Here is a 110,390-nt window from a genome sequence, read left to right as displayed (position 1 = left end):
TGTAATTATTGACCCATCTGAGGGAGCGGTATTCAATGAGAGTTACTCTGCGAACAATACCGAAGACATTGATTTGAGTGGACATTTCCCGGCGAGGGAAACGAGGACAGTAGAGACATTTGTCAATGACACCCGTGCTTGGAGAAAATCCATCGCGTGGTATGAGGGTTATATGTTGGAGATAAACGAAGACGGAACTATTCGTGAAGGAAACGTCGAAGTTTGAGAGGTATTGACCGACTCGCGCGCTCTATTCGGCACAGCCGCAACAAACCAGCACCGGCCAAGAAATCTGACGGAGCCGGTTTTCAGAGGTACGGTGCGAGTCCGAGCGCGGAGACGAGCGGGACGCCGGCGACGACCGAGCCGACGAGGTAGCCGCCGATTGCGCCGCCGTTGAGAAGCGGCAGGCCGGCGTGCGCCCGCCCTTTCATCACGGCCCACATCAGTCCAGAGAACCCGGCGAACGTCCCGACCATGGCGAGGAGCGCCGGGAGGTTGAGCGCCGGAAGCACGCCGAAGCCGAGCGACGGCGCTTCGGAGAAGAACGCACCCGAGGCGACCATCACGGTCGGCATGACCGCGTCGCCGAGACCGATGAAGAAGGCGTCGCGGTCGGCGGGGTCGGAGTCGTCGGCGTCGGTCGCCTCGGCGTCAGCCGTCTCCGCGTCAGCCGCCTCCGCCGGTTCGCCCCCGTCGGTCGCGTTCTCGCCGTCACCGACCTCGTTGGCGTCGCTGGCGAAGTCGTCGCCGAGAATCGAGTACGACAGCGTCGTCGGGATGACGAGCACGACCGGGATGCGGAGGTCCATCACGCCCTCCGCGAGGTCGAGCATGTGCTTCGTCTTGTAGACGCTGATGGCGTCGTAGATGGCGAGGACCGAGAGGAGCACGATTGCCGGCAACAGGCCGAAGCTGATGCCGAACAGGGCGGCCGCGCCCGCGCCCATGAGCGTTCCGGCGGCGTCGATGACGTACCACTCGGGGTAGACGAGCAGGGCGAGCGCGACGGCCGCCGAGAGGCCGACGGCGACGAGCGTGCTGGGAATGAGCGCGGCGAAGACGTACCACGCGAGCAGGCCGCTCGTGAAGACGATGACGAGGCGGATGAGCTGGTCGAGGTCGTACTTGAACGCCGCGAGCATGAACGCGGTCATGACGATAATCGCGCCGATGTAGAGGAGGCTGTTCGTCGGGTCGGTGGGGTCTTCGACCGTCTGGTACCCCTGTTCGAAGAACGTCGGCACGAGGGCGAGCGCACCCACCTGCACGACGAGGAAGATGAGGGCGGCGAGGGCGACCCCCCGATAGGCGCGGCGTGACATGCAGGGGCGTTCCCACCCGAGGGGTATGGGGGTTGCGCTCTGGCGTCGTCAGCGAGCGTAGAGCTTGCTCCCGACGAGCCGGGCGGGCGACCCGCTATCAGCCGTGACGGCGACGTAGGGACGGTCGACCGGACCGAACACGTCCACGATGCGGCCAACCGTCGACAGCGACTCGTCGAGGACCATCGTGCCGATGTCCGGCGTGTCGTCGTCGTCGAGGCGGACGATAGCGAGGCCCTGCGCCGTCCGGGAGACCGTGCCGATTCGCCGCATCAGTCGCGGAGGATTCCGACGTAGGCGGCGACCGCCTGCACGATGTCGTTTTTCGTGGCGTCGTCGGCGTTGTTCACGAGGACGCGCCCGCGGGTGTCGAACTCGCGGGAGTACCGCTTGCCCCGTTCGATGACGGCGTCGTAGCCGACCTGCTGGACGGCCTTCGCGATTTCGTCGACGGTCGGTTCTTCGACCGCCGCGGACTGGGCGACCCGCCGGCCCTCGCTACGCGAGAGAGAGGCGTCGAGGTAGGCGGGGTAGATGACGTTCTCGACCATACCCGTGTGTCCGCCATCCGACGGTAATACGGTTGTGGTCTCACGGAGCCGAGCGCGGGCAGGGAGAAACAGAGACGGCGTTGGTGTCTGCGCGGTTATCGCCGGCGCGCGAGCAGGGCGACCGCGCCGACGGCGGCGAGGCCGGCGACGACGCCGAACCCGGGCGCGTCGCTCTCGGTGGTCGATTCCGAGGACTCGGTCGTCGCGGTTGCCTCGGTGGCGTCGGTTGCAGTCGCGGCGGTCGCAGTCGCGTCCGCGGCCGTGGTCGTCGCGGTCGCGGTCGAGTCCGGCTCCGTCGCCGACTCGGTTTCGAGTTGTCGGTAGCGCTCGTAGGCGTCGGGGTGGACCGCTTCGAGAATCGCCTCGCTCGCCTCGATTGCTCGCGGGGCGGGCTGTTGGAGCTTGTGCGCCTCGATGACGATGACGTTGCCCTCCTGCATCGCGGTCGTGCTGTTGTACGCCGGACTGCTCGGGACGGGCGCGTGGTCGGGGACGACGATGTACTCGGGGTTCATCTCGACGACGAGCTCCTCGTTAATCTGTGCGAAGCCGGTGAGGTTCGCCTCCGCCGCGCCGTTGCGCAGGCCGGCGGTCGTCATGATGTCGGAGATGAACGTGCCCGACCCGGAGCTGTAGCCGAAAAAGGAGTTGAGGCCGACCGGGCGCTCCGCGCCGTCGAGGGCCGCTCGCATGTGTCGAATCGACTCGCGCATCTCGGCCGCGCGCTCGACGCCGGCCTCGCAGTTGCCGGTCATGCGGCCGACGCGCTCGGTCTTGTCGGCGACGGCGTCGAGCGACTTCCCGGACTCGAAGACGACGACCGAGATGTCCGCCGAGCGAAGCTGTGCGATGCGGTCGGGTTCGGCGTTGTACGAGGAGTTCGGGACGAGCACGAGGTCGGGCTCGAGACCGATGACGGCCTCGACGTTGAGCCCGCCGGAGCCGGAGACGTTCCCCTTTTCGGCCGCGCCGTCGAGGTACATGGCGTACTGCGAGACGCCGACGACCTCGTCGCGCGCGCCGAGTTCCCACATGGTCTGGGCGGCGCTCGGGTTCGTCGTGACGACACGCTCGGGGTCCTCGGCGATGGTGACGTCGGTCCCCGTGGCGTCGGTGACCGTCACCGGGAACGTACACGTCGCGGTCTGGTGCGATGCCGCCTGATCCACCGCGGCCACGGCCGGTGCCGGAATCCCGGCGAACACGGTCGCAAGCGTGAGCAGGGCGACGACGAGTTGTCGGTTCACGGTAGTGGCCTCAGCGGCTGTTCAATAAATATTTACCTACTGAAACCGCGGTTGTGCTCAATGAGCGTTCGAACGCGGGCGACCACGTGGTCGCTCGGTCTCTCCGGGCTCCTGCTTTTGGTCGTCGTCGCGAGCGCCGGAATCGGGGCCGTGACCATCCCGCCGCGGACCGTCGCCGCCATCCTCGCGGACGCGTTGCCCGTCCCCGTCGGCGTCTCTCTCGGCGGCGCGACGGCCCTCCCCGTCGTCGGGCCGGTTCCGACGCCGACGCTGGAGTTCGCCTCGCCGTTCGAGTTCGCCGTCCCCAGACCCGCCCGCATCATCGTGCTCTCGGTCCGCCTGCCCCGCATCCTCCTCGCGGCGCTCGTCGGCTTCGCGCTCGCCACCGCGGGAACCGTGATGCAGGGCTTCTTCCGCAACCCGATGGCCGACCCCTCCATCGTCGGCGTCTCCTCCGGGGCCGCCGTCGGCGCGGTCGCGACCATCGTGCTGTCGCTTTCGATTCCGTTCGGGATGGAGGGCGCGGCGTTCGTCAGCGCCGTCGTCACCGCCTTCGTCGTCTACCTCATCGCCACCGAGGGCGGTCGGACGCCCGTGGCGACCCTGCTTCTCGCGGGGGTCGCCGTCCAGACGTTCCTCGGCGCGGTCATCTCGTTTCTCCTCCTCCAGAGCGGCGAGAGCCTCCGGCAGGTCGTCTTCTGGCTCATGGGCCACCTCGCGGGCGCGACGTGGAGCGAGGTCGGCATGCTCGCCTTCGTCCTGCCGCTTCCCTTCGTGCTCCTCGTGGCCCACGCCCGCGACCTGAACGTCCTGCTCCTCGGCGAGGAGGACGCCCACGCCCTCGGCATCGAAGTCGAGCGGACGAAACAGCTCCTCCTCGCCACCGCGAGCGTCGTCACCGCCGCGGCCGTCTCGGTCTCCGGCGTCATCGGCTTCGTCGGCCTCGTCGTCCCCCACATGCTCCGGCTCCTCGTCGGCCCCGACCACCGGGTGTTGCTCCCGGCGTCGGCGCTGGCGGGCGCGTCGTTCCTCGTCGCCACCGACACCGTCGCCCGCTCCGGCGGCGCGGAGATTCCGGTCGGCGTCGTCACCGCCGCCGTGGGCGCGCCCTTCTTCCTCTATCTGCTCCGCACGCGGGAGGTGCGCTCGCCGTGACCGACCCCGACCGCCCCGGCGACGCGGACGCCCCCGGTTCCGACTCCCCCGCGACCGACTCCCCCGCGACCGACTCCCCCGCGACCGACTCCCCCGCGACCGACTCCCCCGCGACCGACTCCCCCGCGACCGACTCCCCCGCGACCGACTCCCCCGCGACCGACTCCCCCGATTCCGCCCCCTTCGGCGACGCCGACCCGGCGATTCGCCTCGACGACGTGTCGGTCTCCCTCGGCGGCCAGCGAATCCTCGACGCCGTCTCGGTCGACGTGGGCGAAGGCACGTTCGTCGGCCTCATCGGTCCCAACGGCGCGGGGAAGACGACGCTCCTCCGGGTCCTCAACGGCGCGCTCGCACCCGACGAGGGACGGGTTCGCGTCGCCGGCGAGGACGTCCACGCCCTGTCGTCGAAGGCGGCGAGCAGGGTCGTGGCGACGGTCCCCCAGACCACGAGCGTCACCTTCGACTTCCCCGTCCGCGACGTCGTCGAGATGGGCCGCACGCCCCACCGCGGGCGCTTCGAGGGCTGGCGCGAGCGCGACGAGACCGCCGTCGAGGCCGCCATGCGCCGGACCGCCGTCGAATCGCTCGCCGAGCGCCCCGTCACGGAAGTCAGCGGCGGCGAGCGCCAGCGCGTCCTCATCGCCCGCGCGCTGGCACAGGAGACGCCCGTCCTGCTCCTCGACGAGCCGACCGCCAGCCTCGACATCAACCACCAGGTCCGCACGCTCGAACTCGTCTCCGACCTCGTCGCGGACGGGACGACCGCGGTCGCGGCCATCCACGACCTCAACCTCGCGGCCCACTACTGCGACGCGCTGGTCCTCCTGTCGGGCGGGCGCGTCCTCGCGGCGGGCGACCCCGCGGCGGTGCTCTCCGAGGAGAACCTCCGCGAGGCGTTCGACGCCGAGGCGGTCGTCTCCCGCCACCCCGTCACCGGCTCGGTGTACGTGACCGCCCTCCCGCCAGCTTCGGACGACGCCAACGGCCGGGTCCACGTCGTCGGCGGGGGCGGCACCGGCGCGCGGGCGCTTCACCTGCTCTCGGCGGCCGGCTACGCCCTCTCCGCCGGCGCGCTCAACGAGGGCGACACCGACGCCGAGGCCGCCCGCCGGGTCGGCGCGGACCTCGTGACCGTGCCGCCGTACTCGCCGGTCGACGACGCCGCGCGGGCCGCGGTCGAGTCGCGGGTCGAAGCCGCCGACGTGACCGTCGTCGCCGACGTGGAGGTCGGCGGCGGCAACCTCGCAAACCTCGAAGCCGCGGCCGAGGCCGACCGCCTCGTCCTCGTCGAACAGCGACCGTTCTCGGAGCGGAACTACGCCGGCGACGACGGCTTCGCGGTCTACGAGCGCCTGCGGGAGCGCGGCCGAGTCGTCGAACCGGGCGACCTCCTGTCTGTCGTCGGCGAACTCGCCTGCGACTCGTTCCGGGAGCGCGACGGCGGCGCGAACGGTTCCGACGACGGCGAAGGCGGTTCCGACGACGGTGCAACCGGCTCCGAGGGCCGCGAGACGCCCGCGAGCGCCGACTCCACTGACTCCACCGACCGCGAATCGACCGACTCCGACACTGTCACCGACGGCCGAGCGTCGGACTTATTTTCCAGTTAAGCTGTCGTTGCTCGGTGCTACGGACAGTATATTCAAGCCCTGAGCGCGCGTCTAGTAGTACGATTTCTGAGAGGAACACGGCCATGAAACTCGCACTCATCGGTATCGGACAGGCTGGCGGCAAGGTAGTCGACGCCATCGTCGACTACGAGCGACGGACGAACACGGGGTTCGTCGTCGACGCAATCGCCGTCAACACGGCCCGCTCGGACCTCCGGGGGCTCCGAAACATCCCCGAGTCGCGGCAGGTGCTCGTCGGCCTGACCCGCGTCAAGGGCCACGGCGTCGGCGCGGACAACGAACTCGGCGCGGAGGTGACCGCAGAAGACGTCGGCGAGGTGCTCTCGATGGTCGACGACCTCCCGGTCCACGAGATAGACGCCTTCCTCGTCGTCGCCGGCCTCGGCGGCGGCACCGGCTCCGGCGGCGCGCCCGTCGTCGCGCGCGAACTGAAGCACATCTACACCGAGCCGGTCTACGGGCTCGGCGTCCTCCCCGCGCGGGACGAGGGCGGCATCTACACGCTCAACGCCGCGCGCTCCTTCCAGACGTTCGTCCGCGAGGTGGACAACCTCATCGTCTTCGACAACGACGCCTGGCGGAAGACCGGCGAGTCGCTCGAAGCGGGCTACGGCAGTATCAACGCCGAACTCGCCCGCCGCCTCGGCGTGCTGTTCAGCGCCGGCGAGGGCGACGGCTCCGGCGCGGTGGCGGAGTCCGTCGTGGACGCCTCCGAGATAATCAACACGCTCGCCAGCGGCGGCATCTCGACTATCGGCTACGCCTCCGTCGAACTCGACCGCCCGAAGCGCGGGCTTCTCTCCCGGCTCTCCGGCGGGGCGGCCGACGCCGAGGACGGCGGCGACTCGACGAACCGAATCACCAGCCTCGTGCGCCGCGCCGCGCTCGGCCGGCTCACGCTCCCCTGCGAGATTTCCGGCGCGGAGCGCGGCCTCGTCGTCGTCGCCGGGCCGCCGGACGTGCTCTCGCGCCGCGGCATCGAGCGCGCGCGGACGTGGCTCGAAGACGAGACCGGGACGATGGAGATTCGCGGCGGCGACTACCCCGTCGGGTCGAACTTCGTCGCCGCGGTCGTGCTCCTGTCGGGCGTCTACGACGTGCCGCGGGTGAAAGAACTGCAGGCGGTCGCCATCGAGACCCAACGCGACATGCTCGCCAAGCGCGAGTCGAGCGCGGCGTCGCTCGACGACCTCATCTCGACCGGCGACGACCGCATCGAACCGCTGTTCTGAGCCGCCTCCGAACGGTTCCTCTCACCTTCGTCCACGGGGAAGGGTCATAGTGCCGCGGTACCAACTGACGAACGATGGCCGAGTACCCGCTGAAACAACGCTTCGTGCTCGACACCTCGCTGTTTCTCTCCGAGGAGATTCGAGACGACGACGAGACGTTCGAGGAGGGAATCGAACGGCTCCTCGACACCATCGCCGCCGCGCGACTGGACCTGAACATCTCGTGTTACATGCCGCCGTCTATCGCCGCGGAGTTGGAACACATCCTGCGCGACCGCGGCGTCTCCGAGGACGTGCTCGGCAAACTCGACACGTGGGTCATCAAGAAACACCCCGACCGCTACGAGGTGTACATCCCCGCCGAGGTCGTCTACCGATTCATCGACGAGATGTCCGACCGGGTCAACCGCGGCCTCCGCGTCTCCGAGAAGGCCGTCCGCAAGGCCGAGGAGTCGAAACAGCGCTCCAACGGCGGGTCGAAGCTCTCCGACGTGGACAAGGTCATCTCCGACCTCCGCGAGGACTACCGCGGCGCGCTCAGACAGGGCGTCCTCGACTCCCGGGAGGACTTCGACCTCCTCATCCTCGCGCGCGAACTGAACGCCGGCGTCGTCACGGAAGACACCGGCATCATCAGTTGGGCCGCCGACTTCGGCCTCCGGAACCTCCGCGGGCGGGCGTTTCCGACCCTCTTAGAAGAGTACCTCATGGCGCTCGACAGCCCCCGCCCGTGGCACAGGGGCGACGACGGCGTCGACGCCGACCGACTGTAACCCGGCTGTCACGCTCACTGCAGACCGCTACTCCATCGAGTCGAGGTCGACGAAGCTCCCCTCGAACGCCGAGAGCCACTGCGTCAGTTGGGCTTCGGGCGTCGCGTCCGCCGGGTAAATCGTGCACTCCTCGCGCCCGTCGGGATGGGTGGTCAGCCGCGACGCGAGCCGCGGGCGGACGGGCTGTTCGCCCCCCGAGTCCGGCGGATGAACCGGCTCCGACCCCATCAGCGGTCTCCACCGAGGGCGACTTCGAGTCCCCGGTCGTCGTTCAGCGACACCGTGACCGACTCGACGCTCGACCGGTACTGGTGCGTGTGGGTCCCGTTGGCCCGCAGTTGAAGCGTCTCTTCGAGCAACGCCGCCTCCGAGAGCTGTTCGACTTTCCGGTACGTCGTCGACAGCGGGACGTTGCACGCCTCGGAGAGGCCCTGTGCGGTCATCGGCTCGGTCGCACCCTGAAGGGTGGTGAGGATTCGCCGGCACGCGCGGTCCGACAGCGCTTCCAGCACCTGTTCCGCCTCCAGTTCGGCGGGCTTCGGTCCGGTCGGTTTGCGTCTGAGGCCGGTCTGCATGCTCACTCGTAGATTCGCCCGCGTCGCCCGTCGAAGGGCACCCAGAATATGCAGGGCGCTTTATACTCCACGCGACCGGCCGCGCCCCGTTCGACGGGGGCGGCGACTGGAAACGGACCACGATATAAAGGCCCGGTGTATCGGGGGTGTTTATATCAGGGGCTGGGGCGACTTCGTACTCTTATGACGAGCGCAGCGGGCATCAGAGCGGAGTTGAAAGTGACGGGGCCGGACGGCTGTCCCGTCGCGACGGTCTCCGAGGGCGACACCTCGGGCTACGCGCTCTCGCGGAGCATGGCTCCCAACGAGCGCGGGTCGGTCGTCGAGGAGTTCGTCTTCGACGACGACACCGAGGTCCCCGAGGAGATGGAGCGGCTGTTCGAGTACGGCGACGGGAGCGTCTACCGGTTCGACCGCGAGGGCGGCATCGGCTGTCCCTGCGAGCGCGTCGAGGCGTTCGACTGCCCGGTCGTGGACGTCCAGACGCGCGACGGCGCGCTGTTTCTGACGTTCCACGCCCCCGACATCGACACGCTCCGCGACGTGGTCGCCTCCCTCCGGGAGTCGTCGGGGTCGGTGGACGTGCGCCGACTGCTCCAGTCGTCGACCGACGAGTCGCGGGACCTCGTGTTGGTCGAGCGCGGCCAGCTCACCGACCGCCAGCGCGAGGTGCTGGAGACGGCCCACGAGATGGGCTACTTCGACCACCCGCGGCGCGCGAACAAAGGCGAGGTCGCGACCGAACTCGGCATCACGACCTCGACGTTCTCCGAGCACCTCGCCATGGCACAGAAGAAGCTCATGGGTGCCATCCTTCAGGGGTGACGAGATGAGACGTGTCGACGGGATATCAGTCCCCCGCGAATGCAGGGTGCGCCCCCTCGGGTCCTCGCGGCGTACCACTAGTCGGTGAGCAACAATGCGCGAGTTCGACGTGACCTGTCCCGAGTGCGGCGAGCGCTACCGGGTCAACGAGCCGATGATGCGGACGCTCCGGGAGACCGGCTGTGTCCTCTGTACCGCGCCGCTGAACGACGCCCCGAAGTCCGCGTGACGCCGACGCCGGACGATTTGCCCGCTGACTGAGGGAGTCTCGTCCGGAACGACGCGAGGATAGTGCCGACGCCGCGGCCGCTTACGCTTATTCGACGACGACGACGCCGACCATGCCGAGCGTCTCGTGGGGAACACAGACGTACCTGTACTCGCCGGATTCTTCGAACGTGTACTCGAAGGTGTGGCCCTCCGAGACGGTGAGCTCCGACTCGAACAGCCCGTCTTCGCGGTTGACGACGTTGTGGGTGCCGCCGTTTCCGGTCCACTCCCAGACGACCGTCGTCCCCGGGGAAACTTCTATCGCGGCCGGAGCGAACGCGTAGCCGCCGCCGTTACCGCCCGCGCCGACCGCGACCGTGACGCTGTCCTGTCCCGTCAGGTCGTGGACGCCGTCGTAGTTCCCCGTCCGGTCGAACCAGCCGCCGAAGTCCCGCATCTCGTGTTCGAGGGTGCCTTCTTCGTCGGACGAGTCGCCGCCCCCGTCGCCCGCGCCGCCGGAGCCGCCGCCGGACGAACTCGAACAGCCCGCCAGGAGCGCGATACCTGTCGACGCCGCCGTTGCGTGGAGAAACGACCGCCGGGAGAACCGTTTCGTCATTAGCTGGCGCTAGTGAGTGGCCGAACAAGTCGAAAGCTTCGATTCCCGCGCGCTGAAAACGGGCGAAACGAGCGTGGCCCTCCCGCCCGAAGGCGACGGCATGGACGACGACGACCCGAGGCGACGACCGCGAATCGACGGCACCCGCCAGTGGGAAGTGTTCTACCGCGACGCGCCGACCGAGCCGATGCGCCACGTCGGGAGCGTTACCGCGCCCTCCGAGGACCTTGCGACCGAGCAGGCGCGGACGCTGTTCGGCGTCGACGGCGACGCGGACCTCTGGCTCGCGCCGGCCGACGAGTTCCTCCGGCTCGGCGGGAACGACCTCGCGGCGAAAGGCGAGGGGTCGAACGGCGGAACGGAGCGCGGCGACGCCGCGGGAGACGCCCGCGGAGCCGAAAACGGGGTGTCGGCCGAGTGATTTCCATCAGCAAGCTCCTGTGCGGACAGGGAGCCGAGGGCGACGGCCTCCGCTACGACGACCCCGACGCCGACGTCGAGCAGATACGCGAGGAGAAACAGAAGCGCCCGGTCGTGGTCTGGAACACGACGCGGCGCTGTAACCTCTACTGCGAACACTGCTACGCCGGGGCCGACCTCGACCCCGCGCAGGGCGAACTGTCGACCGCCGAGGCGAAGGGGCTCATCGACGACCTCGCGGCCTACGACGTGCCCGTCCTCCTGTTTTCGGGCGGCGAACCGCTCGTCCGCGAAGACCTCGTCGAACTCGTCGACTACGCCACCGACGCCGGCATCCGGGCGGTGCTTTCGACCAACGGGACGCTCATCACCGAGGAGAAGGCCCGGGCGCTCCGCGACGCCGGCCTCTCGTACGCCGGCGTCTCCGTCGACGGCTTGGAGGAGCGCAACGACCGCTTCCGCGGGAAAGACGGCGCGTTCGACGCCGCCGTCCGCGGCATCGAAAACTGCCTCTCGGTGGGGCTCAAGACCGGTCTCCGGTACACCATCACCGAGCACAACGCCGCCGACATGGAGGACGTGGTCGACCTGCTGTACGACGTGGGCGTCGACCGCTTCTGTTTCTACCACCTCGACTACGGCGGCCGCGGCGGCGACATCGCCGACGCCGACCTCGACGACGAGGCCCAGCGCCGCGCCGTCCGCCGGCTGTTCGACATGACCCGCGAGTACCACGCCGAGGGCGAGGAGATAGAGACGCTTCTGGTCGGCAACTACGCCGACTCCGCCTACGTGGTCGAGTACGCTCACGACGAACTCGACGCCGACCACGCCGAGCGGATTCACCGGTACCTCCGCGTCAACGGCGGCGACCCGACCGGCGAGCGCGTCGCCGACGTGGACTACCGCGGCGACGTCCACCTCACGCAGTTCTGGCAGGGCTACAGCCTCGGCAACGTCCGGGACCGCCCGTTCGGCGACATCTGGGACGACGAGTCGAACCCGCTTCTCGCCAAGCTCCGCGAGCGGGGAGAACATCTCACCGGCAAGTGCGCGACCTGCCAGTATCAGGACGTCTGCCGCGGTTCCTCGCGGCTTCGGTCGCTCGCGGCGACGGGCGAACTGTTCGGCCCCGACCCGCAGTGTTACCTGACGCCCGAGGAGCGCGGCGCGGGTGCCGACGCGACTCCGGGCGCGGCCGACTGAAGTTCCCTTTCACCCGCTGGGAACGCACCCCACGCTTATTTTTCGGCGAGTCCAACCGCGGCTATGGAAACCAAACGAGGGGTGCCGAACATCCTCGGGAACGGGCTCGTCGGCGTCGGTCTCGTCATCTTCGCCGTCGCGGTCGCGGACGCGGTCGGCGTCGTGGACGCGCGCTTTTCGCCGGGCGTCTACCTGATTTTCGTGGCGGTTAGCTTCATCCTCGCGTGGCTGTTGCGGTCTTTGACGTAGGGCGCATCGAACAGAAATCGAGAGAAAACGGAACGCAGAGCGCCCGCGAGAGCGCGATGCCGCCGACGCTCGCTTACTCGGCCGCGCCCGCGGCCGCCTGCTTCTCCTCGCGTTCGAGCTCTTCGAGGTAGTCGTCGGCGTCGAGGGCGGCCTTCACGCCCATGCCACCGGCGGTCGCGGCCTGCTGGTAGTGGTAGTCGACCACGTCGCCCGCGGCGAAGATGCCGGGCACGTCGGTCGCGGTCTGGCCGCCGCCGGAGCCGCCCTTGGCGATGATGTAGCCGTCGTCGTCGCGCTGGACGCCCGTGCCGTCGAGGTAGTCGGCGTTCGGCGTGTGGCCGATGGCGTAGAACACCGCGCCCACGTCGAAGTCGAACTCCTCGGTCTCGGGGTCGTCGAGCTTGTCGCTCGGGTGGCCCTCGGGGTTGCGGACGAGCGTCACGTGGTCGACGCCCTCCTCGGGCGAGCCGTGAAGCTCCGTCGCCTCGGTGTTGAGCATGAGTTCGATTTCGCCCTCGTCGACCTTCTCCATCAGGCGGTCGACCCAGTAGTCCTCGGCGCGGAACTCCTCGCGGCGGTGGACGAGGTACACCGTCGACGCGAACTTGGTGAGGAAGTTGGCCTCCTCGACGGCGGCGTCGCCCCCGCCGATGACCATGATTTTCTCGTCGCGGAAGAACGCGCCGTCACAGGTCGCACACGTCGACAGCCCGTAGCCCATCAGGTTCTCCTCGCCGGGGATGCCGAGGGTGCGGGCCGACGCGCCCGACGCCGCGATGAGGGCGTCCGCGGTGTACACGTCGCCGTTCTTGAGCGTGACCGTGAAGGGGCGCTCCGAGGCGTCAACGTCCTCGATGATGCCGTGGCGAATCTCCGTGCCGAAGCGCTCGGCCTGCGCTTTCATGTTGTTGATGAGCTCCGGCCCGGAGATGCCCTCGGGGAAGCCGGGGTAGTTGTCGACCTCGGTCGTGAGCGTGAGCTGTCCGCCCGGCTCGTCGCCCTCCAGCACCAGCGGCTCGTTGTTGGACCGGGCGGCGTAGATGGCCGACGAGAGCCCGGAGATGCCCGAGCCGGCGATGATGAGCTTCCTGTGTTCCACGAACGAATCGGCGTCCTCTGTCATGTGCGATAGTTCGCTACACCGGCGTCTTAAGGTTTCGCTGTATTGCGAGGAGTGCTACACCACCGCCACGACAAGGCATGCCACGGTGTCCGCGCCCCGCGGAGCGAAAGACCGGTATCCGTCGCCGACGCATCACTCCGCATGGCCGCCGACCTACGGGAGAAGACGAACCGCTACGAGGGGATGCTCGCCGACGCGCTCGACGAGGCGGTGCAGGCCGTCCCCGACGAGACGCCGCTCGGCGACGCCGCCGCCGACTGTCTGGAGATGGCCGAGTCATACCTCGACGACGGCCGACACTTCAAAGCCGACGACGACTGGGTCAACGCGCTGGCGTCGTTTTCGTACGGCTACGGCTGGCTCGACGCGGGTGTCAGGATGGGGCTGTTCGATATTCCGGACGACTCGCACCTGTTTACGATGTGACGACCCTCGCACCTGCCTCATCCCTGTTCGCCGTGTGACCGATTTTTCTCCGCCGGGCGCGTACGACAGGCGAACAGATGTCCCCGACCGCCGTCCCTAACCGCGTTTCGGACGCACAGCGAACGCTCGAACAGCGGTTCGCCAACCCGTTTCTGCGTCGCGTGCTCCGCTCGCCGCTCCATCGACTCGCCAGTCGCTGGTTCGCGCTCGTCTCCTACGTCGGCCCTAAGAGCGGCCGACGGTACACGTTCCCCGTCGCCTACGCCGTCGCGGGCGGCGGCATCGTCGCCGTCACGCCGAAGGCGGAGAGCAACTGGTGGAAGAACTTCCGCCGGCCGATGGCGTGCCGCCTGTGGTACCGCGGCCAGCGACGCGAGGCGACCGGCGAGGTCGTCACGGGCGAGTTCGCCGCGGACCTCCTCGACCGCTACGCCGCGGCCCACGGCCTCTTAGCTCGCGAACTCGGAATCCCGGAACAGGGTGCGGGTCGCGTCGCCGGCGGCGAGGCGGCGCGCGACGACTTCGCGGTCGTGCTGTTTCGGTTCGACTGACGACTCGAACTACTCGAAGCGGAACGTCGCGCCGTCGGGGCCGTCTTCGACGTCGACGCCGAGCGCCGTCAGGTCGTCGCGCAGGTCGTCGGCGCGCTCGTAGTTGCCCGCCTCGCGCTCGGCCTCGCGCACGTCCAAGACGAGCTGGACGAGGTCCTCGGCGACCGACACGTCGCCGCCCTCGCCCGCGTCGCCGAAGGAGAGGCCGAACACCTCGCCGCCGAGGTCCTCGAACGTCTCGACGGCCCGGCGGAGCGCGCGGTAGTCGTACTCGTCGGCGTCGGCGACGTGGCGGTTGACCGCGCCGGCGAGGCCGAGCAACTCGGCCATCGACTCGCGGACGTTGAAGTCGTCGTTCATCGCCTCGCGGAAGTTCTCGCGGGTCGCGGTCACCGTCTCGCGGAGAGCCTCGGCCTCGACTTTCGTCCGGGCGTCGGGGCTGTCGGCGGCGTCGACGGCGGCCTCGTAGGCGCGTTCGAGGCGCTCCCAGCGCTCTTCGGCCTCGGCGATGGTCTCCTCGGAGTACGTCTGTTCGGAGCCGTAGGCCGTCGAGAGGTAGAACGTCCGAATCACGTCCGCGCCGAACTCGTCGAGGGCGTCGCCGACGGTGAAGAAGTTGCCGAGGCTCGAACTCATCTTGTCGCCCTCCGTCTGGAGCAGGCCGACGTGGAGCCAGTAGCGGGCGAACTGCTGGCCGGTCGCCGCCTCCGACTGGGCGATTTCGTTCTCGTGGTGCGGGAACACGAGGTCGCGGCCGCCGACGTGGATGTCGAGGGTGTCGCCGAGGTGCGTCATCGACATCGCCGAGCACTCGATGTGCCAGCCGGGTCGGCCCTCGCCCCACGGCGACTCCCACGTCTCGCCGCACGGCTCGTGGAGCGGTTCGAGGTCCGGGTTCCGGTGTTCGGCGGCCGTCTTGGGGTCGACCGCGCCGGCCTTCCAGAGCGCGAAGTCGGTCGGGTTGCGCTTCTCGGAGCGCTCGTCTTTCGTCGCCCGCGACTCCAGCTCTTCGAGCTTCTGGTTCGAGAGCTTCCCGTAGTCGTCGAACGTGGACACGTCGAAGTAGACGGAGCCGTTGGACTCGTAGGCGTGGCCGCGGTCGACGAGCGTCCGAATGAGGTCGATAATCTCGGGGATGTGCTCGGAGACGCGCGGGTAGACCTCGGCGCGCTTCAGGTTGAGGCCGCGCATGTCGCGAATCACGTCGCCGACGAAGTGCTCGGCGACGCCCGCCTCGTCGTCGCCGAGGTCGTCCTCGCCGATGCGGGCGGCTATCTTCTCGTTCACGTCGGTGAAGTTCTCGACGTGGCGCACGTCGTAGCCCTCGTAGGCCAGCCAGCGGTGCATCAGGTCGGCGTGCATCCACAGGCGGGCGTGGCCGAGGTGCGCGTGGTCCGAGACCGTCAGTCCGCAGACGTAGAGCAACACTTCGTCGCCGTGCGACTCGAACTCCTCGCGCTCTCCCGTCAGGGTGTTGGTCACGGACAGGGTCATCGCACTCGGCTACTCTCGGCACCACTTTCAACCCGTCGGAACCGCGGTCGGTGCACGGTCGGTGCGCGGTCGGTGTGTCTCCGTCCTTACGGGGCGACCGCCGCGCCGTCGCCGCCTCGCCGGGTCGCTACTTCGTCCAGTCCGGGCGGTCGGCCTCGCCGCGGCGAATCTTCGCCAGCGTCTCCTCCGAGAGCAGTCGCTTGACGAACGCCGGAATCCGGTCGGTCGGGTCGCTATCAATCGAGTCTCCGTCGGTCGAGTCGCCACCGGTCGCGCTCGACCCCGCGTCGCCGACTCGGTCGCCGGTCGCGCTCGTCGGTGCTGTGTCTCTCGTGACCGCGCGGTCGGCGTTCGCCGCCGACGCGAGCGCGTAGTGCCCGCCTCTGGTTGGGACGCCGCCGTCGGTCGTCGTCTCCGCGCGCCGGCGGAACGATTCGAGGTCGGCCTCGCGGTCCAGGTCCTCGACCGCCGTGTCGAGGTCGGCGGCCTGTTCGGCCTGCTCGGAGACGCTCTCGGAGATGCGGTCTATCTCCGCTGTCACCTCGTCGACCTGCGTCGCCGCGTCGTCGACGAAGGTGGCGATGTCGGAGGTGAGCGTCGCCTGCTCGTCGGTCGCGCGCGCCACCTCGTCGATGCCGTCGGTCACGTCGGCGACCGAGTCGGTTATCTCGTCGAGGCTCTCGACGGTCGATTCGACCCGCTCGATGCCGTGGTCGATGTTCTCGTCGGCCGACGACAGCGCCTCGGCGGTGTCCTCGATGTGGTCTGTCACGTCCTCTATCATCTGGCCGATGCGCTCGGCCTGCGACTTCGACTCGTTGGCGAGCGACTTCACCTCGTCCGCGACGACGGCGAAGCCGGAGCCGGCCTCGCCGGCGCGGGCGGCCTCGATGGAGGCGTTGAGCGCGAGCAGGTTCGTCCGGTCGGCCACCTCGTCGATGACCTCGACGATGTTCTGAATCTCGTCGATGGCGGCCACGAGCGCCTCGACGTTCACGGTTATCTCGTCGCGGTCGTCGCCGACCTGCCGCATCGCGTCGATTGCCTCGCCGGCCTCGGCGCGGCCCTCCTCGGCCCGCGTGGTCGCCTCGTCGCTCCGCGAGGACACGTCGTCGGCGGTGGCCGCGACCTCCTCGACGGTCGCGCTGAGGTTCGATAGCTCGGCGGCGATTTCCTCGGTCATGTCGGCCTGCCGGGCCGCCAACTCCTCGATTTCGGTGATACTCTCGCTCGTGTCCGCGGTCTCCTCGTGGAGTTGGGAGGCGACCGATTCGAGGTTGCCGCGGCTCTCTCTGGCCCGGCGGACCTCCTCGCGGACGTCCAGCGAGTACGAGTAGAGGTAGGTGGCGTTGACGACCTGTCGGTCGAGGTTGAGCCCGCGGACGACGGCCATCATGTCCGCGAACGCCTCGTCGACGGCGTCTTCGACGCGGTCGGCGTCGTCGCCCGACAGCGACTCGGTGGCGTCGGCGACGGCGCGCCCGCGGAGTTCGTCCGCGAAGATGCCGGTGACGTTGGCGAACATCCCGCCGAAGTAGTGCAACGGCATGTCGAGTTTGTCGTGGAGCAGGCCGATTCGCGTGCGCGCCGCGTAGTGGTTCTGGTCGTAGTTCCCGTCGGTGAACGAGCGGTAGTAGCCGGAGACGACCGCGCGGAGGCCGTCGAGGTCGCTCTTCGAGCGGTCGACGACGTCCGCCGTCCGCTCGTTGGCGAGAACCGGCTCGACGAAGCCGTCGACGAGCGCCTCGTCGCGGGCCTCGACGACGCCCCGGAGGTCGGCGAGACGCGCGGCGTCCTCGTCGTCGAAGCCGACGAACGACTGCCGCCAGCCCAACTCGTCGGCGTCGAGGTCGAGTTCGGCGAGGAGTTCCGTGGATGAAAGCGCGATGTTGCCGTCGTCGTCGCGGGGGCTGGGCGAAACCATTGACGAATTCAGCGACTCCGTGGTAATAAGCGCCGTCCGCCGGCTATCACGGCTGATAGCCGGGAATCAGACGTATAAATCGCTGACGGCCGCTTCGACCACGCGGAGGGCGGCGGCCCCCTGTCGGCGCGGCACGACCACGGCGAGCGCGTCGCCCGCGACGCCCGCGGCGTCGACGACGATGGACTCAGCGTCCAGTCGGGAGAGGACGGCGGTGAGGACGGCCGGGTCCACCTCGCCCTCAGCGATGATAGCCGTGAGCGGGCCGCCGCTCGCGAGGTCGACGCCGGCGACCGAGAGCACGGGGTCGTCGTCGGATTCCTCGACGTCCTCGCCGACGAGGCCGACGCCGCTCCGCATCGTCACGGACGCGTCTCGGGGGTCGGCTTCCAGCGGCGGGAGGTCGTCGGCGAACCGGCGGAGCGCGGCCGCGACCGCCTCGTCGTCGCCGAGGTCGAGTTCGGCCGCGGCGGCGGCGTAGTTGACGACGCCCGCGCGGAGCGCGGCGAGGAGATACGGTCGTTCGCGGACTGCGTCGCGCGCGTCGGCGGCGAGGGACATGTCTGGCGGGTCGTCGGGCGCGCGCAAAAAACCGCCGCTCGGCGGGCGCTGTCGCGGTCGTCGTGGGTCGCGACTTCCCGCGCCCCGTCTCGCGTCTCCTGAACGAGTGGCGAACGCGAGTTGTCCGAACCCGAAGATTCCTTTCCCCGATGCGAAGTTCATAAGACACTCCCCTCGTAACCCCCGGACATGCAAGCTCTGGTCATCGTGGCGCACGGGTCCCACCTGAACCCGGATTCGAGCGCCCCCACCTACGACCACGCGGACACGGTCCGCGAGGTGGGCGCGTTCGACGAGGTGCGGACCGGCTTCTGGAAGGAAGAGCCGTCAATCCGCGAGGTGCTCCGGACCGTGGAGGCCGACGAGGTGTACGTCGTCCCGCTTTTCATCAGCGAGGGCTACTTCACGGAGCAGGTCATCCCGCGCGAACTCCGCCTCAACGGGTGGGACGTGGCCGACTGGGACTCCGACGGCCTGTCGGCGTCGCACGTCACGCTCACCGCGACGGACGTGCCCGAGAAGACGATACACTACTGCGGGCCGGTCGGGACGCACGCGGCGATGACCGACGTGTTGGTCCGCCGGGCCGAGACGGTCACCGGCGACCCGAACGTCGGCGAGGGCTTCGGCCTCGCCGTCGTCGGCCACGGGACCGAGCGCAACGAGAACTCCGCGAAGGCCATCGAGTACCACGCCGACCGCATCAGGGAGATGGACCGCTTCGACGAGGTGCAGGCGCTCTACATGGACGAGGAACCAGAAGTGGACGACGTGACCGACTACTTCGACTCCGAGGACGTGGTGGTCGTCCCGCTGTTTATCGCCGACGGCTTCCACACCCAAGAGGACATCCCGGAGGACATGGGCCTGACCGACGACTACCGCACGGGCTACGACGTGCCCGCCGAGGTCGACGGACACCGCATCTGGTACGCCGGCGCGGTCGGCACCGAGGGCCTCATGGCCGACGTGGTGCTCGAACGCGCCGCCGACGCGGGCGCCGACATCGGCGACGCGCTCGAAGTCGTGCGCGAACGCACCCGGAAAACGCCGCAGGAGGCGAACTGATGGGACACCACCTCGACGCCCTCGTCGACGCCGCGGCGACCGGCGACGGCGTCTCGCTCGACGGACTCTCCGTCGTTCACGACGACGCCGGCTTCCGCCTCGAAACGCCCGACTCGACGCTTTCGGGACTCACGGAAGACGGCCTCCGCGAGGCGCTCGAAGACGCCGACGCCGACGACTACGCGACGAACTGGTACTTCTGGACCGAGGTCGTCGGCGAGGCCAGCCCCCAGCGGCGGGCGTTCCTCCGCTGGGTCGAGGGCGCGCCGGTCGATGCGGGCGACGACGGCGATGGCGAGAGCAACAGTGCGCCGGTTCCCGAGCGCTACGACGCCCTCCGAGACGGCGTCAGCCGCGAGTGGGGCCAACTGCTCGTCACGGTCACGGTCGGCGACCACGGCGAGCGGTCCTACGAACTCCGCCACGCCGACGAGGCCGACGCCGACCGCGACGCCCTCGACCCCTACCGCGAACCGCTCGCGGCCCGGCAGTTGGCGACCTACGACGAGAAGGGTCGGTACCGCCCGCTGAAGTCCGGCAACAACCTCGCCGGCGGCTGGGTGTTCCCCGACCTCGACGGCCGCGACCTCGTCGAGACCGTCGAGACGTTCTACCCCGCGTCGGTGCCGAACTGGTACCGCGAGCGCCGGGGCGAACTCGACGTGACCCACTGGGAGGACGCCATCGGCCGCCAGACCGGGATGTACAGCGTCGTGAAGACGTGGAACCGCGGCGACGGCCACGAGCACGTCGACTGGGTCGCGGAGGCCTGCTGTGACGACAGCCAGTGCGTCAAGCGCCGCGAGTGGGAGTACGACGACGACACCGACCTCGACGTCGACGGCGGCGACGGCGCGTTCCCGTGCCGCGAGCCGTGTTCCGTCGTCATCGCGGCGTCCCGCAAGTGGACGCGGCTGGAGGGCGAAGAGACCCAGACGTACGAGTTCGAACTGACGCCCTCGGAGAAACAACAGGTCGAGGACATCATCGACGCCGTCGCGGACGACCGCACCGACGACATCCGCGAGGCCGACGTGTACGAGGGCGCGAACCGCTACCGGGCGCGGTTCCTGCGCGCGAAGCTGTTCGACGACGAGGGCAACCTCGGCGGCGTCCCGACCGACGCGCCCGACGGCGAGTAGGCCGCGCCGCGAGCGCTCCGCGTTTCGTTTTTAGTCACCGCATCGTCAGCACCAGCGCCGCGAGGACGCCGCCGACGACGACGCCGGCCCCGAGGGTGATGGCGAAGCTCTCGAACAACGAGGCGAGCGCCACCGCGAGGACGAGCGCGACCAGCGCGAGGCCGAAAAGCGGGGCGGCCCGCGGGTCGACGCTCGGGAACACGTCGGCGATGCTTTCGGTCACGCTCGGCTCGGGTTCGGGTTGCTTGGGCTTCGAGAGCGTCTCGTCCACGTCGACCGGCGGCTTGCCGCCGGAGCCGGGGTCGACGGTCACGTCGACGTACCTCGTCTCCGAGCCGTGGCCCGAGACGATTTTGAGCTTCCCCGACACCGGTTCGGGCGGCGAGGTGACGAACACCTCGACGGTCTTCGTCTGGCCGCCGTCGACGAAGTGGTTTCCTTCGGACAGGCTCGCCGCGCGCGAGAGTTGGTCGTCGATGTGGAGGTGGACGTGCACCGCCTGTCCCTCGTTCGCGAGCTCGACCGAGAACGACCCGTTCGTCGAGAACGACGGCGCTACCGAGAGGTCGTGTGGGCGCTCGTCGTTCAGCGTGACGGTGAGCGGCGCGTTCGACACGGCTTCACCGTCGAGACGAGAATAGAAAAACGTTCAGGTCCGATGAGGTGTCGCCCCTCAGTCGTCGCGCATGTCCGGCGGCAGGAGGTTCGGGATGCCGTCCTCGATGGGGTACACCTCGCCGGTGACCGTGCCGATGAGCCGCCCCTCGATGATTTCGTCGCCGTCGCGCTCGTCGACTTCCAGCTCGAGTTCGCTCTTGTCGAGGGGGTCACAGAGGATGTCCATCAGGGATTCTTTCATCGTCGTGACGGTGGATTGCGCGAAGTAAAAGCGTACGGGTTCGCCGCCGTCGCGGCGACGGTCTGCGGACGGAAACGCGCCGTCGCCGGTCGAACGACCACGGGGCGCTCAGTTATCGAACGGGTTCTCGATGTGGACCGTCTGCTCCCGGCCGGGGCCGACGCCGACGGCGTAAATCGGCACGTCGAGTTCGTCCGAGAGGTATTCGAGGTAGTCCTGTGCGGCGTCGGGGATGGCCTCGTAGCCCTCCTCGGCGACGGCCGCCCAGTCCACTTCGGGCCACGTGTCGAACTCCTTGAGGACGGGTTCGCACTCGCCCCAGCGCTCGGTGGTCGCGGGCATCGTCAGGCGTTCCTCGCCCTCCAGTTCGTAGGCGTGGCCGACTTTGACCTCGTCGAGGCCGGCGAGCACGTCGAGGTGGTTGACGGCGATGCCGGTGAAGCCGCTGACGCGGGCGGCGTGGCGGAGCATCGGCATGTCGAGCCAGCCGATGCGGCGCGGGCGGCCGGTGACGGTGCCGAACTCGCCGCCCTTCTCGCGGATGAAGTCGGCGAGTTCCTCGTCGTGGGCGTCGTCTTTCAGCTCGGTCGGCATCGGTCCCTCGCCGACGCGGGAGAGATAGGATTTGACGATGCCGACGACCTCGCCCTGTCCGACGACGGTCGGGCCGACGCCGGTGCCGGTAGCCGCGCCGCCCGCGGTCGGGTTCGAGGAGGTCACGTACGGGTAGCTCCCGTGGTCGATGTCGATGAGCGTGCCCTGCGCGCCCTCGAACATCACGTTGTCGCCGGCCTCGCGACGCTCGGCGAGGAAGTCGCCGCAGTTGACGGCCATGTCGTCCTCACGGAGGCGGCGACCGATTTCGGTGTACTCTTCGATGAGCGCTTCCACGTCGCACTCCTCGCCGGCTTCGAGCCCGTAGACGTCCTCGATGAGCGCTTTCTTCTTGGGCACCACGTACTCCAGTCGCTGGCGGAGCACGTCGGGGTCGAGCAGGTCGCCGACGCGGATGCCGCGGCGGCCGGCCTTGTCCTCGTAGGTGGGGCCGATGCCGCGACCGGTCGTGCCGACGGTGAGGTCCGAGTCGGCCTTCGCCTCCTCTTCGATGTTGTCGAGGCGGCGGTGGTACGGCATGATGACGTGCGCGCGCTTGGCGAGGCGCACGTCGGGGTCGAGGCCGCGCTCGCGGAGGTCGTCGATTTCGGAGAACAGCGTCCGCGGGTTGATGACACAGCCGTTTCCGAGGACGCCGACCTTGTCGCGGACGGCTCCGCTCGGGACGAGCGACAGCTTGTACTCCTCGCCGTCTTCGACGACGGTGTGGCCGGCGTTGTCGCCGCCCTGATAGCGGACGACGATGTCAGCGTCGCCGCCCCACAGGTCGACGAGCGCGCCTTTGCCCTCGTCGCCGAGTTGCGAACCGACGATGGTAACAGTCATACGTCGGCCGTTCCCCGCGCCGGACTAAACAGATTACGGTCGCGGCCGACGAGCGATACACGAACGTGCCTAATTCTATCGCAGTCTCCGAGAAATACGCCATGAACACGCATTGGCGTGGCGACGGATAACACAACGGTTAATTAGTGTCCTCAGTAAGGTCGGGTTACCGGATTTTTCGCCGGCTCGGAGGGCAAGGCTTAAAGCCTACCAAGAAGAGTTAACAAATGGCATGATAGACCGACTTGAGAAGGAAGTCGATATGTTGGAGCGCCATCTCCAGGTCCTGAAGATGGTCATCGAAAGTGAGCCAATCGGCATCGTGAAGATGTCCAACGAGACGGGCTACCCGCACCACAAGGTCCGCTACTCCCTCCGCGTTCTCGAAGAAGAGAACCTCATCGAACCCTCCAGCCAGGGCGCAATCACCACCGAGCGCACCCAGGAGTTCGTCGACGAACTCGACGACAAGCTTGACGAAATCGTCGGCAAGCTCGAATCGATGAAGATCGAGGAAGCGGCCGAAATCGAGAACTAACCACACTTCAGGCGCACGCGGTCGTTCTATCCTGTTTCGTCCGACGAGTCTTTCCGGGCACGACATCGGACCGACCGCGTAGCGACGCTTCGACGCGACACCACGGACACTCGCCGCGGACGCTCTCCGAGCCCCGCGGCTGTTTCACTATCATTCAGTAACGCTGACAGCCCCGGCGCTCCGTGCGTGGCGGCTGACAAAGCGGAAAGACGACAGCAAAACAGCGACGGCGACGCCGAGTCGCGGTCGCCGACTCAGAGGTCGGGGACGTTCAGGTGGAACTCGCCGCCCCGCGCTTCGACCAGACAGAGGTGGTAGCCCTGCTTCCGCGAGAGCTTCACGAAGCTCTTGCGCTTCGACCGGCTCAGGAGGCCGCCGCCGGTCTCCTCGGTGGCGGCTTCCAGCGCCCCCGGTTCGAAGAAGCTCTTCGTGACCATGAACGCCGAGCCGAGCGTCTCTTTCGCGTCGGCGACGGTCTTCGAGTCCTTGATGAGCTGGGTGACCATCGGCCGGGTCGCCGGGTCCCGCGAGTCGTTCAGGTTCGCCACGAACAGCGGCTCGCCCATCTGGTCGCGGACGATGATGTCGAACTGCCGCGACTCGGCTTCGCCGTCGCCGAGCGGTATCGAGACGCTCCCGTACAGCTCGATTCGGTCGGCCTTCGGAATCGAGTCGAAGACGCCGGCGAGGCTCGACCGATTGCCCGTCTCGCCGATTTCGTAGAGCAGGTCGGTGACGACCCACTTGGCGAAGCCGTACTCGGGCGTCTCGTGGAGGAACTCCTCGTAGGGCTGGCCGTCGATGCCGAGCCCCTCCGTGTCGAACGTGGTGTGGTGTTCCAGCCGGAGGTTCTCGGTGACCTCCTCGCGGGAGGCCTGCCCGTCGTGGGCTTTCTCCAGCGTCGCCTCGCCCTTCCGGGCGTAGCGGACGAACAGGTTCGTCCCGCGGAGCGCCTCGTCGGCCGACATCGAGCGGTCGGTCGACCGGATGCCCGCCTCGTCGAGCTGTCTCCGGAGCCGCTCGACCTCCGATTCGAGCTCGGCGACGCGGCCTTCCAGCTCCTCGGCGCGCGAGCGGTGTTCGTCGCGCTCCTCGCGGAGGGCGTCGCGCTCGGATTCGAGCCGGTCGCGCTCGGACGACAGCGACTCGACTCGCTGTTTCAGCGACTCGGCTTCCGCCGGGTCGACCGCGGGCTCCTCCGACGTCTGTTCGGCCGGCTGAGACTGCCGCTGGGTCGGCTGGTCTTCCGGCGACGGCCGCGACTCGGCGGCCGCCCCGCCCCGCGACGGTCGGCGGTGCGTCGCGTGCGTCGTGTTCCGCTGGTGGCTCCGGGGCGTCCCGGGGCGGCCGTCGACGGACTCGCCCTCGGCGTCGCGGGGGTCGAGCGACGGAATCGACCGGGCGTTTCGCCACTGCGCTTCGGCGGAGAACACGTCGTCGCCGGTCGCGTCGTCTGCGGCGGACGGCTCGTCGGCCGCCGCCGGCTCGCCGTTCTTCTGCGGGGCGTCGACGACGACCGGTCCATCTGTCGTGGGCGACCGCGACTCGGCGTCGGCCTGCGAAGACCGGCTCGCGGACGGCGCGGTCGCCTCGGCCGACTCCGACGACTGCGGCTCACTCGCGGGGCCAGACGGGTCGGGTTCCGACCCGGTCGGCCCGTCGTCGGGAGTCGACGGCTCGGTCGGCTCGGCGTCGCCCGCGGCCGCGTCGGCCGAGGCGGCAGGGGCCGGTTCTCCGTCCGCCGGCTCCGGCTCGTCGGCCGCCGCCGGCTCGTCACCGACGAAGTCGGCGTCGTCGTCGACACCGCCGATATCGGGGGTCTCAGCGTCGTCCTCGTCGGCGTCGGTGGTCGTCTCCGGCTCGTCGGTGGCCGTCGGGGCGTCCGCGTCCTCGGCGGCGTCTTCGGCCGCTTCGTCGCCCGCCGGAGCGACGCCGCCAGCGGCGACTCCCGCCGTCTCGGCGGCCTCCTCGTCGGGTTCGCCGCCGGGGATGTCGACGAGGTCGAGGTCCACGTCGTAGACCTTGTAGATGCCAACCTCGCCGCTCGCGCGCTCGAACGCCTCGTCGCCGGTGATGAGTCGCCTGCTGTTGCCGACGAAGGCGGCGCTCATCGACTTCCCCCCGTGGTAGACGACGTAGTAGTCGCCCGAGAGCACGTTCTCCGACAGCTCGACGTAGCCGGTGAAGCCGCCCGCCGAGAGCGTTCCGTCGGCGTCCTGTAGCGGCGTCTCCTCCGTGTAGTACTGCGCGCGGACGTCGCCGCCGGTCTCACGCATCGCGTACAGAAGCGGCAGGGCCGGGTCCGGTGCGCGATACGCCTCTATCGATTCACCCTCGAAACCGTCGACCGTCCCGTCGAAAACCCCGAGGAGACGGCCGTTGAGCATGAATCCCCACGTCATGCCTGCGACGACGGCTCCTGTGAAGCCGTCGTCCGCGAGCGACCGGAGGCCACCGTAGCCCCGTTCGGCGGGCGCGGAGTCCCACCCGGTCACCGCGTCAATAATCTCGCTATCCATTTGGCGTTACATCACCGGAACCGAATCAAATACTTTCCGGGCGAATCGAGTGAACGTTTAGCTCAGTTCACACTTGAGCGTGTCCGCTGTGACCGATTCGCTCGCCGCGCCCGAGGTCGGACGGGTCGGAAGTCGGGCCGGGCGGAGTCGGGCCGAGCCGGGAGAACGGTTATACGAGTCCGCCGAGACGAGTCGGTCGTGACCAGCCACGACGACCGGTTCGTCCACTACCTCCGCGCGAAGGAGTCCGTAGACGACCGCGCGCTCCACCGACCGACGCTGGCGAGCCTCGAAGACCGGCTGGAGGCGCGCGCCGAGTCGCGGTCGGGAGAGCCCCTTCGCGTCGTCTCGGTCGGGGCTGGAACGGGCGCGATGTGTCGGCGACTCCTCTCGTGGGGCGTCTTCGACGCGCACGACGAGATAAAGTACGTCCTCGTCGACCGAACGCGCGGGATGGCCGACAACGCGGCCGCGGCGTTCGCCGAGTGGGCGCGCGCCGCCGGCTGGACCGCCGAGCCGACGTCGAACGGCTTTCGCATCGACCGCCACGGTCGCTCCGTCTCTCTCACCTACGTGACGAGCGACATCTTCGAGGCGATGGCGGTCCTCCCGAAGGCCATCGACCTCGTGGTCGCCCACGCGGTCCTCGACGTGCTCCCGCTTCGCCGCGCGGTCGCCGCGCTCCTCTCGCGGCTGACCGACGACGGCCTCTTTTACGCGCCCATCACGTTCGACGGCCGAACCGCGTTCCGCCCGAGCCACCCCGCCGACGACGCGGTGCTCGGCGCGTACCACGAGACGATGCGCGGCGACGACCGCGCGGGCCCGGACACCGGCACCGACCTCCTCACGGCGCTCCCGGACCTCGGCGCGCCCGTCGTCGCGGCCGGCGGCTCCGACTGGGTCGTCCACCCGCCGCACGACGACGAGGCGCGGCTCTTCCTCGACCGCATCCTCGGTTTCGTCGAGGAGTCGGTCGGCGAGGCGGTCGGCGAGGCGGTCGGCGAGGCGGACGCGGTCGACCGCGAGACGCTCGACGGGTGGCTCCGCGCCCGACACGACGCCCTCGCGGGCGACGAACTCGCGTACGTCGCCCACAACCTCGACGTGTTAGCCGAACTCGACTGATTACTCCGCGACCGACGCGTCTCCGTCGGCCTCGCTCCCGAGTCGCCCCGAGACGTAGCCCCAGTCCCGAGCGAAGCCGGCGAGGAGCGCCGCGGCCGCGACCCCGGTCACGAGGGGCATCAACGGGTCGAAGACGCCGGGCGCGAGCGCCAGCGGGACGACGGCCATCTGGACGCCGGCGAGGACGCGGCGCGACGCGCGGGGCGGGAGGTCGAACGTCGGTCGGCCCGCCCGCTGGCGGAGCCTGAGGCCGAGGAGAAACACGTACCGCGCCGCGCCGACCGAGAGGTACCACCACGCGAGTTCGCCGAGGAGGACGCCAGCGAGGGGGGCGACGAGGAGACCGAAGGCGTCGACCGCGGTGTCGAGTCGCGCGCCGAGTCGGCTGACGCGGTCGAGCCTGCGGGCGAGCGCCCCGTCGAGCGCGTCGAGCGCGGCGGCGACGCCGTAGCCGACGGCGGCGGCCCAGGCCCACGACGGACTCAGCGGCCCGTGGAGCGCCACGCCGGCGACGCCGGCGACCCCCGCGACGAGAAACCCGCGAGCGAGCGTGACCGCGGTCGGCACGCCGAGGCTGTCGTAGGCGCGGGCCGGCTCCGCCGCGGACTCGGCCGTCTCGCCGCCGCCGGGCGCGACGTTCTCGTTCGCGTTCGCGTAGGCGTACGCGCAGAGTCCGACGACGACGAATAGGGTCCCGGCGGCCCACGTCGCCGCGGCGGTCTGCGGCGAGGGGTCGGCCCGCGAGACGAGCCAGACCCACTCGGTCGCGAGCAGTCCGCCGAACGCCAGCGTGGCCGCGGCCGCCGCCCCGCCGGTTTCGAGCACGCGGCGTCTCGTCCGGCGGGTCGGCGGTGGGGTCGCACCCCCGTCGGCCGAGGCCGTCACGGTCGCCGTCCGTCGCCTCGGCGGTCGAAGGCTGTGCTACGCATACCCGTACTGGGGGACGGATTTCGGTTAAGTATTTCCCGTGTAACAGGTTCGAGGGGCCGAATCACGGACGGCGCTCGGGGCCGGAGCGGCGACTTCGGAGTTCGACGACCGCGAGGAGGAGCAGATACGTCGAGAGCCCGGCCGCGACGACGAGGAGCGACGCCGGGCCGAGGATAGCGACGCCGAGTGCGGTTCCAACGATGGCGAGCGCGACGGACGCGACTCGCACGCCCCGTCGCTCCCACAGTCTGCGGACGCTCGACGCCCGAACCGAGAGCGCGAGTTCGAGGGCGAGCGCCCCGACGACGCCGACGAAGACCGGCTCGGGCGTCACCGGCGTCCGCAGGAGGACCGCCGCGGCCGCGACGGGAACGAGCACCGACCCCGCGAGCGCGGCGTCTCGGCGGCGGGTCATGGAACTCCTACCGCGTCAGGACGCTTTTAGCCACCGGCGGTCATAGCGGGAGTATGTCTATTTCGGGCGACGGCCCCGGGTTGTCGAAGGCGAAGCGACGACTCGGCCGCTATCTCGCGGGTGCCGGGCTGTTGATGCTCTCGTTCTCTATCGCGTACCAGTGGGCGGCTGGCTTTTTCGCCGGCGAGGACGTCACCTTCCTGCAGGCGGTCCACGTCGTCGTCGAGACGTTCACGACGACGGGCTACGGCGAACAGACCCGGTTTTGGGTCGACCACCCGCCGTTACTCGCGCTGTCGATTCTGATGCAACTCACGGGCGTCACGACCGTCTTTCTCACGCTCCCGCTGTTTCTCGTCCCGCTCGTCGAAGACGCCCTGCGGACCGCGCCGCCGACGGCGTCGACGCACACGGGCCACGTCGTCATCTGCACGTTCACCCCCCGCGGCGACGCCCTCGTGGACGAACTCGACTCGATGGACGTCCCCTACGTGATTCTCGAAGCCGACCGCGACCGCGCCGAGGAGCTGTACGGCGAGGGCTACGAGGTCGTCCACGGCGACCCCGAAGAGGTCGAGTCGCTGGAGGCGGCGAACGCGCCCGAGGCGCTCGCCATCGTCGCCGACGACGACGACGAGACGAACGCGAGCATCATCCTCGCCGCGAAGCAGGCCGCGCCGGACGCCCGCGTCGTCAGCCTCATCGAGGACCCCGAGGTCGCCGACTACCACCGCTACGCCGGGGCCGACCGGGTCGTCTCGCCGCGCCGGCTCCTCGGCGAGAGTCTCGCGAGCAAGGCGACCACGTCCATCTCCTCGGAACTCGGCGACGCCATCGAAATCGGCGAGGACTTCGAGGTCGCGGAGTTGCTCGTCCAGCGCGGCAGTCCCGTCGAGGGGCGGAGCATCGCCGAGAGCGGAATCGGGCAGGTCACCGGCGTCAACGTCATCGGCGCGTGGTTCACCGGGGAGTTCGTCTCCCCGCCCGGCCCGGACGCCGTCATCGACGAACACACCATCCTCCTCGTCGTCGGCCGCGAGAAGCAACTCGAAGAGCTCCGCGCGCTGACGCTGTCGTCGGCGCGGCGCTTCCGCCGCGGGACCGTCATCGTCGCGGGATACGGGGAGGTCGGCTCCACCGCGGCCGAGACGCTGGCGAGCGCCGGCGTCCCGCACCTCGTCGTCGACAAACAGGACAAACCCGGCGTGGACCTCGTCGGCGACATCACCGACCCCCAGACGCTCGCCGAAGCGAACGTCTCCGAGGCCCGCGGCGTCCTCCTCGCGCTCGACAACGACACCACGGCCGTCTTCGCCACGCTCGTCTCCGAGCGCGTCTCCGAGGAGACGGAGGTCATCGCCCGCGCCAACGAGACCGAAAGCATCGCCAAACTCTACCGGGCCGGCGCGGACTACGTCCTCGCGCTCTCGACGGTCGCCGGGCGGATGCTCGCCTCGACGGTGCTCGACGAGGAGGTCATCGCCCCGCAGTCCCAGATAGAAATCGTCCGGACGAACGCCCCCGGCCTCGTGGGGCGGACCCTCGCCGGGGCAGACGTCCGCGCTCGGACGAACTGCACCGTCATCGCCGTCGAGCGAAACGGCGACCTCGTCACCGAAATCGAACCGGGGTTCCGGGTGGAAGCGGGCGACGACCTCGTCGTCGCCGGCATCGACGAGGACATCTACCGGTTCAACGAACAGTTCGGGTGAGCGGCCGCGGCTCTCAGAGGACAGAGCGCTTCGAAAGAATCGGTGCCGCGGCGTCGCGGCGACAGGCGGGTTCGGTCCGGTTACGCGCCGACTTCCGCGCCGACGTAGAGAACGACGACGAGGAAGATCCAGACGACGTCCACGAAGTGCCAGTACATCGAGGCCGTGCTGACGGAGACGTGGCGTTCGGCGGAGTACTGCCCGCGGAGCGCGCGGACGAAGACGATACCGAGAAGCACCGCGCCGAGGCTGACGTGGAGGCCGTGCAGGCCGGTGAGGCCGTAGAACGCCGACCCGAAGATGCCGTCGGTGATAGAGAAGTTCGAGTGGACGATGAACTCGTAGTACTCGTACACCTGCCCGCCGATGAACACCACGCCGAGCAGGAGGGTGACCGCGAGGCCGAGGACGAAGTTACGGTGGTTCTCCTCGCGGATGGCGACGTGCGCCCAGTGGAGCGTGAAGCTGGACACGATGAGGATGGCGGTGTTCGCCAACACGAGCGAGCCGGTTAGCTCCGGCAGTTCCTGCGGCGGCCACGTCCCGGCGCGGATGAAGAAGTAGTAGGTGAACAGCGCGCCGAACGTCCCGAGTTCGGAGCCGAGGAAGGCAATCATGCCCCAGCGGAGCTTCGATGCGCTCTTCTGGTTCGCGTCGCGCGACCAGAAGTGGCTCACGAACGCGTGGTACAACCAGCCGTAGAGCCCGGCCAGGAAGAGGAAGATACTGCCGATGAACACGGCGGGACCCGCCGTCTGGCCGACGATTCCGTCCTGTCCCATGACGTACAGCCCGGCACCGGCGTAGATGCCCGCGCCACCGACGGCGGTGACGAACGGCCACCAGCTCGCCTCGCCGAAGCCGCGCGGCCAGTCCTGAACCGCCGGCAGGTGATGGCCGTGGTCGTCGTGTGCTTCTTCGGTACTCATAGACGCCCGTTATGCTTGGGTTACTAAAAATCCTCCCAAACTGCGTTCGTCACGGGACCGCATGGGTCTCGAACCGCGGCTCCGACGGCGACCGCGACGGCTCCGACACAGGGCGCTCGCGAGGGTCGGTTGCTCGGCGCGTTGGCGGCGCTCGGCGCGAGAAGAGACGCGAAAACGGAGCCGAGGCCCGACCGACGGTGCGGCGGTGTCTTCAGTCGGCGTTCGTCGTCGCCCGGTGGAACGGCTGTCGCGAGATAATCTCGCGCATCTCCGCCAGCGACTCGGAGCCGGAGCCGTTCATCTCGGTGACGACGGCGAACACCTCTTGGCGGGAGATTTTGACGCCCTCGCCGGTCACCGCGTGTTCGGGGTTGGCGACGAGTTCGCGGAGCGTCCCGACCGCGAGCAGGAACGGAATCGCCCACGCGGCGAGCGTGTTGCCCTCGCGGAGCGGCACCGTCTCCAAGTAGGTCTGGGCGTCGTCGAGGAACGACTTGGCGTGGTCGGCGGTCCGCTGGACCACCGAGGCCGTCCGGTCGTTGTGCTCGGGGGCGACGACCTCCTCTTGGGGGACGCCGGCGTCGTCGAGCCAGTCGGCGGGGAGGTAGACGTTGTTCTCGGAGGTGTAGTCGTCGTGGACGTCCTTCGCGATGTTCACGAGCTGGAGGAGCAGGCCGAACTCCTCGGCGGTGTCGTAGAGCCGCGAGCGGCGCTCGCTGTCGATGTTGCCGCGGGTCACGAGGTTCGTGATGAGGTTGCCGACGGTGCCGGCGGCGTAGTAGCAGTACTCCTCTAACTCCTCGCGGGACTGGATGCGGAGCCCGCCGGTCTGGGAGTAGCGTTCGACGAACATCGCCATGCCCGAGACGAGTTCGCGGACCGGCGGCGTGACCGCCTCCCGAACGTCCTCCGGAAGCGCCTCGAACGTCCGGAAGACCCGAGCGGTGTTGGCGACGACCATCCAGTCGTCGGACTGTTCGCCCTCCGGGGGGAGGTGCGGCTGTACTGCGTGCACGAACTCGTCGACGGTGGTGTCGTCGTCGGGGTCGAGCGCGCGGTCGTAGAGTCGAAGGAGGTGTGCCTGCTCGTCGGGCGCGATTGAAGACGAATCCTCCACGGTGTCGGCGATTCGACAGAGGAGATATCCGATACAGATGTGCGACGCCATCGGTTCGTCGAGGACGTCGACCGTGAGGGCGAAGGTCCGAGAGACCCCCTGAACTGCATCGTGACACCAATCGAGGTCGTCATCAGTTGCCGGTGGCCGGGCATCGGCGTGTCGAGACATTCGAAGCGTACCCGTATTACGGAAGGGGGGATAAAAAGTCTCGTGGGGAACCGAACCCAGCGGCGCTCGGCGGCGGCACAGGAGAAAACATAAGCATAGTCGATGACAGACTCACGTATGGACTTCGCGCTCACTGCGGAGCAGAAGCAAATCAAGGAGATGGTCTCGGAGTTCGTCGACGAGGAGGTCAAGCCTCGCGCGGCGGAGATAGACGAGACCGACGAGTTCCCCGCCGACCTCGTGGCCGAGATGGGCGAACTCGGCTTGATGGGTATGCCCTTCCCCGAGGAGTACGGCGGTGCCGGCCTCGACTACCACTCTTACGCCATCGGCCTCGAAGAGATTTCCCGCGGCTCCGGCGGCCTCGGCACCATCGTCGCCGCCCACACGAGCCTCGCCGGCAACATGCTCTACGAGTTCGGGAACGAAGACCAGAAGCAGACCTACCTGACCCCGCTCAACGAGGGCACCGACATCGGCGCGTTCGCGCTCTCCGAACCCGGCGCGGGTAGCGACGTGCCCGCCATGGAGACCACGGCGAAGAAAGACGGCGACGAGTACGTCGTCGACGGCGGCAAGCTCTGGATTTCGAACGGTTCCGTCGCCGACACGGTCGTCGTCTTCGCCAAGACTGACCCCGACGCGGGCAACAAGGGTATCTCGTCGTTCGTCGTCCGGCCCGACGAGGACGACGGCTTCGTCGTGGAAGGCACGGAGCACAAACTCGGCGACAAGGGCTGTCCGACCGCCGAACTCCGCTTCGACGACATGCGCGTCCCCGAAGACCGGCTCCTCGGCGACGAGGGCGACGGCTTCGTGCAGGCGCTGAAGACGCTCAACGGCGGCCGCATCACCATCGCGGCGCGCTCTATCGGTATCGCCCGCGCCGCCCTCGACGACGCCGTGAAGTACGCCGGCGAGCGCGAGCAGTTCGACCAGCCCATCGGAGACTTCCAGGCCATCAAGCACAAGCTCGCCGACATGGACACGAAGGTGCAGGCCGCGACGCTCCTCATGCACAAGGCCGCGGACCTGAAGATGCGCGACGAGACGTTCATCAAGGAGGCCGCGCAGGCGAAGCTCTACGCCAGCGAAATCAGCCGCGAGGTGGCCAACGAGGGCATCCAGATTCACGGCGGTTACGGCTATACCAAGGACTTCGCCGCCGAGCGCTACTACCGCGACGCGAAGCTCAACGAGATTTACGAGGGGACCAGCGAGATTCTCCGCAACACCATCGGCGACTGGCTCCAGAAGTAACGTCAGTCGACGACCGACTCGCCAGCGTCGCCCAGTTCGTCTGCACCGACCTTCCCGTCCGCGCCGGCCGTTCGTCGCTCCCCGTTTTCGACCCGCGCCGCGAGCCAGTCGTAGTACGATTCGACTCGGCTCGCGCCCGCGTCGGTGAGGGCGTACACGTCGTAGATGCCCTCGGTCCGGCGTTCGAGGTGCCCTGACTCCACGAGCGCGTCGAGCGTCCCGTAGAACGACTGGGGGCCGATTCGGAGGTCGTAGTAGCGTTCCAACCGGGTCTTCAGCTTCTGTCCCCGGAGTTCGCCCGCGTCGTAGAGGACGGCACACAGGTCCCGGCGGCGGCCGCTCTGAAACCACATACCACCACCTCGGCGGAGAGACACACGTCAGTTTCGTTCCGCGGTCCGCCGCGCCTCCGGTCCCGTCTCCCATCCGCCGGAACCGGTAGTTTAGACAGGCCGTACGCCCTAGCGGCTCGCATGACCGACGCAACCGCCGAGGCGAACGGCGTCACCGCCCGCTACTACGTCACCGACTCCGAGCGCGTCCTCGAATTCGACTGCGACGGCCGGACCGCCGCCGTCGCTCAGAACGTCGACGGCTACGCGATGCTGAAGGTCCGCCCGACCGTCGACGGCGACGAACTCGAACGCTACTACGGGTTCGACATGGCGCTCGACCACGCCGCGGAACTCCTCGGCGTCTCGCCGCACGACCTGCCGGTCCCGGAGGACGCGGCGGACATGGGGATGTGACGCCGGGAATCGACCGCGAGCCCTCGCGAACGGGAAACCACTTTTCTCCGAGGCAACTGTGAGTTGCGGATATGTCAAACGAGGGACTTCCTCAGCGGGCGACCCGCGCCGCGAAAACCGGCGGTCCGCCGGCGCTTATCACCGCGGGCATCGGCGTCGGCGCGACCGGCGCTGTCGGCTCTCGCATCGAGTCGCGGACGGCCCCCGTCGCGCGCGGTGCCGCACAGACCGTCGGCGTCGACCCGGAACTGGGGCCGTTCGTGTTAGTGGTCGCCGCCGCCCTCGTGTTGGTGGTCGCGCTCTTCGTCCCGGAACTGTTCGACCGCCGCCGATAGCGCCTCCGGCTGGTCAGCCCCAGTAGAACCGCGGGCCCAAAAACAGGTAGCCGAGCGCCAAGAACAGCAGGCCGAACGAAAACCCCTCTCCGAGCGTCCCGGAGCAGACGATTGCGAGGCCCTGCACCGCGCCCATGACGAGCGCGTCCTGCGCGTGGAGGTCCGGGTAGCACACGTCGGAGAGCATGAGCGCGGCCATAATCGCCGAGAGGCCGACGAGCAACATCGGCTCGACGAAGCCGACGAGCACGCCCGCCGAGAGAATCGTCGCCGCGAGCGTCGTCGGCACCCCAATCGTCTCGTCGGACCCGCTGTCGTAGGCGGTGTACAGCGCCAGCCGGACGACCGCGGCCGCGACGAACAGCGCGGCGACGCCGACGCCGGCGACGACCCGGACCCGGTCGAAGCCCCACATCTCGCGGACGACGGCGACGACGAGCAGGGCCGGGGCGACGCCGAAAGAGGCCACGTCCGCGAGCGAGTCGAGGTACGGCCCGGCGTCGGTCCCGCCGTAGCGTCGGGCGACGACGCCGTCGAGACCGTCGGCCATCGCGGCGAGGAGGATGACCTTGGCGGCGAGGTGCACGTCGACCGCGGTTAACACCGCCGCGACGAATCCCAGCGCCGCGTTCCCGGCGGTGACCACGTCGGCGGGGCCCAACCGGCCGACGAATCGGGGTCTCATATCGATGCGATTGCGCACCTTCCCTTTCCCTCTTACGTTCCGTCCGTCGGCGGCCGACGCCGCGTCGCCGCCGCCCGAACCGGACGGAGACGGCGCGTTCCGCCCCGTTCGGCGGTTCGGCGGGCGAACCATGCGACCTTTATCGGTCGCGTCCCGAGGGACGGACATGCGAGACCACGGGTCTTCGGACGGCGGTCGGACGCGGCGTCGATTCCTCGCGGCGGCCGGTGCGGCGGCGACCGCCGGCCTCGCGGGCTGTGCGACCTTGATGGCTTCGGGCGACGACTTCGATATCGGGATGACCGCCGTCGCGTTCGACCCGCCGACGCTGACCGTCGAGGTCGGCGACGAGGTCGTCTGGCGCAACACGAGTTCGCGCGGGCACACCGTCACCGCCTACGAGGGCGTCCTCCCCGAGGACGCCGCGTTCTTCGCGAGCGGGGACTACGAGACCGAGCAGGCCGCCCGCGACGCCTACTCCAACTCGCTCGGCGGACTCATCGGGAGCGGCGAGACGTACTCCCACACCTTCGACGTGCCCGGCGAGTACGAGTACCTCTGTATCCCTCACGAGCAGGCCGGCATGGTCGGCACCATCGTCGTCGAGGAGTAAGGCCTATCCGACCCGCGTCGGTGGGTTCCTGCGTGACGCGAGACGACGTGCACTCGACGTTCCGCACGCGACTGGCTCGCCCCCGCGACACGCCGACGCGACTCGCTCTCGCGACGCTGGTCGGGAGCGACCGATTCTGGGGCGGCTTATTTCTCGTCCTGCCATTTCTCGCACTCGCGGCGACCCGCGTCCACGAGGCGTTCGTCCCGTTCGCCGCGGGCCTCCCGCTCGGCCTCTGCCTGTGGCTCCAATGGCTGAGCCACGAGTTCGTCGCTCCCGAGGTGGCCGTCGACTCCGCGGCGGCGACGCTGACGCTGTCGAAGCCCTACGGTAACGGGCGGTACTCCCCGGTCGACGCCGCCGACATCGACCGCGTCTCAATCGTCCAGCTCTCGGCTATCGCCCTCGTTCGGCTCCGCTACCGTCGGCGGGGCGTCTCGAAGCCGGCCGCAACCGTGATTCCGTCGTCGGGCGTCGCCGAGCTCCGGTCGCGGCTCGCGGCGATGGGATTCGACGCCCCGGTCCGGCGGTTCGAACCCCGACCAGCGGCCGTCACCCGACTCGTGGCCGACCCCGCAGTGGTGCGAATCGCCGCGACGCCGCTCGCGTTCCTCGGATACGTCGGCGCGCTCTCGCATCTGTACGGCCCGCGCGCCTTCGTCACCGACGCCGTGGTCGTGCCGCTCGTCGTGCTCGTGATATTCGGCGGTTACAGCGCAGTCTGGCGGTTTCGGCTCCGACGCGAGCGACGCTCCTGACCCGTCGCACGGCGCGGTCGCGCCGCTCTGTCGGTCGTTGCGCGGTCGGCGAAAAAGTCGAAATTCGAAGTCGAGCCGCGAGCCGTCGGCGAGACGGGCTTACGCTTCGGTCGCTTCGTCCTCGTCGACGTCGACTGCGACGTCGTCTTCGTCGACGCTGACGGCGGCTTCCTCTTCGGCCTCGACCTCTTCGGGGTGGGCTTCGAGGGAGAACTTCTTGACTTCGACGCGGCGCAGGGGGTAGATGACCTTCGCGTCGCCGTAGATGGCCGACGAGAGGCGACCCTCGACGACGCTCTCGGTGAGCGCGTCGTAGGTGTGGCCCGTGATGGCCTCGCGGGTGAGCTTCGTCATGATGCGACGAATCTCGTGTTCCTGGCTCCGGTCTGCCTTCTTCGTGGTGAAGGCGACGGGCTGGAGCTGGACGCGGTAGTCGTCCTTGGTGATGGCCGTGACGTTGGCCTCGATTTTGGACGCGCCGCGGCGGACGAGACTACGGAGGTAGTCTCGGGTGAGCTCCTGCTGGATGAACTCGGTGTAGGCGGCGTCGCTACCGACGTCGGTGATCTTGAAGGTGAGCTTGACGTTGTTCGCGCCCTGGTCGTCGTTGAGGTCGCCGAGGGTGGACTCGACGGTGCGACCGTTGATTTTCTCGGGTTCGTCCGCGAAGGTCGAACCGAGTTCCTTACGGTCGAAATTCTCGGGAGCGATGACGGTGTACCATCGCTTTCCGCGCTTCTGCTTGGAGACGGATCGTTCACTCATGGTTAGTGTCTGTGTGCGTTCGTGTGGCTTCGATGACGGTCTCGGCGACCGTCACGTTGACGACGTAGTCATCGACCGTGGCGTGCAGGCCGCCGGTCGAATCGCGTTCGATTGTGGTGACGAGTTCGTCCCCCTCGACTCGGCTGTGCATCGACTCCGTGTTGTCCGGTTCGAGCGCGCCGGCGACGATACCGGGGTCGTCGTGGGTCGTCCGCAGGGTCGCACGCCGGGTCATCGGCGCACCTCCCTGACGGCCGCGACGACGTCGCTCGGCTCCGCCGCGGAGTCGAACGTCATCGTCGCTTCCTTCGGCGACCCGGTCGCGGACGCGTCCGGCAGGTCGCTCGCGGCCGCGGCGAGATTCTCGTCGAGTCCGGCGGGGCCGGTCGAGACGAGGGCCGCGGCACCGACGCCGACCGCGAGAACGGTCGGCTCGGGCGAGCGGAAGTCGCGGGCGAGCCTCGCCACCGTGGCGAGCCGCCCCGGCGACGACAGGTCACAGGAGAGCGCGTAGAGGCGCTCGTAACGGCCCGTCGTCGCCTCGCGGAGCGCGGCGTGGGTCGCCCGCGCGTGGTCGCGCCACGCGTCGAGCGCGGCGTCCCGAACGTCGTGTCCGAGCGCCAGCGCGACGGCGGTCCCGGGCGACTCCCGGACGGTCGCGTCGAGCACGTCGGCGAAGCCGCCGACGGTTTCGAACGGTCCGTTCGGGGTCGCCTCCGGGCCCAAGACGCGTTCGACGGCGGTCGCCGCGCGAGCGGTCGCCTCGCCGCTCGTCGCGTCGATGGCGACGAGGGACGCGACGCGCCTGCGAGCGTCCGCGTCGAGTTCGGCCGGGAGCGACAGTTCGGCGAGCGTCGCCTGCGCGCGCTCCCTGTCGGCCGAAAACGGCGCGTGGACGAGCGTCGAGTGCGCCAGCCCGTCTGCGAGGTCGCCCGTGGGGACGGCCACGCCGGGTCCGGCTTCGACGCCCGCGTCGGCCGCGGCGCCCGCGAGTTCGATGTCGTCGTCCGGCGTCTCGCCGGCGGCGTGGAAGCCGGCCAGCGCGACCGCCGGGTCGGGGTCGACGCCGAGTTCGCGGACGACCGAAACGGCGCCGGTCGGGTCGAGTTCGAGGTCCGCATCGGCGTCCGACAGCCCGATAACCGCCACAACGTCGTCGTTTGCGACAGTGTCCGGGTCGTCGGTCGCGCGGATGCGGAAGGGGACGTCGAGTGTCCTGAGCGCCCGCCCGACGACACCGGCGGCCGCGACGGCGGCGCCGCTCCCGTGGACGCGGAGACGAACGAACGTCGCCTCGCGTAGGGTCGCGGCGGCGTGGGCGGCGGGTGTCTGTTCGGCGGGGCTCACGGACATTCAGTTACTCTTCGAGGAGTTCGACAGCGACGTCGTAGCTGTAGGTGAAGTCGTCGTCGAGCTTGTCGCCGCGGTAGTACGAGACGAGGCGGCGAATCTTCGACTCCGTGTTCTGGAGCGCGCGACGGTTGGACTTGTCCTGCTGGTTCTCCTCCATGTGCTCGCGGAGGCGGACGGCGCGCTCCATGAGGTTACGGAGGTCCTCGGGGAGGTCGCCTGCGGCGTCGTTCTCCTCGAGGATGGCGGTGACCTTCTTGCCCGTGGCGAGCTTGACGTCGGGGACGGGAACGCCCTTGACGCCTTCGTCGCGCAGGGACAGGCCGATCTGGCTCGGGTCCTTGCCCTGTTCTGCAAGTTCGACGACGCGGGCTTCGATGTCAGCCGCGTCGACGTCGCTCCACTCCGGTGCTTCGTCTGCCACCGGCTTGTCCGAGCTGGACGAGCCACGGCGGCGGGTGTGCATTCGTGCCATTGTTGCGGGTTGGAACCGCACTGACCGCAGAAACGAGTACCCCGCAGTCGTATCACCGACTACCGGGGCACTACCGCAATCCCAAGCCCGAACCGGGCGAGTCAGATTTGCGGCCGTGCTGGATTCCCATCGGGTTGTCCACGCGCGCCGGGTTAAACCGTTTCGACTCGGTCCCGACTCGACCCGGTCGGAATCGAAGGGCTTCTAAACGGGCGACGGCTATCGGAGGATGCGGGCTCGTAGATCAGTGGTAGATCACTCCCTTGGCATGGGAGAGGCCCCGGGTTCAAATCCCGGCGAGTCCACTCACTTCCTTCCGTCGCTTCGCTCCGTCAGTCGTTCGTGGACTCGCCGACGTCACGTTCGTTTCACTCACGTGACTCCCGGCGAGTCCATTTCTGAACGGAGTGAAAATGAGAATGAGCGCTCGGTTCGTCTACAGGTAACTCATTCGTCCGGCAACCGCGTTCGAGCAGTCGCGACAAACACGCCGATTCGACACGCTGTCGAGTGCGTCTGAAACCTCACGCCTCGTCTTCGAACACGCTCATGTCTTTCGCCGCGAGGTCGGTCACGTGCTTGACGATTTCGGGGTCGACCTGCGCGATGTCGTCGCCGTCGTGGACCTGTTCGTTGTGGCGCTCGATGGCGTCCGCGACCTCGGAAAGCGGAACGCGAGTGGTCGTGTCGCAGGCCTCACACACCACCGGGACTTCGGGAGCGTCGTCGTCAGTCATACCGAGTCGTTCCGCCAGCGACGGAAAAAACGAGTCGGTTCGTCGCCAGGAGCGCCGAGTCCGGGTGTGTGGGACGCACGCAATCACCCCACAGCCGTCGAACGATTCGAAGCCCTTATTTATCCGACCGGGGAATGGATGATTGCGTTTGAGGGCTCGTAGATCAGGGGTAGATCACTCCCTTGGCATGGGAGAGGCCCCGGGTTCAAATCCCGGCGAGTCCACTAATTTCTCTCTGGACTTCCGACGAGCGGAGCGAGTCGCGAAGCCAGAGTAAATTAGTCCTGTTCGAGACGGGATTTGAGCAGCGAGCAAATCTTCGATTTGCGAGTGAGTTCAAATCCCGTGAACTTCGTTCACGACCTTCGCAAACCTCCGGTTTGCTCAGTCCCGGCGAGTCCACTCACTTCCTTCCGTCGCTTCGCTCCGTCAGTCGTTCGTGGACTCGCCGACGTCACGTTCGTTTCACTCACGTGACTCCCGGCGAGTCCATTTCTGAACGAAGTGAAGAAATGACGAGGCGAGCGCTCGCTTCGTCTGCGAGCGACCCGCGAGTGCCTACATAGCATGCGAGACGGCAGTGCCGTCTCGCTCTCGGGACTCCCCGGGGAGTCCGCCAAGTTCTGGCACCACAATCTGTTGAAGTGTGTTCTCGTCAGTCTCGGCACCGTGTCCGGTGACCCACACACCCGCCGTCCCCGAACCGTCCCGGCGTCGCTGAGAGCGATACCTATCAGACGGGTCTACTTACCAGACTGTCAGGTACCCCGCGACGTTTTGACCCCGCATCTCCTTCAGTCAGGTAATGAGCGGTCGCCCCCGAGTCCCACTACTCTATCGCGTCGTCAGAGACCGGACGGCGCAGACCTCGCCGATTGCGGTGGTGCTTCTGTTAGCGGTCACGGTCGCCGGAACGACCGCCGTCGTCGCGCTCGGCGGCGTCGCCCTCGACGAGACGAAACAGGCGTCCCAACTGACGCGCGCCGAGCACTCGATGACGCTTTTCGACTCGCGGGTCGCCATCTCCGCGCTCGGGGAGGGCGAAACGCAGTACGTCGACCTCAGCGGCACCGGCGGCGGTGCCTACGTCGTCGACGACGACAGCGGCTGGCTGAGCATCACGCACAAGAACTACACCGACGACGGCGACGACCAAGAGCTCTACAACGAGTCGCTCGGGAGCGTCGAGTACCGCAACGGCGACGCCCGCATCGCCTACGAGGGCGGCGGCGTCTGGCGCACGCAGGACGGCGGCACGACGATGGTCTCGCCGCCGGAGTTCCACTACCGCGGGGCGACGCTGACGCTCCCGGTCGTCCGAGTCTCCGGTGACGGGTCGTCGTCGGGCGACGTGTCCGCGAGGGTCGCGGCGACCGAACGCGCCCATCGCATCTATCCGAATCAGACGGCACGTTACGACGAGCTACCGACGGACAGCTTCGACAACCCGGTCAGCAACGGGACAATCGTCGTGACGGTCCACAGCGACCACTACCGAGGGTGGGCAGGGTTCTTCGAATCACGGAGCGAGGGCACCGTGACGGTCGACGACGCCAACCAGACCGCGAGCGTGGAACTGGAGACGCTCGGTCTCGTCGGCGAGTTCCAGATGCCGAACGAGGGCACCTCGGTCGACGTGCGCGGGATGGCCGGGAACCACAACGTCTCGACGTTCACGCTCACGCTCTCGAACGACCAGCACCTCAAGAACATGGAGTGGGGGATGTACTACGACGGCGACCGGCGCGACCTCGAACTCCACGTGCAGGCGGACGGCAAGTGCGGGAACAGCGGTTACGACGGCACGTTCGACCTGACGCTCTACTACGCCACCGAGGACGGCAAGTACCACGGCTGGCAGGCGACCGACCTCGACCCCGACACGAGCGACGCGGTGAGCATCGACTGCTCGTCGAGCAACCCCGAAATCAGCGTCGACTTCACCAGTTCGCAGACGATGACCTACGGCGACATCCAGTCGGACAAGGGCTTCGGCAACCAGAACAAATGGCAGTTCGCCCCCGAAATCACGGACGGCGAGGCCTACGACAGCGTCACCTTCGACGAACACGACGCCGACAGCGGCCAGACGTTCTCGAAGGCCGCCGGCGACACCGCCCGGATGGACTTCGTCGTCAACCACTACTTCTCGCTCGCCGCGCCGCAGTTCGAACTGACCGTCACGGACGGGCCGGGTACCAGCCAGAGTGTCGACGAGTCCGGCTCGCGCGGCGAACTCGACTACGACCAGGCCGAGGGCGGCCAGTTCATCACCTTCCTGCACGTCACGGAAAACGAGGTCGAAGTCGACGTCGAGTGAGGTACTCAGTCGGCGAACGTCATGTCGACCGACGTCGAGACGACGTGGACGCGCGCCGTCCCGTTGACGTGACACGAGACGCTCGGGTAGGCGTCCGGCGGCTCAACCACATCGCCGCAGGTCACGTCGGGGCGGCTCGATAGCTCTCGCTCCCAGAGCGCCGCACGCGGGGAGCGAACGGTCAGGTTCACGTCGTACGGGCCGTCGGTCCGCGCGGCCAACACGTCGCTCGCGGCCTTGTCGGCGCGGATGAGGAACGTCCCCGACCCGCCGACGGAGGTCGTCGCCTCCTCGTCGGGCCGCGTCACGAACGCCGGAATCAACACCCGCTCGTCGGTGAGCACCAGCGACGGTCGCCGGACGAACGTCCCGGTGTCGCCGCGGGTCCGAAAGAGCGCGTCGAACGCGTAGACGACTCGCTCGTCGCTTGAATCCGCCTCGTAGACGATTGGCGACACCTCGTAGGTGTTGGTGAAGTTGTCCGACGGGTCACCCGACCGCTCTCCGGAGACGACGAACTCGACGGGCCGGTCGAGCGTCAGGCTGGCGTCCTGAAGCTTCACCTCGGTCGCCCGACTCGGCGCGCCGCGGTCGGCGATGTCCTCCATGTTGTCGCCGAGGATGTCCAGCGCGCGCTCGGCGTTGTTGACGCGCTCGACGTCGCGGGCGTCTTGGAGGCCGGTCATCCCGACGGCGGTGACGAGACCGACCATCGAGAGGACGATGGCGAAGACGAAGACGAACCCGAGCGTGTCGCTCACGGCGCGGTCGCTCACGACACCACCTCCAGCGTCCCCGACGGCGAGTCGTAGGTGATGGTCACGTCGCCGCCGTCGAGGCGGCTCGCCGCCAGCGACGTTTCGGTCTTGACCGGCACGCGGACCGTCACCTCGGGGTCGGTCGAAGTGAGCACGAGTTCGGTCGGCGGACCGGGTTCGACCTCGATGGTGTAGGTCGTGCCGGCGACCCTCGGCGGCAGTCGAATCGTCGCCTCGACCCGCGACTCGCCGGGGGCGGCCCCGATTCGGTCGACCGACTCGATGCCGGCCGCGAGCCGGTTGCCGACGACGTCGAGCTCCGTCTCCGTCACCCGCTTGCGCTCGTCGGAGACGAACCCGCCGGCGGCGACCATCAGCCCCGAGATGAGGACGACCGTGATGGAGAGCGTGAGAACGTAACCGAGCGCCGTCGAGACGCCGCGGTCGGTCGAGCGACCCCGAGCGCGAAGCGCGCGCTTCCCGCGCCGAGTGCGGTCTGCTCGGTCGTCCGGGAGCGTCGGCGGCGTCACGCAATCTCACCCGGGGCGACCCGGACCTCGCGGGAGACGTACGTTTCGCCCGACTCGTAGACGTACGAGACGGTGACGGCGTACAGCGCCTCCTGTGCGACCGGCGACGACCCGCTTCCGGCGGGTTCGTACTTCGTCGCGTCGAAGACCGTGGCGTTCGTCTCGTCCACGTACAGTTCGTAGGACCCCTCGGCCTCCGCCGCGTTCCGATACGAGACCGTGACCGGGCCGTCGAGGTCGGTGTGAACCGCGTCGAGCGGGTCGCAGGCGGTCCCGTTGAGTCGGCCGTCGGCGACGTCGACGGTGACGTAGTCGCCCGCGTCGGCCGCGACGCTACAGGTCGTCCGGGTCCCGCCGGCGTCCACGACGGCCACGAAGACGCGCCCCTGCGTCATATTCTGGTAGATTTCGGTCTCGACGGCGTCGGTCCCGTCGTCGACGACGAGTTCGAACGCCGACCCGCTACTCGTTGCGAGCGAGTCGCGCGAGACGTTGACCCGGACGCCGCGGACGCCGACGTCGCTCGCGAGGGTCCAGTCGGCCGTCTCGTTCCTGTCGGTGAAGTTCCGCGCCGCGTCGGTCTGAGAGATGCGCGTGCCCCGGACGTGGCTGACGCGCTCGGCGTCCGTCGCGGCCCCCCTGACCGCGGCGAGCGTCGCGGCCGCGTCGCTCCAGTTGCCGAACGTCTCGTCGAACTCGTCGGCGAGCTCGCCGTACGTGCCGCCCTCGCGGTTGGCCTCGTCGAGGACCGCCCCCGCACCCGCCTCCACCGCGCCGCCGTGGGTGACCGCGCCGTCGAGGTTCGTGTCGGTCGTCCGGGTTGCGAGGTTCTCCGTGTAAATCGCGGTGTTGAGCGTCAGCGCGAGACCGACGAGGAGCACCGCGATTGCGAGCGCGGCGACGAGCATCAGCTGGCCGCGGTCGTCGCCGCCGAGACGCTTTGCCTCGTCCGACGCTCTCACCTGGGCCGACTCTCTCACCCCCTCAACCGCGTCGCTCGCGCGCTCGAACCCGTCGGTCACATCCGCCATACGACCACCTCCACGTCGACGACGCCGTACAGCGACCCCGCGCTCCCGTCCTGCACGAAGTACGACTCGTCGGCCGCGGCGTCGACCGATTCGAGCGTCTTCGGCGTCTCGACCGCGCGGGGGTCGCCGCCCGGTGAGGTTCCCGGTTCGGTCAGCGTGTCGTCGTCCGTGAGCGTCACGAGCCGGGTCCGCGAGACGGCGTGGTCGCTCGGCTCGCCCATGTACACGAGGCGGGTCGTCCGCCGGACCTCCCGGTCGCGAAGGTAGTGCAGGTAGACGTTGAACGCGATGCCGCGGTCCAAGAAGGACTCGTTGAGCATCGCCCCGAAGGCGGTCGGCGGCCCGCCGTCGACGTAGTAGCCGCGGGCGTCGATGCCGTAGAAGCTCCCGTTTTCGGGGTGCGTGAACAGCACCGTCCGCTTCAGCGCGTCGGTCTCGGCGGCCGCCGTCAGGACGCCGTCGGCGACGGCGGCCTGCTGGTTTTCGATGTGTTGGCTCGACGTGCTCGCGGTCAGCGGCGTCACCGCGGTCACCTGCAACGCGAACGTGACGCTGGCGAGAAGCACCATCGCGGCGACGAGCGCTTCGAGCGCGTGGGCCTGTGCGCGAGCCACGGTCACCACACCCTCACCGAGAGTTCGTGGAGGTCGCCGTCGAGCAGGATGGCCCGCCGCGCGGTGACGACGCTCCGGGTGGTCGGGACCGGCTCGCCGGTCGTCTCGACGACGCTCCCGTCACGCGAGAGCGTGACGTTGAGCCCGTAGGACGCGTCGATGCCGGTCGCGGTGTTGGGGTCGGCACTGCCGTAGTCGCAGTCTCCGGGGGGCTCGTCGGGGGAGTCCCCGTCGAAGAACGCCTCGGTACAGACCGGGTCGAGCACGTCGGGGTTCTCGTCGTCGACGAGCAGGCGCTGAGTGAGCGAGTCGGCGGCGCGGTTGGCGACGAGCGGGCGGTCCTGTTCGGCCTCGAAGGGGTCGAGAATCTGCGGGATGGTGCCGACGACCCACGCGACCGCGAGGAGGAAGATGCCGACGCCGACGGCGAAGTCGATGGTCGTCTGAGCGCGGGCGCTCCGGCCGCTCGTCTCGCGGCGGCCGTCACCGCGGCCCCGCCGCGTCATCCGACCACCATCCACACCGCGAGCGAGAGCGTCTGGAGGATGACGACGAACTTGACCCCCGAAAGGAGGTCCGCGTTGCGGATGTAGCCGCTGATGAATCCCGACAGCATCGCCTGGATGGTGACGCCGTGGAAGAACAGAAGCGACAGCAGGTCGGGGTCGATGCCGCCGCCGAAGCTCGGCCCGCCGGTCGTCGCGCCGCCGGAGCTCGACGCCTGCGACGAGAGCCCGGCCATCACGTCGAGGAACTGCGTCTTCAGGATGGCCATCACCGCGAGTAGCGTCACGTAGGTCATGAGGATGATGGCGACCTGCATCCGGGTCCGCGAGATGCGCTCGCGCTCGATGTCGTCTTGGTTCTCGGAGGCCTGCGCGGCCGTCGTCAGCACCTCGGTAATCTGGCTCGACGCCTCCTGTGCCTTCGTGATGAGCTTGACCGTCCGGGCGAGCCGCGGGATGTGGTACTTGTTGTTGAACTCGACGAGCGCCTCTTTGAGGCTCATCCCGTAGTGGACCTTCGCGTACATCACCTCGAACTCGTCGGCGAGCTTCCCCGAGGAGGTGTCGGAGACGGTCTTGACGGATTCGAGGAGCGTCTGGCCGGTGTCGTTCGCGCTCGATAGCTTGCGGAGGTTGTCGGAGAGCTTCCCCGTGATGGCCGCCCGCGAGTGGACGTTCCACTCGTGGAAGACGGTCAGCGGCACCGCGACGAGGTAGACCGGAACGTAGAACCAGATGAACGTCCCCCAGACGGGGCTGGCTATCATCCCGTCCCACGTCGTCGGGGCGGCCCCGCCGACGACGGAGACGGCGAGGAGCGCGAGCGCCGCCGGAACCGTCAGCGCGAGGGTGAAAAGCGGATGCTGTTTGAAAAACAGGTGCGGCCGGCGCAGGAGCTCTTTCGTCTTGAACGTCCCCTCGCGGGACTTGATGCGCGAAAAGAGGCTGAACTCGCCGACGTAGCTCTCGATGAGTCCCATGTGGACGAGCCCCTCGCGCTGTTGGCCCTGCAGGCGGTCGCTCTCGTCTTCGGGGCTGAGGAAGCCGTCGCCGATTTCGTCCTGTTTGACCGTCGAGACGAGCACGAGGAAACCGACGCCGGTCAGCGGGATGAGCCCGTAGACGGTCGCGTACAGCAGGCTCGACTGGGCCTCCCCGAGCATGCTCATGATGACGAGGATGATGATGAGAAGCAACGGGAACAGCGACAGCGTCATGTACATCTCGCCGAACAGCTCCATCGTCTCCAGCGTCTGTTCCTGCTGTTGTTTCGCGGTCCGGAGGTGCTTGTCCTTCTTGTCGTCGAGGAAGCCCTGCATGTCGCCGCCGGAGTTGACGATAGAGAGCATGTCCGTCAGGAACTGCGAAAGCTCGTCGGAGGGGGTCAAAAGCGCCTGATGGCGGATGGCGTTGCGGTAGTCGGTGCCGAAGTACTCCGTCTCCTGAACGATGCTCTGGAACTCCCGGGAGACCTCGCCGTAAGTGTCTTCGGCGCGGGCCATCGCCTCCAGAATCTCCAGTTGGTTCAGCCCGCCCACGGAGAGGGCGTACATGAACGAGACGGCGTCGGACAGGAGCATGTTTATCTCGCGTTTCCGCGCGGACGCCGTCGAGTACGGGATGGCGACGAGCGTCCCGAACCCGCCGGCGAAGCCGAGCGACCCGAAGACGACCCCCGAGACGACGACCGCCGCGGGCATCACGAGGGACCGAAGCGTGGCCGCCGTGGCCTCGCTCCCGACCGGAATCCCGAGGCTCAGCGAGTCGGACGAGACGAGTCCGAGCGCGAAGACGCCGTAGCCGACGACCATGCCGACGAGCCACAGCACGAGACCGACGAGCACGCCGACCGCGAGCGCCCGCGAGAGGTAGAGCTCGACCGTGTCGGGCATCCGGGCCTGCTGGAGCTTCTCTTCGACGTCGGCGACGAACTCGCCGTCCGTGTCGAAGAGAAGCTGAAACAGCGGGTAGAAGGCGTCGCCGAGGGTGTCGGTACTGCGGTCGAGCCCGCCCGAGGTGTTCGAATCGAGGTTGCTCATCTACTCCTCCTCACCAGAGTCCGGGCCGCGCGCGTCCGCGTCGTCGGCGTCCGGTGGGTCGTCGGCCTCGGCCGCCTCGAAGCCCCCCCACGTCTCGTCTTCGTGGCCTCTCTCGTCGTCCGGATTCGACCCGTCGTCTGCGTTCGCGGCCGCCCCCGCCTCTGACTCCGACCCTCCGTCGATGCCGAACGCGCCGAAGAAGTCGTCGAGGTCGGCGTCGTCGTTGGGGTCGGACAGCGAGGGGGCGTCGTCGCGGAAGCTGAACGGCCCGTCGGCGTCTTCGAAGCCGACGGGGTCGTCGCCGCCGTCGTCCGCCGGCCCGTCCGGTCCGTCGTCGGCGTCGCGCCCCGCCTCCAGCGCGGGCGTCTCGTCCTCGCCATCGAGCGACGAGGGGCCGCTCTCGCCCTCGATTTCGGGCGTGTCGTCGCCCGGTTCGAGTTCGGACCGGTCGCGTCCCTCGCCGAGTTCGGGGTCGCGGCTCGACGCGTCGAGCGAGTCGAGTTCGTCCCGCTCGCCGGGCGTCGCCTCGACGTCCGGCTCGTCGCGCATGTGGTTGAGCGCCTCCGCGACCTCGCCAACGTCGCGGTCGCGGTACTCGGGAAACAGCTCATCTTCGGCCCGGCGGAGGATTTCTTTCGCCAGCTTTCGGACGTGTTCCGGCGGGTCGGGTCGCGGGACCATCGCCTCGCTTTCGGGGTCGATGTTGATGTGGACCGACTCCATCTCCCGGAGGTCTTCGAGGCTCCGTTCGAGGTCGTCGGTCGCCATCAGCCCGAGAATGGTGTCCTGGTCGTTGATGAACGCCTGAAACGTCGCCGCGACCTGCGTGTAGGTGTTGAGCCCGCGGTCGATGAGGTACGCGAGGATGACCTGTCGCTTGAAAATCTCCAGTTCGAGCGTCTCGTGGTTCCAGCCGCGGTCGAACTTTATCTCTTCGAGCGTGTTCGACGAGCCCATCTGGAGGAACTCGTCTGTCTCGGCCTGCCACTGGTAGACGTCTTGGACGTTAATCTCGTCGTTCTCGGGGTCGTAGTGGTTGATTTCGGTGAGCGACTTGTTCCGTCGCACCTTGTTGCCGCCGACCCGCGTCGAGGTCTGGATGGACACGAGGTCGAGCGCGGTGAACATCGTCTTCGAGACGTTGATGGGCGCGGTCGTAAACCGCTTGAGCACCTCGCCGACCGAGTCGGCGTGGAACGTCGTGTAGGTGGTGTGGCCCGTGGACATGACCTGAAACAGCGTCCGGCCCTCCTCGCCGCGAATCTCGCCCATGACGATGTAGTCGGGGCGCTGACGGAGCGCGGCTTCGAGCAGGTCGAACTCGTCCACGTCGCCTTTGTCGTCGTCCGCGAACGACGGCCGGGTGACGGAGGCAATCCAGTTCCGCTGGGGCAGTTCGACCTCGCGGGTGTCCTCGATGGAGACGATTTTCGTGTTCGACGGGATGAAAAGCGAGACGGCGTTGAGCGAGGTGGTCTTGCCCGAGGCGGTGCCGCCCGCGAAGATGAGGCTCTTGTCGTTTTCGATGCAGAGCCAGAGGAACGCCATCTCCTCCAGCGAGAACGTCGACCAGTTGATGAGGTCGATTGGCGTGAACGGGACGTCCTTGAACTGGCGGATGGTGTAGTTCGTCCCGTGGTCCGACACCTCGCGGCCGAGGGTGAGCTGTGCGCGCGACCCGTCGGGGAGCGTCGCGTCCACCTGTGGGCGGCGCTTCGAGATGCCCTTCCCGGAGCGCTGGGCGAGTTTCACGACGAAGTCGTCGAGTTCGCCCTCGCCGTGGTAGACGTTCGAGATGATCTGCTCGTAGTCGGAGTGGTAGACGAACACCGGCGAGTTGTAGCCGTCGCAGGAGATGTCCTCGACGTTGATGTCGTGTTTGATGCCGTCGATGCGCTCGTAGCCGATGAAGTCCCGCCGGAGGTAGTACTGGAGCTTCCGGACTTGGTAGTCGTTCAGGTCGTCGGCGTCGTCTGCGAGGACCGCCGGCTCGGGCCGGGCGGCGATGCCGTCGATGCCCCCGAGCGGGGCGTCCGCGTCGGTGTCTCGGGAGCGACTGCCGAAGACCGAGCCCAGCCCGAGACGGCTCCCGAGGCCACCGAACCGCCCGGTGGTCGCGGCGGTCGTCGACGCGTCGCTCGCCGAGCCGGTTCCGCCGCCGAAAAGACCGCCCAGTCCGAGTCGAGACGCGAGCCCGGAGGACTCCGCCGCGGATTCCGCCGCCGCCCCGTCAGCGGCCGACTCGTCGTCGCTTTCGCCGCCCGCCGCCGACGCCGGCGGGTCGTAGAGGTCGTACCGCGAGAGCAGTTCGTAGGTCTCGGCTTCGATGACCTGACCGCGGTTGTCGCGGCCGCCCTCGACGACGCTGTCGTCGCCGTACTTGATGGCGGTCCGGAGCTTGTTCGTGAGAAACTCCGTCAGGTCGTCTTCGATGCGGTTCAGGTGAGGTTCGACGACGTAGTACTTCTTTTCGTTTTCCTTGACGGAGTGGAAGATGATGACGAACGCGTAGGGCTTGTTCACCCAGTAGCGCTCGACCTCGCGGAAGTGCGTCTTCTTCTCCATCGGGACGGCTTTTTCGAGGTCGTACCGGTTCGCCAGCGTGGTCGTGCCGTCGACGCTGGAGAAAAACGCGTCCTCGTCGAACTCGGGGTCGACGTCGACCGTGCGCTCGTCGACGACCGCGTCGAGTTCCTTGCCGCGCTGTCCGGCCCGCGCCAGCGCGTTCTCGATGTGGTCGGGGTCGAAGCCCAGCGCCGCCTCGCCGTCGAAGGGGACGATTTCGCCCGCCGAATCTCGCGGGCGAGAGCCGTCGTCCTCGTAGTAGTACTCGCGTTTGTAGTGCTCCCACAGCCACACGTCCTTGACGACGGGCGTCGTCTCGGGGTCGCAGAAGGCCTCGAACTGCTCGAAGATGTCTTTCGCGTGCGCGCCGCGCTCGCCGACGACGGCAGACACGTCGACCGGGTGACAGTCGAGGAACTCCTCGGGGTCGAGGTCGACGCGGTCCCAGTCGGTCCGCGTCAGCGCCGCGGCCGTCCCGTCGTCGTCTTCCCACCGGGACGTTCCGGGCGCGTCGCGTCCCGTCCGCGGGTCGGTCCCGTAGAGCGCTTCTACGTCGCCGTCACTGCCGTATTCGTCGAGAAAATCCGCCCACGTGTACGACCCCACGCGCGCGTTCGACGCCTGCTCCGGAGCGGTGTCGCTCTCCTCGGGCGACGTCACATCACCCGTTAACGCCTTTTGGTCCCCTCCGTCGGCGTCGTCGGTTGCCATTGTGACGGGGTATTCGGGCCGATGGAAAAGTCTTTTTCTCAATTAACTCACAATTTAAGTCCTTTTTAAGTCCCATTTTTATACACATTTATAAGTGCACGCCGTTCCGCACTCGGAGCGACGGGGCGGTAAATCAGGGCTTAATGGTCCCGTGAGTCACCCGTCTGGGTGACGGACCACCGTCTGAGGCCAGTGCCTCGTCTGCCGGGGACAGGTCGGCGGGGCGGTCGACGAACTGGTCAAAACAAAGCGAGACGGCGAGGGAATTTCGGACGGGATGCGGGCGTGACGGGAGTCCCGCGAGCGGAGCGAGTGGGACTCAGGAACGCCCGCGGAACGAACGAAGTGAGAGAGGCAGGCGCGGCGGGATTCGAACCTCGGTCGCTCACTGGCGTTCGCTCCCTGATTCGAATCCCGTACGAGGCGTTCCGACACGCCTCGCTGTCGCTCGGCGGTCTCCACGGGCGCGACGGGAGTCCCGCGAGCGGAGCGAGTGGGACTCAGGAACGCCCGCGGAACGAACGAAGTGAGAGTAGCGGGCGTGACGGGATTGAGCAAACGCGGAGCGTTTGCGATGTACGCCGCGTCGGCCGAACGAAGTGAGCGAAGCGGGCGCGGCGGGATTCGAACCAGACCGAGACTCGCTTCGCTCGTCTCGTAGGATTACGAATCCCGTCATGCCGGTTCGCTCGTCGCTACGCTCCTCACTGCACGGGCGTGACGGGATTCGAACCCGCGATCGAGAGGTTAGGAACCTCTCGCCCTGTCCACTAGGCCACACGCCCCACGGCGCTATCTCTCAGGACCGGTCAAAAATCGCGTGGTTCACACTGGGGCGGGCAGAAGAGAGAGAAAGTGGGCCGCGTTTACTTCGAGGATTCGGTCGAAGCGGACTCGGTCGAAACCGAGTCAGCCGAGCTCTCGTCGGTCGCGTCGTCTTCGTCGTCGTCGCCCGCCACGTCCTGCAGTTCGTCTTCGATCTCTTCGCGGCCGCGCTGGAACTCGCCGATGGCCTGCCCGGAGGACCGTGCGAGCTTCGGAATCTTGTTGGCGCCGAACAGCAAGACGACGATGAGCAGGACGACGAGCAGCTCGGGCCCGCCCGGGAGTCCCGGGAACAGTGGGGTGATGGTATCGAACATCGCTATCTCTGCGTTACCTAGTGGCAATTATAGGCTTTTTGCCTTCTACGGGTTCTGGAAAGACGGAATATCGTCGCCTCGGAACTCTCGAATCGGCCGAATCGACGCGTCTCGGCGCGTCACTCCTACGAAAAGCTTGTGGCCGGTCGTCGGACGCCCTCGCTCGTCCCGCTGTTGGCGACCGTGTCTGGTCGCCGCCGGTGGTCCCCCTGAATTTCCGCCGACGGTGAAATAATGTGGGCGGAGTCGAATGGCACCCGTATGGTATCAGTCGGCGACGCCGCCCCGGAGTTCACCGCACCGCTTACCGACATCGACGGCGACATCGAGTCGTTCACGCTCTCGGAGAACCTCGACGACGCGCCGCTCGTCCTCGCGTTCTTCCCCGCGGCCTTCACCGGCACGTGCACCACCGAGATGTGCACCTTCCGCGACCAGATGGCCAACTTCGAGGACGTCGGCGCGACGGTGTACGGCATCAGCATCGACACGCCGTTCACGCTGACGGAGTTCGCCGAGCAGAACGGCCTCAACTTCGGCCTCATCAGCGACACGAACCGCGAACTCGTCGACGCCTACGACGTGGCGATGGACTTCGCGGACCTCGGCGTCAACCGCGTGGCGAAGCGCGCGGTGTTCGTCGTGGACGGCGACGGCGAAGTCACCTACGCGTGGGTCAGCGACGACCCCGGCGTCGAACCCGACTACGAGGCGGTCGAGGCCGCCGCCGGGAAACTCGAAGAGCCGAGCGAGGCCGCGTAGAGCCGCGGTACCGCGTGACGCGGTAGCGAACCTGATTCGAAGCCCAAGTCCTTTTCTCTCCGTGTGACCACCTTGCGGGTTATGAGCGATACCGAAGACACCCTGAACGGCGGCCGCGTCTACGACCCCGAAGCGGACCACGCCTTCCCCGACGAGAAGCTCAACGAGGTGCTTCCCGCCCTCCTCGACGACGAAGAGGTGACGACGCTCCTCGAAGCGCAGAACGTGAACGCGGTGACGCGCAAGGGCTACAACGACCACGGCCCGAAGCACATCGAAATCGTCCGCAACCGCGCGCTCCGGCTGTACGACCTGCTCAAGGCCGGCGACTGTGAGTTCAACGGCGCGGCCGAACAGGGGCTCGACGAGGCCGACGAGGCGGTCATCGTCGCCCTCGCGGCGCAACTGCACGACATCGGCCACATCGTCCACCGCGACAACCACGCCTACTACTCGATTCCGCTCGCGTCGGACGTGCTCGACCGCTTTCTCCCCGAGTTCTACGGCGTCGCCGACGCGGTCCGCGTCAAGGCGGAGGTGCTCCACGCCATTCTCTGTCACCACCGCGAGGAGGACCCGCTGACGCTCGAAGCCGGCGTCATCCGCGTCGCCGACGCGCTCGACATGGAGCGCGGCCGGTCGCGCATCCCCTACGAGAAGGGCGGCCGCGGCATCAACACGCTCTCCAGCCGCGCCATCAACAACGTCGTCCTGAAGCCCGGCGACGAGTCGCCCGTCCTCGTCGAAATCGAGATGGTAAACGCCGCCGGCGTCTATCAGGTCGACAATCTCCTGAAGGCGAAACTCGACGGCTCCGGCCTCGAAGAACACGTCCGCATCGTCGCGGTCAACACGAAGTCCGACGACAGGCTCGTCGAGCGCATCGAGCTCTGAGCGGCGCGTCGGGCGTCGAAAAATAGTCGCGGACGACGGCCGCGGGCGGTCCCGCGGTCGGCGCTGTGTTTCTCTCAGTCGTTGGACTGCGCGAGGCGCTCTGCGCCGCCGACCGAGAGCTCGCCGCTGAGGGTGCGGTTCGGGTATGGGATGTCGATTCCCTCCTCGTCGAACCGCTCTTTGACGGCGGTGACGTACTCGCCGCGGGTCTTGACGAAGTCGGCGCGGCTGGGCTGTGAAATCCAGATGCGCGACTTGAGCGTGACCGACGAGTCGCCGAGTTCGGTCAGTCTGACCGACGGCTCGGGCGTCGTCATGATGCCGTCGTGGGCTTCGGCCTCGTCGAGGATGATGTCGGTCGCCTGCTGAATGTCGTCGTCGTAGCCGATGCCGAACGGCACCTGCAGGCGGAGTTTGTCCTTCGCGACGGGGTTTTTGATGACGCCGTCGGTGAGCTGTGAGTTCGGCACGGTGAGCAGTTCGTTGTCGAACGTGCGAACCCGCGTCACGCGGAAGGAGATGTCTTCGACGACACCGGAGTTACCGTCCCATTCAATCCAGTCGTTGATGCGGAACGGCTTGTCGGTGAAGATGAAGATGCCGGCGACGAAGTTGGCGATGACGTCCTGCATCGCGAAGCCGATTGCGAGCGTCGCGGCCGCGCCGATGGTGGCGAGCGACTGCAGGATGTTGCCGAGGCCGGCGAACGCGAACCCCGCGCCGAGCGCGACGAACGCCACGACGAGGGTCGCGATTTTCATCAGGGGCTTTTTCGCGTGCTCGTCCGCCCCGCGTCGGTCGAGGACGCGATTGAGCGCGGACGAGACGACGGCCTTGCCGACGATGTAGACGACGGCGAAGCCGACAACGAGGCCCAAGAGCGTCCCGAGCGTCTCGGCGTACGGGACGTTCTGCTGGGTGAGGAGCCGGCCGACGGCTCCGCCGTCACCCTGCAGTTGGAGTGGGAGTGCGAGCGCGTTCATCGATGGAAAACCGCTGTCTTCCCCCTCGTCTCTATCAGTTCGGCGTTCACCCGCTCGGCGAGGTCGGCGGCCGCCTCGTCGACCGTCGTGCCCCCGAGCGCCGCCCGGAGGAACTTCGCTTTCACGAGGTTCCGGTCGGCCAGCTGGTCGTTGAGTTCGCCGACCACCGATTCGATTCCGCTCTTACCTACCCAGACGGTCACGTCGAGGTCGTGGGCCTCCTTTCGAAGCTCCTGCGTGTTCATGCGTGGCCTCCACTATGTGCCGGAGGGCTTCAATAGTAAGGCTTTGACGGCCGTTTGGTTGTCGTGCACACGCGAGAACGAGCCGATTCTGCCGGAACCGCCGCAGGGCGGTCAGTACGGGTAGCGTTTCGTCGCCCCGCAGTCGCATCTGACGACGACGTGACCGCCGGCGCGGGTTCGGACGCGGGCGTTGACGCCCGGGCGGAGGTAGGCGTCGCAGTCGTCGCAGGTGAACCGGCGGAACGCCTTCGGGAGGCCACAGCGGTTCCGCTCCGCGACGCGACGGGCGAGGCGGACGTACTCGCGGGCGCGCTCGTGGTCGCGGTCGCTCGCCGCCTCGCGGGCGAGGGCGTGGAGTCGGTCGATGCGCTCCTCCGCGATGTTCATACACGTTCGGGCGAGCGGCCCGGACAAAGACGTTCCGAACCGCGGCGCAGGGCCGACGCCGGAGGACCGAAGCCGGTACTGTGATACCCCGCCCCGAAAAACGGCGACTGTGCGCGTCCTGAACTACCTCGAGTTCGCCTCGCAACTCGACCGTAGCGGCATCGGCACCGCCACCGACCAACAGCGGGCGGCGCTCGCCACGACCGACGTGGAGGTCGTCACCTCCCCGTGGCCCGAGTCGGTCGCCGCGGGTGCCGCGAGCGCCCTGCGGGGCGACGGGGTCGTCCGCGACTACGACGTGGCCCACTGCAACCTCATCGGCCCCGGCTCGCTCGCCGTGGCCAGACACGCCAAGCGGAACGACATCCCGCTCGTCCTCCATTCGCACGTCACCCGCGAGGACTTCGCCGAGAGCTTCCGCGGGTCGACCGCGGTCGCCCCCGCCCTCGGGAGGTACCTCAAGTGGTTCTACTCGCAGGCCGACGTGGTGCTCTGTCCGTCCGAGTACACGAAGCGAACCCTCGAATCCTACCCGGTCGACGCGCCGATTCGCCCCGTCTCCAACGGCGTCGACACCGAGGCGCTGGCGGGATTCGAGGACCTCCGCGACGAGTACCGAGCCGAGTACGACCTCGACGGGATGACCGTCTTCACCGTCGGCAACGTCTTCGAGCGCAAGGGCCTGACGACGTTCTGCACGCTGGCGCAGGAGACCGACTACGACTTCGCGTGGTTCGGCCCCTACGACACCGGCCCGCACGCCTCGAAGAAGGTGCGGTACTGGGTCGAAAACGCCCCGGAGAACGTCGCGTTCACCGGCTGGATAGACGACATCCGCGGCGCGTTCGGCGCGGGCGACGTCTACCTCTTTGCGACGAAAAACGAGAATCAGGGCATCGCGGTCCTCGAAGCGATGGCCTGCGGGAAGGCGGTCGTCCTCCGCGACATCCCGGTGTTCGAGGAGTTCTACACCCACGGCCACGACTGCCTGAAGTGTTCGACCGACGCGGAGTTCCGCCGGGCGCTCGACCTGCTCGCCCGCGACCCCGACCTCCGGCGGCGACTCGGCGAGAACGCCCGCGAGACGGCCGCCGAACACAGTCTCGACCGCGTCGGCGACAGGCTCGTCGAGACGTACGAAGACGCGCTGGCCGGGCGACTCGAAGGCTGACTGGCGAGATAACCGGCCATCGGTACGCAACAGACACGATAACACACGACATTCCTGCGGGAAGTCACAACGGTTTATCCCGTCGGGGTCGCACGAACGGCCATGCAGTCGGTCGCCGCGTTCACTGACACGTACTTGCCGACCGTCAACGGCGTCTCCTACACGATTCAGACGTGGCGGGAGCGGTGGAACCGCCGCGGCGGCCGCATGGACGTGGTGTTCCCGGCGGACGACGACTACGACCCCGAGCCGGGCGAGTACGGCGTCAGAAGCCTCCCGTTCCCGTTCTACGAGGGGGTTCGAATCGGCGCGCCGCGGATTCCGGGAGCCGTCGACGACGTGGATGTCGTCCACGCCCACACCCCGTTCGGCCTCGGGCTGGCCGGGCTTCGACTCGCTCGGCGGCGCGACCTCCCGCTCGTGGCGACCTACCACACCCCGACCGGCGAGTACGCCGAGTACCTCAGCTCCGTCGGCGCTATCGAGCGCGGCGTCGAGCGCACCGCCGAGCGCTACGAGCGGTGGTTCTTCGACCGCGCCGACGCCGTCATCGTCCCGAGCGAGGACGCCGAGCGCCGCCTCGTCGACGAGGTCGGCGTCGAGGCCGAAATCGTCGTCCTCTCGAACGGCATCGACGTCGAGCGGTTCGAACCGGTCGCGGGCGACGACTTCCGCCGCCGCTACGACCTCGGGGACGGGGACCTCATCGGCTACACGGGCCGACACGGCTACGAGAAGCGCCTCGACGAACTCGTCCGCGCCGGGGCCGACCTCGACGCGACGCTCGTCTTCGGCGGCGACGGCCCCGCCCGCGACGAGCTGTCCGCCCTCGCCGACGACCTCGGCGTTGACGCTCGCTTCCTCGGCTTCCTCGACCGCGAGGAACTGCCGGCGTTCTACTCCGCGCTCGACGTGTTCTGCTTCCCGAGCCCGGTCGAGACGCAGGGGCTCGTCGCGCTGGAGGCCAACGCCTGCGGGACGCCCGTCGTCGGCGTCAACGAGGGCGCGCTGGAGGACACCGTCCTCGACGGCGTGACCGGCTACCACTACGAGTCCGGGGACTTGGAGGGCTTCCGCCGCGGGATTCGGCGGGCGCTCGCGGAGCGCGAGGCACTCAGCGCGCGCTGTCTCGACCGCCGCGACGAGGTGAGCGTCGACCGCTCCGTCGACCGGCTCGCGGCGCTCTACGACCGGGTGGCGTCGGAATAAAACAGCGGGACCGACTGCGAAACCGCGTCAGTCGCGGTCTTCGAGCGCGTCGGCGATGCGGCGCAGTTCGCGGTTCACGTCGCGGACCTCGTCGCGGAGCTGTCGGACCTCGCGGACGAGCTGTTCGTCGCTTCCGCTTCCCTGCTCGGGGTCGCGCGGACCGCCGCCCATGCTTCCGGGGCCGCCGCCCATGCCGCCGCCACCGCCCATGCCGCCGGGGCCGCCGCCGCCCATCATGCCGCTCATCATCTGCGCGAAGGGGTTGCCGCCGCCGCCCATGCCGCCGGGGCCGCCGCCGCCCATCATCTCTTCGGGGTCGGGGCGTTCGCCTTCCTCGCGCTCTTTCTCGCGGCGCTGTCGAATCTCTTCGACCCGCTCGCGGAACGACTTCTCCTCTTCGCCGTCGTCGCCCTCGTCGGGCGTCTGCGTCTCGTCTGCGGGTTCGTCGTCAGCCATGAGAGCGGATTGGCCGTCCTCCCGGAAAGTGCTGACGGTCTCTGAAATTCGTGACCGCTCACCCGAACGCGCCGAGGCTCGACTGGAGGTCGCGGTCGGTCCCGCCGTCGTCGAGTTCGTGGCCGACGAGGTCGCGAAGGTCCACCGCGTAGGTCGTCCCGCGGTGGTCGAGGACGAGCACGCGCCCCTTCACGCCGCGGACGGTTCCCGTGGCGACAGTTTCTGCGACCGGCGAGCCGTCGAGGTCGAGGTCGAGGCCGTAGTCGAACGCGAACGTCTCGATGGGGTCGAACTCGGAGACGAGCGCGTCCCACGCCGCGGCGTCGACCGACCGGCCGAACCCCTCGATTTTGGTCGGGACGCGGACGCGGTCGGGAATCTCGGTCGCCAGTTCGGCTTCGTACTCGCGGGCGAGGCGTCCGTCCGAGAACGTCCGGACGTGGGCCGCGCGGTCCGCGCCCTGCTCGCGCAGGCGGGTGTCGAGTCGCCATTCGCGGGTGACGCCGACCTTGAACGTGTCCGGGGCGAACGCGGCGAGGTAGACCGCGTGGTCCTCGTAGCAGTCCATCTCGTCTTTCAGGCACGTCCCGGTACATTTCGCGCAGACCCACGTGTGGCGGTGGTCCGAGCAGTACGGCGCGCGGTCGTTGTCGCAGGCGACGTGGCGGTCGTCGTGAATGGTGCCCGCGCAGTGGCGGTCGCCGAGGCGGTAGTCGAGTTCGGTGCCGGGGGCGAGCGCGACCGAGTCGATGCCGCCGCTCGCGCTCACGAACAGCGCGGGGGTTCCGGTATCGTAGCCGACGACCTGCACGCTCCGGGGTAGGGAGTCGCGGTAGAAAGGTGGCTCGCTCCGGGAGCGGGCCGCGGGGTCTGCCGGGCGTCGCCCCGGGTGTCGGCGTTGGTCGTGGTTGTCGGGCTCGGTTGTCTGCCGCGGTTATCGGCCGCCGTTACTCGCACTCGGCGCGAAGCTCCTCGGCGAGTTCCTCGGCGGCGCGGCGGACGGCCTCGTCGCTCGACCCGTCCGGCTCCCAGCCGAGCGCCGAGAGCTTCTCGATGGACAGCCGCATCTTCGGCACGTCGCCGGTCCAGCCGCGGTCGCCGCCGGTGTACTCGAACTCGGGGTCGAGGTCCAGCACGTCGGCGACGATGTCGGCGATGGTCGTCACCGAGGTTGTCGTCCGCGTGCCGAGGTTGTAGACGTTGTAGTCGCGGTCGGCGTGTTCGACGACGTGGCACATCGCGTCGATGCAGTCCTCGACGTGGAGGTAGGACTTCTCTTGGCGGCCGTCGCCGAGGATTTCGAGCGTCTCGGGGTCTTCGAGGAGCTTCTCGATGAAGTCCGGGATGACGTTGCCGCGCTGGTTCGGGCCGACGATGTTGGCGAAGCGGTACATGTAGACCGTGAAGTCGTAGGAGTGGGCGAACGTCGAAAGCAGGCCCTCGTCGGCGAGCTTGGAGGAGCCGTAGATGCTGATGGGTTCGAGGGGGGCGTAGTCCTCGGGGGTCGGCCGCGGGGCCTCGCCGTAAACCGTCGACGAGGAGGTGAAGGCGATGTTCGACACGCCGACCTCCTGCATCCGTTCGAGGACGTTGTAGGTCATCTCGGTGTTCTCCTCGAACAGCTGTCGGGGGTTGCCGTAGTTCGTGTCGGTGTAGGCCGCGAAGTGGAAGACGATGTCGAGGTCCTCGGTGACGGCCTCGGCGACGTCGTCGGCGTCGGTCATGTCGGCCTGTACGAACTCGACGCCGTCGGGGACCTGCTCGCGGACGCCCTTCGAGAGGTCGTCGGCGACGACGACGTGGTTGTCCTCGGAGAGGCGCGCGGCGAGGTGAGACCCGACGAGACCTGCGCCCCCGGTCACGAGGACGCGCTTGTCGGAGAGTTCCAGCGACATGGCACAGATAATTCGGCCGAGTGATAAGTCCGTTTCCCCTCGGGACCGCGGTCGGGCGTCGGCGGTCGCCCGCGACCGTCGTCCGCGACGACCGCCAACCCGCCGTCCCGTCTCCGCCCACTCCGCCGCCCGCGTTCCGAAAGCACCACTTTCCCCCGCCGTCTTCGGAGAGACATGCACAACGAACCCGAGGTCGCCGTCCTCCGGTACGGACACCGACCGGGGCGCGACGACCGGATGACGACGCACGTCGGCCTGACGGCCCGCGCGCTCGGCGCGGACCGGGTTATCCTCCCGGACAACGCCGGCCACTCGATGGAGACGGTCGAGGACATCACGGGCCGGTTCGGCGGCCCCTTCGAGGTCGAACTCACCGAGGCGCTCAACGGCGTCATCCGCAACTGGGAGGGGAAGGTCGTCCACCTCACGATGTACGGCGAGCGCGTTCAGGACGTGGAAGCCGACATCCGCGAGGCGCACGCCGAGGAACCGCTTCTCGTCGTCGTCGGCGGGGAGAAGGTCCCCTTCGAGGTGTACGAGGGGGCCGACTGGAACGTCGGCGTCACGAACCAGCCGCACTCGGAGGTCGCCGGCCTCGCGGTGTTCCTCGACCGCCTGTTCGACGGGCGCGAACTCGACCGCGAGTGGGAGGACGCCGAAAATCGGGTGGTTCCGATGGCGACGGGCAAGAAAGTCGTGCCGGCCGACGAGGAGTAATCGGCGCGTCGGCGCGCCCGCTGGCGGTTCTCCACTGTCCGGGAGTAATAAGACTTAATGGCGTTCCTGACGCCATTTCGCACAATGGCTTTTGAGGAGTTACTGAACGACCCTGTTATCCAGAAGTACCTCCACGAGTTGGTCGGGCCAACCGGGATGCCGGTCGCGGCGGCACCCCCGGACGGCGAGGTCACCGACGAGGAACTCGCCGAGGAACTGCGGCTCGAACTCAACGACGTGCGACGCGCGCTGTTTATCCTCTACGAGAACGACCTCGCGTCGTATCGTCGCGTCCGCGACGAGGACTCCGGCTGGCTCACCTACCTCTGGACCTTCCACTACGAGAACATCCCCGAGAACCTCGAAGAGGAGATGTACCGCCTCCTCGACGCGCTCGAAGAGCGCCTCGACTACGAGCGCAACCACGAGTTCTACCTCTCGGAGCCCGCCGGCATCCGCTTCGAGTTCTCCGAGGCGATGGAACACGGCTTCCAGTGCCCCGAGACGGGCGCGCAACTCGAACCGATGGACAACGACGACCTCGTCGACGCGATGGAGCGACGCATCGAAGAGCTTCGCGACGAGCTCAACGTCGAAGTGACGGGGACGAACTGAATGGTCGTTCTCGCAACGAAATGCTACATCGACGGTGACGCCCGCGAGCGGGCGCTCGACAGCCTCACCTCGCTCGTCGCCAACGACATCGGCGACCTCGACGTCGAGTACGACATCGGCGTCCGCGACGACGGCTTCATCTCCGTGACGGTCTCCGGCGACGACGAGACGGTCGCGCGGAACGTCCTCCGCGAGGAGTGGGGCGAGGTCACGCCGCACCTGTCGGCCGGCGAGACCTACGTCGGCACCCTCGAACACTGGGACGACGACGGCTTCGTCCTCGACGCGGGCATCGAAGTGCGCATCCCGACCGAGGAACTCGGCCTCGGCCGCGGCTCCGCGACCCAGGTTCGCGACCGCTTCGGCCTCGTCCAGCACATGCCGCTGACGTTCGTCTACGGCGGCGACGAGGGGCCCTCGCGGCTGGCCGACGAGCAGATAGACCGCCTCTACGACTGGACCCGCGGGAGCGGTCGCGTCAACGTCAACAGCGCGACCCGCGGCGAGGTCCGCGCGACGGTCAACCGCGCCGGCCACGCGAAGGACATCGTGACCGTCGAGCGCCTCGGCCTCCTCGAACAGAGCATCGTCTGCCGGGACGAGACCGACCCGCCGGGCCTCCTCGCGAGCATCGGCTCGTACCTCCCGTCGGAGCTGAAGTGCGTCATCGGCCAGTAAGAGGATGAACAGGCGACTCCTCGTCGGCATCGCCGTGCTCGCCCTCCTCCTCGTGACCGCCGGCTGTCTCGGCGGCACCTCCAGCGTCTCGAACGACCGGCTCGACGCCGCGCCCGACGGCGACTACGCGTGGTCCGCGGAGACCGACGCGCACATCACGGTACAGGAAAACGGCCGGTTCCGCGCTGTCTACGAGGTGAACAGCTCGTCGGTCGAACTCTACCGGTTCGACGGCTTCGGCAGTCGGACGCCGCTTTCGGTCGAGGCGGTCCGCTACCGCTACGAGAACGGGACCGTCGTCAACGGGACCGAACTGAAGGCCCGCGGCGGCGACGTGACGCAGAACGACCGCATCACGAACGTCACGCTCCCCGCGGACGCCGAGAGCGACGGCAAAATCGCGTTCAGTTCGCCCTCGACGCCCAAGCGGTTCTCGCTTCCCGTCTTCGTCGAGGGGAGCTACGAGGTCGTCCTGCCCGCGGACCGCCGCGTCGACTTCCCGGTATTCGGGTCGGTCCGGCCGTCGGGCTACGACACCGAAGTCGTCGACGACCGGCTCCACATCCGGTGGGACGAGGTGACAGACGGGAACGTCGTCGTGCAGTTCTACCTCCAGCGCGACCTCGGCATCTTCGCGGCCGTCGCGGCCGTCTCGGTGCTGGTCGGCGGCGCGGGGATACTGTACTACCGCCGGCAGATTCAGGCGCTCCGCGACCGCAGGCAGGAACTCGGTCTGGACGTCGAAGACGACGACCGCTGAGAGACGGGTTCAACCGCGGCGTCGGTCGGCCGACCGGTTCGCCGGGTTCGCCGGTGTGAACGCTTTTTTGCCTCGCAACCCGCTAGCTCGGGGTATGCAAGTCGCCGTGGTCACCGTCGGGGACGAACTCCTCGCCGGCGACACCGTCAACACGAACGCCGCGTGGCTCTGCGAGGAACTGACGGCGCGGGGCGTCTCCGTCGAGCGCGTGACGACGGTCCCCGACCGCGTCGCCGACATCGCCCGCGTGGTCAACGAGTACCACGCCGAGTACGACGCCGTCGTCGTCACCGGCGGGCTGGGACCGACCCACGACGACGTGACGATGGAGGCCGTCGCGGCCGCGTTCGGGCGCTCGCTGGAGCGCAACGCCGACGCCGAGGAGTGGCTGGAGGCCAACGGCGGCTACTCCGCGGCCGACCTCGTGGAGGGGACGACCGACCTCCCCGCGGGGTCGCGGATGCTCCCGAACGACGAGGGCGTCGCGCCCGGCGCGGTCGTCGGGTCGGTGTACGTGCTCCCCGGCGTCCCCGGCGAGATGAAAGCCATGTTCGCCCGCGTCGCCGACGAGTTCGACGGCGAGCGGACTCACGTCCGGTTCGTCCACACCTCGGAGCCGGAGAGTTCGCTCATCGAGCGGTTCGAGGCCGTCCAATCGGCGTTCGACGTGACCGTCGGGAGCTACCCCGGCGACCACGTCAGAATCAAGCTCGCCGGGGCCGACGAGGAGGCGGTCGAATCGGCGGCCGCGTGGCTCGAAGCGCGCGTGGACCTGTACGAAGAATAGGGTCGGTCGGCCGACGGTCAGCGCTGGAGGTACCAGAGCCACCCGGCGGTCATGAGGATACCCACGAGAAGCACGGTCGCGGCCGTCTCCGAGGTCGGCAACACCTGCTCGCTGGCTGATAGCGGAATCATAGGTGACAGTTCCCACGTCCGGTTCTTAAACGGTGAGGTTCTGGCGACAGTTGTCGCGGCGCGAGCGTCCGCGAATCCGTGGGGCCAACCCGGTCGCTTCTCGTCGGCTCCCCTCTCGTCGGCTACCGCGTCGCTTTTCCCCCGGGCGCGGGTTCGTTCAGTCATGCGAATCGGTGTCGCCGTCAACCCCGTCGCGGGGATGGGCGGCCGGGTCGGCCTGAAGGGAACCGACGGGAAAGTCGCGGAGGCCAGAGCGCGCGGCGCGGAGCCGCGGTCGCCCGAGCGGGCGCGACGGGCGCTCGTCCGACTCTTCGAGGCCGCCCCCGAGGCGGAACTACTCGCGTGGGGCGGCGAGATGGGCGCGGCGGCCGCCCGAGACGCCGGCTTCGACCCCGAGGTGCTCGGCGAGCCGTCCGGCGACGAGACGAGCGCGGCCGACACCGTCGCCGCCGTCGAGGCGTTCGTCGACGCCGACGCGGACCTCGTGTTGTTCGTCGGCGGCGACGGCACCGCGGCGGACGTCGCCGAGGCGCTCGACGGGACCGACGTGCCGATGCTCGGCGTCCCCGCGGGCGTGAAGGTCTACTCCTCCGTGTTCGCCGTCTCACCGGAGGACGCCGCCCACGTCGTCACGTCGTTCGAGCGGACCGAGGCCCGCGAGGTCATGGACATCGACGAGGACGACTACCGCGCCGGCGAGGTCAGACCGGAGCTTCGTGCGGTCGCGCACGTCCCCGTCGCCGAGGACCTCCAATCGTCGAAACAGACCGGCGGCGGCACCGTCGAGGCGCTCGCCGCGGGCGTCGCCGACGACATCCGCGCGACGACGGGCGTCACCTACGTCCTCGGCCCCGGAAGCACCGTCGGCGCGGTGAAAACCGAACTGGAAATCGACGGGTCGCCGCTCGGCGTCGACGTCTACCGCGACGGCGAGGTGCTCGCCCGCGACGCGACGGAGGCCGACATCCTCGATAACCTCGGCGAGGAGAACGTTATCGTCGTCACCCCCATCGGCGGACAGGGGTTCGTCTTCGGCCGCGGCAACCCCCAGCTCTCGCCGGCGGTGATTCGCCGCTGTGACGTGTCGGTCGTCGCCTCCCGGTCGAAACTCGACGCGATTCCGGTCCTCCGGGTCGACACCGACGACCCCGACCTCGACGCCGACCTCCGCGGGTGGACGAAAGTCCGGGTGGGCCGCGTCGAGCGCCGGATGATGAAAATCGAGTGAGCGGCGCACGCCGGTCGCGGCGACCCGCCGCGCCAACGGAAAAATCGAGCGAGAGACCGTTTCCGTCGGCCGTCTCGTCAGTCGTCCGCCGGTGCCTGTCGTTTCGTGATGTACTCGACGATTTCGTCCGTTTCGGCCTTGAAATCGCCGAGGTCGGTCTCGTTCCCGTGGAGCACCGTCGAGAAGTACTTCGTGTCGGCGGCGAGGTTGACGGCCTCTCTGAGTTCCTCGTCGGTGACGCCGCTCAACCGCGCTTCCTCGGTGTGGAAGTAGGTGCAGTACGGGCAGTTAGTCGCGGCCGCGACGCCGACGCCGATGAGCGCCTTCTCTCGCCCGGACAGTTCGGTGTCTTCTCCCAGATTGAGGTCGCGGAAGAGCCCCCAACTGTGTTCGCTCGCCGGCTCTGCCACGTCCTCCATCCAACTCGGGACCTGGCCGAGCATCCCCTCCATCTCTTGTCGTGTGGCTTTCGATACCATCTCTCTCCCCTCCACCTCCGCTATCCCGTAGCCTGGAGGCGCTTATTACGACGTTCCGAAGCAGTAAAGTTATGAATATGCTGAACGAGTATAATCTACTCGCATCGACGACGTTCCGTCGAAACGCGCGGTTAATACGTCGCTCTTCGCGACGGTTCGCCGCCCGGTCGAAGCCGAGTGACGCAACTGATTTAATATTTTGAATCATGTACAATGACACCTGCAACCCATTATTCACAGAGGGTGTAATATAGTGAGATTTAAGGTCATTGGATGGGTTCTGACTACCATGGAGACCCGGAAAGTCCAGCGTCTCGGTCCCTCCACGCTGGCGATGACGCTTCCAGCGGAGTGGGCCAAGGAACACAACGTCGAGAAGGGCGACGAGGTGACCATTCGGACGAGCGGTAAGGGAACGCTGACCGTTCTCCCCGAATCGGTCAACACCGAAGATTCGAAGGCGACGATTCGCGCCGACAGTCTGAACGCGGAGGCGCTCGAACGCGCCATCGTGGCGCAGTACGTCCTCGGACGGCGCGTCATCCACATCGAGAAAAGCGAGGGCGCGCTCGATTCGGACCACATCAACGCCGTCTACAAGGCCGAGACCCAGCTCATGGGCCTCGGCGTCATCGAGGAGACGCCAGAGCGAATCGCGATTCGCTGTTCTGTCGACGCGGAGGACTTCACCCTCGACAACCTGCTCGAACGCCTCGAAAACACGGGCAGTACGATGCGCGGCGAGGCCGTCAAGGCGCTCGCCCACGGCAACCCAGACCTCGCCCAGCGGGCGCTCAACCGCGAGCGACAGGCGAACAAGATTTTCGTCCTCCTGCTTCGGCTCATCTTCACGTCCTACCAGAACCCCAACCTCGCGCGGGCGGTCGGCCTCGACTCCGGCTTCCCGCTCATCGGCTACCGCTCGGTGGCGAAGAACCTCGAACTGACCGCCGACAACGCCGAGGACATCGCCAACATCGTCATGGACGCCGAGGGCCACACCATCGACGTCGACCAGTCGACGATGCGGCGCATCCGCGAGTTCACGGACCACGTCGACGAGATTACGACGACCGCGGTGCGGGCCGTCGTCGAGCGCGACTACGACCTCACCATCGAGTGCCGAGAGCTGTTCCGCGAGATAAGCGACCGCGAGCGCGACATCCTCAACGACCTCCCGGAGATGGAAAACCAGAAACTCCTCCAGATTCGCGAGGTGCTCGTCAGCCTCCAGCAGACCGCGCAGTACGCGATGCGGAACGCCGAAATCGCGTCGAACCTCGCGCTCAACGAGGAGTCCGACCACGTCACGATAGACTGAGGAACCGAAAAGCGGCCGCGGCCGCGGCCGTCTCGCTCAGTCGGCGACGACTTCCATCGCCTCGTTGTTCTCGGTCTCGGACGACTCTTTTTCGCCCGTCAGCGGGTTCCGACTGGCGATGCGGCAGTCGAACCCCGGATGCTCGCCGAAGTGCCGGAGTATCATGTGGCGGCGCGACCCGGTGATGCCGGTGCGACCGATGTCCTCGGCGGTAAAGCGCTCGGGGAGGCGGTCGTACAGGCGGCGCAGTTCGTCGAAACTGGTGAACACCTTCGCGTTGCCGGTGGAGTCCGCGCCGCGGCGGGAGACGACGTAACTGCCGTCCCGGCGGTACTCGCCGGCCGTGCGGAAGAACTCCCGTTTCTCGGTCAGCGCCGAACCGATGGCCTCCTGCAGGTCGGCGGCGGCGTCTCGGGACAGTTCACAGGACTGGTCGCCAAAGGAGACGACGATGGTTTCGTCGTCGCTCTCGACGGACACAGGGTTCTCATTACGGGAGAAGAACTCGATCAGGAGCGTGGGTACTCCGTGTCATATCATCGAGTATCGTAGCCGAGGGTAAAGAGTTGTCGGCTGAGTCAGGAATCACCGAAGATTTCTCGGCGAATCGGGGCCGTCGAACGGCGGTTCGACGAGCGTCCCGCGGGCGGTGTGGCCCGGCCGCTACAGCAGGCCGTCGTCGGTCGTCGTGGTCTCGCCGTCTGACGACGTCGTCGTTGCGGTCGTCGTCGTGGTTGTGGGTGCGGCCGTCGCGGTGTCTGTCGAAGTCTCGGTTGCGGTCGCGGTCGAGATGGTGGTCGCGGTTTCCGCGGCCGTCTCGGTCGCCGTCGTCTCAGTCGCTGTCGCCGTTTCGTCCGCCGTCTCGTTTCCGCCCGACGCCGCCTTGTTTCCGAAGATGTCCGTCTCGAACGTCTTCTCGTAGGTCAGCGGGTCGAGGGGGACGCGAAGCGTCGTGCCGCCGGCGTCGAGGTTCGCGTAGAAGTCGATGCGCAGGTCGGTCGTCTGGTCGCGTTCGAGGTGCGTGACCCACCAGTCGTCGAGCCTGTCGTTTTCGATGTGGGTCGTCGCCTCGATGGTCTCCGTCGACTGCGGGGAGATGACGTACTCGGAGTTCGTCGTCCCCTCGCCGACGTCCACGTCGTTCATCGAGATGTCGTAGCCGAGTTCGGAGACCGCGACCGGGTACGGCTTGGGGTTGTGGACGACGAACGTGAGTTCGAGCGCCGTGCGCTCGTCCGTGGACTCGCCCCACTCGGCTTTCGTCTCGTTGACGTACAACACGGGGTCGGAGACGACCGGCGACTCCGCGTTTATCTCGCGGGTCTCCGTGGAGTTGAACGCCGACAGCAGGTCGGTGTCGATGCTCCGGGTAATCTCGGGCGCTTCGAAGGTCCGCCCGAGCGTCTCAGAGGTGACGGTGGCATTCACGGCGAGGTCGGTGTGTTCGCCGTTCTGGATGTGCGAGACCCACCACTGGGGGATGCGCTCGTTTTCGAGCGTCGTCCGGAGCGGGACCGCCGAGGTCCCCTGTCCGACTGAGACGCCGTCCTTCTCGCCGGTCGCCATCCGAATCCCGTTCATCTCGACGCCGTAGTCGACTTCGAGCCCGGTGAGGTTCGCCGAAAGCGGGTTGGGGTTCGAGACGTACAGGTCGGTCTCGATGACCGTCGCCGTCTCGTTGACGCCGGCGAATCGATTGTCGACCCGGTCGACGCTCGGCGCGCCGATGACGCCGGCCGCGTACGCCCCGCCGACGCCGGCCGCGACGAGCACCAGCGCGACGAGTGCGATACGGAGTTTGCCGCCGAACAGCGCGGATGTCAGTCCCATCGTTGTGGACACACGAGACTAGTGGTACATATGTCGAACGGCCGAGCGCGACGCCGGTTCGTGGGACCGTACCGCACGCACTTTCGCCCCCGTCAGGTCGCCCCACGGCAGGCGGTGTCGAATGAACTAAGTGCGCACCCGCGAAGGTCGGAAACATGGAAACCAAGACGGTGCAATCCGACAAGTCCATCGGCTTTGCGGCGTTGTTCGGCGTGCTCACGCTCGTCGGCGCAGGGCTGATGGTCGCCGGACCGGACCAGTTGACGAAGGCGCTCGGGTTCATGGTGGCGATTATCGCGGCCTCGCTGGCCGTCTCCGGCGCGCATCTGTTCCAGTAATTATCGACGCTGAGGAACACGGGTAACCGTTAATAACGCCCATTCCCTAGACGGTCCGAGGATGACTGAGTACACCGACGAGGAACAACGCATTCTCGCCTATCTCCGCGACAGCGTTAGCCGCGGTGAGGGCTACTTCCGGGCGAAGAACATCGCCGAGGCTATCGGTCTCACCGCGAAACAGGTCGGGTCCCGCCTGCCGCGACTGGCCGAGAAGTCCGAGGACGTCGAAATCGAGAAGTGGGGGCGCGCCCGCTCGACGACGTGGCGCGTCACCCGAAGCTGAAGCGATTCCACGGCTTTTTACTGTGGAGGTGTGATGGTATCTCATGACCGTCCGCGTGAAACGAACGTTCGAGTTCGACGCTCCCGGCGAGCGCGTCTGGGAGTTTATCGCCGACCCGGCCAAGCGAGCGGGGGCTATCAGCGTCGTCGACCGCTTCGACGTGGCCGACGACGGCCGCCACGCGACGTGGTATCTCGAACTCCCGATTCCGCTCGTCCGTTCGACGGTGACCGTCGAGACGGAAGACATCGAGGTCGACGAGCCGACCCACGTCAAGTTCGTCGGCAAGTCGCGGGTGATGCGGGTGACGGGCGAACACACTATCGAAGAACACGACGGCGGGAGCCGACTCGTCAACGAGTTCACCGTCGACGGCCGACTGCCCGGCGTCGAGACGTTCTTCGAGCGCAACCTCGACCGCGAACTCGACAACCTCGAAGCGGCGCTCCGACGCGAGTTCGAATCGACCGCTTGAGACCGGCGACCGGGACAGCGAGAACCGTGTTCTCACGGGGTATGAGAACGGGTGTTGCGGTGGGTTTATACATCGCGGCTCCTTAGCGAAAGTCGCCGACGCAATAGGCGCTTTTCTCGCCAGTCGTCGGCGACTCCACATCCGCCGCACCCGCCGCAACGTTTCGGGGTCCGTTGCGGCATCCGAAACGGCGTGGCCACGTCGTTTCGCGCTCCCAAGCCCGGTGGGAGCGCACTCCCCTCGTCTCACTTCGCCAACTGGTGACACGAGATTCGGCGGGAGGCGAATTCGCCTCCGCCTTTTGACGACCGCTTCGCTCCGAGCGACAGCCCCGTCGTGCCCCGACGGCGGCCGACCGACGGCCCGAGAGCGCACGCTTCTTTCCTCCGGACCTCGTGGAGCCACCATGACCGAGACGATTCGAGGCGACGTACTACACGACATCCCGCCGGACGAACTCGACGACGAGGACCTGTCGCCCGAACTCCGGGCGCTGGCCGACTCGCGGCACGTGCTCGTCATCAGAAAGGGCGGCCATCCCTCGATGCTCGACCTCGTCTGGGCGTTCGTCCGCCGCGACCCCATCGAGGCGGTGACCGTCGTGACGGACCGCCCGGCCGAGGAGGACGAGGAGGTTACGCTGACCGTCGAGGGGACGGACATGCCCGGCGTCTACGTCACGGCGGACGCTCACGGTGAGAAAGAGTCTGCGGACGGCGGGTGAAACGACGGAACGAAAACGTGGGGACAGATGCGGGGCCGCGGTGGGTGACCGACCTTACTCGTCTTGTTTGGTCTTGATGTCCGCCGAAAGGCCCTGCGCCATGCGAATCTCCTTGGAGTTGTTGAGCGTCCACGCGGTGCGCTCGGTGACGGCCTCGATGATTTCGCGGGCCGAGGGGTAGCCGTTGCCGGACTTCTTCACGCCGCCGAACGGGAGGTGGACCTCCGCGCCGATACACGGGAGGTTGCCGTAGGCGAGGCCGACCTCGGCGTGGTCGCGGAAGTAGTTTATTTGGCGGTAGTCCTCGGAGATGACGGCACCGGCCAGCCCGTAGTCGGTGTCGTTCTGAATCTCGACGGCGTCCTCGATGTCGCCGGAGTACTTCAGCAGGGCGACGTGGGGGCCGAAGACCTCCTCGTGGGTACAGCGGAGGGCGTCGTGGGGGTCCGCCTCGTAGACGAACGGCCCGACCCAGTGGCCCGCCTCGTGGCCCTCGGGAATCTCGTCGTCGTCGAGTTCGGTGCGGTCGACGAGGACGTTCACGCCCTCTTTCTCCGCGAGTTCGTTGTACTTCGTGACCTTCTCCTTGTGGCCCTCCTCGATGAGCGGCCCCATGAACGTGTCCTCGCGGAGCGGGTCGCCGACCGAGACGTTCTTCGCGTTCTCGACGAAGCGCTCCTTGAACTCGTCGTAGACGTCCTCGTGGACGACGATGCGCTCGGAGGAGACACAGCGCTGGCCGGTGGTCTTGAACGACGACATCGTCGCGGAGTGGACCGCGATGTCGAGGTCCGCCTTCTCGGTGATGACGATGTTGTTCTTGCCGCCCATCTCGCACGCGGCGAGCTTGCCGGGCTGTTGGGCCACCTTGCTCGCGACCTCGTGGCCGACCTCGGCGGACCCGGTAAACAGCACGGAGTCGACGCGCTCGTCGTCGACGATGCTCGCGCCGGCGTCGCCGAAGCCCTGCACCATGTTGAACACGCCGTCGGGGATGCCGGCGTCCTCGAACATCTCGGCGATAATCTGGCCGCACCACGGCGTCTGCTCGGCGGGCTTCCAGACGACGGTGTTGCCCTCGACGAGCGCGACGGCCATGTGCCAGAAGGGGATGGCCACGGGGAAGTTCCACGGGGTGATACAGCCGACGACGCCGCGGGGCTTGCGGCGCATGTAGGCGTCCTTCGCGGGAATCTCGGAGGGAATCACGTCGCCTTTGGGGTGGCGGGCGTCGCCCGCGGCCCACTCGACCATGTGGTACGCCTCGATGACGTCGGCGCGGCCCTCGGAAATCTCCTTGCCGCACTCCTTGGTGACGACCTCCGCGAGCTCCTCCGTGCGGTCGCGCAGTTCGTGGTAGATGTCCCAGAGGTACTCTGCGCGCTCGATGTGGGAGAGTTCGCGCCACTCCTCGTACGCCTCGTCGGCCGCGGCGGCCGCCGCGTCGATGTCCTCGGGCGTGCCGCGTCGGAACGTCCCCAGCGACTCGCCCGTCGCGGGGTTCGTGCTCTCGAACGTCTCGTCGCCGGTTCCGTCCGTCCACTCGCCGTCGATATAGTGCCGATATTCGTCTTCCGCCATATGACTCTAGAGTCACGACTAAGATTAATAACCCCGGACCCTCCCATGGAAGGGCCACGTCCGAGTCGACGCGTCACCGCGACGCCGCGTGACCACAGACAACATCTTACGTAACGACGTGTTACCCGGTGTATGAGCGAGCGCACGTCAGGTGAAGGTACGCGCCTCACGCTCGACCTGTGGCATCCGAACTGTTGGGCCATCGAATCGACCAGCGAGTACGACGGCGGCATCCTCGCACACGCCATCTACGACGCCCCCACCGCGGGCGTCGAGCGGTCGAACGGACTGTTCACCGCCTACGGCGAGTCGCTCGACGAGGTCGAGACGCTCCTCGACGTCATCGCCGACTCGGACCTCACGGGCGAGGTGTTGGAACTCCAAGAGCGGTTCGACTCCCGCGGGAAGCACGTCGCGCCCGGCCCGGTCGCCCGCGAGTTCTTCCTTGAGTACGACCCGAGCGACATGATGTGTCCGGAGCTACTCAAGCAGGGCTTCGTCCACAGCGCCCCCACGCAGATAGAAAACGGCCGCGAGCGGTGGGAGGTCTGGTTCGCGGGCGCGCGCGAGGAGATACAGCCGAGCATCGAGACCGTCATGGACGAGACCGGCGCGGAGATTCGCGTCGCCTCCATCTCCACGTCCGAGGGCGCGGAACCGGAGCGCAGTCGGCGGCTCGACACGCTCACCCGAAGCCAGCGGCAGGCGTTCGAACTCGCGCGCGAAGAGGGATACTACCGCTGGCCCCGCGAGGTATCGACCCGCGAACTCGCCGCCGAGATGGACATCTCGAAGACGACGCTCCTCGAACACCTCCGCAAGGCGGAATCGAAACTGCTCGACCCGCAGTAGCGCGGGACGAATCGAGGGGTCGGTCCCGGCTCAGATGCCGGCGACGGCCCGGAGCGCGAACAGCGCGTTCGACTTCCGCTCGCGGACGCGCCGGTAGAAGTAGGAGAACCACTTGTCGCCGTAGGGGACGTACTGCCACATCTCGATGTCGGCGGCCGCGAGGTCGCGCTGGCCGTCCTCGCGCACGCCCATGAGCATCTGCACCTCGTAGGGCGTTCCGTACTGTTCGTGGAGGCGGCGGGCGTGCGCAATCATGTGCGGGTCGTGACTGCCGACCGCGACGCCGTCGTCGAACTCGGTGAACATCTGTTCGAGGAGGTCCCTGTACACCTCGTCGACCTTCGACTTCTCTTTGTGCGCGATAGACGCCGGCTCGTTGTACGCGCCCTTGACGAGGCGGACTTTCCCCGGCACGTCGGCGAGGCGTTCGAGGTCGTCGGGCGTGCGTTTCAGGTTCGCCTGCACGCAGACGCCGACGTTCCCGCCCGTCCGGTGGCCGAGGTCGTCGACGGCGTCGAGGGTCACGTCGGTCGTCTCGTGGTCCTCCATGTCGACCCAGACGAACACGCCCTCGGCGTCCGCGGCGTCGACGATGCGGTCGAGGTTCTCCCGGAACGCGCGGTCGCCGACGTCGAGACCGATTTGCGAGGGCTTCACCGAGACACAGCCGTCGAGGTCCGTCGCGCCCAGTTGACGGACGAGGTCGACGTACGCGTCGGCGTCGGCGTCGGCGGCCGCCCGGTCGGTGTAGTGCTCGCCGAGCAGGTTCAGTATCCCCGCGATGCCGTCGCGGTTCAGCGACTCGACGTGCGAGACCGCCCCGTCGGCCGTCTCGCCCGCCACGAAGTTGTTCGCGATGGGGGGTATCATGCCCCGCTATTGTGAGACACCTACCCTAAAGAGAGACCCTACCAAATCATTCTGAAAAATATTGGTGAAATAATCCGTTGACGCTCGTTTCGTCCGACGGAGTCCGCGGCCCCGACCATGGACGGTTACAGGTATATTTAGGATAATTGGAGAGGAATGTTTGTTATGTCACCGCACGACATGGACCGCAGAACGCTACTGAAACTGTCTGGACTCTCGCTCGTCGGAGCGACCGCCGGCTGTCTCGAAGGGGAGGAAGAAGAGACCACCGAGGCGACGACCACCGAAAGCGGCGGTGGCGGCGGAGAGACCACCACGACCACCGAGGAAAGCGGCGGCGGCGAATCGTCGTACACCATCGGCATGGTCGACTCGCTCACCGGGTCGCTCGCGCCGTACGGCGAGCGCAACACCCGCGGCCGCGAACTCGCGCTCGCCGCCGTCAACGAGGTCGGCATCGGCTCCGAGGGCGCCTCTCTGAACATCTCCATCGAGGACGACGAGAGTACGAACCAAGGCGGCGTCAACGGCGCACAGAAACTCGTCAACCAAGACGGCGTCCCGCTTCTCATCGGCTCTGTCGGCTCGGGCGTCTCCATCGCCATCCACGACAGCGTCACCAACGACGCCGGCGTCGTCCAAATCAGCCAGAACAGCACGAGTCCCGAACTCACGACGCGGCCGGAACTGCTCCGCATGAGCCCCTCGGGGGCCGCGAAGGGGCAGGCGCTCGCCAGCCTCGTCAGCGACGACGGCCACGACACCGTCGCGGTCACGTGGATTAACAACGACTACGGGACGGGGCTGTCCGACGTGTTCGCCGAGACGTTCGAGTCCGAGATCGGCGGCACGGTCGCCTACAACGAGCCCCACGACCAGGGCCAGTCGTCGTATAGCGGCATCCTCACCGAGATGGCCTCGACCGACGCCTCGGCGTGGATTTTCCTCACGTACGCGAACGAGTACACCGTCATGGTCAACGAGGGGTTCGACCAGGGCTACAACACGTCCGTGGACTACTACGGCGCGGAGTCCACCGTCGCCGACTCCATCATCGAGAACACGCCCGCGGGCAGTATGGACGGGATGAAGGGCATCACCGAGAGCGCCCCGCAGGACCAGGAGAACTACCAGAACTTCGTCTCCGCGTTCGAGGAGAACTACGACGCGACGCCGACGGTCTGGTCGGCGTACGCCTACGACGCCGTGACCGTCGCGGCGCTCGCAATCGAGGCGGCCGACGAGTTCACCGGCGAGGCGCTGTCGTCCGTCGTCCGCGACGTGACCCGCCCCGAGGGCGAGGAGGTCTTCAACTTCGAGGAGGCCGCGGCCGTCCTCCGCGACGGCGGTTCACCGAGCGACATCAACTATCAGGGCGTCAGCGGTCCGGTCGACCTCGACGAGAACGGCGACCCGCCGGGCTACTACCAGATTTACAGCGTCGAGGACCACGAGTACGTGTTCGGCGACTACATCACGAGCTAACCATGCACGCACGGAACGGACGACGAACGACCCTCGGGAGGGTTCCGGAGCCGTGATACCGCTCCAGATCAGCCCCTTCCAGTACGTCGCCAACGGCGTGGTGTTTTCGAGCATCATCGTCCTCGCGGCCATCGGGCTGTCGCTCGTCTACAGCATCGCGGACTTCGCGAACTTCGCCCACGGCGACCTCATGACCGTCGGGGCGTTCTCCGCGCTGTTCTCGGTCGGCTTCTTCCGACCGATGCTGGGCGACGCGGGCGTGTTCGGCCTGCCGCTTTGGTTCTTCCTCGCCCTCGCGTTCGGCATGGGAACGGCGGCGGTCATCTCCGTCATCACCGACCGCGTCATCTACCAACCGGTGAAGGGGTCCGACTCCATCGGCCTGCTCATCTCCAGTATCGGGGTCGCACTCGTCTATCGCGCGCTCGTCTTCCTGTCGTTCGGCACCGAGGCCGAGCGCTACGGCGTCCCCAGACAGGGACCGATTCCGTGGGTCCGCGAGTCGCTCGGCATCGCCGTCACGCCGCGCAACCTCGTCGTCGTGACGCTCACCGTCGTGCTCGTGGCGGCGCTCCACCTGACGCTGACGCGGACGACTCTCGGCCGGAAGATGCGCGCGACCGCCGACAACGCGGACCTCGCGCGTATCAGCGGGATTCGGACCAGCGAGGTCATCATCGCGATGTGGCTCATCGGCGGCGCGCTCGCCGCGGCCGGCGGCGTCTTCCTCGGACTGGAAGAACTCGTCCGCCCGCGGATGGGCTTCGACATCCTGCTTATCGTCTTCGCCGCGGTCATCCTCGGCGGCATCGGCTCCGTCTACGGCGCGATGCTCGGCGGTCTCGTCATCGGGATGGTCCACGAGCTGGTCCCGCTTTTCAACCAGTGGGGCGTCATCCCGGTCGGCTCGCGGTACGCCGCGGCCGTCGCGTTCGTCATCATGGTCGCCATCCTGCTCGTTCGCCCGAGCGGAATCGCGGGTGATAGCGGATGAGCGCGGTCTCCTCGTGGGTGAGCGAGACGCTCGTCCGCGACGCGACCGAGCGGCGCATCTTCGCGGTGCTCGGACTCATCACCGTGTTGCTCGTCGCCGGCGTCTTCGCCGGCGTCATCGGGCCGCGATTCCTCCTGTTCCAAATCGCGCTCGTCGGGATGTACGCCCTGCTGTCGCTCGGACTCAACGTCCAGTGGGGCTACGCCGGCCTCATCAACTTCTCCGTGGCCGCGTTCTGGGGTATCGGCGCGTACTGCGCCGCGCTGTTGACCGCGCCGAACTCCCCGCTCGGACTCGGACTCCACCCGGTGTTCGGGTTCCTCGCGGCCATCGTCGTGAGCGCGCTCATCGCGGTGCTCATCGGCATCCCGACGCTCCGCCTGCGCGAGGACTACCTCGCCATCGCCAGCCTCGGGCTGGCCGAGGTCATCCGCGCCATCATCCTCAACGAGCGCCGGTGGACCGCCGGGTCGAGCGGTATCAGCGGCATCCCGAACCTCATGTCGTGGTTGCCCCTGACCGACGCCGCGACGACGGCCGCAATCGTGGTCGTCCTCATCGCGGTCGTCTACCTGTTCCTCCGGCGCGTCCACCGGTCGCCGTGGGGCCGCGTCCTCCGGACTATCCGGTCCGACGAGGACCTCGCCAAGGCGCTCGGGAAGGACACCTATCGGTTCAAGATGCAGGCGTTCGTCATCGGCTCGGTCATCATGGCCGTCGCCGGGGCGTTCTACGCCCACTTGAACCTCTACATCGACCCCTCCGACCTCGTCCCCCTGACGACGTTCTACATCTGGATAGCCGTCATCCTCGGCGGGACCGGGTCGAACCGCGGGGCGGTCGTCGGCGCGGCCGTCGTCATCGCCATCCGCGAGGGGACCCGATTCCTCAACGACATCGGGTTCATCCAGACGCTCGGCATCGACTTGGCCCCGCTCCGACTGCTGTTCGTCGGCGGGCTCATCATCCTCATCATGCGGTTCCGGCAGGACGGACTCCTTCCACCGAAGGACGAACTCATCTGGCCGGCGGCGCGCGACGGGAGTCGCTCCGGCGGCGCGTCACCGTCGAGTGCCGCCCCGGACGGCGGCACCGCCCCGAACGGGGGTGACGACCGATGAACGACGACGCGTACGAGGGCGCGCGCCTCGACAAGGACGATGTCGTCCTGAAGACGACCGGCTTGGAGAAGGCGTTCGGCGGCCTCGTCGCCACCGACGACGTCTCCATCGAGGTCGACCGCGGGACCATCACCGGAATGATAGGGCCGAACGGCGCGGGGAAGTCCACGCTGTTCAACCTCATCTCCGGCTTCTACGAGAACGACGCCGGTCACGTCACCGTCAACGGCGAGGAGGTGACCGACCTCGAACCGCACGAACGCGCCCGAAAGGGACTCGTTCGGACCTTCCAGACGCCCCGGCGGCTGGAGGGGATGTCCGTCCGCGAGGCGATGCTCGTCGGCCCCGGCCCGCAGAAAGGCGAGTCCGTCTTCTCGCTTTTCTTCTCCGGGTCCGACGTGACCGAAGAGGAGCGGGCGAACATCGAACAGACGCGCGAGTTGCTCGAACGGTTCGAAATCGGGCACCTCATCGACCAGCCGTCGACCGACCTCTCCGGCGGGCAGATGAAGCTCGTCGAGCTCGCGCGGGCGTTCACGACGGACCCCGACATCCTGCTTCTGGACGAGCCGGTCGCCGGCGTCAACCCGACGCTCGCAAACGACATCAAGCGGTTCATCCGCGAACTCAACGAGGAGGGTCAGACCTTCCTCATCATCGAACACGACATGCCGTTTATCATGGACCTCGCAGACCCCATCATCGTTCTCGACCAAGGGAAGGTGCTCATGGAGGGCTCGCCGGACGAAGTCCGGTCTGACGACCGCGTCATCGAGGCGTACCTCGGGGGGGCCGGCCCGTGACCGAGCGCGCACTCGACGTCTCGGGCGTCGACAGCGGCTACGGCGAGGTGCAGGTCCTCCGGGACCTGTCGCTCCACCTCGAATCGGACGAAATCGTCTGCATCATCGGACCGAACGGCGCGGGGAAGTCGACCGTCCTCAAGACGGTGTTCGGCCTCCTCAAACCGTGGACCGGCTCGGTCGAACTGAGTGGGCGAGACATCACCGGCGAGGAGCCGGAGGACCTCGTCCGCGTCGGGATGGGCTACGTCCCGCAGGTGGACAACGTCTTTTCGTCTCTCACCATCGACGAGAACCTCAAGATGGGCGGCGTCGCCCGCTCGGAGGGCCTGCAGGCCCGAATCGACGAGCTGTACGACCAGTTCACGATTCTCGACGAGAAGCGCTCGGCGAAGGCGCGGACGCTCTCGGGCGGCCAGCGGCAGGTGCTCGCGTTCGCCCGCGCGCTCGTGATGGAGCCCGAAGTGCTCCTCATCGACGAGCCGTCGGCGGGCCTCGCGCCCAACATCGTCAAGTCGGTGTTCGAGGACGTAAAGAAGGTGAACGAACTCGGGACGGCGGTCCTGATGGTCGAGCAGAACGCCCGCGAGGGGCTCGGCATCTCCGACCGCGGCTACGTCCTCGACCAGGGGACCGTCGCCTACGAGGGCGACGCGGCGGGCCTCCTCGACGACCCCGAAGTCTCGCGGCTCTACATGGGCGGCGCGGACTACGAGGGCGTCGAGGGCGAGTAGCCATCGAACCGAACGGCGGGTGTCCGACCCGCCACCGTTGCGGGCCGCGGCGGTCGCCGGCGAGCCGGCCTACGCCGCGTGCTTTTCTATCTCGCCTTTGAGCGACGCGGCGTCGAAGTCGTGGTCGGGCCGGATGTTGACGAAGTCGAGGAAGTCGACGGCGTCCAACAGCGCGTCCGCGTCGTAGGAGTCGAGCGCCGCGGCGACCGCGCGCTTGGGGCCGACGAGCGGTTCGAGCGCGGCCAGCCCGCAGGCGAGGTCGTACGCGCGGGCGTCGCGCATCCCCTCGTCGTTGACGTTCGTCGCGTCGATGAAGTAGATGCCGTCCTCGCGGACGAGGACGTTCTCGGCTCTGAGGTCGCCGTGGGCGAGGAGGTTGTCGTGCATCGCCGCGAGCGCCGCGAACAGTTCCGGCGCGAGCCGTTCGACCTCCTCTCGCGGGGCGGTGTCGAGCGTGTGGAAGTTCGGCAGGTATTCGAGGACGAGGACGCCGAGGCCGTCCACCTCGAACGCCTCGACCGGCGCGGGCGCTTGCAGGCCGATGTCGCGGAGTCGCTTTGTCGCGTCGAGTTCGTGTTCGGCCATCTCCAGCGGCGTTCCGAAGTGTCCGAAAAAGCCCTCCGTCCCGCTGGAGAACGCGCCGAGGTTCCGCCCGGTCGTGAACACGGCGTGGACGAGCGAGTTCTGTTTGGAGATGACTTTCACGAACCACTCGTCGTCGACGACCATCGGGGTCGAAAGCCAGTTGTCCGCCTCGAGAAATCGGATGTGGAGGCTGTCGCGGTCGTATCGCCGGGCGAGTTCGCGGGCGACCGTCTCCAGACGCGGCCACCCGAGGCGGCCGCGGACGAGCCGACGGAGGTCCATGCACCCCCGTAAGACGAGGGGCGGCTTAACCTCGTGGGCCTACGACGATTCCTGTCGGACGGTCAACACGGGCGCGTCGGAGCCGCGAACGACCCGCTCGGCGACGCTCCCGATGAGGTAGCGGTCGATGCCGCTCCGGCCGTGGGTCCCCATCACCACGAGGTCGGCCTCCTGCTCGTCGGCGTGGCGGATAATCTCGCTCGCGGGCGTGCCCTCGCTGACGACCGTCTCGACCTCGACGCCGGCCTCGCGGGCCCGCTCGGCGACGCGGCCTAACACTTGTTCGCCGCTTTCGAGGAGCGCCTCGCGGACCCGTTCGAGCGAGAGCGCGGGCGCGGCGTAGCCGACCTCGCGCACGTCCGCGACGTAGAGCGCCACGAGCGTCGCGTCGTAGGTGCGGGCGTGTTCGATGGCGTGGTCCAACGCGGCGTCCGCGCAGTCGCTTCCGTCGGTCGGAAAGAGGATGTGAGAGTACATACAAGCGTCTCGGGCCGCGGCGCAAAAAGACCCGGACGGCCATTCCCACGCGGTGGGAGCGACCCGGAGCGGGCCGCCGCTTTCGCCCCCCGCGACGCACATCCTTCATGGTCGTTCGATTAGTTTATGTTCGGCACGGCGATAGTTTGCCGCATGGACTTCGACATCCCGGCCGAACACCGGATGATCCGCGACACCGTCCGCGAGTTCTGCGAGGAGGAAATCGCGCCCATCGCGCAGGACATCGAGGACGAACACCGGTTCCCCGCGGAGATATTCGACCAGTTGGCCGAGTTGGACGTGATGGGCGTCCCCATCGACGAGGCGTACGGCGGCCTCGGCGGCGACCAACTGATGTACGCGCTCGTCGTCGAGGAACTCGGCCGCGTCTCGGGCGGTATCGGCCTGTCGTACGCCGCCCACGTCAGCCTCGCGTCGAAGCCGATCGAGCTGTTCGGCACCGACGCACAGAAAGAACGCTGGCTCACGCCGCTGGCGACCGGCGAGCACCTCGGCGGCTGGGCGCTCACCGAACCCGGCTCGGGAAGCGACGCCAGCGACATGGACACGGTCGCGAAAACGGACGGCGACGGCTACGTCATCGACGGCACGAAGCAGTTCATCACGAACGCGAGCGTCGCCGGCTCGATTCTCGTGAAGGCCGTGACGGACCCCGGCGCGGGCTACGACGGTATCTCGACGTTCATCGTCGACCCCGAGAACGACGACGGCTTCGAGGTGACGACCGAGTGGGACAAGATGGGACTCAACTCCTCGCCGACCTGCGAGCTCTCCTTCGACGACTGCTGGGTGCCGGAAGACCGCCTGCTCGGCGAGGAAGGCGAGGGCTGGACGCAGACGATGAAGACGCTCGACGGCGGCCGCATCTCCATCGCGGCGCTCTCGGTCGGCCTCGCCGAGGGCGCGTACGGCCACGCGAAATCGTACGCCCAAGAGCGCGAGCAGTTCGACCGACCGATTGCGAAGTTCGACGCCATCCGCGACAAACTCGTCTCGATGCACCGCAAGACCGAACGGGCGCGACTGCTCACCCACAAGGCCGCGACGCGGTACGACGCCGGCGAGCGGGTCAGTCGGGAGTCCGCGCTGGCGAAACTCGACGCCTCGGAGGCCGCCCGCGAGGTCGCCGAAGACGCGGTGCAGGTGCTCGGCGGCTACGGTTACACGACCGACTTCGCGCCCCAGCGGTTCTACCGCGACGCGAAACTCATGGAAATCGGCGAGGGGACGAGCGAGATTCAACACCTCATCATCGGCCGCGAACTCGGCCTCTGAGGGGCGCTCGGAGTGGGCTGAGGCTCAGTCCGACTCGGCCATCGCCGACAGTCGGGCGACGTACGAGAAACTGCGGACGTGGTCTTCTTCGGTCGGCGCGTCTTCGAAGTCCGCGGGAACCGTAAACGAGACGACGCGCTCGCGAATCGCGTCGTGGGCCCCGTCGCCGATCCAGCCGATGTCGCGGTAGTACGACACCATCTCCAGCGCGCCGCGCCCGCCGAGTCGCTCGACGAGATGGACACACCAGTCGAGGAGCACGCGCTCGGCCCGCGGCGTCCGCGGAACGTCGTCGAGGAACGGCTCGCCGTCCGAGGTGACCGCCGCGGTCGTCGCGAGGAGGCGCTCGTGGGCCACGTCGCGCCACGTCCGGTTCGTCGGCGGGTCCGCCCAGTCGAACGTTCGGTCGCCGGTCCCGCGGCGGGGCCTCGACCCAGTCGGGTCGTCGGCGTCGGCGGGGTGACGTGACTCGCGCGGCATCTATCCCTGCGTGTGCGTCCAGCCGAATTAAGCGTTCGGGCGAACGTCCGACGCGTGACAGGTCCGCGGTCAGGCGGGCCGGCGGAGTCGTCCGAACTGGTCGATTGATAACCGGCTGACCGGGCGAGTAGAGGATGGAACGCAAGCACGTGACTGGGGCGTGTAGGACCGCTTCGACGGGAAACGCGCCGGTATCAGCGTTGATAGGCAGAGCGAACTGCTTAAGTTCCGAACCAGCTACACGTTTGATATCGATCCGATGTGACACTCATCGGAAAGAACAGTTCCAAGAGAGTCACAGATGCGAGCCACGACCCACTCATGACCAGCGTCGGGCAGTCCCCGCACGCGTACGCGCTGTTCGCCGCGGGCATCCTCGCGGGTGCCGTGACGCTCGTCGTTCTCGGTCGGTTCCGGCTCTACTCCCGACGCGTCCGTCTCCCCTTTGCGCTCTTGACGCTCTCCGGGAGCATCTGGGCGACCGCGTACGGCTTCGTCTTCCTCGCGGTGACGCCGACAAGCGAGCTGTTCTACGCGCAGTTGGCGTGGGTCGGCGCGGCCGTGCTCCCCACGATATGGCTCGTCTTCACGCTCGTCTATGCCGGCGAGGACCAACTGCTCTCCTCGCAGATGCTGGGCTTTCTGGCCGTCGAACCCGCCGTCGCTATCGCCCTCAAGTTGACGAACGCCTCGCACGGACTGCTCGGGTCGCCGCTCGACCTCTGGCGGGCCGCGAAACCGAACCGATTCGCCGTCTCCGGCGCGGACTTCCTCGGTCCGTTCGGTCCGGACCTCGTTCTCGCCGCACACGCCGTGTACGGGTTCGGCGTCGCCGTCACCGGAGTGAGTGTCATCGCACGGACCTACCTCAAGAGTTCGAACATCCACCGGCGACAGGCCGGGTTTCTCTTCGTCGCCGGCGCGATTCCGCTCGCCGCGCTCGGTGGCGAGTTCTTCTTTCCGTTCCGAATCAACCCCGTCCCCGTCTCGATCGGCGTCAGCTCGGTCGTCGTGCTCTGGGCGCTCTTCAGACACCAGCTGTTCGACATCACGCCCATCGCCCGCGACGCGATTCTCTCGGAGATGCGCGACGCGGTCGTCGTCCTCGACGAACAGGACCGAATCGTCGAATCGAACGGTGCCGCCTCGGAACTGCTGGCGCAACCGGTCGCCGACTGCATCGGCGAGTCCGTCCTCGAAAGCGTCCGCGTCCCGGCCGAGGTCCGGACGGTGCTGGAGGGCCGCGACAGAGCCGAGGCGGTCGTCGAGGACGGCGACAGCTGTCGGTATTTCGAGGTCCGCGCCGAATCTCTCGGCGACCGGACGCGCGACCGGGCGCGCTTGCTCCTCTTCTACGACGTGACGGAGCGCCGCCGCACCGAAGAGGAGTTCCGCGCGCTCATCGAGAACTCGCGGGACGTCATCACCGTCCTCGACGCGGACGGCGAGCGGACCTACACGAGCCCCTCGATGACGGAGGTGCTCGGCTATCGGACCGAGGCGCTCGTCGGCGAGTCGGTGCTCGACCTCGTCCACCCCAAGGACAGAGACCGAGTCGCCGACTCTCTCGACGAAGTCGTCACCGGCGACTCGCCCGTGCTCGCGGAGTTCAGAATCCGCCACAAGAACGGCACGTGGCGGCGGTTCGAGACGGTGGGCGTGAACCTCCTCGACGACCCCGCCGTCGGCGGCGTCGTGTTGAACTCCCGGGACGTGACGAGTCGGCACCGCTACGAACAGCGCCTCCGGGTGTTGAACCGCGTCCTTCGGCACGACCTCAGAAACGACATGAACGTCATCCTCGGCCACGCCGACCTCCTCCTCGACGAACGCATCCCCGCCGAGTCGAAGGACCACGCCCGGACGATAAAGCGGAAGGCGTCGTCGCTGGTCGAACTCGGCGAGCAGACCCGGCACATCGACACGACGCTCACCCGCGAGTCGTCCGGCCTCGAACCCGTCGAGGTGGTCGAGCGCATCGAGACGCAGTTAGACGACATCGAGTCCGACTACCCCGAGGCCATCGTCCATCGGAACCTCCCCGAGGAGATGTGGGTCTCCGCGGACGACCTCATCGAGTCGGCGCTCAAGCACCTCATCGACAACGCACTCGAACACAACGACCGCGTCATCCCGGAGGTCGCGGTCACCGTCGAGCGGAGTCAGACCTCGACCGACTACGTCGAGATTCGAATCGCCGACAACGGACCGGGCGTCCCCGACGCCGAGCTGTCCGTCCTCGAATCGGGAACCGAGACGCCGCTCCAGCACATAAGCGGGCTCGGCCTCTGGTTGGTCCAGTGGATAATCGACCGCTCGAACGGCCGGCTCCGGTTCGCTGAAAACGAGCCGCGGGGGACCGTCGCAGTCGTCGGCCTCCGGAGCGCCGACCGAGCGGTCTCCGTCAGCGACGGCGGCACGGTGACGAGCGAGTCAGAGACGGACTGACCGACGGGCGGAGTTACAGAGAAACGGGAGCGCCGCGTACGAACGGGGAATCGGGAAAGCGGGAACTAGGAAAGCGGGAACTAGGAAAACGGGAACTAGGAAAACGAAAACCGAGAAAACGAGACGACTGGAGCACCGAGCGTTCAGGCCGCGTTCCGGTCCCGGAGTCGCACCGCGAGCCGGTGTGCGCCCTCGGCCGCGGCGGTCGTCGGGTCGTCGGGAGCGACCACGTCGACGGGGCGGTCGAGTTCCGCGGCGAGACGCGATTCGAGTTCTTCGACCAGTCCGGGGATACACGCCATTCCGCCGGAGACGACGAGCGGGCGGGCGCGAGCGAGCTGATGGGTCTTCATGTGTGCGTTCGCCAACCGTGAGAAGAAGTCGCCGAGCTCGGCGACCGCGTCGTCGAGGTAGTCGTCCAGCGGTTCCATCACACCCCGTTCGACGGTGAACTCGTGTGTACCCTCACTCCCCTGTTCGACCGCGTCGGCGAAGGGTTCGAACCCGCCGAAGTCGGCATGGACTTCCTTGTACTCGCGGGCGGTTGCGGGGTCGATAGTCACTCGCCCGTCGGTCTCGGCTTCGACCGCCTCGGCGATGCGCCGGTCGACGCGGTCGCCGGACACCTCTGCGGAGACGAACGGGAGTAGCCGCGTTCCGTGTCGGTACGCGCACGCTTCGAGGTTCGTCGCACCGAGGTTGACGGCGACGAAGACCTCGTCGACCGCCTCGATACCGTCGCCGAGCGGCGGAATCGACGCGCACAGCGATTCGGGGACCCCGCGTGTGAGCGCCGCACCGAGACCGCACTCGCCGACCGCGGTCCCGAAGTTCGCGAGGCCGACCCTGTCGTCGACGGTCGGCATCGCGTACACGACGGCGCTCTCCGCGGGGAGGTCGTGTCGCTCGCAGAGTTCGCGGACGAACCGCTCGAACCGCTCGGCGTCGCGGGCGGTCGCGGGCACGCCCGACCGGAGCATGAACTCGCCGTCGTCGTCATCGGCCAGACACGAGGGGAGGCAAACCGTCGTCTCCGCGTCGCAGTCGTCGAAGACGAGCGCCGTCCGGGAACTCCCGAACTTGACGCCGATGGCCGTCGGCACGTCGCGCTCGGCGGACTCGCGCGTCGCGCCGGCGCGGTTGGCCGCGGCCGCGTCGTTCGTCATACGGTATCAACTCGATTCGGACTCGGCGGGGTGGTTCGCGCAGTCATGGAATTCACTCGGTTGTCGCAAGGAGAGACCGTGTTCGAGACCCGGCGGTCGGCGTCACACCATCGAGGAGAGACGGGCGACGTAGACCAGACTCAGCAGGTGGTCGTCGACGTCGAGGTCGGTCGGTTCGTCGACGTCGGCGGAGAAGCCGAGGAGGTAGTCACGGAGCGTCTCCTCGACGCCCGGCGTGACCCAGTCGACCGTCTGGTAGTACCGGAGGGCGTCCATCGCCCGCTTGAACCCGCCTTTGAGGACGAGGAACTCCAGCCAGTCGAAGACGACGCGCTCCGCGCCGTACTTGTCCGGTAGCGAGCGGAGATACGGCTTTTCGACGCCGTCTTCCTCGCCGCGAGACTGGTGGACGAGCAGGTGTTCGAGCTGGCTCGACCGGAGCGCCTCGGACGCCTCCTGTCGGCTCCGGTCGAAAAGCGGGTTGTCGAACCGGAACGGTCCCCGGTCGTCGAACCGGCCGTCGTCGTACCGGCTATCGTCGAATCTGCTGTCGTCGAATCGGCCGTCGCCGTTCCGTCTGGGCCGTGGGGCGTCACGCGCGATACGTCGGAGTTCGTCTGGGTCGTATTCGTCCGGGTCCAAGTACATAGGTCACCTCGTTCAAGACGGCACGACCCCCGAGTCCCCCGACTCAGGGCGACGGAGAGCGCAGGGCGCTGTCCGGTGTGTCACACGCGTTGTCGTACCGTTTCGGTGAAAGCATTCGAAGGAGGCGACATAAATCTATTCGAGCCATTATCACCAGTGATATCTCGCTGTCTCGGAGTTCGAAATCCGTCGTCCTCGCTCGACCTCGGTGTCACCGGTCGCCTACGCAGATTCGGGACACGGTTTCGACGCAACCGCGCCGAGAAGATTTCGACACAACCGCGTCGAGAAGAGAGAAACCCGCTCAGAGCACGTGCGTGCCGCTTTTCGCGCTCCGCACGCGGAGGTCGCCGGTCTCGCTTTCGAGCTCCAACGAGCGGCCGTGGGAGCCGCCGACGTCCTCGGCGACGACGTCGATACCGAACCCGGCGAGCGCCGTTCGCGTCGCCGCGACGTTTCGGTCGCCGATACTGCCGTCGCCGTCGGCCGAGGTGAAGTCGAACATGGTGCTTCCCCCGGCGATTTTGGCGACGATTCGGTCGGTGTCCGCGCCGACCGCCCGCATCTCTTCGAGCAGGAGTTCGACGCTGGTGTCGACGAACTTCGCCGGCTCGCTGTCGTCGTCCGCGTTCGGGAGCATGGCGTGTGCGAGACCCGAGATGCCCGTCTCGGGGTCGTACAGCGCGACGCCGATACAGGAGCCGAGACCGCTCGTCGTCAGCGTGCTCTCGTCGCTGGAGACGGCGAAATCGGCGATTCCGACCTTGATTCGACCGGAGCGGGCCGCGGGCGTGTCCGTTGTGTAAACTTGCATTGAGATACCTCTACGGGGGGTTCACGCGGCGGGTGAGAGTTGCTTGAGCGCCTTGCGCAGTTCCGTCTCGTCGGGGAGCGCGTAGATGTCGCAGGTGAACTCGTCGTCGTCCGTTCGGATGGTCGAGTCGATGAGGAACGCGTACTCTTGAGACTGCGCGAGGTCCGTCGCGAGCGGGTCGATGATGGCCGACCCGATGTCGTGGACGTGCTTCGGCGGCGAGATGTCGATAGTCGTTTCGAGCGCGTTGGCCCAACCGTCGAGGAAGCCGGAGGTCGTGATGTTTCCGATCTCCTGAATCGCGCTCTGGCGCATCGCCTCGTCGCCCTCCATGCCCGGCAGGAGACTGCTGGCGATGTTCTCGGCCGACGGCTCGTCGAAGAGGATAGCGATGTAGCCGCTCGGCGTTCCGCTGAACTCCAACACGACGCCGCGACGGACCGCGTCTGTCAACGACATCGGCACCCCCTCGATGGGGACGAAGCTCAGCCGACTCACCTCGACGGTCGTGTCGATGCCCGTCATCGCCGTGATGTCCTCCGAGGCCTGATTCGCGCCGTCGTTTATCATCTCGGAGAAGGCGGCGAACGACTCGACCGGGAGCGCGCCGTCGTCGCCGCTCGCCTCGACGATGGTCCCGATAGACGAGGCGGTCGGCACCATGTACAGGTCGAATTCGATGGCGTTGTCCGCGGCCTCCAGCTGGTTGCGGAAGACGAGGACGTGCTCGTCGTCGCCGCCGTTTTCGAACCCCTCGGCCTCGATGTGGTCGAGCGGCCCGTCGTTCTCGTCGTCGACGTAGGTCGGCGTCGTGATGTCGACGGTCGTGTCGAGGTAGTCGGCCCAGCCGTCGATGAAACCGCCGAGCATGATGTTCGCGACCTCCTTGAGGCTACTCTCGGCGAGTTCGCCCTCGGCGTCGGTGGCGTCGATGCCCGGCATCAACGCGTCGACCAACCGCTCTGCGGACTCGGGCGAGAACGCCAACACAGTGTGGCCGTCTAAGCCCCCCGAAAAGCCGATGTGGACGCTCACGAGGTCGCGTTCGGCGAACTCGCTTTCGACGTCCGACTTCGTCCCGAGTTCGACCTTGGTGACGTTGACGTACGTGTCGATGCCCGCGAGCGTGGTCAGCGAACCCGCGGCTTTCTCCGCGCCCGAGTGGGCGAGCCGACTGAACGTGCGAAGCGACCGGACGTCGAGATTCATGCCTCTGCCTGAATCACGTCGGCGATTGCCTGAAGCACGTTCGGCTTCTGGAACGGTTTCGTGATGTAGCCGTCGGCCCCCGCCTCGACCGCTTCGCGCATCTTCTCTTCCTGTCCGACCGACGTGCACATGATGACCGATGCGCCGGCGTCGAGCGACTTGATCTCGGACGTCGCTTCGATGCCGTTTCGAATCGGCATCACGACGTCCATCGTGACGACATCGGGTTCGAGTTCGCGGTAGAGTTCCACCGCTTCGACCCCGTTTTCGGCTTCGCCGACGACTTCGTGTTCACCCTCGAGGAGCTGTTTGAGGAGATTCCGCATGAACGCGGAGTCGTCTACGACCAGTACCTTGCTTGCCATACCTCCAGATTTCCGAAAATCACACCATAAACCCTTCCTCCCCATTATCAAGGCTGATACGGGATATAAAGCGTCAATCGCCCACGTCACGCCGTGTCGACGCCGGTTCTCGGAGAGCGCTCGCAGAGCGTGTCACCGCCGTCAGCGTTGACGTGGTGGGAACGAAGCCCCCGTCTCTTCGACGGCGTCGAGAAGGTCACCGATGCTGTCGTCGCGGCCGAGTCCGTTCGCGGCCGCGAGCGCCTCGACGGCCCGACTGGGGTAGGTGACCTGAACCTCCGAGGCTAAAAGCAGGATACCGAGCACCTCGTCGGGCGGCGTGTCGGCGCTACCGACGGCCTCGGCGTACCACGTGAGAAACGAGTGGACGACGTCGGTCACGTCGTCGGAGACGGTCTCGTGTCGGGCGACCTCGCCGTCGACGAGCGCGGTCGTGACGAGCGCGTGGTCCGCGCGGACCGCCCCGACGCGCTCCGCGAGCAGGCGGCGGGCGAGCACGGCCCGTTTTTTCGGGTCTTTCGGGAGGACGAGCTCGGGTGTGCTGGTGCTCGTGTCTCTCTCGTCGTCTTCACCGGCCGCCTCCGTATCGGGGCGGCCGGCCCCGTCGGAATCGGAGTCGGAGTTGGAGTCGGAGGGTCCACTCTCGCCACCGGCCTCGTCGTCGATCGGTGTTGGCGGCCTGTTTTCCCCCGTCGAGATGACGTACCGACCCGTGTCGAGCGCCGCGACGTGCTCGTCGCGGCTGATATCGAGTTCGTCCGTCCCAACGACCCCCTGTTCCTCTGGGTGAGTGGGGGGACGTTCGTCCTCGTCGTCCATCGGCGGATGCTCGGTGCCGTGGCATATAATCCCATCGTCACCGCGTGTGGCGACCTCACTACTACGACTGAGAACGTGGCAGATAGACAACCAACACATTGACAAGCGGCGCGTCCTGATGAATCTCTATCTATGGAGTCTGACAGGACCCTCTCAGCGCTGGGGAACGAATACAACCCGGATATCCTCCGTGCCGCGGACGAGCCTCACTCGGCACAGGAGTTCAGCGAGATGTTGGATATCCCCATCGCGACCTGTTATCGCCGGATCGAGGAACTGACGGCCGCGGGCCTCCTCGAACTACACGACCGGGTTCTCTCCGACGAACACCGACGGACGAACGTCTACCGCCGCGAAGTCGACGAGATCGTCGTCCGCTTCGAGGGCGACGACTACACCGTCAGTGTGACCGAGCGCCCGGAGGTGAAGAACAAACTCGACGACGTGTGGCGGAAGATTACGCAGGACTGAACCTGCTCCGGCTCCGGTCTTTTCCCCTACGTTTTCTGAGACGAGCGCCGATTCGGCTTCCCGCGTGAGCGTGCGAAGAACCTTATTTATCGACGCACCCATCCACCAATATCAATCTTGATATTGAGGGCCGTAGCGTTATGTAGGACCTCTCCAAGTTGACGAGTGACGGTTCCCCGCTCTCCACAGAGTGTGGGACCAAACCCACGAAACCCATGTTCGAAAACATCAACGAAGACCGGGGTCAGGTCGGTATCGGGACCCTCATCGTCTTCATCGCGATGGTTCTGGTCGCCGCAATCGCGGCGGGCGTCCTCGTGAACACGGCTGGCTTCCTGCAAGCCACCGCCGAGGACGCCGGACAGCAATCTGTGAACAAGGTCACCAACCGCGTCGACGTCGTCAACGCCCACGGTCTGGTCAATCAGACTGGTGAGGAACGCACCGTCGACCAGGTTTTCCTGACGGTTCGCCTCGCGGCCGGCTCTGGGAGTGTCTCTCTCGAAGACACGACGGTCAAGTACCTGAGTGAGACGACCGCACGGACCCTCACCTACAACGACACTAACGACGCCAACGATCAAGCGGACCCGGCCAACCTGACGACTGGGAACAACTTCACCGCGGGCGTTCTCGAAGACGGCGACGGCTCCTTCGAAGTCCTGAACGAACAGTCCGACCGCGCGGAGATCGTCATCAACACCTCCACGGTCGAAGGCTCCACAGCCAACGGGACGGCCACGGGTCAGACCGTCAAGCTCGACATCACTAGCCGCAACGGTGGCACGACGCAGGTCATCCTGACGATGCCCCAGCAGCTCGCCGGCAAGGACAACAACGACCCCATCGCACTCTAGGAGATTCACATGTTCGATAACATTACTGACGACGACCGGGGTCAGGTCGGTATCGGGACCCTCATCGTCTTCATCGCGATGGTTCTGGTCGCCGCAATCGCGGCGGGCGTCCTCGTGAACACGGCTGGCTTCCTGCAAGCCACCGCCGAGGACGCCGGACAGCAGTCCGTGAACAAGGTCACCAACCGCGTCGAAGTCCTCAACACCCACGGCACGGTCGGCGGAGAAGAGGACATCGACAACATCACGCTCACCGTTCGCCTCGCCGCCGGTTCCGACGCGGTGGACATGAACGAGACCTCCATCAAGTACCTCAGCGGCGACAGCGTCGTCACCCTGACCAACCAGACGGTGACGACCGGAGATAACTCCGCGACGAACGACTCCGCAGCCGGCGTCGCAGACAGCGACGAGTTCGGTCTCACCAAGGTCACCGACGACGACGGCTCGTTCGGCGTCCTCAACAGCATGAACGACCGCTACGAGGTCACCATCGACACGGCCGCAATCGAAGACAGCAACGGTGACGACACCGACCTCATCGGCGGCCTCTCGACGGGCGAGCAGGTCAGCCTCGAAATCACCTCCCGCACGGGCGGGACGACGCAGGTCATCCTGACGATGCCCCAGCAGCTCGCCGGCAAGACGCAGAGCGAACCCGTCGAACTGTAATCCGGCCCTAAGCTTTCCTTCTATTTTACCGACGCCGACTCCCGAGCGGCGGCGCTGTCGTTTGTTCGGAGTACACTACTCACGGCACAACTCGGCCGGAGTGACGCTATCGGAGGCCGCGCTCACTCGACAGGCAACCGCCGCGGCTGAGTTGCGGCGGTGAGAAGAGACGAACTAGAAGGAGACGGTAGCCAGCGAGACGAACACGAACGATGTCGACGAGTGCGGCGCGTTCCCGTGTGCGGGGGGAGCCGGAACGGTCTGACGGTGAAGACAGAAAAAGAACCGCCGGGATGGAGCCACGCCGGTCTTCGAGGCCGACCCGTTACTCGGTCTCTTCGCCGAACCACGGCGGGGATTCGCCGACCATCGAGAACCCGGCCGCCTGCTCGTATATCTTGATGCCGCCCTGTGCGATTTCCAGCGGGAACATCGAGTTCTTGATGCTCTGCTTGCGCATCTTCGCCACCCAGATGTAGCGGTTGCTCGTCGCGCCCGCGGGACTCTGGATGAGGTAGATGTTCCCGTCGGTCAGGAAGTTTTCGAGCCCGATGTCGGTCTCGGGGAAGATGGCCGACTGCTCGGTGGTCAGAAGCGAGGTGAGACCGCTGTCCTTCAGGATGTCGATGAACTTCAGGAGGTACTGGCGCTGTTCTTTCTCGTCGTCGAAAAACAGCTGGAACATCGTCAGCGAGTCGAGGACGAGCCGGTCGTAGTTGGTGTCCTGGAGGTCGCCGAGGATGCGGTCGAGCGTCGTCGAAAAGTCACCGTCGCGGAGGAGCGTTCGCTTGTCGTAGACCTTGATTTCGCCGGACTCGACGTACTCGTGCCAGCGGTCGAACCCGATGGACTCGGCCGCCTCGCGGATGTCGTCTTCCGTCTCTTCGAAGGTGAGATACAGGCCGCCTTCGTCGAACTGGTCGACGCCGTTGTAGAGATACTGGAGTCCGAGGATACTCTTCCCCGTCCCGGGATTGCCGCTTATGAGTACCGCGGCGTTCTTGACGATACCGCCGTTCAGGATGGAATCGAGCCCTTCGACACCGGTCTTGACTAGTTCTGTCATGATTGTGTTAAACCGTGTGTTGACTGTCGGACGAACCTCCGTGCCGACGCCGGATAATTCTTCTTACCGCCGCTACGGCGTCGTCTGACTTTTATTACACGTTCGTCGGGGAGAAATCCAGAGCCGTTCGAATATCGGGACTGATAACGGGACGGGAACTTTCTTGTACCGACTTACGTACCTTTGCACCAATGTTACCTGCTCCCCCGAGTCCGTCGGACCGCCCCGGCCGGTCCGCCGCTCGGCCGGGTGACAGGCCGTCGCTCCAACGAGCATCCCCGCAGACGGTGCGGAGGTGCTCGCTGCGAGCATGATGGAGTGGCAGAACGACGAAGACGCGGCCGACGCCGGGGACGAAACGACGGAAGGACAACACATGTCATCAGACGATGGACTTGGATTCGAGGAGGGGATCGACGACCTCTCGGACGAGTTTGGTGACTTCGGCGACGACCTCGACGACGGATTCGACGACGACGATTTCGGCGGATTCGGCGACGACAACAGCGAGGAACTCGCAGAGCTCGAAGATCGCATCGGCGAACTCGAGAACGAAGTAAGCGCCATCTCGTCGGGGATGAACACCGTCCGCGAAGAGAACAAACAGATCGGAGAGACCGTCGAAGAGCTCGACGACACGATTCGCAAACTACTCGACATCTACGAGATGGTCACCCGCGGCATCAACCCGTTCGTCGACGACGCCCGCGAGATGGGCGGCCTCGACGGCGGGGGCGCGTTCGGCCTCTTCGAGGCGGAAGCCGAGGACGAAGAGCATCTCGACCCCGAGGTGGCGAACGCCGACGCCGAGTCGTTCTTCGACGACGACTTCGGCGAGCTCGACGCCGAGGAGGGCGCGAAAGAAGCGGAGCTCGCCGCCGAAGACGAACTCGTGGAAGCAGAGCGCGAGAGCCCCGCGGACGCCCTCGACGACGGCGACGACGAGACCGACGAGGCCGACGACTCGGGCGGCGCGGGCGGCGCGAGCTTCGACGACCTCAAAGAACAGTACGAGGACGGCGGCGGCTGGGACGACGAGGACGACGCGGAGGCGGATGACGCAGAGTCTGACCTCGACGACGACCTCGACGACGACCTCGACGACGAATTGGCCGACCTCGAAGACGAGGAAGACGCGGCGCTCGACGACGTCGACCCGGTCGAGGCCGAGACCGACGACGACGAAGAGGACGTCGAAGCGGTCGCCGACCTCGATGACGACCTCGACGACGACCTCGACGACGAACTGCTCGACCCCGAGTCCGAGGTCGAAGACGCCGACGGCGACGTCCGCAAGACGCTCGACGAACTGGAGGCCGAGTACGCCACCGCGGCGGCCAACGGCGAGCTCTCGGGCGACGACGAGGCGGCCGCCGAACCCGAGCCGCCCGCGGCGGTCGAAGCGTCGGACGCCTACCTGACGGGACTCCCGTCGAACTACGTCTCCGAGGTGCTCGTGCTCGAATGGGCCGAACACCTCGTCTCCGTCGGCGGCGCGCTCGGCGCGTCGCGCGCGCTCCGCCAGTATCGGGAGCAGGACTGGATATCGCGCGCCGTCGAGAGCGAGCTGAACGCCCACGTCGGGCAGATAGCGCCGTCGGTCGAGGACGCCGACGACCACGAACTCCGCATCGACGACCACCAGACGAGCCTCTCGTACGTCTGCCGACTCGCGGAGGACGTTCCGCGGGGACAGCTGTACGACGAGCTGGTCGCCTACGGGGGGAGATTCGATGGGATTCGGTGTTAGCGGCTCGACCGCCATCATCTTCCTCGGCGTCCTCGTCGCCACGGGGTCGCTGTACACAGCGACGTCCAACGCGTCGGAGAACGTGCTCGAAGCGCAGGACGCCGACGCGGAGCGGGCGCTCGAACGGACGAACACGGACATCGCGGTCACGAACGCGACCTACGACGCGAACAACACGACCCTCACGGTGAACCTGACGAACGTCGGCTCGGAGACGCTGTCAGTGAGCGAGACAACTCTGCTCGTCGACAACGCCTACGTCGACGTGCCGCCGGCCAACGCGACCGTCGACGGCGACGCCGCGACCGACCTCTGGTACGCCGGCGAGAACCTCAGCCTCGTGGTCGACGCCGATCCCACGCCCGCACGGGTGAAAGTCGTCACCGGAAGCGGCGTCGCCGCGACGGAGGCGGTGAGCTAGATGGCCGACATCTCCGTTCCGAGCCTCATCCTGTTTATCGCCAGCATCGTCGTCGCCGCCGGCGTCTCGGGTGTCCTCATCGACACCGTGACCGGTATCAGCAATTCGGTCGACGAGCGCGGCGGCGACGTGAGCACGGAAATCAGAACCGACATCGAAGTCATAAGCGACCCGGAGGCGGGCGTCTACGACGGTGCGAGCGACAACCTCTCGATATACGTCAAGAACACGGGTCTCAGGACGCTCCCGGCGACCAGCGGCGGCTTCGACATCATCGTCGGTGGACAGTATCAGACCAACGTCACGGTGAACGTCGTCGACGGCACCGAGTGGCGGCCGAGCAACGTCATCGAACTCACGGTGACGGACATCGCGTTGACCTCGGGCGACTACCGGATGACCGTCGTCGTCGACGGTGACGAAGAGGTGTTCAAATTCCGCGTACCATGAGCAGTCAATTCTCTCTCGGGCTATCCGGGCACGACCGTCTCGAAAAGGAACTCGGCGGCGGCATCCCAAAGGGTGCAATCGTCCTCATCGAAGGGGACTACGGCGCCGGCAAAAGCGTGCTGTCGCAGCGGTTCAGCTACGGCTTCTGCGACGAGGAAACGGTGGTGACGCTCGTCTCGACCGAGCTGGGCGTCCGCGGCTTCCTCGACCAGATGCACTCGCTTTCGTACGACATCGTCAAGCATCTGCTCGACGAGCGAATCCTGTTCCTCCAGGCCGAAATCGACAGTAGCGGCGCGCTCTCCGGCGGGAGCAGTCAGAAGGAGCGCAAACAGCTCCTCCGGCGACTGATGGACGCCGAGACGCTCTGGGACGCCGACGTCATCATCATCGACACGTTCGACGCCATCCTGCGTAACGACCCGCAGTTCGAGGCGCTGGTCCGGCAGAACGACGAGCGGCAGGCCGCCCTCGAAATCATCTCGTTTTTCCGCGAGCTGACGACGAAGGGCAAGACCATCATCATCACCGTCGACCCGTCGTCTGTCGACGAGGGCTCTATCGGTCCGTTCCGCTCTATCGCCGACGTCTACTTCGAACTGGAGATGGTGGAGGTCGGAAACGACGTCCGCCGGAACATCTTCGTGAAGCGCTTTGCGGGCATGGGCCAGCAGGTCGGCGACCGCGTCGGATTTTCGGTCCGGTCGGGTATCGGACTCGTCATCGAGTCGAGGAGCGTGGCGTAGATGGCGAGCGAACACGGCTCCGCCAGACTGTCGGACGATCTCAAGCGCCTCGCGATGCAGTGGCCGCACCTTCGGGACCACCTCAAGCGGTTCCGCCAGATCACCGGCGAGTTCCCGATGCTCGTCGACGAGCCGGGCGACTACGAGTCCCGGCGTCCGAACATCATCTACCCGCTGGGCGGTCCCGTGTTCTGCCAGATATACGGCAACTTCGGCGAGACGACGAAGTACTACACCATCGAACCCGAGATGGACGACGACGAACTCGAGGTGTTCGCTCGGGTCAAGGACAAACTGCTCGAACGAAGCGTCTCGAAGCCGGCACCCGAAGAGAGCGCCGACTACGAAGAGCGCATCGAGGAGTTGCTCTCCGAAATCGTCCACATCGAGGGCGACGACCGCGGGCCGCTCGGCTCGGTGGCGAAACGCCTCGACGTGGCCGGAATCGAGGTCTCGCAGACGACCTACGACAAGATTCAGTACCGACTCGTCCGCGACATCGTCGGCCTCGGTCCGCTCGAACCCATCATGCGCGACCCGGAGAACGAGGACATTCACGTCATCGGTCCCAGTCAGGTCGACGTCGACCACGGGACCTTCGGGCTGTTGGAGACGAGCGTCGAGTTCGACAACACGGAGCAGTTCGACAACTGGCTCCGCAACATGGGCGAACGCATCGGCGACCCCGTCTCCGACGCCCACCCCATCGTCGACTCCACGCTCCCCGACGGCTCGCGTATCAACATCATCTACTCCGACGACGTGTCGCTGAAGGGGTCGTCGCTCACCATCCGTCAGGGCGACGACGTGCCGCTTTCGGTGTTCCAGATCGCCAAGTGGGGGACGCTGTCGCCCGAGTTGGCCGCGTACCTCTGGATCGCGCTGGAGAACGAACGCACCATCTTCGTGGTCGGGGAGACGGCGTCGGGCAAGACGACGACGCTCAACGCCATCCTCTCGTTCATCCCGCAGGACTCGAAGATATACACGGCGGAGGACACCGCCGAGGTGCTCCCGCCGCACGACACGTGGCAGCAACTCCTCACCCGCGAGGGCCGCGGCTCCGACTCCGAAGTCGACATGTTCGACCTCGTCGCGGCCGCGCTCCGCTCTCGCCCCGACTACATCATCGTCGGGGAGGTCCGTGGCGAGGAGGGGCGCATGGCGTTCCAGGCGGCCCAGACCGGTCACCCGGTGATGCTCACGTTCCACGCTTCCGACATCGTCTCGATGATTCAGCGCTTCACCGGCGACCCCATCAACGTCCCCGAGACGTTCATGGACAACTGCGACATCGCGCTGTTCCAAAACCGCGTCCGGCGGGGCAACGACATCCTCCGTCGGGTGACGAGCGTGCAGGAGATCGAGGGCTACTCGAAGGAGATGGGCGGCGTCGTCACCCGCGAGGCGTTCTACTGGGACCCCGTCCAAGACGAGATCGTCTTCCAGGGGATGAACAACTCCTTCATCATGGAACAGAAGGTCGCGACGCTCCTCGGCTACGACGACACGCGGAAGATATACGACGACATCCAGTTCCGCGCCGAACTCGTCCGCCGGGCGATACAGGAGAACGTCCTCGGCTACCACGAGGTGAACGAACTCATCGAGGACTTCCAGCGCGACGGCGTCGAGGGACTGCCGTTCGACATGGCGAGGGTGTAACGAGATGGCAGGGGAACAGAGCGCGTCGATGCAGGCGGTGCAGGTCCGGGACTTCATCAGCGACATCATCGAGTCGTACGAGCAGATGCCGATGGAGCTGTCGCGCTACCTGCTCGCGGTGCTCGGCCCCGCCATCGTGTTCTTCCTCCTCTCTCTGGCCGGGGCTATCGCGCTTCCGTTCCCCCTCCTCGTCCGCATCCCCGTGTTCCTCCTCGGCGTGTTGCTCTTGGGCGGGGCCGTCCTCTATCCGCGGCTCCTCGTCGAGCAGACCCGCCGCAGTCTCGAGAACCAGCTCCACCTCCTCATCACGCACATGACCGTGCTCTCGACGACGAACATCGACCGCGTCGCCGTGTTCCGCACGCTCGCGCGCGAGGAGGAATACGGCGAGTTGGCGACCGAGATGAACCGCATCGTCCAACTGGTCGACGCGTGGAACCAGTCGCTCGACGACGCCTGTCAGCGGCGGGCGCGGGAGGTGCCGTCGAAGCCCCTCGCGGACTTCCTCGACAGGCTCGCGTACTCCATCAACGCCGGCCAGAGCATCGACGACTTCCTCCTCGGCGAGCAGAACGCGATGATTCAGAAGTACATCACCGTCTACGAGAGCGCGCTGGGGAACCTGGAGGTCATGAAGGACCTCTACCTCTCGATGATTCTGTCGATGACGTTCGCCATCATCAACGCCATCGTGCTCCCCATCCTGACGGGGACCGACGCGACGATGACCATCGGCGCGGTCATCGTGCTTTTCGTCTTCGTGCAGTTGGGCTTTTACTTCGTCATCCGGACGATGTCGCCGTACGACCCGCTTTGGTTCCACCAGCCCGAGTACCGGACGAAGGCGAACCGGCAGATAGACATCACGCTGTACGGCGCGGTCGGCCTCTCTATCACGATGGTGCTCGTGCTCGCGTTGGGCACGTTCGACCTGACCCCCGTCGGCGCGACGGTCCGGCCAATCATGATTGAACTCCCGATTCCGCTTCTCATCTCGACGCCGCTGACGCCGCTTGCGGTCCCCGGAATCGTCGCGCGTCGCCACGAAAAGCGCATCGGCGAGCGCGACGAGGAGTACCCCGGCTTCATCCGCGCGCTCGGGGCCTCGGAGACGGCGAAACAGAGCACGACCACGGCCGTCCTGAAGACGCTCAAGACCAAGGACTTCGGCGTCCTCTCGCGTGAAATCTCCCGGCTGTACACCCGGCTTCGGATGCGGCTCGACCCCGACCGTTCGTGGTTCTTCTTCACCGCGGAGACGAACTCGTACCTCGTCCAGAAGTTCTCCGAGATGTACAACGTCGGCCGGTCGATGGGTGGCAAGCCGAAGCTCCTCGGCGAACTCATCAGCCGCAACATGAACGAGATTATCAAGCTCCGTCGCCAGCGAAAGCAGTCGACCGTCACGCTCATCGGCGTCCTCTACGGCATCACGGCCTCCGCGTCGTTCGCCTTCTTCATCGGGCTGGAAGTCGTCGAGATTCTCGCGTCGTTTTCGACGCAGATGAACCTCGACAGCCTCCAGTTCGGGACGCTCATCTACGCCGGCGTCTACGACGTGCCCTTCATCGAGTACATGCTGACGCTCATCATCCTGTTTAACGCCCTGCTGTCGTCGCTCATGATTCGGATGGTCGACGGCGGGCACAAGGCGAACGCCTACCTCCATTTCGTGATGCTCGTCTGGGTGGGCTCGCTGATGGCGGTCGCCACCTCGTCGCTCGCAGGAGCGCTGATTAGTGTATGACTGACGACGGACCACAGAGACAGACCCGAGATACGATGCCAGACACAGGAGGCGAACAGACCGCACAGGAGGCCCGTTCCCGCGCGCCCGAAGGGGGCGACGTGGCGAAAAGCGACCTCCTGCAGGCGTACCGCCGGAAGAAGTCCGAACCGTCGGACGAACGCGAGGAACAAGAGCGGGAGCGCTCGAAGAAGCAGACGGAAAAACGGACCAGCGACGGCGAGTCCATCGTCGTCGACTTCGTCGCCAACTTCGTCGCCGGCGGCAACGCCTCGTTCGAACCCGTCAAGGGCCGCGTCCTGATGAGCCAGCGACGGCTCATCCTCGCCACGTCGAAGGCGAAGACCGTCATCCCCATCACCTCCATCTTCGACATCGCCGTCGGGCAGGTCCCCCCGGAGGTCGAGGAGTTCTTCGACTACACGGTGATGGTGGGCTACATCATCGGCCGCCAGCGCCGGACGACCGTCATCGGCGGCGACCGCGAGACCATCGAGAAGTTCTCGCTGTTGCTGTTCCGCGCGGCGCTCAACGGCTCGCGCGCGCAGGTCACCCACCCGGCCCGCATCGGCGGGCGCGTCCTCGACACGGAGCGCCGCCCTTCGGGCCTGCATCTCGACTACGAGGCCGTCACGTTCCCCGACGACGACGGCCCGCTCACCGAGAACGGCGAGCCGTTCCACATCGACCTCGCGAGCGTCATCTTCTTCGAGGTGCTCGAACGGACCGTCGACGGCGAAACGCGACTGGTGCTTTCGGTCCAGCACGTCAAACAGGGCCAGACGGTCACCTCCGAGATAACGCTCGACTCCCGGCGGAAGATGAACATCCTCGGGCGCTACCTCCGACTCGTCTACCACTGGATAAAGTCGGGCGTCCGCGACGTCGAGGTCACAGAACAGGGCCTCGAAGTCCTCGTCGGACTGTACTCCGCAGGCGAGATGGCCGCAGAGGTCGACTTCAGCGAACTGCTCGGCGTCGACGAGGCGGTCCTCGACGCGGAACTGGAGAAGCTCCACGATGAGGAACTCATCGGCGACGACGAGCTTCCGACCTCGCTGACGCCGCAGGGTCGGTTCGTCGTCAACGAGGAAATCGAAGACGTGAACGTCTGAAACCGTTTTTCTGTCGGAATCAGTGCCGTCCGGTGGTTGCGAAGAACTATCAGCCGCGCAACTGATTCTGTCACCATGCGGACGCGGACTTCGTCGCTCGTCGGGCTGGGACTCGGAAGTGCAGTCAGCTATTTCTTCGGCTTCCGACACGGCCACGCGTTGGTCGGCGTCGCCCTCCTTCTCACGTACACAATCGTGAGTTTCGGAGTCGCCGCGTTCCCCGCGTACCGCTGGCGGTGGTCCGGGCCGAACGACCACTTCTGGTACACGATAGTCGGCGTCTTGAGCGCCCTCGTACCTATCTTCGCGGCGTACGGGCTATCCCACGAACCCGGCGGGCGCGTGCGGGGCATCGTTCTCTTGGCCGGGGTCTGGTTGGGTGGCGTCTACGCCGGAGTCGCGCTCGACCGGGCCTCGCGGCGCGCCACCGACGACTGACGAGCGCGACGCGTCGCTCTCCGTCGGTGACTGCGCCGCGAAAATCCGAGTGTCGGTTACTGCTCGTTGATGGCGTCCGAGGCGATACTGCGGCCGCGAGCGTTGAGTTGCACCTCGTGGCGCACGCGAATCTCCTCGACGACGTTGTGGTCGATGAGTCGCTGAAAGAGCTCTTCGACCTCGTCCACGTCGAGGCCGAGGAAGTTCGGGATGTCGAACGGCGAGACGCCGGAGTACAGTGCCGTGAGGACCTGTTTGTCCGTCTCGCTCAGGTCGATAGAGGTCTCGGAAAGCTCCTCGCCCTCCCTGAGGAGCGTGTAGAGGAAACTGATGGCGCGGTCGGAGCCGGAGATGTACGTCTGGAGGCTCGTCCCCTCGTCGTCGGAGTGTTCGACCTCGATGACGCTTCGGTGTTCGTCGACGATGGTCCGCTCGCCCGTCTTCACGTCGCCGATGTCGTCGAGGCGGATTTCGACGAACTTGCCGCCGACGGTCGCCATACTCACGGCCTCCGTCTCGACTTTGAGCCGGGATTTCTCCCACTCGGTGTTCTGGACGACGCCGCCGGCGACGGCGGGGTGTCGCGCGAGGAACTGCTCGGTGTTGAGGAGCGCGCCGAAGAAGTCCGTCTCGAACTCGTCGTAGTCGACGGGCGCGAGCAGGACGACGCCCGACGGGATGTGGACGCTGAAGTAGTCGGAGACGGTGGCGATGCGCTGGTTCACGTCGTACCGCCCGCCGAACTCCTGTATCTTCGAGAGCTGAATCGTCCGCTTGCCGCCGGTGCCGGCGAGGATGAGCCGCCTGTTCGAAAGCAGGATGCGGCCGCTCGTCCAGTCCACGTCGTGCATCTCCCGGCCGTTCTTGACGACCTGGAGGAACCGCCCGCGGGTGTCTCCGAGCTTTTGCTCACCGGGCTTCATCGCTCACCTCCCGACCGCGGTGTCGCTCGCGCGGTAGATGCGGAGTCGTTTCTCGACGGGGTCGAACTGCTGTCGACACGTCGGCGGGATGGTTTCGGTCATGCCGATGGTGAGGTAGCCGTCCGGCTTCAGCGCGGAGCCGAGCGTCTCGAAGACGGCCCGTTTCGACTCGGCGTTGATGTAGATGAACAGGTTCCGGCAGACGACGAGGTCGAACGTCCCCGGCGGCTCCTGGCGGATGAGGTCTCGCCGCTCGAAGCTGACCATGTCGGTGACGGCGTCTTTCACCCGGAAGGTGTCGTCTTCGCGGTCGACAAAGCGCTCCCAGCGCCCGATGGGTTCGAGCTGTTCGGCCACGTCGTTGGTCTCAGACGCGCGGTACTCGCCCGCTCTGGCGGCGCGAAGAATCTCGCGTTTGATGTCCGTGCCGACGATTTCGATGCGGCGCTCGTCGACGCGGTCGTCGTCGTGGGCGAGCATGGCGAGCGAGTAGGCCTCGCGGCCGTCGGAGCAGGCGGCGCTCCACACCTTGATGGGGTCGTGGCGGCTCCCCCGCGAACTCAGGTCGCGGAGCACCTCGCGGAGCGCCTCCCACACCTCGGGGTTCCGGAAGAAGCTCGTCACGTTGACCGAAAGCGCGTCCAAAAGCGCCTGCTGTTCTTCCTCGTCGTCGGTGAGGAGGTCGTGGTACGTGCCGTAGTCGTCGACGCGCCGCCGCCGCATCCGGGCGGAGATTCGGCGGTCGAGATAGGCGTCGTTGTACGAGCTCGTCTGGAACCGCAGGGCGTCTTCGATGTAGTCCAAGAGCCGGCCGAACGCCGGGTCGTCGGTCGCAGACGACGGCATCAGTCGGCCGCCTCCTCGGCGGTGTCCGGGAGTTGGCTCGGGTCGAACTCGCGCATCGCCTGCTCGCTTTCGGCCGGGAGCGCGAGCGTCGACACGTCCAGAATCGGGATGACGTTCCCGTCGCCGATGACGGCCGTTCCCGACAGCCCGCCGACGCCCGAAAGCGGCCCCTGCAGGGGCGTCACGACGACTTCCTCCTGTTTCGTCACGCCGTCGCAGTGGAGCGCGACCTGCCTGTCGTCGGGGCGGATGCGGACCACCATGCCGTCGTCGGGCTCGGGCGAGTCGATTTCGAGCGCCTCGCGGAGCCGAATCAGGGGGAAGATGGTCTCTTCGTGGACGATGACCTCCGCGCCGTTGACCGTCTGGACGCGGTCGCGGCGGCTTATCTCGTCGATGTACTTGATGGGGACGCCGAACTCGCGGTCTTCGACCTGGACGAAAAGCACCTTGATGATGGCGACCGACACCGGAAGCCGGATGTTGAACGTGCTTCCCTCGCCGGGTTCGCTGTCGACCGACACCGAGCCGTCGAGCGACTCGACGGTCGTCTTCACCACGTCCATGCCGACGCCGCGGCCGGACACGTCCGTGATTTCGTCGTTGGTCGAGAAGCCGGGGTGGAAGATGTAGTCGTACACCTCGCTGTCGGGCATCTGGTCCAGTTCCTCGCGGGTCGCCACGCCCTTGTCGACCGCCTTGTCGCGGACGGCGTCGGCGTCGATACCGCTCCCGTCGTCCTCGACGGTCACGATGACGGTGTCGTGTTGGCGGCGCGCGGAGAGCCTGATGGTCCCCGTGCGGGACTTGCCGTTCGCCTCGCGCACGTCGGGTTCCTCGATGCCGTGGTCGACGGCGTTGCGGAGGACGTGCATCAGCGGGTCGGAAATCTCGTCGAGGATGGTGCGGTCGAGTTCGATGTCCGCGCCCTCGACTTTGAACGAGACGCGCTTGTCCTGCTCGCGGGCGAGGTCACGCACGAGCCGGGGGAACTTGTCGAACACCTTCTTCAGCGGGATGAGCCGCATGTCCATCACGGTGTTCTGGAGGTTCGACGATATCTTGTCCAGCTCGTCGAGCGTGTCGAGCGCGGTCGTCTGCCCCACGTCGATGGCGTTTCTGAGCTTGATGCGGCTCGTCACCAACTGCTCGACGAGCTCGTGGAGTTCGTCGAGCTGGTCGACGTCCACGCGGACGGACTTGACCGCCGAGATGGAACGAGCCTCTTTTTTGTTCTCCTCGTCGGCGTCCGACGGCGACTCGTCGTCCGCCGTCGCTTCCTCGTCGCTTTCGCTTTCGGGCGACTCGGAGTCGGGCGACGCGGTTTCGTCGGCGTCGCCTTCGGCCCCGTCGTCGCTCTCGGAAGCGTCGTCGTCGGCGTCCACGTCGCCAACGTCTGTGCCGTCAGCGTCGGCCGCCGGGGCGGACTCGTCGCCGCCGGCGAGCGCGTCGGACACGTCGGTCGTCTCGACCGTCGAAACCTTCCAGAGGCCGTCGAGTTCGCTCTCGACGACCGCGGCGTCGCGCTCGGCGACGAACAGGTCGAAGCCGTCGCCGAACTCGCCGTCCTCGATGGCGTCGCGGCTCGGGTTCGCCCCGACCACGTCGAGGTCCTCGGGGATGCTACTGAGGAAGATGCCGGCGTCGACGCCCTTCATCTGGCCCGCGTCGAGTTCGACGTGGGCGTGGGTGAGCGTGGTCGCGTCGAGGGCGTCGGCGTCGACGCAGTCGGCGGCGAGCGTGTCGAGGTCGACCGACTCGCGGTCGGCCTCGTCAGACGCCGCCGTGTTCGAGTTTCCCGCGTCACCGCCGTCCTCGACGGCCGCGCGAATCTCCTCGACCGTGTCGGTCGGGTCGATGGTGGACTCGCCGTTCTCCTCGATGTCGTGGAGAATTTCCACGATGAGGTCCATCCCGTCGAAGACGAGGTCCATCCGCTCGGCCGTCACGTCGAGTCGCTCGTGGCGAATCTCGTCGAGGAGGTCCTCGACGGCGTGGGCGACCGTCGCGGCGTTGTCGAAGCCCATCGCGCCGAAGTTGCCCTTCAGCGTGTGGGCCTGCCGGAAGATGTCGTCGATTGCCTCGGTGTCGTCCGGGTTCGACTCCAAAGACAGAAGCGAGTTGTTCAACTGCGTGATGCTCTCTTCGCTCTCGGTGATGAATGCTTGGTAGAGTTCTTCGTCCATGGTCAGGTAGTGAGCCCGCTGAGTGCTTCGTCTGCGATTCGCTCGTCGGCGGAGACGGTGTCGACACAGCCGGCCTCGATGGCCCGCTTCGGCATCCCGAAGATTGCGGACGTCTCCTCGTCCTGTGCGACCGTGTGGCCGCCCGCCCGCTTGATTCGGGTCATCCCCTCGACGCCGTCGCGGCCCATCCCCGTCAGCAGGACGCCGGCCAGCGGCGCGTCGACCGCCTCCGCGGCCGACGCCATCGTGAGGTCGATGGCCGGTTTGACGCCGTGGAGCGGCTCGTCGTCGGAGAGTTCGAGCCGGAGGCGTCCGGCGCGGTCGCCGGTCACGAGCAGGTGGGAGCCGCCCGGCGCGATTCGAATCTGACCGGGGCCGATTCGCTCGCCGTCTTCGGCCTCGCGGACCTCGTAGTCACAGCGGCCGTCGAGCCGCGCCGCGAAGCGCTTCGTGAACCCGGCCGGCATGTGCTGGACGACGAGCACGCGGAGCCCGGCCTCCTCGGGGAGCGCCGCGAGCAACCGCTCGACGACGTTCGGTCCGCCCGTGGACGCGCCGATGATCAGCGTCGAACCCTCGGTCGGAAGCGACTCGGCGGACGCCGCGGTCGAGGTCGTCGACCCCGCGGTCGCCGCCGGCTTCTGTTCTGTCTTCGGCGGGCGGGACCTCCGGCGCGTCGCCGAGAGGTCGACCGCCGCGGCGGACTGAATCTTCTCGACCAGTTCCCGCTTGACGCGGGGCATCTCCGAGGTGACTTCGCCGCCCGGTTTCGTCACGAAGTCGACCGCGCCGCGGTCGAGCGCTTCGAACGTCACGTCGGCGTCCTCCTCGGCGTGCGCCGAGAGCATGAGGACGGGCGTCGGACACTCCTCCATGATGGCCTCGACCGCGTCGAGGCCGTTCATCTCGGGCATCTCGATGTCCATCGTCACCACGTCCGGTCGGTTCGCCTCGACCACCGATACCGCCTCGCGGCCGTCTGCCGCCTCGGCGACGACCTCGACGTCGGCGTCTTCGAGGAGCGTGCGAATCAGCGTCCGCATGAACCGCGAGTCGTCGACGACGACCGCCCGCGTCGAGTCCGCGCCGGCGGCCGAACTCATCGCCCCCACCTCCCGGTGTGGGAACGACGGGCGCGACGGGTCGCCGAGAGGGCCCCCCATCGAGGGGTCGGTGGATTGTTTCGTGTGCCGTTTCGTAGACCGCTCATCTACCCCGAGGTTCGGAAATCGGGTATATAAACACTCGGCGAGGATAATCACGGCTGATAATCGGGTACGTACCTTTATACGCTGAATCTGACCACTCTGAAGCAATCAGGTGGCGGCGTCTGTCGCCGCCGGGGTTGACCATGCGACAAGATGCAATCACGACCGAGATGAGCGCGGACGAGACCGACGCGGAGGACTCCGCCGAAGAAGTACAGGTGCTGGAATTCCAACTCGGCCCGGAGACGTACTGCGTCGACATCGAGTACGTGAGCGAAATCGTCGACAAGGGCCAGCTCACGGCGGTGCCGAACGCGCCGGACTACGTCGAGGGCGTGATGGACCTCCGCGGCCGGACCACGTCCATCATCAACCCGAAGTCGCTTCTCAACATCGACGCCGAGGGCGAGTCCAAGCGCATCGTCATCTTCGACCCCAACAAGTTCGAAGACGAGGCGGCGACCGGCTGGCTCGTCGACGAGGTGTATCAGGTCGTGCGCGTCTCGATGGACGACGTGGAGGACCCGCCGCTCGAAAAGGACGACTCCATCGAGGGCGTCATCAAACGCGACGGCGACCTCGTCGTCTGGATTTCGCCGGTGCACGCCATCGAGTAAGGCGGTTCGACGACCGGCCCCGCTTTCGTTTTCGAGACCCTAGTCGGCGAGCGACTGCTCTCCCGCCGCGACGCCCCGACCGCCGGTGAGCAACACGACGACGAGCGCACAACCCACGACGACCCCCGCAAGCCCGAACGCCGCGACGTAGCCGGCGGCGTCGGCGACGAAGCCGCCGAGCGCCGAGCCGACTCCGCCGCCGAGGCTCGAAAGCGCCGTGTACGCGCCGAGGGCCTCCCCGCGAATCCGGTCGGGCGCGAGCCGCGTCACCATCCCCGTCGCCGTCACCGCGATGATAGCCCACGTGACGCCGATGACGAGGAACGTCGCGCCGAGGGTGACGAGCGCGGCGAGCGCGGCGAACTGTGTGCCGACCACGGCGACAGCCGGGAAGGCGAATCCGCGGGTCGCCAACGCGCCGACCTGCAGGCGACGGGGGTCGTGTCGCGCCGCGAACGCGCCGACCTTCGCGTAGCTCACCGCCGACCCGAGACTCGAAAGCACGAACAGGGCGAACACCTCGTCGGCGGTCCGCCCGGAGCCGACGAGGTACGCCGGGAGCGGCCCGAAGAAGACCGAGAAGCCGACGAAAAACAGCGTCGCGGCCGCGAGGTACCGGAGGAGCTCGGGGCTCATCCGCTTCCGGAAGTCGTCGAGGTCGAAGCTGTGGAGCGCCCAGTAGAGCCGCGAGGGGCCGTACGGGACCGCGCGGACCGAGCGCCCGACGAGACCGCTCCGCCGGCGGATGCCCGCCGAGACGCGGGCGAACCGCCGCGCCGACACCGTCGAGCGCTCGGGGTACCAGACGCGGACGAGAACGGCCCCGAGGGCGGCGGCGACCGCGGCGGCGACGAGGAACCGCCGTTGCACGGCGAGCGCGTCGAGGCCGAACAGCCGCGGGGCCAGCGCCGACCAGACCGCGCCGACGACGAGGCCGCCGAGCCAGCCGTAGCCCTGATAGTGGTTGAGGACGCCGAACCGGCGGTTCCAGTCCTTCGAGGGGACGCCCTCGACGACGATGAGGTTCAACACCGGCGCGGCCGCCGCGACGACGAACCACAGGAGGGCGTTGGCGACGAGGACCGCGGCCGGCGACGACACGGCGGCGGTGAGAGCGAGCGCGCCCGCGGTCGCCGCGAGCGCGACGAGGATGAACGGCCGTCTGCGCTTCGCGCGGGCCGCCAGTCGGCCCCAGAGCACCGCGCCCGGCGCGCCGGCGAAGGCGGCGGTCGCGGCGATGAGGCCGACGAACAGCGCGTTCGCACCCAGTTCGATGGCGTACAGCGGGACGACGAGCGACGACGCGCCCACCGCGGCGTAGCCCAGCGCCCAGCCGAACAGCCATCGGTCGCGGTTCCTCGCCTCCGAACGCCCGTGTCGGTCGGTCACACGTCACGAATGAGACCGGTGAAACAAAGTCGTTGCTCCCCGAAGGCGCGCGAAAAGCAGGACATATATAGTCTGAACAAAATCCTCGGACAACCATGCTCGGGAGCGAACCACCACATACGGGGGGACGGTCGTGACGGACGACTCCTCTCCCTCCTCGTTCGTGCAGTACGGTATCGACGACAAACCACCCCTTCCGACCGCGCTCCTTCTCGGCGCCCAACACTACCTCACCATGGTGGGCGCGAACATCGCCGTCCCCCTCATCCTCGCCGGAGCTCTCGGCATGCCCGCCGACGTGGTTCCCCGGTTCGTCGGGACGTTCTTCGTCGTCTCCGGCATCGCGACGCTGATGCAGACGACGTTCGGGAACCGCTACCCCATCGTGCAGGGCGCGCCCTTCTCGATGCTCGCGCCGGCGCTCGCCGTCGTCGGCGTGGCGACGGCGGCCGACCAGTCGGGGGTCGCGTGGCAGAGCGCGCTGTTACAACTGCAGGGCGCGATTATCGTCGCGGCCGTCGTCGAGGTGTTCGTCGGCTACTTCGGCCTGCTCGGACGCCTCCGGAAGTTCATCTCGCCGGTCGTCATCGCGCCGACCATCGCGCTCATCGGGCTGTCGCTTTTCAACGCCCCGCAGGTCGCGTCCGCCACGAACAACTGGTGGCTCCTCGGCCTGACGCTCGCGCTCATCGTCCTGTTCTCGCAGTACCTCGACACCGCCCATCCGGCGTTCAAGCTGTTCCCGGTGTTGCTCGGCGTCATCGTCTCGTACCTCGTCGCCGCCGGCCTCTCGGTCGCGGGCGTCATCGCCCCCGGCGCGGCGGGCTACGTGAACCTTCAGACGGTCATCGAGGCCCCGGCGCTCATGCCCATCTACCCCCTGCAGTGGGGCTTCGCGGGCGGCGCGGGGACGACGGCCGTTTCGCTCCCCGTCGTGGGCTCGGTCGCCTTCGGCATCCCGCAGTTCACGACCTCCTTCATCATCGGGATGCTCGCCGGCGTCGCGGCCTCGATGGTCGAATCGTTCGGCGACTACCACGCCGTCGCCCGGCTCTCGGGCGTCGGCGCGCCCTCCGAGCGCCGCATCAACCACGGCATCGGCATGGAGGGCCTGATGAACGTCTTCTCGGCCGTCATGGGCGGGAGCGGCTCGACCTCCTACTCCGAGAACATCGGCGCAATCGGCCTCACGGGCGTGGCCTCCCGCTACGTCGTCCAAATCGGTGCCGCCGTGATGCTCGTCATGGGCTTCGTCGGCTACTTCGGCCAGCTCATCGCGACGATTCCCGACCCAATCGTCGGCGGCCTCTACGTCGCCATGTTCGGCCAAATCGTCGCCGTCGGCCTCTCGAACCTGAAGTACGTCGACCTCGACTCCTCCCGGAACGTGTTCATCGTCGGCGTCGCCATGTTCGCCGGCCTCGCCGTCCCCGCCTACATGGGGAACGTCGGGAGCGCGGCGGCGTTCCGCGAGGGGATGCGGCAGGTCGCGCTCGTCGGCCCCGTCCTCGGGACGCAACTCGTCGCCGACACGGTGTTCGTCATCGGCTCGACCGGCATGGCCGTCGGCGGCCTCATCGCCTTCTTCTTCGACAACACCATCGCGGGCACCCGCGCCGAGCGCGGCCTCGAAGAGTGGGAAGACACCGTCGAAGACGACAGCGACTTCGAGTCGGCGCTTGACCGCTTCCGCGGCGACGAGTCGGCGACGGCCGACTGAGCCGACCGACGCGCAGACTTTTTCGGGTCGCCTAAAAATCGATGCGTTTTTCTATAGTTAGGCGCGCCTAAAACCATGAACTACAGCAGACGGCGTCTCTTGCAGACGACGGGACTCGCGGTCGCGACCGCCGGACTCGCGGGCTGTAACGGCCAATCGAGCGATGATTCGACCACCGCCGCCGGGACCGATTCGGAGACGGAGACCGCGGACGGAACGACCACCGAGGACGCCGAGTCGTCGGTGAGCGTCGACGCCACCGTCGCCGTCGCGGCCGAGTGGAACGCGATGCGCGCTCGGCTCTACGACACCGTCGCGCTGGCCGCCGCGGGGCGACTGGGCACGGCCGCCCGCGTCACCGGCGACGCGTTCGCCCGGTTCGAACAGTCGTCGGGCGAGTGGGGCGCACACGAGCAGTTGGAGGCGACGAACGAACAGAACTACGAGACGTTCGAATCGCACCTCGGCGGCGCGCGAGAGGCGTACGCCGCCGGCGACGCCGAGCGCGGTGCGGACCTCGCGGTGCAGGCGGCCGACAACCTGCTGGCGGCCCAGCGCGGCCGCGTCGACGCCGCCGTGGTCGACGCGCTGGGCGTCCTGCTGTTCGGCGCTCGCGCCCGCGACGCCGGTCTGCTCGCCGCGGCCGGCGAGGTCGACGCCGCGGCAGAACTGGCGAACGCGGTGTACGAGGG

The 110,390-nt window shown here is 67.3% G+C and carries 120 protein-coding genes and 3 tRNA genes (1 of these 123 running past the window's edge); 62 read left to right on the top strand and 61 right to left on the bottom strand.

What is annotated here, in order from left to right:
- Positions 1-226, top strand: partial view of a hypothetical protein gene (locus C438_RS19445; protein ID WP_152421781.1) — the 3' portion only. 176 nt of this gene lie to the left of the window's left edge; 226 of the gene's 402 nt are visible here — the last part of the coding sequence; the start codon falls outside the window, past its left edge; the stop codon is at positions 224-226.
- Positions 227-308: 82 nt separating this feature from the next.
- Here C438_RS19445 and C438_RS16845 read toward each other — a convergent pair whose 3' ends face one another.
- From C438_RS16845 to C438_RS16830, 4 genes are all read right to left on the bottom strand, one after another.
- Entirely contained in the window at positions 309-1,325 is a 1,017-nt protein-coding gene (locus C438_RS16845; RefSeq protein ID WP_004970909.1) for a presenilin family intramembrane aspartyl protease PSH, read from the bottom strand.
- 48 nt (positions 1,326-1,373) lie between these two features.
- The gene (locus C438_RS16840; RefSeq protein ID WP_004043829.1) at positions 1,374-1,598 is read right to left on the bottom strand and encodes an H/ACA ribonucleoprotein complex subunit GAR1; all 225 of its coding nucleotides are present in this window, start codon (positions 1,596-1,598) and stop codon (positions 1,374-1,376) included.
- Positions 1,598-1,876 carry a signal recognition particle subunit SRP19 gene (gene srp19, locus C438_RS16835; protein ID WP_004970908.1) on the bottom strand — a complete coding sequence of 93 codons (279 nt, stop codon included), beginning with the start codon at positions 1,874-1,876 and terminating at the stop codon, positions 1,598-1,600. Before srp19 ends, C438_RS16840 begins: the two co-directional genes overlap by 1 nt.
- 95 nt (positions 1,877-1,971) lie before the next feature.
- Positions 1,972-3,123, bottom strand: coding sequence for a PGF-CTERM-anchored ABC transporter substrate-binding protein (locus C438_RS16830; protein ID WP_004970907.1), 1,152 nt, complete (start codon positions 3,121-3,123; stop codon positions 1,972-1,974).
- Between the two features lie 60 nt (positions 3,124-3,183).
- Between C438_RS16830 and btuC the strand changes: the two genes are divergently transcribed.
- From btuC to C438_RS16810, 4 genes are all read left to right on the top strand, one after another.
- On the top strand, positions 3,184-4,278 hold the full coding sequence (gene btuC, locus C438_RS16825; protein WP_004970906.1) for a vitamin B12 ABC transporter permease BtuC: 1,095 nt from the start codon (positions 3,184-3,186) through the stop codon (positions 4,276-4,278).
- Positions 4,275-5,891 carry a heme ABC transporter ATP-binding protein gene (locus C438_RS16820; RefSeq protein ID WP_004970905.1) on the top strand — a complete coding sequence of 539 codons (1,617 nt, stop codon included), beginning with the start codon at positions 4,275-4,277 and terminating at the stop codon, positions 5,889-5,891. The genes btuC and C438_RS16820 overlap by 4 nt, the downstream gene beginning before the upstream one ends.
- Positions 5,892-5,974: 83 nt before the next feature.
- Positions 5,975-7,144, top strand: coding sequence for a tubulin-like protein CetZ3 (gene cetZ3, locus C438_RS16815; protein ID WP_004970904.1), 1,170 nt, complete (start codon positions 5,975-5,977; stop codon positions 7,142-7,144).
- A gap of 74 nt (positions 7,145-7,218) precedes the next feature.
- Positions 7,219-7,917, top strand: a complete 699-nt coding sequence (locus tag C438_RS16810; RefSeq protein ID WP_004970903.1) for an RNA ligase partner protein — start codon at positions 7,219-7,221, stop codon at positions 7,915-7,917.
- A 27-nt stretch (positions 7,918-7,944) separates the two neighbouring features.
- Here the strand turns inward: C438_RS16810 and C438_RS16805 are convergent, their stop codons facing one another.
- A complete protein-coding gene (locus C438_RS16805) occupies positions 7,945-8,145 on the bottom strand; it encodes a DUF7511 domain-containing protein (protein WP_004970902.1) in 201 nt (66 codons plus the stop codon).
- Entirely contained in the window at positions 8,145-8,492 is a 348-nt protein-coding gene (locus C438_RS16800) for a winged helix-turn-helix domain-containing protein (protein ID WP_004970901.1), read from the bottom strand. Before C438_RS16800 ends, C438_RS16805 begins: the two co-directional genes overlap by 1 nt.
- A gap of 183 nt (positions 8,493-8,675) precedes the next feature.
- On the opposite strand from C438_RS16800, the gene C438_RS16795 reads away from it, so the two are divergent.
- Positions 8,676-9,317, top strand: a complete 642-nt coding sequence (locus tag C438_RS16795; RefSeq protein ID WP_004970900.1) for a helix-turn-helix domain-containing protein — start codon at positions 8,676-8,678, stop codon at positions 9,315-9,317.
- 94 nt (positions 9,318-9,411) lie between these two features.
- Positions 9,412-9,546: a DUF7560 family zinc ribbon protein gene (locus C438_RS20125; protein WP_004970899.1), complete on the top strand. Its 135-nt coding sequence runs from the start codon at positions 9,412-9,414 to the stop codon at positions 9,544-9,546.
- Between the two features lie 87 nt (positions 9,547-9,633).
- Here the strand turns inward: C438_RS20125 and C438_RS16790 are convergent, their stop codons facing one another.
- Positions 9,634-10,146, bottom strand: coding sequence for a halocyanin domain-containing protein (locus tag C438_RS16790; protein ID WP_004970898.1), 513 nt, complete (start codon positions 10,144-10,146; stop codon positions 9,634-9,636).
- Between the two features lie 73 nt (positions 10,147-10,219).
- Here C438_RS16790 and C438_RS16785 point away from each other — a divergent pair, with 73 nt between their 5' ends.
- The 3 genes from C438_RS16785 (at position 10,220) to C438_RS16775 (ending at position 12,021) form a co-directional block, all read left to right on the top strand.
- On the top strand, positions 10,220-10,567 hold the full coding sequence (locus tag C438_RS16785; protein WP_394295251.1) for an Htur_1727 family rSAM-partnered candidate RiPP: 348 nt from the start codon (positions 10,220-10,222) through the stop codon (positions 10,565-10,567).
- The gene (locus tag C438_RS16780; protein ID WP_004970896.1) at positions 10,564-11,772 is read left to right on the top strand and encodes a TIGR04347 family pseudo-SAM/SPASM protein; all 1,209 of its coding nucleotides are present in this window, start codon (positions 10,564-10,566) and stop codon (positions 11,770-11,772) included. Before C438_RS16785 ends, C438_RS16780 begins: the two co-directional genes overlap by 4 nt.
- Positions 11,773-11,835: 63 nt before the next feature.
- Positions 11,836-12,021 carry a hypothetical protein gene (locus tag C438_RS16775; RefSeq protein WP_049918190.1) on the top strand — a complete coding sequence of 62 codons (186 nt, stop codon included), beginning with the start codon at positions 11,836-11,838 and terminating at the stop codon, positions 12,019-12,021.
- A gap of 73 nt (positions 12,022-12,094) precedes the next feature.
- Here the strand turns inward: C438_RS16775 and C438_RS16770 are convergent, their stop codons facing one another.
- Positions 12,095-13,144, bottom strand: a complete 1,050-nt coding sequence (locus C438_RS16770) for an NAD(P)/FAD-dependent oxidoreductase (RefSeq protein WP_004970894.1) — start codon at positions 13,142-13,144, stop codon at positions 12,095-12,097.
- Between the two features lie 141 nt (positions 13,145-13,285).
- Between C438_RS16770 and C438_RS16765 the strand changes: the two genes are divergently transcribed.
- Both C438_RS16765 and C438_RS16760 read left to right on the top strand, forming a co-directional pair.
- Positions 13,286-13,570, top strand: a complete 285-nt coding sequence (locus tag C438_RS16765; RefSeq protein ID WP_004970893.1) for a DUF357 domain-containing protein — start codon at positions 13,286-13,288, stop codon at positions 13,568-13,570.
- Positions 13,571-13,647: 77 nt separating this feature from the next.
- Positions 13,648-14,121 carry a hypothetical protein gene (locus tag C438_RS16760; protein ID WP_004970892.1) on the top strand — a complete coding sequence of 158 codons (474 nt, stop codon included), beginning with the start codon at positions 13,648-13,650 and terminating at the stop codon, positions 14,119-14,121.
- Positions 14,122-14,130: 9 nt separating this feature from the next.
- Here C438_RS16760 and cysS read toward each other — a convergent pair whose 3' ends face one another.
- The 3 genes from cysS to C438_RS16745 form a co-directional block, all read right to left on the bottom strand.
- Positions 14,131-15,615, bottom strand: a complete 1,485-nt coding sequence (cysS, locus tag C438_RS16755) for a cysteine--tRNA ligase (RefSeq protein ID WP_004970890.1) — start codon at positions 15,613-15,615, stop codon at positions 14,131-14,133.
- A gap of 127 nt (positions 15,616-15,742) precedes the next feature.
- Positions 15,743-17,539: a globin-coupled sensor protein gene (locus C438_RS16750; protein WP_004970888.1), complete on the bottom strand. Its 1,797-nt coding sequence runs from the start codon at positions 17,537-17,539 to the stop codon at positions 15,743-15,745.
- A gap of 66 nt (positions 17,540-17,605) precedes the next feature.
- Positions 17,606-18,100 (bottom strand): DUF7523 family protein, encoded by a 495-nt coding sequence (locus C438_RS16745; RefSeq protein WP_004970887.1) that lies wholly within the window; start codon positions 18,098-18,100, stop codon positions 17,606-17,608.
- A 189-nt stretch (positions 18,101-18,289) separates the two neighbouring features.
- Between C438_RS16745 and C438_RS16740 the strand changes: the two genes are divergently transcribed.
- Together C438_RS16740 and C438_RS16735 are read left to right on the top strand one after the other, a co-directional pair.
- Positions 18,290-19,168, top strand: a complete 879-nt coding sequence (locus C438_RS16740) for a CbiX/SirB N-terminal domain-containing protein (protein ID WP_004970886.1) — start codon at positions 18,290-18,292, stop codon at positions 19,166-19,168.
- Positions 19,168-20,310: a DR2241 family protein gene (locus C438_RS16735; protein ID WP_004970885.1), complete on the top strand. Its 1,143-nt coding sequence runs from the start codon at positions 19,168-19,170 to the stop codon at positions 20,308-20,310. The genes C438_RS16740 and C438_RS16735 overlap by 1 nt, the downstream gene beginning before the upstream one ends.
- A 34-nt stretch (positions 20,311-20,344) precedes the next feature.
- On the opposite strand, the gene C438_RS16730 is transcribed toward C438_RS16735, so the two are convergent.
- From C438_RS16730 to C438_RS16720, 3 genes are all read right to left on the bottom strand, one after another.
- The gene (locus C438_RS16730; RefSeq protein WP_004970884.1) at positions 20,345-20,926 is read right to left on the bottom strand and encodes a DUF7524 family protein; all 582 of its coding nucleotides are present in this window, start codon (positions 20,924-20,926) and stop codon (positions 20,345-20,347) included.
- 57 nt (positions 20,927-20,983) lie between these two features.
- Positions 20,984-21,169 (bottom strand): methytransferase partner Trm112, encoded by a 186-nt coding sequence (locus C438_RS16725; protein WP_013035425.1) that lies wholly within the window; start codon positions 21,167-21,169, stop codon positions 20,984-20,986.
- A 108-nt stretch (positions 21,170-21,277) separates the two neighbouring features.
- On the bottom strand, positions 21,278-22,609 hold the full coding sequence (locus C438_RS16720) for an adenylosuccinate synthase (protein ID WP_004970882.1): 1,332 nt from the start codon (positions 22,607-22,609) through the stop codon (positions 21,278-21,280).
- Positions 22,610-22,841: 232 nt separating this feature from the next.
- On the opposite strand from C438_RS16720, the gene C438_RS16715 reads away from it, so the two are divergent.
- Positions 22,842-23,147, top strand: coding sequence for a hypothetical protein (locus C438_RS16715; protein WP_004043804.1), 306 nt, complete (start codon positions 22,842-22,844; stop codon positions 23,145-23,147).
- 254 nt (positions 23,148-23,401) lie between these two features.
- Here C438_RS16715 and C438_RS16710 read toward each other — a convergent pair whose 3' ends face one another.
- Positions 23,402-25,666: a DUF7527 domain-containing protein gene (locus C438_RS16710; RefSeq protein ID WP_004970881.1), complete on the bottom strand. Its 2,265-nt coding sequence runs from the start codon at positions 25,664-25,666 to the stop codon at positions 23,402-23,404.
- 198 nt (positions 25,667-25,864) lie between these two features.
- On the opposite strand from C438_RS16710, the gene C438_RS16705 reads away from it, so the two are divergent.
- Entirely contained in the window at positions 25,865-26,794 is a 930-nt protein-coding gene (locus C438_RS16705) for a hypothetical protein (RefSeq protein WP_004970880.1), read from the top strand.
- On the opposite strand, the gene C438_RS16700 is transcribed toward C438_RS16705, so the two are convergent.
- Positions 26,795-27,619: a CDP-alcohol phosphatidyltransferase family protein gene (locus C438_RS16700; protein WP_004970879.1), complete on the bottom strand. Its 825-nt coding sequence runs from the start codon at positions 27,617-27,619 to the stop codon at positions 26,795-26,797. It lies immediately after the preceding gene.
- A gap of 166 nt (positions 27,620-27,785) precedes the next feature.
- Positions 27,786-28,139, bottom strand: a complete 354-nt coding sequence (locus tag C438_RS16695) for a hypothetical protein (protein ID WP_004970878.1) — start codon at positions 28,137-28,139, stop codon at positions 27,786-27,788.
- Between the two features lie 53 nt (positions 28,140-28,192).
- Between C438_RS16695 and C438_RS16690 the strand changes: the two genes are divergently transcribed.
- Positions 28,193-29,851, top strand: a complete 1,659-nt coding sequence (locus C438_RS16690; protein ID WP_004970877.1) for a potassium channel family protein — start codon at positions 28,193-28,195, stop codon at positions 29,849-29,851.
- An 80-nt stretch (positions 29,852-29,931) separates the two neighbouring features.
- On the opposite strand, the gene C438_RS16685 is transcribed toward C438_RS16690, so the two are convergent.
- Both C438_RS16685 and C438_RS16680 read right to left on the bottom strand, forming a co-directional pair.
- Positions 29,932-30,780: a cytochrome c oxidase subunit 3 gene (locus C438_RS16685; protein WP_004970876.1), complete on the bottom strand. Its 849-nt coding sequence runs from the start codon at positions 30,778-30,780 to the stop codon at positions 29,932-29,934.
- Between the two features lie 211 nt (positions 30,781-30,991).
- Positions 30,992-32,068, bottom strand: coding sequence for a phytoene/squalene synthase family protein (locus C438_RS16680; RefSeq protein ID WP_049918188.1), 1,077 nt, complete (start codon positions 32,066-32,068; stop codon positions 30,992-30,994).
- Between the two features lie 117 nt (positions 32,069-32,185).
- On the opposite strand from C438_RS16680, the gene C438_RS16675 reads away from it, so the two are divergent.
- Positions 32,186-33,328: an acyl-CoA dehydrogenase gene (locus tag C438_RS16675; protein WP_004970874.1), complete on the top strand. Its 1,143-nt coding sequence runs from the start codon at positions 32,186-32,188 to the stop codon at positions 33,326-33,328.
- 2 nt (positions 33,329-33,330) lie between these two features.
- On the opposite strand, the gene C438_RS16670 is transcribed toward C438_RS16675, so the two are convergent.
- The gene (locus C438_RS16670) at positions 33,331-33,681 is read right to left on the bottom strand and encodes a hypothetical protein (RefSeq protein WP_004970873.1); all 351 of its coding nucleotides are present in this window, start codon (positions 33,679-33,681) and stop codon (positions 33,331-33,333) included.
- 120 nt (positions 33,682-33,801) lie between these two features.
- Between C438_RS16670 and C438_RS16665 the strand changes: the two genes are divergently transcribed.
- Positions 33,802-34,077, top strand: coding sequence for a DUF7111 family protein (locus C438_RS16665; protein ID WP_004970872.1), 276 nt, complete (start codon positions 33,802-33,804; stop codon positions 34,075-34,077).
- Positions 34,078-34,148: 71 nt separating this feature from the next.
- A complete protein-coding gene (locus tag C438_RS16660; protein ID WP_004970871.1) occupies positions 34,149-34,412 on the top strand; it encodes a hypothetical protein in 264 nt (87 codons plus the stop codon).
- Between the two features lie 13 nt (positions 34,413-34,425).
- Here C438_RS16660 and C438_RS16655 read toward each other — a convergent pair whose 3' ends face one another.
- A complete protein-coding gene (locus C438_RS16655) occupies positions 34,426-35,097 on the bottom strand; it encodes a protein sorting system archaetidylserine synthase (protein WP_049918186.1) in 672 nt (223 codons plus the stop codon).
- Positions 35,098-35,263: 166 nt separating this feature from the next.
- On the opposite strand from C438_RS16655, the gene C438_RS16650 reads away from it, so the two are divergent.
- A complete protein-coding gene (locus C438_RS16650) occupies positions 35,264-35,710 on the top strand; it encodes a cupredoxin domain-containing protein (protein ID WP_004970868.1) in 447 nt (148 codons plus the stop codon).
- 32 nt (positions 35,711-35,742) lie between these two features.
- Positions 35,743-36,468 carry a hypothetical protein gene (locus tag C438_RS16645; protein ID WP_004970866.1) on the top strand — a complete coding sequence of 242 codons (726 nt, stop codon included), beginning with the start codon at positions 35,743-35,745 and terminating at the stop codon, positions 36,466-36,468.
- A 99-nt stretch (positions 36,469-36,567) separates the two neighbouring features.
- Here C438_RS16645 and C438_RS16640 read toward each other — a convergent pair whose 3' ends face one another.
- From C438_RS16640 to C438_RS16625, 4 genes are read right to left on the bottom strand one after another with little or no spacing between them, the layout of a single operon-like run.
- Positions 36,568-37,233, bottom strand: a complete 666-nt coding sequence (locus tag C438_RS16640) for a 30S ribosomal protein S3ae (RefSeq protein WP_004970864.1) — start codon at positions 37,231-37,233, stop codon at positions 36,568-36,570.
- Positions 37,226-37,468 (bottom strand): KEOPS complex subunit Pcc1, encoded by a 243-nt coding sequence (locus tag C438_RS16635; protein WP_004970863.1) that lies wholly within the window; start codon positions 37,466-37,468, stop codon positions 37,226-37,228. The genes C438_RS16640 and C438_RS16635 overlap by 8 nt, the downstream gene beginning before the upstream one ends.
- Complete coding sequence (locus C438_RS16630) at positions 37,465-38,586, bottom strand: hypothetical protein (protein ID WP_004970862.1); 1,122 nt, start codon at positions 38,584-38,586, stop codon at positions 37,465-37,467. Before C438_RS16630 ends, C438_RS16635 begins: the two co-directional genes overlap by 4 nt.
- Before the next feature lie 4 nt (positions 38,587-38,590).
- Complete coding sequence (locus tag C438_RS16625; protein WP_004970861.1) at positions 38,591-39,058, bottom strand: 30S ribosomal protein S15; 468 nt, start codon at positions 39,056-39,058, stop codon at positions 38,591-38,593.
- A 233-nt stretch (positions 39,059-39,291) separates the two neighbouring features.
- On the opposite strand from C438_RS16625, the gene C438_RS16620 reads away from it, so the two are divergent.
- Positions 39,292-39,363, top strand: a tRNA-Ala gene (locus C438_RS16620).
- A gap of 219 nt (positions 39,364-39,582) precedes the next feature.
- Here the strand turns inward: C438_RS16620 and C438_RS16615 are convergent.
- Positions 39,583-39,795, bottom strand: a complete 213-nt coding sequence (locus C438_RS16615) for a hypothetical protein (RefSeq protein WP_004970860.1) — start codon at positions 39,793-39,795, stop codon at positions 39,583-39,585.
- Positions 39,796-39,947: 152 nt separating this feature from the next.
- Here C438_RS16615 and C438_RS16610 point away from each other — a divergent pair.
- Positions 39,948-40,019: transfer RNA gene (locus tag C438_RS16610), tRNA-Ala, on the top strand.
- 581 nt (positions 40,020-40,600) lie between these two features.
- The gene (locus tag C438_RS16605) at positions 40,601-42,115 is read left to right on the top strand and encodes a DUF7289 family protein (RefSeq protein WP_049918184.1); all 1,515 of its coding nucleotides are present in this window, start codon (positions 40,601-40,603) and stop codon (positions 42,113-42,115) included.
- A 5-nt stretch (positions 42,116-42,120) separates the two neighbouring features.
- Here C438_RS16605 and C438_RS16600 read toward each other — a convergent pair whose 3' ends face one another.
- From C438_RS16600 to tatA, 9 genes are all read right to left on the bottom strand, one after another.
- Positions 42,121-42,891 (bottom strand): DUF7289 family protein, encoded by a 771-nt coding sequence (locus tag C438_RS16600; RefSeq protein WP_004970858.1) that lies wholly within the window; start codon positions 42,889-42,891, stop codon positions 42,121-42,123.
- The gene (locus C438_RS16595) at positions 42,888-43,403 is read right to left on the bottom strand and encodes a DUF7266 family protein (RefSeq protein ID WP_004970857.1); all 516 of its coding nucleotides are present in this window, start codon (positions 43,401-43,403) and stop codon (positions 42,888-42,890) included. The genes C438_RS16600 and C438_RS16595 overlap by 4 nt, the downstream gene beginning before the upstream one ends.
- Positions 43,400-44,434, bottom strand: coding sequence for a hypothetical protein (locus C438_RS16590; RefSeq protein WP_004970856.1), 1,035 nt, complete (start codon positions 44,432-44,434; stop codon positions 43,400-43,402). Before C438_RS16590 ends, C438_RS16595 begins: the two co-directional genes overlap by 4 nt.
- Entirely contained in the window at positions 44,422-45,057 is a 636-nt protein-coding gene (locus C438_RS16585) for a DUF7288 family protein (RefSeq protein WP_004970855.1), read from the bottom strand. Before C438_RS16585 ends, C438_RS16590 begins: the two co-directional genes overlap by 13 nt.
- Positions 45,051-45,554, bottom strand: coding sequence for a DUF7287 family protein (locus C438_RS16580; protein ID WP_004970854.1), 504 nt, complete (start codon positions 45,552-45,554; stop codon positions 45,051-45,053). The genes C438_RS16585 and C438_RS16580 overlap by 7 nt, the downstream gene beginning before the upstream one ends.
- The gene (locus C438_RS16575) at positions 45,551-47,593 is read right to left on the bottom strand and encodes a type II secretion system F family protein (protein WP_004970852.1); all 2,043 of its coding nucleotides are present in this window, start codon (positions 47,591-47,593) and stop codon (positions 45,551-45,553) included. The genes C438_RS16580 and C438_RS16575 overlap by 4 nt, the downstream gene beginning before the upstream one ends.
- Positions 47,594-50,869, bottom strand: a complete 3,276-nt coding sequence (locus C438_RS16570; RefSeq protein ID WP_004970851.1) for a type II/IV secretion system ATPase subunit — start codon at positions 50,867-50,869, stop codon at positions 47,594-47,596.
- A gap of 712 nt (positions 50,870-51,581) precedes the next feature.
- A tRNA-Arg gene (locus tag C438_RS16565) sits at positions 51,582-51,654 on the bottom strand.
- A gap of 81 nt (positions 51,655-51,735) precedes the next feature.
- Complete coding sequence (gene tatA / locus C438_RS16560; RefSeq protein WP_004970850.1) at positions 51,736-52,011, bottom strand: twin-arginine translocase TatA/TatE family subunit; 276 nt, start codon at positions 52,009-52,011, stop codon at positions 51,736-51,738.
- Between the two features lie 261 nt (positions 52,012-52,272).
- On the opposite strand from tatA, the gene C438_RS16555 reads away from it, so the two are divergent.
- On the top strand, positions 52,273-52,773 hold the full coding sequence (locus tag C438_RS16555) for a redoxin domain-containing protein (RefSeq protein ID WP_004970849.1): 501 nt from the start codon (positions 52,273-52,275) through the stop codon (positions 52,771-52,773).
- Between the two features lie 81 nt (positions 52,774-52,854).
- A complete protein-coding gene (locus C438_RS16550) occupies positions 52,855-53,667 on the top strand; it encodes an HD domain-containing protein (protein WP_004970848.1) in 813 nt (270 codons plus the stop codon).
- 74 nt (positions 53,668-53,741) lie between these two features.
- Here C438_RS16550 and C438_RS16545 read toward each other — a convergent pair whose 3' ends face one another.
- The 3 genes from C438_RS16545 to C438_RS16535 all read right to left on the bottom strand — a co-directional run bounded on the left by C438_RS16545 (position 53,742) and on the right by C438_RS16535 (position 55,282).
- Positions 53,742-54,650, bottom strand: coding sequence for a mechanosensitive ion channel family protein (locus C438_RS16545; RefSeq protein WP_004970847.1), 909 nt, complete (start codon positions 54,648-54,650; stop codon positions 53,742-53,744).
- Positions 54,647-54,895, bottom strand: coding sequence for a YhbY family RNA-binding protein (locus C438_RS16540; protein ID WP_004970846.1), 249 nt, complete (start codon positions 54,893-54,895; stop codon positions 54,647-54,649). The genes C438_RS16545 and C438_RS16540 overlap by 4 nt, the downstream gene beginning before the upstream one ends.
- Before the next feature lie 111 nt (positions 54,896-55,006).
- Positions 55,007-55,282, bottom strand: coding sequence for a ribonuclease P protein component 4 (locus tag C438_RS16535; RefSeq protein ID WP_004970845.1), 276 nt, complete (start codon positions 55,280-55,282; stop codon positions 55,007-55,009).
- Between the two features lie 109 nt (positions 55,283-55,391).
- Between C438_RS16535 and C438_RS16530 the strand changes: the two genes are divergently transcribed.
- Complete coding sequence (locus C438_RS16530; protein ID WP_004970844.1) at positions 55,392-56,453, top strand: glycosyltransferase family 4 protein; 1,062 nt, start codon at positions 55,392-55,394, stop codon at positions 56,451-56,453.
- A gap of 102 nt (positions 56,454-56,555) precedes the next feature.
- Entirely contained in the window at positions 56,556-57,662 is a 1,107-nt protein-coding gene (locus C438_RS16525; RefSeq protein ID WP_004970843.1) for a glycosyltransferase family 4 protein, read from the top strand.
- A 27-nt stretch (positions 57,663-57,689) separates the two neighbouring features.
- Here C438_RS16525 and C438_RS16520 read toward each other — a convergent pair whose 3' ends face one another.
- The 3 genes from C438_RS16520 to C438_RS16510 form a co-directional block, all read right to left on the bottom strand.
- Positions 57,690-58,118 (bottom strand): hypothetical protein, encoded by a 429-nt coding sequence (locus tag C438_RS16520; protein ID WP_004970842.1) that lies wholly within the window; start codon positions 58,116-58,118, stop codon positions 57,690-57,692.
- Between the two features lie 58 nt (positions 58,119-58,176).
- Entirely contained in the window at positions 58,177-58,929 is a 753-nt protein-coding gene (locus C438_RS16515) for a DUF2797 domain-containing protein (RefSeq protein WP_004970841.1), read from the bottom strand.
- 136 nt (positions 58,930-59,065) lie between these two features.
- Complete coding sequence (locus C438_RS16510; RefSeq protein WP_004970840.1) at positions 59,066-60,013, bottom strand: NAD-dependent epimerase/dehydratase family protein; 948 nt, start codon at positions 60,011-60,013, stop codon at positions 59,066-59,068.
- A 174-nt stretch (positions 60,014-60,187) separates the two neighbouring features.
- On the opposite strand from C438_RS16510, the gene C438_RS16505 reads away from it, so the two are divergent.
- The 6 genes from C438_RS16505 (at position 60,188) to C438_RS16480 (ending at position 64,929) form a co-directional block, all read left to right on the top strand.
- Positions 60,188-60,730 carry a tRNA (cytidine(56)-2'-O)-methyltransferase gene (locus tag C438_RS16505; RefSeq protein ID WP_004970839.1) on the top strand — a complete coding sequence of 181 codons (543 nt, stop codon included), beginning with the start codon at positions 60,188-60,190 and terminating at the stop codon, positions 60,728-60,730.
- Positions 60,731-60,814: 84 nt separating this feature from the next.
- Complete coding sequence (locus C438_RS16500; RefSeq protein ID WP_004043767.1) at positions 60,815-61,345, top strand: transcription factor; 531 nt, start codon at positions 60,815-60,817, stop codon at positions 61,343-61,345.
- Positions 61,346-62,023, top strand: coding sequence for a DUF2110 family protein (locus C438_RS16495; protein ID WP_004970838.1), 678 nt, complete (start codon positions 61,346-61,348; stop codon positions 62,021-62,023).
- 4 nt (positions 62,024-62,027) lie between these two features.
- Positions 62,028-62,783, top strand: a complete 756-nt coding sequence (locus C438_RS16490; protein WP_004970837.1) for a DUF5803 family protein — start codon at positions 62,028-62,030, stop codon at positions 62,781-62,783.
- A 94-nt stretch (positions 62,784-62,877) separates the two neighbouring features.
- Positions 62,878-63,570, top strand: coding sequence for a competence/damage-inducible protein A (locus tag C438_RS16485; protein ID WP_004970836.1), 693 nt, complete (start codon positions 62,878-62,880; stop codon positions 63,568-63,570).
- A gap of 294 nt (positions 63,571-63,864) precedes the next feature.
- A complete protein-coding gene (locus C438_RS16480; RefSeq protein WP_004970834.1) occupies positions 63,865-64,929 on the top strand; it encodes an ATP-NAD kinase family protein in 1,065 nt (354 codons plus the stop codon).
- A gap of 77 nt (positions 64,930-65,006) precedes the next feature.
- On the opposite strand, the gene C438_RS16475 is transcribed toward C438_RS16480, so the two are convergent.
- The gene (locus C438_RS16475; RefSeq protein WP_004970833.1) at positions 65,007-65,381 is read right to left on the bottom strand and encodes a carboxymuconolactone decarboxylase family protein; all 375 of its coding nucleotides are present in this window, start codon (positions 65,379-65,381) and stop codon (positions 65,007-65,009) included.
- Positions 65,382-65,697: 316 nt separating this feature from the next.
- Here C438_RS16475 and C438_RS16470 point away from each other — a divergent pair, with 316 nt between their 5' ends.
- The gene (locus tag C438_RS16470; protein WP_004970831.1) at positions 65,698-66,729 is read left to right on the top strand and encodes a phosphate signaling complex PhoU family protein; all 1,032 of its coding nucleotides are present in this window, start codon (positions 65,698-65,700) and stop codon (positions 66,727-66,729) included.
- A 36-nt stretch (positions 66,730-66,765) separates the two neighbouring features.
- Here the strand turns inward: C438_RS16470 and C438_RS16465 are convergent, their stop codons facing one another.
- A complete protein-coding gene (locus C438_RS16465; RefSeq protein ID WP_004970830.1) occupies positions 66,766-67,209 on the bottom strand; it encodes a DUF7528 family protein in 444 nt (147 codons plus the stop codon).
- A gap of 183 nt (positions 67,210-67,392) precedes the next feature.
- On the bottom strand, positions 67,393-68,559 hold the full coding sequence (locus C438_RS16460) for an LEA type 2 family protein (RefSeq protein ID WP_004970829.1): 1,167 nt from the start codon (positions 68,557-68,559) through the stop codon (positions 67,393-67,395).
- A gap of 155 nt (positions 68,560-68,714) precedes the next feature.
- Here C438_RS16460 and C438_RS16455 point away from each other — a divergent pair, with 155 nt between their 5' ends.
- The 4 genes from C438_RS16455 to C438_RS16440 all read left to right on the top strand — a co-directional run bounded on the left by C438_RS16455 (position 68,715) and on the right by C438_RS16440 (position 70,382).
- On the top strand, positions 68,715-68,897 hold the full coding sequence (locus C438_RS16455) for a DUF7525 family protein (protein WP_004970828.1): 183 nt from the start codon (positions 68,715-68,717) through the stop codon (positions 68,895-68,897).
- Positions 68,898-68,958: 61 nt separating this feature from the next.
- The gene (locus C438_RS16450) at positions 68,959-69,183 is read left to right on the top strand and encodes a DUF7123 family protein (protein WP_004043755.1); all 225 of its coding nucleotides are present in this window, start codon (positions 68,959-68,961) and stop codon (positions 69,181-69,183) included.
- Positions 69,184-69,226: 43 nt separating this feature from the next.
- The gene (locus C438_RS16445; RefSeq protein ID WP_004970827.1) at positions 69,227-69,658 is read left to right on the top strand and encodes an SRPBCC family protein; all 432 of its coding nucleotides are present in this window, start codon (positions 69,227-69,229) and stop codon (positions 69,656-69,658) included.
- Positions 69,659-70,064: 406 nt separating this feature from the next.
- The gene (locus C438_RS16440) at positions 70,065-70,382 is read left to right on the top strand and encodes a DUF7526 family protein (RefSeq protein WP_004970826.1); all 318 of its coding nucleotides are present in this window, start codon (positions 70,065-70,067) and stop codon (positions 70,380-70,382) included.
- A gap of 54 nt (positions 70,383-70,436) precedes the next feature.
- Here C438_RS16440 and C438_RS16435 read toward each other — a convergent pair whose 3' ends face one another.
- Positions 70,437-71,963, bottom strand: a complete 1,527-nt coding sequence (locus tag C438_RS16435) for an aldehyde dehydrogenase family protein (RefSeq protein WP_004970825.1) — start codon at positions 71,961-71,963, stop codon at positions 70,437-70,439.
- Between the two features lie 132 nt (positions 71,964-72,095).
- Here C438_RS16435 and C438_RS16430 point away from each other — a divergent pair, with 132 nt between their 5' ends.
- Entirely contained in the window at positions 72,096-72,815 is a 720-nt protein-coding gene (locus tag C438_RS16430; protein ID WP_004970824.1) for a helix-turn-helix domain-containing protein, read from the top strand.
- Between the two features lie 30 nt (positions 72,816-72,845).
- Here C438_RS16430 and C438_RS16425 read toward each other — a convergent pair whose 3' ends face one another.
- Positions 72,846-73,685, bottom strand: coding sequence for a proline dehydrogenase family protein (locus tag C438_RS16425; RefSeq protein WP_004970823.1), 840 nt, complete (start codon positions 73,683-73,685; stop codon positions 72,846-72,848).
- Between the two features lie 180 nt (positions 73,686-73,865).
- Here C438_RS16425 and C438_RS16420 point away from each other — a divergent pair, with 180 nt between their 5' ends.
- Genes C438_RS16420 through C438_RS16400 form a run of 5 tightly spaced genes read left to right on the top strand, consistent with a single transcriptional unit; the run spans position 73,866 to position 78,822 of the window.
- Entirely contained in the window at positions 73,866-75,170 is a 1,305-nt protein-coding gene (locus C438_RS16420; protein WP_004970822.1) for an ABC transporter substrate-binding protein, read from the top strand.
- A gap of 52 nt (positions 75,171-75,222) precedes the next feature.
- Entirely contained in the window at positions 75,223-76,164 is a 942-nt protein-coding gene (locus C438_RS16415) for a branched-chain amino acid ABC transporter permease (RefSeq protein WP_004970821.1), read from the top strand.
- On the top strand, positions 76,161-77,285 hold the full coding sequence (locus C438_RS16410; protein ID WP_004970820.1) for a branched-chain amino acid ABC transporter permease: 1,125 nt from the start codon (positions 76,161-76,163) through the stop codon (positions 77,283-77,285). The genes C438_RS16415 and C438_RS16410 overlap by 4 nt, the downstream gene beginning before the upstream one ends.
- On the top strand, positions 77,282-78,088 hold the full coding sequence (locus C438_RS16405) for an ABC transporter ATP-binding protein (RefSeq protein WP_004970819.1): 807 nt from the start codon (positions 77,282-77,284) through the stop codon (positions 78,086-78,088). The genes C438_RS16410 and C438_RS16405 overlap by 4 nt, the downstream gene beginning before the upstream one ends.
- Complete coding sequence (locus tag C438_RS16400) at positions 78,085-78,822, top strand: ABC transporter ATP-binding protein (RefSeq protein WP_004970818.1); 738 nt, start codon at positions 78,085-78,087, stop codon at positions 78,820-78,822. The genes C438_RS16405 and C438_RS16400 overlap by 4 nt, the downstream gene beginning before the upstream one ends.
- Positions 78,823-78,891: 69 nt before the next feature.
- Here C438_RS16400 and C438_RS16395 read toward each other — a convergent pair whose 3' ends face one another.
- Entirely contained in the window at positions 78,892-79,689 is a 798-nt protein-coding gene (locus C438_RS16395) for an RIO1 family regulatory kinase/ATPase domain-containing protein (RefSeq protein ID WP_004970816.1), read from the bottom strand.
- 39 nt (positions 79,690-79,728) lie between these two features.
- Entirely contained in the window at positions 79,729-80,166 is a 438-nt protein-coding gene (locus C438_RS16390) for a universal stress protein (RefSeq protein ID WP_004970815.1), read from the bottom strand.
- A gap of 153 nt (positions 80,167-80,319) precedes the next feature.
- On the opposite strand from C438_RS16390, the gene C438_RS16385 reads away from it, so the two are divergent.
- Positions 80,320-81,462, top strand: a complete 1,143-nt coding sequence (locus C438_RS16385; RefSeq protein ID WP_004970813.1) for an acyl-CoA dehydrogenase family protein — start codon at positions 80,320-80,322, stop codon at positions 81,460-81,462.
- A 24-nt stretch (positions 81,463-81,486) separates the two neighbouring features.
- On the opposite strand, the gene C438_RS16380 is transcribed toward C438_RS16385, so the two are convergent.
- The gene (locus C438_RS16380) at positions 81,487-81,942 is read right to left on the bottom strand and encodes a FlaD/FlaE family flagellar protein (RefSeq protein ID WP_004970812.1); all 456 of its coding nucleotides are present in this window, start codon (positions 81,940-81,942) and stop codon (positions 81,487-81,489) included.
- Between the two features lie 321 nt (positions 81,943-82,263).
- Here C438_RS16380 and C438_RS16375 point away from each other — a divergent pair, with 321 nt between their 5' ends.
- A complete protein-coding gene (locus C438_RS16375) occupies positions 82,264-84,390 on the top strand; it encodes a histidine kinase N-terminal 7TM domain-containing protein (protein WP_004970811.1) in 2,127 nt (708 codons plus the stop codon).
- A 143-nt stretch (positions 84,391-84,533) separates the two neighbouring features.
- On the opposite strand, the gene C438_RS16370 is transcribed toward C438_RS16375, so the two are convergent.
- The 6 genes from C438_RS16370 to C438_RS16345 form a co-directional block, all read right to left on the bottom strand.
- Entirely contained in the window at positions 84,534-85,556 is a 1,023-nt protein-coding gene (locus C438_RS16370) for a hypothetical protein (RefSeq protein ID WP_004970810.1), read from the bottom strand.
- A 102-nt stretch (positions 85,557-85,658) separates the two neighbouring features.
- The gene (locus tag C438_RS16365; RefSeq protein WP_004970809.1) at positions 85,659-86,204 is read right to left on the bottom strand and encodes a FlaD/FlaE family flagellar protein; all 546 of its coding nucleotides are present in this window, start codon (positions 86,202-86,204) and stop codon (positions 85,659-85,661) included.
- A 304-nt stretch (positions 86,205-86,508) separates the two neighbouring features.
- Positions 86,509-87,018, bottom strand: a complete 510-nt coding sequence (locus C438_RS16360; RefSeq protein WP_004970808.1) for a chemotaxis protein CheD — start codon at positions 87,016-87,018, stop codon at positions 86,509-86,511.
- A 21-nt stretch (positions 87,019-87,039) separates the two neighbouring features.
- Positions 87,040-88,227: a chemotaxis protein CheC gene (locus tag C438_RS16355; protein ID WP_004970807.1), complete on the bottom strand. Its 1,188-nt coding sequence runs from the start codon at positions 88,225-88,227 to the stop codon at positions 87,040-87,042.
- Positions 88,224-88,592: a chemotaxis protein CheY gene (gene cheY, locus C438_RS16350; protein ID WP_004043735.1), complete on the bottom strand. Its 369-nt coding sequence runs from the start codon at positions 88,590-88,592 to the stop codon at positions 88,224-88,226. The genes C438_RS16355 and cheY overlap by 4 nt, the downstream gene beginning before the upstream one ends.
- Positions 88,593-88,733: 141 nt before the next feature.
- Positions 88,734-89,411 carry a DUF7500 family protein gene (locus C438_RS16345; RefSeq protein WP_004970806.1) on the bottom strand — a complete coding sequence of 226 codons (678 nt, stop codon included), beginning with the start codon at positions 89,409-89,411 and terminating at the stop codon, positions 88,734-88,736.
- Between the two features lie 132 nt (positions 89,412-89,543).
- Here C438_RS16345 and C438_RS16340 point away from each other — a divergent pair, with 132 nt between their 5' ends.
- The 3 genes from C438_RS16340 to flgA2 all read left to right on the top strand — a co-directional run bounded on the left by C438_RS16340 (position 89,544) and on the right by flgA2 (position 91,411).
- A complete protein-coding gene (locus tag C438_RS16340; RefSeq protein ID WP_004043733.1) occupies positions 89,544-89,882 on the top strand; it encodes an ArsR/SmtB family transcription factor in 339 nt (112 codons plus the stop codon).
- Between the two features lie 215 nt (positions 89,883-90,097).
- Positions 90,098-90,739, top strand: coding sequence for a flagellin A1 (gene flgA1 / locus C438_RS16335; RefSeq protein ID WP_004970805.1), 642 nt, complete (start codon positions 90,098-90,100; stop codon positions 90,737-90,739).
- 9 nt (positions 90,740-90,748) lie between these two features.
- Positions 90,749-91,411, top strand: coding sequence for a flagellin A2 (flgA2, locus tag C438_RS16330; protein ID WP_004970804.1), 663 nt, complete (start codon positions 90,749-90,751; stop codon positions 91,409-91,411).
- A 325-nt stretch (positions 91,412-91,736) separates the two neighbouring features.
- On the opposite strand, the gene C438_RS16325 is transcribed toward flgA2, so the two are convergent.
- Positions 91,737-92,477, bottom strand: coding sequence for an RAD55 family ATPase (locus C438_RS16325; protein ID WP_004063737.1), 741 nt, complete (start codon positions 92,475-92,477; stop codon positions 91,737-91,739).
- Positions 92,478-92,772: 295 nt separating this feature from the next.
- On the opposite strand from C438_RS16325, the gene C438_RS16320 reads away from it, so the two are divergent.
- The 8 genes from C438_RS16320 to C438_RS16285 all read left to right on the top strand — a co-directional run bounded on the left by C438_RS16320 (position 92,773) and on the right by C438_RS16285 (position 100,809).
- The gene (locus tag C438_RS16320) at positions 92,773-94,227 is read left to right on the top strand and encodes a flagella accessory protein C (RefSeq protein ID WP_193363634.1); all 1,455 of its coding nucleotides are present in this window, start codon (positions 92,773-92,775) and stop codon (positions 94,225-94,227) included.
- On the top strand, positions 94,211-94,648 hold the full coding sequence (locus C438_RS16315; protein WP_004970802.1) for a fla cluster protein FlaF: 438 nt from the start codon (positions 94,211-94,213) through the stop codon (positions 94,646-94,648). Before C438_RS16320 ends, C438_RS16315 begins: the two co-directional genes overlap by 17 nt.
- Entirely contained in the window at positions 94,649-95,098 is a 450-nt protein-coding gene (locus C438_RS16310; protein ID WP_004970801.1) for a CARDB domain-containing protein, read from the top strand.
- Positions 95,095-95,844 (top strand): ATPase domain-containing protein, encoded by a 750-nt coding sequence (locus tag C438_RS16305; RefSeq protein ID WP_004970800.1) that lies wholly within the window; start codon positions 95,095-95,097, stop codon positions 95,842-95,844. The genes C438_RS16310 and C438_RS16305 overlap by 4 nt, the downstream gene beginning before the upstream one ends.
- Positions 95,845-97,509 carry a type II/IV secretion system ATPase subunit gene (locus tag C438_RS16300; protein ID WP_004970799.1) on the top strand — a complete coding sequence of 555 codons (1,665 nt, stop codon included), beginning with the start codon at positions 95,845-95,847 and terminating at the stop codon, positions 97,507-97,509. It abuts the gene before it with no gap.
- 4 nt (positions 97,510-97,513) lie between these two features.
- Entirely contained in the window at positions 97,514-99,256 is a 1,743-nt protein-coding gene (gene flaJ, locus C438_RS16295) for an archaellar assembly protein FlaJ (protein ID WP_004970798.1), read from the top strand.
- A gap of 101 nt (positions 99,257-99,357) precedes the next feature.
- The gene (locus C438_RS16290; protein WP_004970796.1) at positions 99,358-100,371 is read left to right on the top strand and encodes a CheF family chemotaxis protein; all 1,014 of its coding nucleotides are present in this window, start codon (positions 99,358-99,360) and stop codon (positions 100,369-100,371) included.
- 75 nt (positions 100,372-100,446) lie between these two features.
- A complete protein-coding gene (locus C438_RS16285; protein ID WP_004970795.1) occupies positions 100,447-100,809 on the top strand; it encodes a hypothetical protein in 363 nt (120 codons plus the stop codon).
- Positions 100,810-100,865: 56 nt separating this feature from the next.
- On the opposite strand, the gene C438_RS16280 is transcribed toward C438_RS16285, so the two are convergent.
- From C438_RS16280 to C438_RS16265, 4 genes are read right to left on the bottom strand one after another with little or no spacing between them, the layout of a single operon-like run.
- Positions 100,866-101,732 (bottom strand): CheF family chemotaxis protein, encoded by an 867-nt coding sequence (locus tag C438_RS16280; RefSeq protein WP_004970794.1) that lies wholly within the window; start codon positions 101,730-101,732, stop codon positions 100,866-100,868.
- A 3-nt stretch (positions 101,733-101,735) separates the two neighbouring features.
- A complete protein-coding gene (locus tag C438_RS16275; RefSeq protein WP_004970793.1) occupies positions 101,736-102,578 on the bottom strand; it encodes a CheR family methyltransferase in 843 nt (280 codons plus the stop codon).
- A complete protein-coding gene (locus tag C438_RS16270) occupies positions 102,578-104,764 on the bottom strand; it encodes a chemotaxis protein CheA (protein WP_004970792.1) in 2,187 nt (728 codons plus the stop codon). Before C438_RS16270 ends, C438_RS16275 begins: the two co-directional genes overlap by 1 nt.
- 2 nt (positions 104,765-104,766) lie before the next feature.
- On the bottom strand, positions 104,767-105,867 hold the full coding sequence (locus tag C438_RS16265) for a protein-glutamate methylesterase/protein-glutamine glutaminase (protein WP_193363633.1): 1,101 nt from the start codon (positions 105,865-105,867) through the stop codon (positions 104,767-104,769).
- A gap of 248 nt (positions 105,868-106,115) precedes the next feature.
- Between C438_RS16265 and C438_RS16260 the strand changes: the two genes are divergently transcribed.
- A complete protein-coding gene (locus tag C438_RS16260; RefSeq protein WP_049918177.1) occupies positions 106,116-106,589 on the top strand; it encodes a chemotaxis protein CheW in 474 nt (157 codons plus the stop codon).
- A 39-nt stretch (positions 106,590-106,628) separates the two neighbouring features.
- Here the strand turns inward: C438_RS16260 and C438_RS16255 are convergent, their stop codons facing one another.
- The gene (locus C438_RS16255) at positions 106,629-107,978 is read right to left on the bottom strand and encodes an MFS transporter (protein ID WP_004970789.1); all 1,350 of its coding nucleotides are present in this window, start codon (positions 107,976-107,978) and stop codon (positions 106,629-106,631) included.
- A gap of 133 nt (positions 107,979-108,111) precedes the next feature.
- On the opposite strand from C438_RS16255, the gene C438_RS16250 reads away from it, so the two are divergent.
- Both C438_RS16250 and C438_RS16245 read left to right on the top strand, forming a co-directional pair.
- Positions 108,112-109,698, top strand: a complete 1,587-nt coding sequence (locus C438_RS16250; RefSeq protein WP_049918175.1) for a uracil-xanthine permease family protein — start codon at positions 108,112-108,114, stop codon at positions 109,696-109,698.
- Positions 109,699-109,773: 75 nt separating this feature from the next.
- The coding region (locus tag C438_RS16245) for a DUF5059 domain-containing protein (protein WP_152421779.1) at positions 109,774-110,390 on the top strand (617 nt) is incomplete at its 3' end.

The organism is Haloferax denitrificans ATCC 35960 (assembly GCF_000337795.1).
GTDB lineage: Archaea > Halobacteriota > Halobacteria > Halobacteriales > Haloferacaceae > Haloferax > Haloferax denitrificans.
This window is presented reverse-complemented; position numbering and strand designations above follow the sequence as displayed.

Coding starts and splice junctions, on each gene's coding strand:
- C438_RS16845 (WP_004970909.1), bottom strand. CDS start 1,325: ATGTCACGCCGCGCCTATCGGGGGGTCGCCCTCGCCGCCCTCATCTTC.
- C438_RS16840 (WP_004043829.1), bottom strand. CDS start 1,598: ATGCGGCGAATCGGCACGGTCTCCCGGACGGCGCAGGGCCTCGCTATC.
- srp19 (WP_004970908.1), bottom strand. CDS start 1,876: ATGGTCGAGAACGTCATCTACCCCGCCTACCTCGACGCCTCTCTCTCG.
- btuC (WP_004970906.1), top strand. CDS start 3,184: ATGAGCGTTCGAACGCGGGCGACCACGTGGTCGCTCGGTCTCTCCGGG.
- cetZ3 (WP_004970904.1), top strand. CDS start 5,975: ATGAAACTCGCACTCATCGGTATCGGACAGGCTGGCGGCAAGGTAGTC.
- C438_RS16810 (WP_004970903.1), top strand. CDS start 7,219: ATGGCCGAGTACCCGCTGAAACAACGCTTCGTGCTCGACACCTCGCTG.
- C438_RS16805 (WP_004970902.1), bottom strand. CDS start 8,145: ATGGGGTCGGAGCCGGTTCATCCGCCGGACTCGGGGGGCGAACAGCCC.
- C438_RS16800 (WP_004970901.1), bottom strand. CDS start 8,492: ATGCAGACCGGCCTCAGACGCAAACCGACCGGACCGAAGCCCGCCGAA.
- C438_RS16795 (WP_004970900.1), top strand. CDS start 8,676: ATGACGAGCGCAGCGGGCATCAGAGCGGAGTTGAAAGTGACGGGGCCG.
- C438_RS20125 (WP_004970899.1), top strand. CDS start 9,412: ATGCGCGAGTTCGACGTGACCTGTCCCGAGTGCGGCGAGCGCTACCGG.
- C438_RS16790 (WP_004970898.1), bottom strand. CDS start 10,146: ATGACGAAACGGTTCTCCCGGCGGTCGTTTCTCCACGCAACGGCGGCG.
- C438_RS16775 (WP_049918190.1), top strand. CDS start 11,836: ATGGAAACCAAACGAGGGGTGCCGAACATCCTCGGGAACGGGCTCGTC.
- C438_RS16770 (WP_004970894.1), bottom strand. CDS start 13,144: ATGACAGAGGACGCCGATTCGTTCGTGGAACACAGGAAGCTCATCATC.
- C438_RS16765 (WP_004970893.1), top strand. CDS start 13,286: ATGGCCGCCGACCTACGGGAGAAGACGAACCGCTACGAGGGGATGCTC.
- C438_RS16760 (WP_004970892.1), top strand. CDS start 13,648: ATGTCCCCGACCGCCGTCCCTAACCGCGTTTCGGACGCACAGCGAACG.
- cysS (WP_004970890.1), bottom strand. CDS start 15,615: ATGACCCTGTCCGTGACCAACACCCTGACGGGAGAGCGCGAGGAGTTC.
- C438_RS16750 (WP_004970888.1), bottom strand. CDS start 17,539: ATGGTTTCGCCCAGCCCCCGCGACGACGACGGCAACATCGCGCTTTCA.
- C438_RS16745 (WP_004970887.1), bottom strand. CDS start 18,100: ATGTCCCTCGCCGCCGACGCGCGCGACGCAGTCCGCGAACGACCGTAT.
- C438_RS16740 (WP_004970886.1), top strand. CDS start 18,290: ATGCAAGCTCTGGTCATCGTGGCGCACGGGTCCCACCTGAACCCGGAT.
- C438_RS16735 (WP_004970885.1), top strand. CDS start 19,168: ATGGGACACCACCTCGACGCCCTCGTCGACGCCGCGGCGACCGGCGAC.
- C438_RS16725 (WP_013035425.1), bottom strand. CDS start 21,169: ATGAAAGAATCCCTGATGGACATCCTCTGTGACCCCCTCGACAAGAGC.
- C438_RS16720 (WP_004970882.1), bottom strand. CDS start 22,609: ATGACTGTTACCATCGTCGGTTCGCAACTCGGCGACGAGGGCAAAGGC.
- C438_RS16715 (WP_004043804.1), top strand. CDS start 22,842: ATGATAGACCGACTTGAGAAGGAAGTCGATATGTTGGAGCGCCATCTC.
- C438_RS16710 (WP_004970881.1), bottom strand. CDS start 25,666: ATGGATAGCGAGATTATTGACGCGGTGACCGGGTGGGACTCCGCGCCC.
- C438_RS16695 (WP_004970878.1), bottom strand. CDS start 28,139: ATGACCCGCCGCCGAGACGCCGCGCTCGCGGGGTCGGTGCTCGTTCCC.
- C438_RS16690 (WP_004970877.1), top strand. CDS start 28,193: ATGTCTATTTCGGGCGACGGCCCCGGGTTGTCGAAGGCGAAGCGACGA.
- C438_RS16685 (WP_004970876.1), bottom strand. CDS start 30,780: ATGAGTACCGAAGAAGCACACGACGACCACGGCCATCACCTGCCGGCG.
- C438_RS16680 (WP_049918188.1), bottom strand. CDS start 32,068: ATGTCTCGACACGCCGATGCCCGGCCACCGGCAACTGATGACGACCTC.
- C438_RS16675 (WP_004970874.1), top strand. CDS start 32,186: ATGGACTTCGCGCTCACTGCGGAGCAGAAGCAAATCAAGGAGATGGTC.
- C438_RS16670 (WP_004970873.1), bottom strand. CDS start 33,681: ATGTGGTTTCAGAGCGGCCGCCGCCGGGACCTGTGTGCCGTCCTCTAC.
- C438_RS16665 (WP_004970872.1), top strand. CDS start 33,802: ATGACCGACGCAACCGCCGAGGCGAACGGCGTCACCGCCCGCTACTAC.
- C438_RS16660 (WP_004970871.1), top strand. CDS start 34,149: ATGTCAAACGAGGGACTTCCTCAGCGGGCGACCCGCGCCGCGAAAACC.
- C438_RS16655 (WP_049918186.1), bottom strand. CDS start 35,097: ATGAGACCCCGATTCGTCGGCCGGTTGGGCCCCGCCGACGTGGTCACC.
- C438_RS16650 (WP_004970868.1), top strand. CDS start 35,264: ATGCGAGACCACGGGTCTTCGGACGGCGGTCGGACGCGGCGTCGATTC.
- C438_RS16640 (WP_004970864.1), bottom strand. CDS start 37,233: ATGAGTGAACGATCCGTCTCCAAGCAGAAGCGCGGAAAGCGATGGTAC.
- C438_RS16635 (WP_004970863.1), bottom strand. CDS start 37,468: ATGACCCGGCGTGCGACCCTGCGGACGACCCACGACGACCCCGGTATC.
- C438_RS16630 (WP_004970862.1), bottom strand. CDS start 38,586: ATGTCCGTGAGCCCCGCCGAACAGACACCCGCCGCCCACGCCGCCGCG.
- C438_RS16625 (WP_004970861.1), bottom strand. CDS start 39,058: ATGGCACGAATGCACACCCGCCGCCGTGGCTCGTCCAGCTCGGACAAG.
- C438_RS16615 (WP_004970860.1), bottom strand. CDS start 39,795: ATGACTGACGACGACGCTCCCGAAGTCCCGGTGGTGTGTGAGGCCTGC.
- C438_RS16605 (WP_049918184.1), top strand. CDS start 40,601: ATGAGCGGTCGCCCCCGAGTCCCACTACTCTATCGCGTCGTCAGAGAC.
- C438_RS16590 (WP_004970856.1), bottom strand. CDS start 44,434: ATGGCGGATGTGACCGACGGGTTCGAGCGCGCGAGCGACGCGGTTGAG.
- C438_RS16580 (WP_004970854.1), bottom strand. CDS start 45,554: ATGACGCGGCGGGGCCGCGGTGACGGCCGCCGCGAGACGAGCGGCCGG.
- C438_RS16575 (WP_004970852.1), bottom strand. CDS start 47,593: ATGAGCAACCTCGATTCGAACACCTCGGGCGGGCTCGACCGCAGTACC.
- C438_RS16570 (WP_004970851.1), bottom strand. CDS start 50,869: ATGGCAACCGACGACGCCGACGGAGGGGACCAAAAGGCGTTAACGGGT.
- tatA (WP_004970850.1), bottom strand. CDS start 52,011: ATGTTCGATACCATCACCCCACTGTTCCCGGGACTCCCGGGCGGGCCC.
- C438_RS16555 (WP_004970849.1), top strand. CDS start 52,273: ATGGTATCAGTCGGCGACGCCGCCCCGGAGTTCACCGCACCGCTTACC.
- C438_RS16550 (WP_004970848.1), top strand. CDS start 52,855: ATGAGCGATACCGAAGACACCCTGAACGGCGGCCGCGTCTACGACCCC.
- C438_RS16545 (WP_004970847.1), bottom strand. CDS start 54,650: ATGAACGCGCTCGCACTCCCACTCCAACTGCAGGGTGACGGCGGAGCC.
- C438_RS16540 (WP_004970846.1), bottom strand. CDS start 54,895: ATGAACACGCAGGAGCTTCGAAAGGAGGCCCACGACCTCGACGTGACC.
- C438_RS16535 (WP_004970845.1), bottom strand. CDS start 55,282: ATGAACATCGCGGAGGAGCGCATCGACCGACTCCACGCCCTCGCCCGC.
- C438_RS16525 (WP_004970843.1), top strand. CDS start 56,556: ATGCAGTCGGTCGCCGCGTTCACTGACACGTACTTGCCGACCGTCAAC.
- C438_RS16520 (WP_004970842.1), bottom strand. CDS start 58,118: ATGGCTGACGACGAACCCGCAGACGAGACGCAGACGCCCGACGAGGGC.
- C438_RS16510 (WP_004970840.1), bottom strand. CDS start 60,013: ATGTCGCTGGAACTCTCCGACAAGCGCGTCCTCGTGACCGGGGGCGCA.
- C438_RS16505 (WP_004970839.1), top strand. CDS start 60,188: ATGCACAACGAACCCGAGGTCGCCGTCCTCCGGTACGGACACCGACCG.
- C438_RS16500 (WP_004043767.1), top strand. CDS start 60,815: ATGGCTTTTGAGGAGTTACTGAACGACCCTGTTATCCAGAAGTACCTC.
- C438_RS16495 (WP_004970838.1), top strand. CDS start 61,346: ATGGTCGTTCTCGCAACGAAATGCTACATCGACGGTGACGCCCGCGAG.
- C438_RS16490 (WP_004970837.1), top strand. CDS start 62,028: ATGAACAGGCGACTCCTCGTCGGCATCGCCGTGCTCGCCCTCCTCCTC.
- C438_RS16485 (WP_004970836.1), top strand. CDS start 62,878: ATGCAAGTCGCCGTGGTCACCGTCGGGGACGAACTCCTCGCCGGCGAC.
- C438_RS16480 (WP_004970834.1), top strand. CDS start 63,865: ATGCGAATCGGTGTCGCCGTCAACCCCGTCGCGGGGATGGGCGGCCGG.
- C438_RS16475 (WP_004970833.1), bottom strand. CDS start 65,381: ATGGAGGGGATGCTCGGCCAGGTCCCGAGTTGGATGGAGGACGTGGCA.
- C438_RS16470 (WP_004970831.1), top strand. CDS start 65,698: ATGGAGACCCGGAAAGTCCAGCGTCTCGGTCCCTCCACGCTGGCGATG.
- C438_RS16460 (WP_004970829.1), bottom strand. CDS start 68,559: ATGGGACTGACATCCGCGCTGTTCGGCGGCAAACTCCGTATCGCACTC.
- C438_RS16455 (WP_004970828.1), top strand. CDS start 68,715: ATGGAAACCAAGACGGTGCAATCCGACAAGTCCATCGGCTTTGCGGCG.
- C438_RS16450 (WP_004043755.1), top strand. CDS start 68,959: ATGACTGAGTACACCGACGAGGAACAACGCATTCTCGCCTATCTCCGC.
- C438_RS16445 (WP_004970827.1), top strand. CDS start 69,227: ATGACCGTCCGCGTGAAACGAACGTTCGAGTTCGACGCTCCCGGCGAG.
- C438_RS16440 (WP_004970826.1), top strand. CDS start 70,065: ATGACCGAGACGATTCGAGGCGACGTACTACACGACATCCCGCCGGAC.
- C438_RS16435 (WP_004970825.1), bottom strand. CDS start 71,963: ATGGCGGAAGACGAATATCGGCACTATATCGACGGCGAGTGGACGGAC.
- C438_RS16430 (WP_004970824.1), top strand. CDS start 72,096: ATGAGCGAGCGCACGTCAGGTGAAGGTACGCGCCTCACGCTCGACCTG.
- C438_RS16425 (WP_004970823.1), bottom strand. CDS start 73,685: ATGATACCCCCCATCGCGAACAACTTCGTGGCGGGCGAGACGGCCGAC.
- C438_RS16420 (WP_004970822.1), top strand. CDS start 73,866: ATGGACCGCAGAACGCTACTGAAACTGTCTGGACTCTCGCTCGTCGGA.
- C438_RS16410 (WP_004970820.1), top strand. CDS start 76,161: ATGAGCGCGGTCTCCTCGTGGGTGAGCGAGACGCTCGTCCGCGACGCG.
- C438_RS16405 (WP_004970819.1), top strand. CDS start 77,282: ATGAACGACGACGCGTACGAGGGCGCGCGCCTCGACAAGGACGATGTC.
- C438_RS16395 (WP_004970816.1), bottom strand. CDS start 79,689: ATGGACCTCCGTCGGCTCGTCCGCGGCCGCCTCGGGTGGCCGCGTCTG.
- C438_RS16390 (WP_004970815.1), bottom strand. CDS start 80,166: ATGTACTCTCACATCCTCTTTCCGACCGACGGAAGCGACTGCGCGGAC.
- C438_RS16385 (WP_004970813.1), top strand. CDS start 80,320: ATGGACTTCGACATCCCGGCCGAACACCGGATGATCCGCGACACCGTC.
- C438_RS16380 (WP_004970812.1), bottom strand. CDS start 81,942: ATGCCGCGCGAGTCACGTCACCCCGCCGACGCCGACGACCCGACTGGG.
- C438_RS16375 (WP_004970811.1), top strand. CDS start 82,264: ATGACCAGCGTCGGGCAGTCCCCGCACGCGTACGCGCTGTTCGCCGCG.
- C438_RS16370 (WP_004970810.1), bottom strand. CDS start 85,556: ATGACGAACGACGCGGCCGCGGCCAACCGCGCCGGCGCGACGCGCGAG.
- C438_RS16365 (WP_004970809.1), bottom strand. CDS start 86,204: ATGTACTTGGACCCGGACGAATACGACCCAGACGAACTCCGACGTATC.
- C438_RS16360 (WP_004970808.1), bottom strand. CDS start 87,018: ATGCAAGTTTACACAACGGACACGCCCGCGGCCCGCTCCGGTCGAATC.
- C438_RS16355 (WP_004970807.1), bottom strand. CDS start 88,227: ATGAATCTCGACGTCCGGTCGCTTCGCACGTTCAGTCGGCTCGCCCAC.
- cheY (WP_004043735.1), bottom strand. CDS start 88,592: ATGGCAAGCAAGGTACTGGTCGTAGACGACTCCGCGTTCATGCGGAAT.
- C438_RS16345 (WP_004970806.1), bottom strand. CDS start 89,411: ATGGACGACGAGGACGAACGTCCCCCCACTCACCCAGAGGAACAGGGG.
- C438_RS16340 (WP_004043733.1), top strand. CDS start 89,544: ATGGAGTCTGACAGGACCCTCTCAGCGCTGGGGAACGAATACAACCCG.
- flgA1 (WP_004970805.1), top strand. CDS start 90,098: ATGTTCGAAAACATCAACGAAGACCGGGGTCAGGTCGGTATCGGGACC.
- flgA2 (WP_004970804.1), top strand. CDS start 90,749: ATGTTCGATAACATTACTGACGACGACCGGGGTCAGGTCGGTATCGGG.
- C438_RS16325 (WP_004063737.1), bottom strand. CDS start 92,477: ATGACAGAACTAGTCAAGACCGGTGTCGAAGGGCTCGATTCCATCCTG.
- C438_RS16315 (WP_004970802.1), top strand. CDS start 94,211: ATGGGATTCGGTGTTAGCGGCTCGACCGCCATCATCTTCCTCGGCGTC.
- C438_RS16310 (WP_004970801.1), top strand. CDS start 94,649: ATGGCCGACATCTCCGTTCCGAGCCTCATCCTGTTTATCGCCAGCATC.
- C438_RS16305 (WP_004970800.1), top strand. CDS start 95,095: ATGAGCAGTCAATTCTCTCTCGGGCTATCCGGGCACGACCGTCTCGAA.
- C438_RS16300 (WP_004970799.1), top strand. CDS start 95,845: ATGGCGAGCGAACACGGCTCCGCCAGACTGTCGGACGATCTCAAGCGC.
- flaJ (WP_004970798.1), top strand. CDS start 97,514: ATGGCAGGGGAACAGAGCGCGTCGATGCAGGCGGTGCAGGTCCGGGAC.
- C438_RS16285 (WP_004970795.1), top strand. CDS start 100,447: ATGCGGACGCGGACTTCGTCGCTCGTCGGGCTGGGACTCGGAAGTGCA.
- C438_RS16280 (WP_004970794.1), bottom strand. CDS start 101,732: ATGAAGCCCGGTGAGCAAAAGCTCGGAGACACCCGCGGGCGGTTCCTC.
- C438_RS16275 (WP_004970793.1), bottom strand. CDS start 102,578: ATGCCGTCGTCTGCGACCGACGACCCGGCGTTCGGCCGGCTCTTGGAC.
- C438_RS16270 (WP_004970792.1), bottom strand. CDS start 104,764: ATGGACGAAGAACTCTACCAAGCATTCATCACCGAGAGCGAAGAGAGC.
- C438_RS16265 (WP_193363633.1), bottom strand. CDS start 105,867: ATGAGTTCGGCCGCCGGCGCGGACTCGACGCGGGCGGTCGTCGTCGAC.
- C438_RS16260 (WP_049918177.1), top strand. CDS start 106,116: ATGCGACAAGATGCAATCACGACCGAGATGAGCGCGGACGAGACCGAC.